This is a genomic window from Nonomuraea soli (assembly GCF_013761175.1).
GTDB classification, from domain to species: Bacteria; Actinomycetota; Actinomycetes; order Streptosporangiales; family Streptosporangiaceae; genus Nonomuraea; species Nonomuraea soli.
In genome coordinates, this window is record NZ_JACDUR010000005.1 from 895,205 (window position 1) to 1,008,970 (window position 113,766).

Here is a 113,766-nt window from a genome sequence, read left to right on the forward strand (position 1 = left end):
CTCAACCCCGGCCTGTACAGCGTCTACGACCACAGCGCCCGCGCCACCACCGGCCAGCGGTACGCCGTGGCCGACCGGCAGGGCGACTGGATCGCGATCTGGTACCTGGGCCGGAAGGGCTGGTTCGAGGCCAAGCACGCCATCCCGTCGATGGGCCTGCAGGTGAGCCCCAAGCCGGGACTGGCCACCGTGCCGGTGTACGGCAGGGCCTATCCGGAGCAGGAGGCCTACCCGGCCGACGGCAGCATCCCGTACCAGCCGATCACCCCGCTGTCGCAGTACACGTTCTCGGCGGGCGAGAAGTACGCCTTCGGCGGGATCCAGTTCGGTGAGTACTACCGCGCGGTGACCATCGACCCGGCGACCCACAAGGTCGTGCGCGGGCAGCTGAAGTACTACCAGCTCCAGTTCGGCCACCGCGTGATGTACGTCAAGGCTGACGACGTGGTTCTGAGTTGGTCTTGACCCACTTGGTCACGAACATCGCCGCGAAGGCGATGCCACCGATGATCAGCGCCCACTTGAGGAGCGTGAAGGCGAAGCCCAGGATCGGGCCGAGCAGCATGAGGCCGACGATCACGGCGGCCACGATCAGAAGAATCCGTCCCATGCTTTGACGGTACGGCCCGGCGGCCGCCAGCGGCAGCCGCCGGGCCACAGATCGGGGAAGAGCCAGGGTTATCCCCGACCAGCTGCTCTGACGTGCGGAAACGTAAGATCGGTTCATGGACCGCACCTGGGTGGAGTTCCCGGCGCGCCACCCTCTGCTCATGGATCTGAGCTGGTTGGTGCCCTGGACGGTGCTGTGCGTGTTCACCTCGGGCGGCGACGACGACATGCCCGCGACGCTGCCCGCCGAGCTGGCCGTCTGCGCCGGACTGCTGGTCCCGCTGCTGTGGCGCCGCCGTTTCCCGATGACGGTCTTCGCCGTGGTCGCCGGGGTGACCCTGCTCCAGATCTACCTGCGCTGGCCGATCCTGCTGGCCAACCTGGGCGCGTGCGTGGCGCTGTTCGGCGTGGCCAGCCGGTGCTCGCTCGCCAAGTCGCTGGTGGCGGCGGGGGTGGCGCTGGTGGGCCAGTGGCTCTGGGTCGTGCGCTATCCCGATTCCGATACCGGTCCCATGGCGGGGTCGACGGCCGTCCTGGTGGTCCTGCTCTGGCTCGGCGGTCGCTTCGTGCAGGCCAAGCGCCAGGGCACCATGGCGCTGCGCGAGAGCCTGGTGCTGGCCGAGGAGGCCAGGCAGCGCGAGGCACGCTACGCCGCGGTCAGGGAACGGATGGAGCTGGCCCGCGAGCTGCACGACACCGTCGCGCACAACGTGAGCGTGATGATCCTCCAGGCGGAGGCCGTACGGCAGCAGCCCGCTCTGGCCGTCCGGGCGATGGAGGTGATCGCGTCGGCCGGCAGGGCGGCGCTCGCCGACATGCGCTCCCTGGTCGGAACCCTGAGCGAGGAGCCACCGGTGCCGTGGTCGGCGCTGGTGGCCGACGCCGTCGAGGCGGTCGAGCGCAGCGGGTTGAAGGTCCACTCCGAGGTCGACGGCCCGCCCTGCGACGCGCGGTGGGCGGAGGTCTATCCGGTGGTCCGCGAGGGGCTCACCAACGCGCTCAAGTACGCGGGTCCCGGCGCGCAGGTGCGGCTGTCGATCCGTTTCGGTCCCGAGCAGACGGAGGTCTCGCTGGAGGACGACGGCGGCGGCAGCCCGCTGCCGATGCCGCCCGGCGGGCACGGGCTGGCCGGCCTGCAGGAGCGGGTGCTCGCCGGGGGCGGCACCTTCTCGGCCGGGCCGGGCGAGGCCCGCGGCTATCGAGTGGTCGCCACGATGCCGAGAGATCACGATGGACGGTGATGTGCGTGTCCTGGTCGTCGACGACCAGGAGCTCCTCAGGGCCGGCCTGCGGCTGGTGCTGGAGCCGCGGCCGGGGCTCACCGTGGTGGGCGAGGCCGGGACCGGCGAGGAGGCGCTGGACCTCCTGGAGGCGGAGCGGGTCGACGTGGTCCTCATGGACGTGCGCATGCCGGGCATGGGAGGCATCGAGGCCACCCGCCAGGTCCGCGCCCGCTTCCCGCACACCAAGGTCCTGCTGCTGACCACGTTCGACGAGGACCGGCTGATCCAGGAGGGCCTGCTCGCGGGCGCCGACGGCTACCTGCTCAAGGACGTCCCGCCAGACGATCTGGCGCGGGCGCTGGTGAACATCGGGCGCGGGGCCGCGGCGATCGACCCACGGATCGCCAAACGTTTCCTCGACCTGTTCCGCACCGATCTGCCGGACGTCGCGCCGCCCAGCGGCCGGCTGGAGGAGCTGACGGCCAGGGAGCGCGAGATCTTCATGCTGGTGGCCGCCGGCTGCACCAACGCCGACATCTCACATAGGCTGGGCATTTCCGCCGTGACGGTGCGGACCCATGTCGACAACATCGTCGCCAAGCTCGCGCTGAGGTCCCGTCCGCAGATCATCGTCTACGCCTACGAGCAGGGCGTCATCCAGCCCTCTCAGCGTTTCGATGAGGAGTCAGCGAAAGAATGAGGGGAAAACCCTTCTTTCGCAGGACATTTTCCGGTGGTATCTCTTCTTACCGTCAAGTATGGGCATCATCCGTTCGCACATCACTTGTCTCACCCTTTGCCTGCTTGGCGCGGTGGGCGGTGCCGTCGCGGTCGCCGGAGCCCTCGGTCTGAACGGCGCCGAGCACGGCAGGTTCACCCAGTGCTTCGCCGGTCAGAGCATGAGCATCGTGGTCCTGCCCGCCGGCTTCCCCGGCAGGGACAAGGCGCCCGAGCTGACCCCCGGCACCCCCGCGCAGGTGAAAACCGTCCCGGGCGTCTCCCACGTGGAGGAGGTCTACGGAGGTCCGCTGGAGACCGGCTCCCGTCCGCTGGCCGGCATCGTCCTTCCCAAGGACGGGCTTCCCATGCTGCCGCTCGTCGCGGGCACGCTTCCCGCCTCCGCCAAGGAGGCGGTGCTCGACCGCGGCACCGCCTCGGCACTGGGCCTGCATCCCGGTGACCGCCTCCCCGTCACCGGCGCCGGCGGCCGTACGACCGAGCTGCGGCTGTCGGGGATCATCGGCATCGACATGGACCAGCGCCAGGTCGTGCGGGGCGCGATCGGCCTCGGCCCGGAGACGGCCCGCCCGCTGATGGGCCGGCTGGAGCTCAGCGGCATGCAGCTGACCGTCGCGGGCACCGCCACGCCGTCGGCCGTACGGGACCTGGTGGCGGCCAAGCTGGGCCCCGGCCCCGAGGTCTTCACCCGCAAGGACTTCGCCGCCCGTCGCGACCTCGACACCCAGATCCTGACCGTCTCGCTGGCGGTCCTGGGCCTGACCGTCCTGCTGTTCGCCGCCGCGATCAGCAGCGCCACGTACGGCAGGCTGCGCGAGAGCTGGCTGCGCCCGCCCGGGAAGGCGATCGCCAAGCACGGCCTGGGCCCCATCCGCAGGCTGATGACCTTCGACCGCGTCATCGGCCTGCCCATCGCCCTGATCAGCGGTGCCGCGATCGGCACGGGGGCGCTGGTGGTGCTCTCGGCCCTGGGCGCCGACATGTCGTGCGGCGGCGTCTACTCGGTCCTCGGCATCACCGTGCTGATCCCGACGAGCGCCTTCTTCCTCGCCATGTTCCTGGCACCGATTCCTTCACTACTTCACAAATGGCGAGGAAAAATATAGAACTTGTTCCAACCCCCAACTGTGAGGAGCATCACATGAGCTCAGAAAGGGAAGGTGCGTTAGGGGTCTCCCGTCGGACCCTGCTCGCTGGAACGGGTTTCATCCTGGGAGCCGCAGCGCTCCCGGCACCCGCCAAGGCGAACGTCCCCGCGCTGGTCATCGGCACCGGGTACGGCGGAGCGGTGGCGGCACTCCGGCTCGCCCAGGCGGGCGTGGACGTGCACATGGTCGAGATGGGCATGGCCTGGGACACCCCAGGACCGGACGGCAAGATCTTCTGCACCACCACCTCGCCCGACCACCGCTCCTACTGGCTGCGCACCAAGACCAAGGCGCCGCTCAACTACTTCCTCGGCTTCCCGATCGATCGGGACATCTCCCGCTACACCGGGATCCTGGACGCGGAGGAGTTCGGCGGCATCACGGTCTACCAGGGGCGCGGCGTCGGCGGAGGCTCGCTGGTGAACGGCGGCATGGCCGTCACGCCCAAGCGCCAGCACTTCGCCTCGGTCCTGCCCTCGGTCAATCCGGACGAGATGTACGACGTCTACTACCCGCGCGCCAACGCGGGCCTCGGCGTCGGGCTGATCGACCCGGCCTGGTTCGAGAGCACCGCCTGCTACCAGTACTCACGGGTCGGCCGTAAGCACGCCCAGCGCTCCGGCTTCCCGTGGACCTTCGTCCCCGACGTCTACGACTGGGACTACATGAAGCAGGAGGCCGCGGGCACGGCTCCCAAGTCCGCGCTGGCGGGAGAGATCCTGTACGGCAACAACCACGGCAAGAAGTCGCTGCAGAAGACCTACCTCGCCCAGGCCAGGGCCACCGGCAGGGTCACCATCTCGCCCCTGCACCGGGTCACCTCGGTCACCCCGGCGGGCGGCGCCTACACCGTGACCATGGAGCAGCTCGACACGAGCGGCAACGTCGTCGCGGTCAAGCAGGTGACGGCGAACCGGGTCTTCTTCGCCGCCGGCAGCGTCGGCACCAGCAAGCTGCTGGTCAAGCTGAAGGCCACCGGCGCGCTTCCCGGCCTCAACGACGAGGTCGGCAAGGGCTGGGGCGACAACGGCAACGTGATGTGCGGCAGGGCCAACCACCTGTGGGATCCGACGGGCAAGCTGCAGTCGACCATCCCCTGCTCGGGCATCGACAACTGGGACGCGGGCGGCGCCTTCGCCGAGGTCGCTCCGCTGCCCACGGGGATCGAGACCTACGCCTCGTTCTACCTGTCGATCACCCGCAACCCGTACCGGGCGCAGTTCACCTGGAACGCGGCGGCGGGCAAGGTGGAGCTGAACTGGCAGACCGCCTGGAAGCAGCCGTCCATCACCATGGCCAAGACGATCTTCGACAAGATCAACTCGAAGGAGGGCACGATCTACCGGACGGACCTGTTCGGCGTCTACAAGATCTGGGGCGACCACCTGACGTACCACCCGCTGGGCGGCGCCGTGCTGAACAAGGCCACCGACAACTACGGCCGCCTGCACGGCCACCCCGGGCTGTACGTCATCGACGGCGCCCTCATCCCCGGCAACACCACGGTGAACCCGTTCGTCACCATCACAGCGCTCGCCGAACGGAACATCGAGCGGATCATCGCCACTGATCTGTGAGCATCGGTCGGCCACGGGCGCGTGTGGCCGACGTCCTCTCACCTCTTCTTGACGAACTCCGCGACTGCCACCCGGGTGCTCCGCAGAGCCTCCTGTGAGGTGTCATAGGTGCGTTGAGCCACTCCCACGAAGACGCAGTCGACCACCAGCAGCTGACTGATGCGGCTGGCCAGCGCGCCGGGACGGAACTCCGTCTCCCTGCCCGCCGAGATGAGCACGTGCTCGGCCACCTCGGCGATCGTCGAGCGCGGGTTGTTCGTGATCGCGACGGTCGTCGCCCCCGCCTCCCCCGCCCTGCGCAGCGGCTCCAGCACGTCGGGGGTCTCGCCCGTGGTGCTGATGCCGATCGCCACGTCGCCGGGCTTGAGCAGCACGGCGCTGGTCAGCGCCAGGTGGGCGTCGTTGAAGGCGTGACTGGCCAGCCCGATGCGCATCAGTTTCTGCGCCATGTCGGCGGCCACCAGGCCCGAGGCGCTGACGCCGTAGGCGTGGATCCTGGGGGCGCCCACGATGGCGTCGACCACCGCGCCGAGCTTCTCGGAGGTGAGCTGGGCGACGGTGTCGTTGATCGCCTCGGTCTCGGAGCGCGAGACCTTGACGATCACCTCGGACAGCGGGTCGTCGGGGGCCAGGTCGCCGGGCACCAGCCGGTCGGGCTGTGCCGCCGCGGCGGCCAGTGCCAGGCGCAGCTGCGGGTAACCGGCGAAACCGAGCAGCCGTGCCGTACGCACGATGGTCGCCTCGCTGGTGCCGGAGGCGGCCGACAGCTCGGTGATCGTGCTGCGCGCGACCGTGGCGGGATCCTCGAGGATCAGCTTGGCCACGGTCTGCGCGGCGGGGGTCAACGACGGCAGCACCCCACGCACGGTGGCTACCAGGGTGTCGGCACGGGGTGTGTTGTCGTCCACACGATGATTATGCGGCCTTCCTCACCTGAGTGTGCCGTTCGTCATGCCGGCGGGCTCCTCGGGGAGCGCGACCAGCCCCAGGTCGGCGTGGGAGGCCATCAGCGAGTGATGCGGCACCACCCGGACGGTGTAGCCGAACGCGCCCGTGCGCTCCAGCGGCACCACCCCTGAGTAGTGGGCCTTGCCATCGTCGCCGTTGCTGATCTCCTCCAGCGTCAGATACGAAGGGCTCAGCAGCTCGTCGTGCGGCCCGACCTGGCCGTACGCGGCCTGGACCAGCACGTCGCCGGGCGACAGGTCACCCAGCGCGACCGTGGTGCGCAACTCCAGCGCGGCGCCCACCTCAGGGGTGTCGCCGATGCCCGAGGCCTCCACGTGCTCCACCCGCACGCCGGGCCACGCCTGGCTGACCCGCACGCACCAGGCGGCGAACGCCCGCGCCTGGCCGTACGCGTCGGACGACAGGGCACGCGCGGAGTGCGAGGCGGGCGTGTAGAGCGTGACCACGTAGTCGCGCAGCATGCGCCCGGCCAGGACCTTCGGCCCGAGCGTGGCCAGCGTGTGCTTGACCATCTCCAGCCAGCGCCGCGGCAGGCCGTCGGCCGCGCGGTCGTAGAAACGGTCGGCCACCTCGTGCTCGATCAGGTCGAGCAGCGCGCCGGACTCCAGGTCGTCGCGCCGGTCCGGGTCGGCGACGCCGTCGGCGGTCGGGATCGCCCAGCCGTTGGTGCCGTCGAACCACTCGTCCCACCAGCCGTCGCGGATCGACAGGTTGAGCCCGCCGTTGAGCGCCGCCTTCATGCCCGAGGTGCCGCACGCCTCCAGCGGGCGCAGCGGGTTGTTCATCCACACGTCGCAGCCCTGCACCAGCAGCTGGCCCAGGGCCATGTCGTAGTCGGGCAGGAAGACGATGCGGTGGCGCACGTCCTCCTCGTCGGCGAAGCGCACGATCTGCTGGATCAGCTTCTTGCCGCCCTCGTCGGCCGGGTGCGCCTTGCCCGCGATGACGATCTGCACGGGCCTGTCGGGGTCGAGCAGCAGCTCGCGCAGGCGCTGCGGATCGCGCAGCATCAGGGTCAGCCGCTTGTACGACGGCACCCGCCGGGCGAAGCCGATCGTGAGCACCTCGGGATCGAGCGCGTCGTCCACCCAGCCGAGCTCGGCGTCGGAGGCGCCCCGGTCACGCCACGACCTGCGCAGCCGTACCCTGGCCGCCTCCACGAGCCGCCGGCGCAGCTTGCCGCGGATGCCCCAGATCTCGGCGTCGGAGATCTTCTGCACGCCTTCCCAGCCCTGCGCCTTGTCGATGAGCGAAGGCAGCTCGCGTCCGGCCACCTCCATGATCTCGCGGCTCACCCAGGTGGGGGCGTGCACGCCGTTGGTGATCGAGCCGATCGGCACCTCGTCGAGGTCGAAGCCGGGCCACAGCGCCTGGAACATGCCGCGGCTGACGTCGCCGTGCAGCTCGGAGACGCCGTTGACGCGCTGCGCCAGGCGCATGCCCATGTGCGCCATGTTGAAGCGGCCGGGATCCTCCTCGACGCCCAGCGCCAGGATGCGGTCGACCGGGACGGTCGGCCAGGCGTTGTCGCCGCCGAACTGCCGCTCGATCATGTCCTTCGGGAACCGGTCGATGCCCGCCGGCACCGGGGTGTGCGTGGTGAACACCGTGCCCGCGCGCACCACCTCCAGCGCCTCGTCGAAGCTCAGCCTCGACTCGGTCAGCTCGCGGATGCGCTCCAGGCCCAGGAAGCCGGCGTGGCCCTCGTTGGTGTGGAACACCTCGGGCTCGGGATGCCCGGTGGCCGCGCAGTAGGCCCTGATCGCCCGCACGCCGCCGATGCCGAGCAGGAGCTCCTGCATCAGCCGGTGGTCGGTGCCACCGCCGTACAGCCGGTCGGTCACGTCGCGCGCCGCCGAGTCGTTCTCCGCCACGTCGGAGTCGAGCAGGAGCAGCGGCACCCGGCCGACCCGCGCCACCCACACCTGCGCGTGCAGCGTGCGCCCTTCCGGCAGGCCGACACGGACCTTGACGTCCTTCAGCAGCGACAGCGGCAGCCCGCCGGGATCGAGCGACGGGTAGTGCTCCAGCTGCCATCCCTCGGGCGACAACGACTGCGTGAAGTAGCCGTGGCGATACAGCAGCCCCACGGCCAGGATCGGCACGCCCAGGTCGCTGGCGGCCTTCAGATGGTCGCCCGCCAGGATGCCCAGGCCGCCGGAGTACTGCGGCAACGCGGCCGCGATGCCGTACTCCGGCGAGAAGTAGGCGATGGCCTTGGCGGCGTCGGGCAGGCTCTGGTACCACTTCGGCGAGGTCAGGTAGTCGCGCAGGTCGTCGGCCGCGTCGGCCAGCCTCCGCAGGAAGCGGCGGTCCTGCGCCAGCTCCCTCAACCGGGACGGATCGACCGCGCCGAGCAGGGCCACGGGATCGTGGCCCACCTGCTCCCACAGGTCGGGATCGACCGACGAGAAGAGGTCGGTGGTCTCGGGATGCCATGACCAGCGCAAGTTGTGGACAAGCTCGCCGAGGGCGGCCAGCTCCGTGGGCAGGACGGTGCGGACGGTGAACCTGCGGATTGCTCTCACGATTAATGACCCTATGGCTACTCGGAGGACTCGCGTCTGTCTTTCACCGGCTGCCGCTCCCTCAAACACGACGGCGGGCGCATGAAGTTGGACGAAGAGGGCAACTCACTCATATGTCTCAGCCCCTTGCTGTCCACATACAGATGCAATGATCGTTGCGGCAGGTACCAGCCTCGACCCGGAGAGCTCAGACACATGATCGGACGCATTCCCATCTCGGACATCCAGCCCGTCGTCGAATGCGGGGCCTGGCCCGCCAAGGCCGTGGCGGGCGAGACCTTCGAGATCTCCGCGACCGTGTACCGCGAGGGACACGACGCGGTGGCGGCGGGGGTGGTGCTCGTCTCCCCCGGCGGGGAGAAACGCCGGCTCAAACCGATGAAGGAGCTGGCCCCCGGCACCGACCGCTGGGGAACGACGGTGAGCCTTCCCGACGAGGGCGACTGGCAATTCCGGGTGGAGGCCTGGAGCGACCCGATCGGCACGTGGCTGCACGACGCCGGGATCAAGATCCCGCGCGGGCTCGACGTCGACCTGATGTGCGAGGAGGGCGCGCGGCTGTTCGAACGGGCCGCGAAAGCCGTACGGCCCGCCGACTGCCCGGCCGGTCCCGCGCCGGGCGCCGCGGCGGTGAAGGTCTCCAGCGCGGTTCCCGGCGTGAAGGTCTCCACCAAGGCGGAGGCGTGCGGGCACCGGGCCGCCCTGCTGGCCATCGCCTCCACGCTGCGCGACGACACGCTCGACCCGCGGGCCAGGCTCTCGGTGACCCAGCTTCCCGAGACGGCGAGGCTGATCGAGGCGCACCCGCTGCGTGACCTGGTGACCAGGTCGAAGGCCTTCCGCCTGCGCGTGGATCGCCGCAGGGCGCTGTACGGCTCCTGGTACGAGTTCTTCCCGAGGTCGGAGGGGGCGATCGTCGACCCGGCCGGGGTGAGCAAGTCGGGCGACTTCCAGACCGCCGCCAAGCGGCTGCCCGCCGTGGCCCGCATGGGCTTCGACGTCGTCTACCTGCCGCCGATCCACCCCATCGGCACCGCCCACCGCAAGGGCCCGAACAACACCCTGACCCCGGCCGAGGGCGACCCCGGCAGCCCCTGGGCCATCGGCAGCGAGGACGGCGGGCACGACGCGATCCACCCGGACCTGGGCACCATCGAGGACTTCGACGCCTTCGTCGACAGGGCCAGGGAGCTGGGCCTGGAGGTGGCGCTGGACTTCGCGCTGCAGTGCTCCCCCGACCACCCCTGGGTCAAGGAGCACCCCGAGTGGTTCAACATCAGGGCCGACGGGACGATCGCCTACGCGGAGAACCCTCCCAAGAAGTACCAGGACATCTACCCGCTCAACTTCGACAAGGACCCCGAGGGCATCTACGCCGAGATCAGGCGGGTGATGCGCCACTGGATGCAGCACGGGGTCAGGATCTTCCGTGTCGACAACCCGCACACCAAGCCGGTGAACTTCTGGGAGCGGCTGCTGGCCGACATCCACTCCACCGACCCGGACGTGATCTTCCTGAGCGAGGCCTTCACCAGACCAGCGATGATGCGCGGCCTGGCCAAGATCGGCTTCCACCAGTCGTACACGTACTACACCTGGAAGAACTCCAAGGACGACGTGGAGTCGTACCTGACCGAGCTGTCCGAGGAGACCTCTCACTACCTGCGGCCGAACCTGTTCGTCAACACGCCCGACATCCTCCACGAGTACCTGCAGCACGGCGGGGTGCCGGCCTTCAAGATCAGGGCGGTGCTGGCCGCGCTGACCGGGCCGAGCTGGGGTGTGTACGCGGGGTACGAGCTCGCGGAGAATATGCCGGTTCGCCCCGGCAGCGAGGAATACCTCGATAGCGAGAAATATCAGTACAGACCTCGCGATTGGGAAGCCGCGGAACGAGAAGGCCGTAGTCTGGCCCCCTTCATCACTCATCTGAATTTGTTCCGAAGAGCCCACCCGGCACTCCAAGAATTGCGTAACCTGAGGTTCCACAGGATCGACCAACCGGACATGGTCTGCTTTTCCAAGCGACTGCCCGGCGCCTTCGACACGGCCACACGACGGCACGGACTGGGCGACGTTGTCCTCGCGGTCGTCAATCTGGACCCGCACCACACCCACGAGGCGACCGTAGAGCTGGACATGCCTGCCCTGGGTCTCGACTGGAACGCCGAGTTCGTCGTCGACGACGAGCTCTCCGGCGAGACCTTCCACTGGCGCCAGAACAACTACGTGCGTCTCGACCCCCACATCCACCCGGCTCACATCTTCACTGTGCGATCGGGCAATCGGTAGATCCGCACACAAACGATTCGGGGAGGCTTCGACGTGTCTGAAAGCGCTGAAACATGAACTCCGAGCCCATTCCCAACACCTTCGACGAAGAAGAACCGCGCGATCCCTACTGGTACAAACGCGCGGTCTTCTACGAGGTGCTCATCCGCGGGTTCAAGGACTCCAACGGCGACGGCACGGGCGACATCAAGGGCCTGATCAGCAAGCTCGACTACCTCGAGTGGCTCGGGGTCGACTGCCTGTGGCTGCTGCCGCTGTACGAGTCGCCGCTGCGTGACGGCGGTTACGACATCTCCGACTTCATGAAGATCCTGCCGGAGTTCGGAGACCTCGGCGACTTCGTGAAGCTGGTCGACGAGGCCCACAAGCGGGGCATGAGGGTCATCGCCGACCTGGTCATGAACCACACCAGCGACGCCCACCCGTGGTTCCAGGCCTCGCGTCACGACCCGACGGGGCCGTTCGGCGACTTCTACGTCTGGTCCGACAGCGATGAGCCCTACCAGGACGCCCGCATCATCTTCGTCGACACCGAGACGTCCAACTGGACCTACGACCCGGTGCGCCAGCAGTACTACTGGCACCGCTTCTTCCACCACCAGCCGGATCTCAACTACGAGAACCCGCAGGTGCAGGAGGCGATGCTGGAGGTCCTGCGGTTCTGGCTCGACCTGGGCATCGACGGATTCCGCATGGACGCCATCCCCTACCTGTTCGAGGAGGAGGGCACCAACTGCGAGAACCTTCCCCGGACGCACGCCTACCTCAAGCGGGTGCGCGCCGAGGTCGACCGCCTCTACCCCGACCGGGTGCTGCTCGCCGAGGCCAACCAGTGGCCCAGCGACGTGGTGGAGTACTTCGGCGACCCGGTGACCGGTGGCGACGAGTGCCACATGGCCTTCCACTTCCCGCTGATGCCGCGCATCTTCATGGCCGTCAGAAGGGAATCGCGCTACCCCATCTCCGAGATCCTCGCGCAGACGCCGAAAATCCCGGAGAACTGCCAATGGGGCATCTTCCTCCGCAACCATGACGAGCTGACCCTCGAAATGGTCACGGACGAAGAGCGCGACTACATGTATACGGAATACGCCAAAGACCCCAGAATGCGGGCCAATGTCGGCATCCGCAGGCGGCTCGCCCCGCTCCTGGAGAACGACCGCAACCAGATCGAGCTCTTCACCGCCCTGCTCCTCAGCCTCCCCGGCTCGCCCGTCCTGTACTACGGCGACGAGATCGGCATGGGCGACAACATCTGGCTGGGCGACCGCGACGGCGTGCGCACCCCCATGCAGTGGACCCCCGACCGCAACGCGGGCTTCTCCGACTGCGACCCCGGCCGCCTCTACCTGCCGACGATCATGGACCCGATCTACGGCTACCAGGGGCTCAACGTCGAGGCGCAGCAGAAGAACGGCGGCTCCCTCCTGCACTGGACCAAGCGGATGATCGACATCCGCAAGCGCCACCCGGTCTTCGGCCTGGGCGAGTTCACCGAGCTCAACTCCAGCAACCCGAGCGTGCTGGCGTTCGTGCGTGAGCTGGGCGACGACCGTATCCTGTGCGTCAACAATCTCAGTCGTTTTCCCCAGCCCGTGGAGCTGGACCTGCGGAGATTCGTTGGAGTGGCCCCCGTCGAGACCATGGGCGGTGTGCCTTTCCCACCGATTGGCGAACTTCCGTATCTTTTGACGCTTCCTGGGCATGGGTTCTACTGGTTCACCCTTCCGCCTCCACAGACGGAGTAGCCCATGCTCGAGGACACCCTTGCCGACTGGATCACGCACCAACGATGGTTCGCCGGCAAGGGCCGTCCCATAGACACTCTCCGCATCGAATCGGACACATCGCTGCCCGGCCTGCGACACCTTGTCATCGCCGTACGGCAGGGTGGCGTCACCGACCGCTACCAGCTGCTCCTGGGCCACAGCGACCACCTGCCCGACCGGCTCAGGCACGCCCACATCGCCGACGGCCTCTACGACGCGCTCCACGACTTCGAGCTCACCGGGGTGCTGCTGGAGCTGATGGCCTCGGGCACCACCTTCGGCCCGATCCGCTTCCGCCACCTGCCCGGCGCCGCCATCGACACCTCGCTGCGCAGCCTGGTGCTCGGGGCCGAGCAGTCCAACACCTCCCTGGTGTACGGCGAGGCCTACATCTGCAAGCTCTTCCGGCGCCTCATCCCCGGCACCAATCCCGAGCTGGAGATCGTCTCCGCTCTGGCCGATCGGGGCGCCAAGCACATCGCCCAGCCGTACGGATGGATCGAGACCGACCTCGACGACCAGCCCACCACGCTGGCGATCATGCAGGAGTTCCTGCCGACCGCCAACGACGGCTGGGACCTGGCCCTGGCCAGCGTGCGCGACCTGTACGGCGCGATGCCCGAGCTGGCCGCCGGGGAGGTCGGCGGCGACTTCTCCGCCGAGGCCCGCCGGCTGGGCCTGGCCACCGCCGAGGTGCACCGCGAGCTGGCCGAGGCATTCCCGACGGACGTGGTGGAGCCGCCCGAGGTCAAGCGCATGGTGGAGGCCTTCAGGCGCAACCTCGAACGGGTGGTCGCCGAGGTGCCCGAGCTGGCGCCGCACGCTCCCGTCGTGGAGGCGGCCTTCCACCGGGTGGAGGAGGTCACCGGTGCGGTGCCGGTGCAGCGGGTGCACGGCGACTACCACCTGGGCCAGGTGATGCGCACCGCCACCGACTGGATCATCCTCGACTTCGAGGGCGAACCAGGCCAGCCGCTGGCCGAGCGCCGCGCGCTGGCCTCGCCGCTGCGGGACGTGGCCGGCATGCTGCGCTCCTTCGACTACGCCGCCCGGCACCTGCTCCTGGACCACCCGCGCGCCGACGAGCTGGAGGAGCGCGCCGCCGGGTGGACCGCCCACAACCGGGCGGCCTTCCTCGACGGCTACGTGCGCGGCGGCGGGCGCTTCACCGAGACCGACGCCGCGCTGTTGCGTGCCCTGGAGTACGGCAAGGCCGTCTACGAGGTCGGCTACGAGGCGCGCAACCGGCCCGGGTGGCTGGCCATCCCGCTGGCCGCGTTCACCCGTTGAACGTGACCTCGGGGTATTCCGGCGAGTCCCGTTCCAGCAGGGTCTGCGGCCTGCCGCGCAGATGCCGGTCCAGGAAGGCCGTGACGTAGGTGCGGGTGAGCTCGACGGCGCGCTCGGCGCCCAGGGTGCCGGTCTGCTTGACCCCGAGCGCGCCGCCCATGAGCACCGTGTCGGTGAACGACTGATGCTCGCCCCCGGTGAAGGTCAGCCAGCGTTTCCACCCGGTCAGCAGCTTCCAGTCGCGATCCCACGAGGTGTCGCGGCCGCCCGGCACGTGCTGGGGGTTGCCGAGGAACATGAACGGCCTCGGCAGGCCCGTCTTGGGGATGCGGGCGTAGGTGGTGCCGTCCATGTTGACCCCGGCGCGCACGCGCGGGTCCTTCACCATGGCGGCCACCGCCGAGCCGCCGCCGAGTGACTGGCCGACCATGGCGATCCTGGCGGGGTCGATGAGCGCGGAGCCCTTCCACGCCGAGCCGGTGAGCTGGTCGAGCACGAAGGAGACGTCGCTCGCCCGCGACTGGACCACCCGCGACTGGAAGCCGAAGTCGGTGTCGAAGTCGCAGGCGACGCACTCGGCGACGCTCCCGTCGGCCAGCGTGGTCGCGTAGGTCTCGTAGGTGTGGTCGATCCCCGCGACGACGTAGCCCTGGCTGGCCAGTTCCTCGGCCAGCGAGGTGAGCGTGGCGACCGGCTTGGTCCAGCCGGGCGAGAGCACCACGAGCGGCAGGCCGCGCCGTGCTCCCGCGGGCTCGGCGTCCTTGACGGCGTTCGTCTCGGTCTTGCTGAGGATGTCGTACGGCGCGCCGGTCACCACCCTGCCGCCCTTCAGCAGCAGCTCGGACTCCTTGGCCGACATGTACGGCGCGCGCTCGCCGTCCGCGCTCGCCGCCGGGTACCACAGGGTGACCCGCAACCGCCTGCCCTCGGCCTGCGGCTCCCACGGATCGGGCCGTGAGGTGTCGTCGAGGAACAGGACGGTGCTGCCCACGGCCGAGCCGCCGGTGGGCGCCGGCAGCACCATCACGCCGGTCGGCACGGGCGCCGGTGACGGGGTCGCCGCGGCGCGGGGCGGGGCGGGCGCGGTGCAGGCGGACACGGCGAACACAGCGCACACGGCGAGGACGGCCGGCCCCGTGGCCCCCGCCCGGAGCGAGGAGTGCTTCATGACGGGCTCCCAAGCAACGACAGGGCCTTGCCGAGCGCCGGGTCGCGCCCGGCGGCGACGTCCGCGGCGGTCAGCGGGAGGTGGACGTCGGGCGCGACGCCGACCTCGTCGATCTCCTCGCGGTTCACGCCGAGGTGGTGGGTCGTCGGCAGCTGCAGCACGGTCCCGTTGCCCAGGAGGTACGGCTTGGGCAGCCCGAAGACCACGCCGCCGGTCCGCGTGCCGACCAGCTTGCCCACGCCGAGCGCCTGCACGGCCGAGCTGAAGTGCTCGCACGCCGAGACGCAGCCGCGGTCGGTGAGCACGACGAGGGGCAGGTTGAGCAGGGTCACGCTGTCGTCGGTCTTCGCCGGCCGGCAGGTGCCGTCGGGCGAGCAGTGGTGGCCGGTGACCTTGCCGTGCGCGAAGGCGCCCAGCAGCCGGTTCACCTCTTCCTCGCGCCCTCCGGTGTTGCCGCGCATGTCCAGCACCAGGCCCTTGAGCGGGCGCTGCGAGCCCAGCCGCGACAGCACCCGGAAGATCCGGTCGGCGACCTGGGGCGCGAATCCCGTCACCTTGAGGTAGGCGACGTCGCCCACCAGCCGGGAGGTCACCCCCTGCAGCAGGGCCAGGTCGGGCTGGAACAGGCCGGGCCGCAGCTCCACGCTCCAGCGGCGCCCTGTCGACTCCCGCAGCAGCTGGAGCCTGACCGGGCGGGTCTGCGGGTATCGCGGGTAGACCTGCTTGATCGCGGAGGTCAGCCTGCCGCCGACGAACGGTGACTCCCCGTTGACCGCCTCGATGACGTCGCCGGGGCGCAGCCCCGCCTTCGAGGCCGCTCCGCCCAGCACGGTGGTGACGAACAGCGGGCCGAGCGCGCCGCCGAGGTCGCTGCCCGCCTGGAGGGAGGTGATGTTCGTCAGCAGGCCCAGGCTGTACATGTCGCCGTTGTGGAAGTCGGGATGGCGCGGCGGGTCGTCGTGGATCCAGGTGGTGTGGTTGGCGCCCAGGCCGGCGAGCATGGCCTCCAGCGTGACGACGGCCAGCTTCTCGTCCACGTCGTCGGGGAGCCGGTCGGTGATCGTGCGGAAGGTCGCCTCGAACGCCTGCCAGTCCTTCCAGCGGTCGCCCTGCAGCGGGGGCATGACGGCCACCGCGAGGTCGCGGCCCGAGCGGGAGAGCTCCTGGGTCAGGGCGATGAAGCCGTCGGTCAGCATCTCCTCGGCGTCCACCGTCACGCCCTTGTAGTGGTGGGCGAAGACGCAGTAGTAGGCCTCCTCCACCACGTCGATGGTGGTGGGCGTCTCGGCGGGCACCGGCGGCTCCGGCGGCTTGCAGGTCGACATGGCGGCCGCCTCTGCCGTCGAGGTGCTGCCCTCGCTGCGCGGCGGCGCCGGTGCCGTACAGGCCGCCGCGAGCAGCAGGGCGAGCCCGGCTGCCGCGGCTCTCGGCCTCACGACGACCGCCTGCGGATCCACCAGAAGCACAACCAGGTCAGTGCGATGGTCAGCGCGGCGTAGATGCCGGTCTCGATCCCCTGGAAGAGCCAGAAGGAGCGGGTGGGGTGATAGGTCGCGGCCTGGCGGTAGCCCAGCCGGTTGAGCTCGGCGAAACAGGCGCCCATGGGGTCTCCCTGGCCCACCTGCGACGGCGACAAGGGGGTGCACGCCTTGTCGCCCTCCGGCGTGAGCGGGAAGACCTCGCCGTCGGCGAGCTTGCGCCCTTGGGGGTTCACCAGATGGTTGGTCAGCACCCAGGCGCCCGCGTCGGTGGGGATCTGGTCGCGCAGTTTCAGCCCCATGCCGCCGGGGTCGCGGTTGAATCCCTCGACGTTCCCGCCGCTGAGCGCGACGTTGGCGCTGATGGGGGCCTGGAAGTGCGGGCGGACCAGCATGGGTACGGCGAGCTGGAGCCCGACGAAGATCAGCAGTGTGACGGCCATGGCGGGCAGCGTGCGGCCGATGAGCAACCCCGTGGTGATCCCCAGGACGAACGCGAAGCCCGCGTACGCCATGGGGACGATGCCGCGCGCGTCGAACACCAGCGGGCTCATCAGCGCCCAGCCGTCGGCGGCCGACTTGTCGAGGGGGTCGGACCACCAGGTCACCGCGAGCCCGAGCAGGCAGGTGGCGGCCATGACGGTCAGGCCGATGACCAGGAGCTTGACCGCCAGCCAGCGGCTGCGGGTGACGCTCTGGTTCCACACCAGCAGGTGGGTGCCGTTCTCCAGCTCGCGGGTGATCAGCGGCGCGCCCCAGAAGAAGCCGATCAGGGCGGGCAGGACCAGGACGACCAGGGTCACGCCCAGGAACGGCTGCTGGTACCTGTCGAAGAAGTCGTTGTAGAAGCGGTCGCAGAAGCCGTTGGCCAGGCAGTTGCTCAGGCCTTTGGAGTATTCGGCGGCCATGCCGGGCCCGGTCAGGACCAGCACCAGGCCGACCAGTGCGAGCACCGCGCCCATGAGCGCGGCCGAGCCGCGGAACTGGCGCCAGGTGAGCCAGATCATCGCTGGACCTCCAGGGTGGGGCCCGCGTGGACGCGGCCGGGGGTGGCCATGTAGGCCAGGACCAGGTCCTCCAGCGTCAGCTGGGTGACCGCCCACGAGGGGTCGTGGATGGGCGAGTCGGTACGGATCACGAAGGTGCTCTGCCGGTCGGTGTGGGTCGCGGAGACCACGTGCTGGTCCGACGGCAGGTGGTCACGGCGCGGCCCGGTGAGCCGGTGATGCGTGGACAGCAGCTTGTCGACCTCGCCCGCGACCTGGACCCTGGAGCCGATCAGCACGATCAGGTAGTCGCAGGTGCGCTCCAGGTCGGAGACCAGGTGGGAGGAGAGCACGACGCTGAAGTCGTGGTCGACGACGGCCTCCATGAGTCCCTGCAGGAACTCGCGGCGGGCCAGCGGGTCGAGCGAGGCCACGGGCTCGTCGAGGATCAGCAGCTCCGGCCGCTTGGCCAGGCCCAGGGTGAGGGCGAGCTGGGCGCGCTGGCCGCCCGACAGCTTGCCCGCGCGCTGCCTGGGGTCGAGGCCGAGCTTGGCGATGCGGTCGCGGGCCAGTTCGGCGTCCCAGCCCGGGTTGAGCCTGGCTCCCAGCCGCAGGTGCTCCTCGACGCTCAGCCCGGAGTAGGCGGGGGTGTCCTGGGCGACGAAGCCGACCTTGGCCAATTGGGAGGCGCTGCCGTCCGGCTGGCCGCCCAGGACGGTCAGCCGGCCCTCGCTCGGGACGAGCTGGCCGGCCGCCAGCTTCAGGAGCGTGGTCTTGCCCGCGCCGTTGGGCCCCACCAGGCCGACGACGTGACCGGCCGGGATCTCGAGACTGCAATCACGTAGCGCCCAGCGCCTGCCGTACCGCTTGCCCAGGTCCTGGGCGACTAATACCGAGTTCACGCTATGTCCTCCTGAGCGCCGGCCCGAAAGGTGGTCATGAAGAGAGCCTCGATGCTTTCGTCGTCGAGCCCCGCGCTCCGGGCCTTGGCCATCCACCGCTCCAGCTCCCTGCGGAGCGGGGCGTGGGCGGACAGGCTGGTGTCGGTCAGCGTGCGGGTGACGAAGGTCCCCAGACCTGGGCGTGCGGCGATCAGGCCGTCGTGCTCAAGCTCCCGGTAGGCCTTGAGGACCGTGTTGGGGTTGATCGCGAGCTGGGCCACCACGTCCTTGACGGTGGGCAGCTGGTCGCCCTCGCGCAGCAGCCCGAGCCGCAACGCGTGCCGTACCTGCTGCTTGAGCTGCATGTACGGCGAGACTCCCGATCTGCCGTCCAGGTGGAACCGGATCATGGGCTTTCTCCATTTATCTAATGTCCTAGTACATTAAGACGCTAGATATATGGCGCTTGTTAACGCAAGCCCGTCTCGTGAGCGGTTCGTACGGCCCAGGCGGCGACGGCCAGCGTGGTGACCGCTCCCAGAAGCTGGTTCGCCCAGGCGATGGAGGACGCCGGATCGTCCGGCAGCAGACCCAGGAGCACGGCGGCCACGCCGCCGGCGATGGCCAGCACGGAGGTCAGCGCTGTCCAGCGCCGCTCCCAGACCTGCAGCAGGCCCACCGCCGGCCACCACAACGCGGTGATCACGACGGTCCAGTCGGGCACGGCCAGGCCGGGGAGGATCAGCGTGGCCCCGGGAACCAGCCACAACAGGCCGAGTGCCAGCACGATCAGGCGCAACCACCGGGGAGCCCTGTCGAGCACCAGGTAGACCAGGATCGCCGCCACCACGCCGAGGGCCTCGGCGATCCAGTACACCGGCGGCAGGAACAGGCCCACCATGCGGCCGAAGATCTGCCCGCCCGCGTAGACGTACAGCACCCAGCGCAGGGCGCGGGCCGTGGCGGGCAAAGCGACCGGCACGGCCCCAGCGGGGCCGCGCACGACCACCCACATCAGCCACGCCTGGAGCAGGCCGGCCGCGACCAGAGCGGCCGTGGCCAGTGGGCCGTTGCCTTCCGTCAGCGGCGAGGCGAGGGCCAGCGAGCCGAGCGGCTCGGTGACGATGATCAGCAGGACGCCGCTGAGCTCTCCCGGCGTCAGCGCGAGGAGCGCACTGAGCAGGACGACGAGGAGGTAGACGCCGGAGACGACCGCGGCGGCGACACCGTAGGGGTAACGGGACAGGGAGCGCACGCTCCAGCCTAGCCAGCCGGGCAGGCAAGCGCTGTTACCTGCGAAAATGCGGATTTCTCCTGCCCGCTTCCGTTCATATGGCTACTCTTCGTAGGCATTCTGGAACGATGAGTGAAGGAGCGGGCATGCGGCGCAGCTGGGTACTGGCCGGCGCGACCCTGAGCGCGGCGGTCGTGGCGGGCACGGCCATGTTCCTGTCCGGCGGCGAACCCCAGGCGTCCCAGGTCCAGAGGCAACCGCCTCCCGCCCCCGGCGATCCGCTCAGCCAGGACGAGGTCCGGCGTGCCACCGAGGTCGCCACCGCCTCCTCACGCGCCCACATGGCCTCGGGACGGATCGAGCTGCTCTACGTCGAGCGCGAAGACGACAAGGCGCAGGACGACCGGCGGGCCGAGGCCTACCTGTACGACTACGCCGACGACGCGCTCATCGTGCGGACCGTCGACCTGGCCGAGGGCAAGGTCGTGGAGGAGTCCAAGGGCAGGGGCGTGCAGCCGCCGCCCTCCAAGCGCGAGGAACTGCGTGCCGCCGAGCTGCTGCTGGCCCATCCCAAGCTGGGCAAGGGGGTGCGGGCCGAGTACAAGAAGGCGTCGGGCAGGCAGCTGCGCACCGCGGCCGACCTGCAGCTGCGCGGGCTGATCTTCCGCGACGCCGGCGCGTGCCGTACCCATCGGTGCGTCCGCCTGTTCGTCAGGCTGCCCGACGGGCGTTTCCTCGACACCAGCCGCATCGTCATCGACCTGTCCGCCAAGAAGGTTCAGACCCTGGAGTGGTGACTTGTTCGTCCACCTCTTACTGGCGGGCTCGCTCGCCGTGTCCGGTGCTCCTCTCGCCCGTACGGCGGCCGCCCCCGGCCAGCCGTGCAGCGCCCCCTACCTCATCGACGAGCGGTTGCCCAACGGCGCCCGCTGGCGGTTGTGCTGGGAGATGCGCACGATCGAGGGGCTGACCGTGGGCCGGGTCGCCTACACCCCGCCCGGGCACCAGCAGGTCGGGGTGCTGCGCAGCGGCGCGCTGGCGCAGATCCACGTGCCCTACGACAGCGGCGAGCCGCGCTACCACGACATCGGCTCGCTCGGCTCGGCCGCGGTCGCGCTGACCGAGGCCGACTGTCCTGGCGGCGAGCGGCGCGGGCAGTACACCTGCGTGCTGACCAGGGCGCGCGGGCACGCCTTCCTCAAGGACGGCTTCGGCGACCCGGCGGAGCGCAGGTCTGCCCAGGGCCGGGAACTGGTCGTGCTGTCGGCCTACCAGGTGGGGTGGTACACCTACATCGCCGAGTGGATCTTCGGGGACGACGGGTCGATCACGCCGCGCGTGGGAGCGACCGGTTCGCTGGCCGGCACCACCACGGCGCCCAAGCACGGCTGGCCGATCGGGGTGGGGCGCAAGCACTTCGAGGAGTCGCACAGCCACAACATCTTCTGGCGCATGGACTTCGACATCGGCGGCAAGGCGCGGGACGTGGTGGAGCAATACGACTTCTCCGGAAACCGCACGAAAAAGCGCTCGATGATCCGTACGACCCTCACCCGCGAGACCAAGGCACTCAACTGGCCCATGCGCTGGTGGCGCGTCGTCGACCCCCGGGTGCGCAACGCCGACGGCCACGCCGTCTCCTGGGAGATCAACAACTCCGGCAGCGCGGAGTACCGGGGGCCCTCCGACGAGGCCTTCACGCACTCGGACGTCTACGTGACGCAGTACCGGGCCTGCGAGCGGCTGGCCACCATGAACCCCTCGCCCAGGTGCCGCACGTCGGTCGACGCCTACGCGGGCAAGGAGCGGGTGAAGGACCCGGTGTTGTGGGTGAACGTGGGCTTCCACCACGTGGCCCGCGACGAGGACGCCGACCCGATGCCGGTGCACTGGCAGGGCTTCCGCGTCACACCCCGCGACGTGACGGCACGCAACCCCGCCGCCTCGGCGGGACCCTCCGCCCCGCCGCAGTGACTTGACGCGACACTGTGCCGCAGATCATGAGCAGATGAGTGGATGGACCGCATCGAGTGGGGCAGGGTTGAGGGCATGCCGGTGAACACGGAGCTCGAGCGCCTCGCTGGCGGGGCACACCACGATCCGCACTCGCTCCTCGGAGCCCACCCAGGTCCTGCCGGGGTGACCTTCAGGACGCTCAGACCGATGGCCGAGCAGGTGACGCTGGTCCTCGACGACGGCACGCGCTACCCGATGCCCCACGTCGCCTACGGGGTGTTCGCGATCACCATCGCGTCCCTGGACAAGGCGCCGGGCTACCGGCTCGAAGTCACCTATCCCGGCGCCGAGCCGCACCTGGCCATGGACCCCTACCGGCACTGGCCCACGCTGGGCGAGGTCGACCTGCACCTCATCGGCGAGGGCCGCCACGAGCGGCTGTGGGAGGCGCTCGGCGCCCGGGTGATGCGCCACGACGACGTCGACGGCACCGCGTTCACCGTGTGGGCGCCCAACGCGCGCGGCGTGCGGGTCGTGGGCGACTTCAACCACTGGAACACCGGCTTCCCGATGCGGTCGCTGGGCAGGTCGGGCGTCTGGGAGCTGTTCATCCCCGAGCTCGGGCCCGGCGAACGCTACAAGTTCCAGATCCTCGGCGTCGACGGCGTCTGGCGCGACAAGGCCGACCCCATGGCCAGGCGCACCGAGGTGCCGCCGCTGACCGCCTCGGTGGTGGAGGCGACGGCCTACGAGTGGGGCGACGCCGGCTGGATGGAGGACCGGGCAGGACAGCAGGCGCAACGCGGGCCGATGAGCGCCTACGAGGTGCACCTGGGCTCGTGGCGCCCCGGCCTGTCCTACGTGGAGCTGGCCGAGCAGCTCGTGGAGTACGTCGTCGACCTGGGCTTCACGCACGTGGAGTTCCTGCCGGTGGCCGAGCACCCGTACGGCGGCTCCTGGGGCTACCAGGTCACCTCCTACTACGCGCCGACGGCACGTTTCGGCACCCCCGACGAGTTCCGCCACCTGGTCGACCGGCTGCACCAGGCGGGCATCGGGGTGCTGCTCGACTGGGTGCCCGCGCACTTCCCGATGGACGAATGGGCTCTGGCGCGCTTCGACGGCACGCCGCTGTACGAGCACGCCGACCCGGCCCGCGGCGAACACCCCGACTGGGGCACCTACGTCTTCGACTTCGGCCGCCGCGAGGTGCGCAACTTCCTGGTCGCCAACGCCGCCTACTGGCTGCAGGAGTTCCACGTCGACGGGCTGCGCGTCGACGCGGTGGCCTCGATGCTCTACCTCGACTACTCACGGCGCGAGGGCGAGTGGACTCCCAACGTGCACGGCGGGCGGGAGAACCTCGACGCGGTGGAGTTCCTCAAGGAGATGAACACCCTGGCCTACCAGCACTCCCCCGGCATCTCCACGATCGCCGAGGAGTCGACCGCGTGGCCCGGGGTGTCGCGTCCCGTCTACCTGGGCGGGCTCGGCTTCGGGTTCAAGTGGAACATGGGCTGGATGCACGACACCCTGGCCTACCTGCGTCACGAGCCGGTCTTCCGCCAGTACCACCACCATCAGATGACCTTCTCGCTCATGTACGCCTACAGCGAGAACTTCGTGCTGCCGCTCTCCCACGACGAGGTCGTGCACGGCAAGGGCTCGCTGCTGGGCAAGATGCCGGGCGACGAGTGGCAGCGCTTCGCCCAGCTGCGCGCGCTGTTCGCCTTCATGTGGGCGCATCCGGGCAAGCAGCTGCTGTTCATGGGCGGCGAGTTCGGGCAGGGCTCCGAGTGGTCGGAGGAGCGCGGGCTCGACTGGTGGGTGCTGGAGTTCGAGGGGCACCAGGGCGTGCAGAAGCTGGTGCGCGACCTCAACCGCGTCTACCGCGAGACGCCCGCCCTGTGGGAGCAGGACGTCGTGCCCGAGGGCTTCCGCTGGATCGACGCCGACGACGCTCCGGGCAACACCTTCTCGTTCCTGCGCTACGCCGCCGACGGTTCCGCCGTCGCGTGCGTGGTGAACTTCAGCGGGACGCCGCACGACGACTACCGCGTCGGCCTGCCGTACGGCGGGCAGTGGGAGGAGGTGCTCAACACCGACGCCTACGACTACGCGGGCAGCGGCGTGGGGAACCTGGGGTCGGTGGAGGCGGGCGACCAGTCCTGGCACGGCCTGCCGCACTCGGCGGAGCTGCGGGTTCCCCCGCTCGGGGCCGTGTGGCTGAGGAGCCCTCACAGCGACTCCACGGGATCATCCGCCTAGGCGTGCCCGGGATATGGCTCTAAACTCCGAGATCACCCCCCACTCGGAGGACCTGTGCGACTTCGACTGCTGCTGGCGGCCCTGCTGGCCGGGCTGACCCTGCCCGCCGTACCGGCTCTGGCCTCCCCCGCCGACCCCAAGATCGAAGAGGGTCTGGGCTCCGGCGAGGTCCGCGTCATCGTCGAGCTGAGCGACCCGTCGGCCACCTCCGAGGTGGCCGCGGCCTCGCCCGCCGAGGTACTCCTGCAGCAGGCCGTGGCCCAGCCGTTCCTCGTGGTCGAAGGCGACGGGTCCGAGCTGGCCGAGCTGGCGGCCGATCCCCGGGTGACACGCATCAGGCGCGACCGCGCCTTCCCGCCGTCGGCGTTGTCGACGCTGCCCGTCATCGGCGCCGACAAGGCCCACGCTGCCGGCTTCACCGGCCAGGGCCAGGCCATCGCCGTCCTCGACACCGGCATCGACCGCGACCACCCCGCCTTCACCGGGCGCATCACCGGGGAGGCGTGCTTCTCGGCCACCGACGGCGGCGCCGAGTCGTTGTGCCCCAACGGCCAGGCCAGCATGATCGGCGAGGGGGCCGCCGACGTCGAGACCGCCGCCTGCGACGGCGGGATCTGCGATCACGGCAGCCACGTCGCGGGCATCGCCGCCGCCGTCGCGCCGGGCGCGAGCATCGTGCCCGTCCAGGTCTTCAGCCGCCACAGCTCGCCCGACGTGTGCGGCGACCAGCCGCCCTGCGTGATGGCCTACGAGTCGTCGCTGCTCCAGGCGCTCGACTACGTCAACGGGCTGCAGCTCGGCGTCGCCGCCGTCAACCTCAGCCTCGGCGGCGAACTGTTCACCGGGCCCTGCGACGACGAGGTCTTCAAGCCCAAGATCGATACCCTGCTCGCGCGCGGCACCGCCACCGTCGTCGCCGCCGGCAACGAGACCTTCGACGGCGTGGCCTTCCCCGGCTGCGTCTCCTCGGCGGTCACCGTCGGCGCCACCGACAACTCCTCCGAGCTCGCCTCGTTCTCCAACCGCGGCCCGCTGGTCGACCTGCTCGCCCCGGGCGTCGAGGTCGAGTCGGCCGTGCCCGACGACCTCACCGCCGTCTACAGCGGCACCTCCATGGCCACACCCCATGTCGCGGGCGCCCTGGCCGTGCTCAAGGCCCGCTCGCCGTCGGCCGACACCAACAGCCTGGTGGAGGCGCTCAAGCAGTACGGCCTGCCCGTGGCGTACACGATGGAGGGCGGCGGCTCGCACACGACCCCCCGGCTGGACGTCAACGCGGCCATCACCGGCGTCGCGCCCACCCCGCAGCCCAGCGGCCCCACCCCGGAACCGGGACCCGAGCCGGAGCCCGAGCCTGAGCCTGAGCCGTCCGAAACCGACGAGCCGTCCGAAACCACGGACCCGACGCCGGTGCCGCTGCCCACCATCACCGTGACCGTAACGGTCACCGTGACACCCTCGCCGGTCATCGCCGCCCCCGTCTGCGCGCGCGGCACCTCGACCACCCGCCTGACCTCGTCGCAGTGGGCCAACGAGATCCACCGCGCGCGGGGGACGATGAGCGACGCCACGCTGACCTGCTATCTGCGGCTGGTGCAGAAGTCGAGCAAGGTCTTCCCCGAGCTGACGAAGGCCTCGACGCTGGGGACGGCGTACCGGGTGCTCAAGGCAGGCAAGACGGCCAGGCAGCGCACGGACCGGGCACTGCTGACGGGGTGGCTGAACTGGGCCAACGGGTCCGGCTCGACGGGGACGCTGACCTCGGCGGAAAAGGCCCGGCTCAAGGCGAACTGACAGCGCGCCCAGAACGGCAGCGGCGTCTTCCCCGAGGCGACCAGGGCCGACACCCTCAGCCGCGCCTACGAGGTGCTCAACCCGCGCAGCAAGAGCACCGCGTCGCTGCTCGACAGCCAGCTGCTGCCGCGTGGCTGAACTACGCCCACGGCGTCTACAACGGCTCCGCGAAGGTGCACGGCAAGACCACCTTCGCCAAGGCGATCGCCATCGGCGAGAAGCACCGTAAGAGCGGTTCCGCCGCCCAGGTCAAGAAGGCTGCGGCCTATCTGGCCAAGCACGTGAACAAGTAGCACAAGACTGACACGGCAGGGTCGATCGCGGGGCGATCGGCCCTGCCGTCGTTATGCGGGATAAAGACTAAATAACGGTCACAAACCGCCTCTCGCGTCCCACAACGCCCATCACTAACGTCACGATCGCTAGTCGGATATTTCCTCGAGTCACCCCTCACCCCGGAGGACCCGTGAGATTACGGTCTCTGCTCGTGAGCGCCATCGCGCTCGCCGCCGCTTCTGCCGGGCTCATCACAGCCCCGGCCATGGCACAGGGCGACGACCCCCTGGAGAAGATCGAGCCGGCCCTGCGGACGAGCACCACCCATCGCGCGATCGTGCAGGTGCGCACCCCGCAGGAGGCCAGGTCGCTGGCGTCCAGGGCGGAGGCGGTCGCGCCGGGAGCCGACAACGTCGCCCCGGTTCCGGCGGAGCTGCAGGGCAAGCTGAACTTCTTCGTCTACGAAGGCACCGCGGAGGAGTTCAAGAAGATCGCCGATCAGACCAACGTGGTCTCGATCAGGCAGGACAAGCTCAACGCGCCGAACCTGGTGCGGAGCATCGCGATCGTCGGCGCGGACAAGGCGCACACGGCGGGCGTCGATGGCGCGGGCACCTCCGTGGTCGTGCTCGACACCGGCATCGACACCAACCACCCGTTCTTCGGCGGCCGCATCACCGCCGAGGCGTGCTTCTCCGCCACCAGCCCCGAGGACAACGCGACCTCGTTGTGCCCGAGCGGCGCGCCGTTCCAGCTGGGCGCGGGCGCGGCCGACGCGACGACCGCGGCGTGCATGCAGAACGTGGGCCCGGCCGACGTCACCAACGGCATCTGCCGCCACGGCTCGCACGTGGCGGGCATCGTGGCGGGCAAGGCCCACCCGACGCAGCGCGAGCCCTCCAACGGCATGGCGCCGGCCGCCACGATCATCCCGGTGCAGGTGTTCAGCCGCTTCGACAACTCGCCCTACTGCGGCACCCGTCCCGCGTGCGCGCTGGCCTTCGACTCCTCGATCCTGACCGGCATGGCCTATGCCGGCCTGGTCGCGCAGCAGTACAACGTGGTCTCGGTGAACCTCAGCCTCGGCGGCGGCGAGTACACCTCCCACTGCGACACCGGTGACGGCGCCGACTTCAAGGCGCAGGTGGACCAGTTGCTGGCCAAGAACGTCGCGACCGTGGTCTCTTCGGGCAACGAGGGACGCGAGGCCGGCGTGAGCTGGCCGGCGTGCGTCTCCAACGTGGTGACGGTCGGCTCGACGGACGTGGAGTACCCGGCCGTCGGCACCAGGACGGACGACATCTCCTCCTTCTCCAACCGCGGCGCCCTGCTCGACCTGTTCGCCCCCGGCTGGCCGGTCTTCTCGGCCGCGCCGGACGACAGGTACGTCGGGCTCGGCGGCACCTCCATGGCCGCCCCGCACGTGGCCGGGGCCTTCGCGCTGATGCGGCAGAAGTTCCCCGCCGCCTCGGTCGAGGAGGTGCTCGCCAAGCTCAAGGCGGCGGGCAAGCCCATCACCTACACCAGCGCCGGCGCCCAGGTCACCACCCCGCGCCTGGACGTCTGGGCCGCGATCCCGCACCCGGACTGCACGGCGAGCTACACCCAGACCGGGCAGTGGCCGCGCGGCTTCCAGGCCAAGGTGGTCGTCAAGAGCACCGGCACGCTGCCGCTCAACGGCTGGAAGGTGAGCTGGAGCTTCGCCGACGGGCAGAAGGTCACCCAGGTGTGGAACGGTGTCCTCCAGCAGGCCGGCGCCGACGTCACCGTCTCCAACGCGCACTGGAACGCCAAGGTGGCGGTCGGCAAGAAGACCGAGTTCGGGTTCAACGCGTCGTGGAGCGGCACCAACACGCCGCCCGTCGCGGTGACCTGCACCCCGGTCCACAGCTAGGCCGTATGGCAGGAGCCGGTCACCCAGGACCGGCTCCTGCCGTTTAGTGTGGCTCTATGGACGCGAGCAAGACGGTTCTGGAGACGGTGAACAAGCTCCGGCAGCGGCGCACCGCCCCGCTGGTCCTGGAGCTCGATCTGACCGAGGGGCTCACCGAGGGCCCACCGGCCGATCCGTTGTCTGCTGTGCTGTCGATGCGCAAGCCGCGCCTGGCCGACGTGCTGGCCGGGCTGAAGCGCGCGCGTGGCGACTCCCGCGTCAAGGCGCTCATCGTCAAGATCGGCGCCAACCCGCTGGGCTTCGCCACCGTGCAGGAGCTGCGCCAGGCGATCGTGCAGTTCCGCGCGGCGGGCAAGCTCACCGTGGCCTTCTCCGAGACCTTCGGCGAGTTCGGCAACGGCACCGTGCCGTACTACCTGGCGACCGCCTTCGAGCGCGTCTACCTGCAGCCGAGCGGTGACGTCGGGCTCACCGGCATCGCGCTGGAGCAACGGTTCTTCAAGAACGCCCTGGCCAAGCTGGGTGTGGGCTACGAAGTGGGCCAGCGGCACGAATACAAGACCGCGGCCAACACCTTCACCCAGGACCACATGACGGAGGCGCACCGCGAGTCGCTCGGGCGGATCGCCGAGTCGATCACCGAGCAGATCGTGGCGGGCATCGCCGACGGGCGGCGGCTCGATCCGGCCAAGGTGCGCGAGCTCATCGACCGCGGGCCGTTCATCGGCGCGGAGGCTGTCGACAACGGCCTGGTCGACAGGCTCGCCTACCGCGACGAGGTGTACGAAGAGATCAAGCGGGCCGCCGGGGCCGACTCCCACCTGCTGTTCGTCTCCCGCTACATCCGCGGGCCCAAGCTTCCGCAGCGCGGCGACTCCGTCGCCCTCATCCACGGCACCGGCATGATCAAGACCGGCCGGAGCGGTCGCAGTCCCCTGGGCGGCGGCGGGGCGATGGGCTCCGACACCGTGAGCGCGGCCATCCGCAACGCCAGGCGCGACGAGTCGATCAAGGCGGTCGTCTTCCGCGTCGACAGCCCCGGCGGCTCCTACGTCGCCTCCGACACGGTCTGGCGGGAGATCGTGCTGACCCGCAAGGTGAAGCCGGTGATCGTCTCCATGGGCGATCTGGCCGCTTCCGGCGGCTACTTCGTCTCCATGGCCGCCGACGTGATCGTGGCCCAGCCCGGCACGCTGACCGGTTCCATCGGCGTCTTCGGCGGCAAGCCGGTCCTGGCCGAGCTGCTGGAGAAGATCGGGGTCAACTCCGACCTGGTCGCCGAGGGCGGCAACGCGGCCATGTTCTCGACCGCGCGCGGCTTCTCCCCCGAGCAGTGGGACAGGGTCAACGCCTGGCTCGACCGCATCTACGACGACTTCGTGGGCAAGGTGGCCGAGGGGCGGCGGCTGTCGCGCGAGCGGGCCCACGAGCTGGCCCGTGGCCGGGTGTGGACCGGCGCCGACGCCCGCGAGGGCGGCCTCGTCGACGAGGTGGGCGGGCTGGAGGACGCTCTCGGGATCGCGCGCAAGCGTGCCGGGCTCGTCGCCGACGCCCCCGTCCGCACCTATCCGCGGCTCAACCCGCTGGAGCGCCTGCGCGGGCCCGACTCCAGCGAGGACCGCGCGGCGGCACTGGCCGGTATCCGGCTCGAAGCCTGGGGACCCCTGGCCCACCTGGCCGCCGAGCTCGGGCTGCCCGCCTACGGGCCGCTGGTGATGCCCGGCAGGCTGACGATCCGCTGAAGCACCTCGCGCGGCAGGGCGGTAGCCGTACGGCCTGAGGGGGTCACGATCGTGCGGGCGGCCAGCAGGCCGTCGACGACGGCCTCCTCCACGGCCTCCAGCACTCCGGCGAAGACCGCGTCGAGCTCGGCGGGCGTCAGCGTGCGCGGCGCCTCCGACGGCACCGACGAGAAGGCCAGGCCGTAGTCGCCGCTCCCGTGGCTGAAGGCCGCGCCCACGGCGCCCAGGCCGAGGACACCGCGGGCGGCGACGCGCTCCAGTTGCCGGGCGCCGCACGCCACGTCGAGGGCGATCACCACCACGCACGACCCGCGCTCGGACGCGAGGCCCGGCCGTCGCAGGCCGAGGCTCTCCGGCGTGATCGTACGGCCCAGCAGGCGCAGGTCGCCGCCCATGTTGGCCTGGACGAGCACGCCCACCACGGCCTGCCGGTCACGCAGGCTCACCCGGCGGGAGGCCGTGCCGATGCCGCCCTTGAAACCGAGCGCCAGCGCCCCGGTGCCGCCGCCCACGTTGCCCATCTCGACAGGCCCGGTGGCGGCCCGGCGCAGGGCGTCGTAGACGTGGTCGGTGGTCACGGGACGAAGGTCCGTCGACGACAACCAGGTGTCGTTGATCTCCCCCACGACCGGGTTGAACGTGCGCACGGGGCCCGTGGAGTGGTCGAGGACCCAGCTCAGCAGGCTGTCGGCGGCGCGGAAGGTCGAGAGCGTGGAGGTGAGCAGGATGGGCGTCTCCAGCTCGCCGAGCTCCATGAGCTGTGTCGCGCCGACGAGCTTGCCGTAGCCGTTGCCGACGTGGAGTCCGGCGGGTACGGCAGGCGCCATCGACAGGGCGGCGGGCACGATGGCGGTGACGCCGGAGTAGATGCCCAAGGTGTCGTCGTGGAGCGTGGTCTGCCCGACCGCGACGCCGGACACGTCGGTGATGGCGTTGTGCGGGCCGGGCTCCAGGCGCCCGATGGTGTGGCCGAGGTCGCGCAGTCGCATCGTCGTCACCCCACCGGCCGGTAGCGTCCGCGGAGCCGGACGAGAGGTTGTCTGCCCGTCGTGACGTAGTCGACGGCCAGCACGTGGGCGACGAACAGGGTGTGGTCTCCCGCGGGCACCACCTGGGTGGTCTCCGCCTCGACCGCGGCCACCCCGTCGTCGACGATCAGGGCGCCGGTGTGCGGGCCTCGGTGGTGGGTGACGCCGGCCACGAGGTGGCGGGCGCTGGGGCGTCCGGGGGTGGCGAAGCGGCTGGCGACGGCCGCCTGGTGTGCCGAGAGCAGGGAGGCCGCCCAGCGGTCCTGGCGCAGCAGCACCTCGGTGAGGTAGCCGTGGGAGGCCAGGCTCACGAGGATGAGCGGTGGTTCGAGCGAGACGGACATCAGGGCCGACACGGTGGATCCGAGGTCGTCGCGGTCGTCGCGCACCGTCACGACTCCGACGCCCGCGGCCAGCTGCGCCATCGCCTCGCGGAAGTCACCCGCCTGGAATTCGCTCACGTGGGAAGGGTAGCGAGCCCGCCGGGCCGCCCCGAGGAGCGGCCCGGCGAACGCGCGGCGTGTGCTCAGGAGGCCAGGCCGTTGGCCGTCAGCCAGCCCTTGGCGACGGTCGCGGCGTCCTCCTTGTCGACGGCGACCTTCTTCATGAGTTCGACCAGCTGCTCGGTGGTCAGCTTGGCGGAGATCTCGTTGAGGGTCGCCTTGACGGTGTCGTTGACCGCGGCCTTGTTCACCAGCGGCGTGATGTTCTGCGCGGCGAAGACGCTCTTGGTGTCCTGCAGCGAGACCATCTTGTTGATCAGGATCTTGGGGTCGGTCGTGAAGACGTTGCCCACCTGGACGGTGTCGTCCTTGATCGCGTCGGCGGTGGTGTCGCCGGTCGGCTTCCACTCCTTGAACTCAAGGCCGTAGACGTCCTTGAACTGCTGCTCGCGGCGCTCCTTGAACTCGGGCGGGCCGCCGACGGCGAAGTCCTTGCTGACCTTGGCGAGGTCTTCGATCGTCTTGAGGTTGAACTTGGTCGCGGTCTCCTGGGTGACCGTGAGCGAGTCGCTGTCCTGCGCGGCGGCGGAGTCGAGGATCTCCAGCGTCGCGGGCAGCTTCTCCTTCAGCGCGGCGTTGACGTCGTCGGTCGAGGTGGCCGTGGCGGCCTTGTCGACGAAGAAGAGCAGGCCGCCGTTGTATTCGGGCAGCACGCTGAGCTGGCCGCTCTCGATCAACTTGTAGATCGCCTCGCGGGAGCCGATGTTCGGCTTCTCCTCGACCTCGACGCCCTTGGCCTTGAGCGCCTGGGCGTAGATGGAGGCGAGCAGAACGTTCTCGGGGAAGTTGGCCGAGCCCACGACCACCTTGCCCGCTGCCGCGGAAGCACTGCCGGAACCGGCGGGTTCGGGGCTCGCACTGCTGGTGGCCAAGGGGTCACCGGAACCACACGCCGTCAGGGCGAGCGCCGCGGTCAGGATGACTGCCGCGGTGCCGAAGATACGTCTCATCAGAACATTTCCCTTCTAAGCGGGGGGTATTGCAGAGATTAGCGGATACGGACTCGCTGGCTCACCCCCGGTGAGACTGTCACCCTCTGGGCGACCGCGAACAGGGCCTGTGCGGCCAACGCGAACAACACAATCAACACAGAACCGCCGACAACCTGTTCGTATTTCTGCGTGGCCAGACCGTCGATGATGTAGCGGCCCAGGCCGCCCAGCCCGACGTAGGCGGCGACCGCCGCCGTGGCCACGATCTGCACCGCTGCCAGGCGCAGGCCCAGCAGGATCAACGGCAGCGCCACCGGCACCAGCACCCTGCCGAGCACCTGAGGGCCGCGCAGGCCCATGCCGTAGGCGGCGTCGCGCAGCTCTGGATCGACGCCTCTGATGCCCTCGAAGGTGTTGACCAGGATCGGCGGCACGGCCAGCGCGATCAGCGGGATCAGCACCGGCCAGACCGACGCGGTGCCGAACAGCAGCACCAGCAGCACGAGCAGGCCGAGCGTGGGCAGGGCGCGGGCGACGTTGGCCGAGACGACCACGAGCACGCCGCCCCGGCCGGTGTGGCCGATCAGCAGCCCGAGCGGCACCCCGATGAGCGCCGCGAGGAGCAGGGCGATCACGGAGAACTCCAGGTGCTCCAGCAACCGCACCGGGATGGCGTTGGAGCCGCTCCAGTTGGCCGGGTCGGTGAAGAAGTCGGTCAACCAGTTCACGCCGACCTCCTGGCCCGCATCCAGGGGGTGAGCAGTCTCTGCAGCAGGACCAGGGCCCCGTCGGCGACCAGGGCCAGCAGCACGATCAGCACGATGCCCGCGATGGCGGGGGTGTAGAAGTCACGCTGGTAGGCGTCGGTGAAGAAGTTGCCCAGACCGCCCTGGCCGATCAGCGCGCCGACGCTGACCAGGCTGATGCTGGAGACGGCGACGACCCGCATGCCCGCCAGCACGACCGGCACCGCGATCGGCAGCTCGACCTGCACCAGGCGGCGCAGCGGCGTGAAGCCCATCGCGACCGCCGACTGCCGCACGTGTTCGGGCACCGAGGCGAGCCCGTCGACGACCGCGGGGATGAGCACCGCCATCGCGTAGAAGGTCAGCGGGATGATCACCGTCACCGGCTCGGCCCCGGTGACCGCGAGCAGGATCATGAACAGCGCCAGCGACGGCAGGGCGTAGACGGCGTTCATGAGGCCGGAGACCGGCTGGTAGAGCCAGCGCCAGCGCACGCACAGCAGGCCGAGCGGCAGCGAGACGAGCAGCCCGACGATCACCGGCACGGCCGACATCACGATGTGGGCCTGGAGCAGGTTGACGATGCTGTTGGGGCTGTCGTTGTCCCAGTTGGACACCACCCAGCTCCATCGGAACAGCGGCTGGCCGTCATCCATCGGCCACCTCCGACAACGCCTTGTCGAGGGCCTGCCGGCTGACCACGCCCAGCACCTTGCCATCGGCGTCGACCGCCACGGCCGCGCCCGAGGGCGACAGCAGGGCCGCGTCGAGCGCGCTGCGCAGCGAGTCGCGTCCGGGCACGAAGGTGCCGGCGGGCTCCAGCTCTCCGGAGTCTCGCCGCCATCCCACGGGCCGGCCGTCCTGCACGTCCAAAGAGGTATCAGCGGGGTCCGACAGTTCCAGGCCGTCGGTCGCGACGAACTGCAGGCGCCTGATCCCGCGGTCGCGCCCGAGGAAGTCGCGCACGAAGTCGTCGGCGGGCTCCGACAGCAGCGTGCGCGGGTCGGCCAGCTGGGCCAGCTTGCCGCCCACCCGCAGCACGGCCACGCGGTCGCCCAGCTTGATGGCCTCGTCGATGTCGTGGGTGACGAAGACGATGGTCTTCTGCAGCTCGCTCTGCAGGCGGATCAGCTCGTCCTGCAAGGAGGTGCGCACGATGGGGTCGACGGCGCTGAACGGCTCGTCCATCAGCAGCACGGGCGGGTCCGCCGCGAGCGCGCGGGCGACGCCCACGCGCTGCTGCTGCCCGCCGGAGAGCTGGAAGGGATAGCGCTGCGCCAGCTTGGGGTCGAGCCCGACCCGCTCCAGCAGCTCCATCGCCCGGTCCTTGGCCTTGCGCTTGTCCCAGCCCAGCAGGAACGGCACGGTCGCCACGTTGTCGACGATCTTGCGGTGCGGGAAGAGCCCCGCCTGCTGGATGACGTAACCGATGCCGCGCCTCAGCGTCGGCGGGTCTATGGTCGTGACGTCCGTGCCGTCGAGCAGGATCCTGCCCTCGGTCGGATCGATCATCCGATTGATCATGCGCAGCGACGTCGTCTTGCCGCATCCGGACGGGCCGACGAAGACCGTGATCTCGCCGGTGGGCGCCTCCAAAGACAGACCGTCGACCGCGACGGTCCCGTCGGCGTACCTCTTCGTCACGGATTCAAAAGTGATCACGCCCAACCTCCTTGATCCCCAGGTCCACCCTAGGGGTATACGGAGCGCTGTGTCCCATTGGCCGAGAGTGAACCGTTTCAGGAATGACAAGCAAATGGGCATCCAATAGTGCGCTATACCCCTCGGTAGCGGCATGATTGCCATCTACCTTTTTCCACGCAGAGGATCCGTCCAGATGACTGACCTCGGGGTCGTGCGTCCCCTCACGAGCACCGCGCTCTATCACGAGCACGCCGCAGGACTGTTCGCCTACTGCGCCGACCAGCTCGGCGACCAGGGCTCGGCTCTCGACGCCCTGATGGCGGTCATGACGCGCGGAGCCGAGCGGCCGCCGCCGCGCGCCGCGCTGTACGCCCTGGCCAGGCGCGAGATCCACCGGCGCGACGTCGTCTACGCGCCGCCCGTCGTCGACCCGCTCGTCGACCCCGCCTTCGCCCTCGTCGAGCGCGCCTTCCGCGACCTGCGCCCGCACCAGCGCGAGGTGCTGCTGCTGTGCGAGGTGTGCGGGCTGGACCGCATCGAGCTGGCCTGGGTGCTCGACGTGGCCGCCGACACCGCCGACGAGCTGGCCGCCAACGCCCGCGCACACTTCCAGCACGCGCTCAACACGGCGATCACCGCGATCTCCGTGCGCCTGGTCACCGCCGCCCACGAGGTGCTGCGCATCGCGCCGCTCTCCGAGACGCTGCGCCGGCTGCCGTGGCCGGCGCCGCCCGAGTCCACCTACGAGGCCCCGAGCACGGCGGGCGTCGTGGAGCCCGCGGCGATCCAGCTCTGGCCCCTGCCGCCGACCTGGCCGCTACCCCTGGCCGAGACCGACCCGCTGACCAACACCGGGCTGTTCCCCGCCGAGCTGCTCGCGCCGCGCACCGGCAAGGGCAGGGCCGAGCACGAGGCGACCACCGCGCCGATGCCCAAGGTCCGCGACGACGTGGTGCTGTCCGCGCCGGTCAAGGACGACGTGCGCACCTCGATCAGGGGCATCCTGGGCTCGCTGCAGAAGACCTTCGAGGCGCCGGTGCCCACCCGCGCGGAGCCGGGCGACGTCCTGGTCGCCGGGGCGCCGGAGGACAGCCTCTTCCAGCCCAAGGCGGCACCGCCCGAGCCGGTGTACATCATGCCGGAGGAGCCCGCCGAGCCCGAGCCCGAGCCCGAACCCGAGCCTGTTGCGGTCGTGGAGGAGCACCCGGAGCCCGTACGGCAGGAGCCAAGGCCGTCGAAGGTCGCCCTGGCCCCCGCGCGCCCCAGGCCCGCGGCGCGGCCCCGCCACTATCCCAGGCACCACGACTGGGCCTGGGAGCTGATCGGTTTCGTGATCTGCGTGGCGATCGCGATGGCGGTCTTCTTCGCCATCCCCACGATCTCCGGTTAGGCGGCCGAGAGGATCAGCCCGCTGGTCGGCACCCCGGTGCCCGCGGTGACCAGGACGTTGTGCACGCCCGGCACCTGGTTCACCGAGGAGCCGCGCACCTGGCGCACCGCCTCGGCGATGCCGTTCATCCCGTGGATGTAGGCCTCGCCGAGCTGCCCGCCGTGCGGGTTGACGGGCAGGCGCCCGCCGAGCTCGATGCCGCCGTCCTGGATGTACGAGCGTGCCTCGCCGCGTCCGCAGAAGCCGAGCTCCTCCAGTTGCATCAGGACGAACGGGGTGAAGTGGTCGTAGAGGATGGCCGTCTGGATGTCCGAGGGGCCGAGTCCTGACATCTCCCACAGGCGCCGCCCGACGACGGAGATCTCGGGCAGCCCGTCCATGCCGTCGCGGTAGTAGCTCGTCATCATCATCTGCCCCGCTCCGGCGCCCTGGGCGGCCGCGGTGATCAGAGCGGGCGCCTGCCGCAGGTCACGGGCACGCTCGGCGGTCGTCACGACCACCGCCACCGCCCCGTCGCTCTCCTGGCAGCAGTCGAGCAGGTGCAGCGGCTCGACGATCCACCGCGACTCCTGGTGCTCGGCCAGCGTGATCGGCCGCTGGTGGAACCAGGCGGCGGGGTTGGTGGAGGCGTGGCGTCGCATGGCCACCGCGACGCGGCCGAAGTCCTCCGACGTGGCGCCTGTCGTATGCATGTAGCGCTGCGCGAACATGGCCACCCACGCCGCCGGGGTCATCAGCCCGTACGGCACGTGCCAGCTCATCTCCAGCCCCTGCGACGACGGCTCGCCGCCGAGCCGCGCGTCGGGCTGGCCGAACCGGCGCCCCGAGCGTTCGTTGAAGGCCCGGTAGCACACGACCGTGTCGGCCATGCCGGTGGCGACCGCCATGGCAGCGTGCATCACCGTGCCGCAGGCCGCGCCACCGCCGTAGTGAACGCGCGAGAAGAAGGTGAGGTCCCCCGCGCCGATCTCCTTGGCGACGGAGATCTCCTGATTGCTGTCCTGGGTGAAGGTCACCATCCCGTCCACGTCGGACGGGTCGAGTCCGGCGTCGGCGAGCGCGGCCAGCACGGCTTCCGCCGCCAGCCTCAGCTCCGACCTTCCCGACTCCTTGCTGAACTCCGTTGCGCCGATACCGGCGATGGCCGCTTCCACTAGCTCTCCGGTAACGAGAAGGTGACCGTCCCGGTCGCGTGGTCGCCGAGGCTGACCTTGCCGCGCACCTCGACGGTGTAGTCGGTCTCCGACCGCGACACGATGGTCCCGTTGAAGCTCAGCCGGTCGCCCGCGTAGGCGGGCACGCCGAGCTTCACGTTGATCCGCCTGATCACGGCCTCGGGTCCGGCCCAGTCGGTGACGTACCGCTCGACCAGCCCCATCGTGGTGAGGATGTTGAGGAAGATGTCCTTCGACCCCTGGGCGCGGGCGCCCTCGACGTCGTGGTGGACCGGGGTGAAGTCCATGGTCGCCAGCGCGGTGGAGACCACCACGGTGGGCGTGAGCTCGATCGACAGTTCGGGGAGAACCGAACCGATCGCGACCTCGTCGTCGGTCAGTGTTCGCATCACGTCTCCCGTGGTGCCCACATCGGAAGGATCAGTTCGTCGTCCATCGGCCGGTAGGTCACGCGCAACGACATACCGATACCCACCGCTTCAACGGGGCAGTCCACTATGTTGCCCACAATCCGCACCCCTTCCGGCAGCTCCACCACAGCCACCACAAAAGGGGTCTCCTTTCCCGGAACGGGCGGATGGTGGTGCACGACGTAGCTGTAGACGGTGCCCTCGCCGCAGGCCACGACATACCCCTGTTCCGTCGAGTGGCACGAGGGGCAGACGGGTCCCGGCGGGTGACGCAGCGAACCGCACGACGAGCACCGCTGGATGCGCAGCTCGCCCTGCCGTACGCCCTCCCAGAAGAAGGCGGTGTCGCGGTTGACGGCCGGTTTGAGCGGGTACGGCTCGCGCCGCACGCGCGGGCGGAACTTCAGCACCCTGAACATCATCTCCGCGACGGGCTCGGAGTCCTCGTCGTACCAGGTGACGTTCCAGGTGGCGAAGTAGCCCTCGCCCATCGCGGTCTTCTTGGGCCCGGCCAGCGAGGTGAAGCGTGTGCCCGGCGTCAGCCGCTCCCCCACCCGCACGTAGCGGTGGTAGGTGTGCTCGCAGTTGGTGGCCACGACCCCGGTGTAGCCGTGGGCGTCGAGGGCCTTGAGCAGGTCGTCGACCGGGCTGGGGTCTTTGCCGCGCTTGACTCCCGACATGGTCCACACCTGCGCCATCGACGGCGGCGCCAGGCCCTTGTCGAGGAAGAGGGGGTTGCGGTTGCCCATCGCGTCGAGCCAGTGCCTGATCATCGGGGCGTTGACCGGGTCGTCGGAAGGAGAGCCTCGCAGCTCGCCCATGGCGATCTGCTTGTCGGCCAGCTCCAGCAACTCGTCCGAGGTCATCGGGGCGGCCTCGGCAGGTTCAGCCCGAGCATCGCGATCAGCTCGCGCTGCACCTCGTTGACGCCGCCGCCGAACGTGAGCACCACCGCGCCCTTGGCCCCGTGGTCGGTGCGCTCCATGAACTCGGCCGTCTCGGGGTCGCTCGGGTCGCCGTAACGGGCCAGGATGTCGGCGACCAGCCTGCCGATCTCCTGCATACGTTCGGAACCGTAGATCTTCGTCGCCGAGGCGTCGGGCGCGCCCAGCCAGCCGAGGTCCATGTTGGCCGCGATCTGCCAGTTGAGCAGCTCGTTGGTGCGGAAGTAGGCGTGGATCCTGCCGATCGCCCGCCGCACGTCTGGCACGTCCTGCACGCCCGCGTGGCGGGCCCAGGCGACGAACCGGTCGTAGGTCTGGGCGATGTTGCCTGCGGGCCCGAGGGTGACCCGCTCGTGGTTGAGCTGGTTGACGATCAGGTCCCAGCCCTTGCCGACCTCGCCGACGACCATGTTCACCGGGACGCGCACGTCCTGGTAATAGGTGGAGTTGGTGTGGTGGCGGCCGTCCATGGTGACGATCGGCGTCCAGGAGTAGCCGGGGTCGGTGCAGTCGACAATCATCATGGTGATGCCGCGGTGCTTCTCGCCGCCGGTCCTGGCCGCCATCCAGATGTACTGCGCGTAGTGGGCGCCGCTGGTGAAGATCTTCTGGCCGTTGACGACGTAGTGGTCGCCGTCGAGCACCGCCGTGGTGCGCAGCGACGCCAGGTCGGTGCCGGCGCCCGGCTCGCTGTAGCCGATGGCGAAGTGGCACTCGCCGGCCAGGATGCGCGGCAGGAAGAAGTCCTTCTGCTCCTGCGTGCCGTACTGCATGAGTGTCGGGCCGACGGTCTGCAGGGTGATGATCGGGTACGGCACGCCGGCGCGGGCGATCTCGTTGGCGAAGATCTGCTGCTCCAGCGGGCCGAAGCCGCCTCCGCCGTACTCCTTGGGCCAGCCGACGCCGAGCTTGCCGTCGCGGCCCAGGCGCTTGCAGTGCTCCATGTAGGCGGTGCCGAAGGGATCTTCGGCGATCTTCCTGCGGTCCTCGGCGGTCAGGCAGGTGCGGAAGTATTCGCGTAGCTCGGCTCTGAAGGCCTTCTGTTCCGGGGTGAGGTCGATCTGCATCAGACGAGCTCTCCAATCCGGTCGAGCTGGGCGTCCGCGCCGCCGGTGAGCTGCGCCAGGTGCTTGGCGTGGGCGAAGTAGCGGTGCAGCGGGTAGGTCACGTCGAGGCCGAGGCCGCCGTGCAGGTGCTGGCAGGTGTACAGCGCCCTGAAGGCCTCGTTCACGTGGAAGGCGGCCAGCGCCGTGTCGGCCTCGTCGCCGCCCCAGGCCGCCGACCACATCGCCACGTCGAGCGCGCGGGAGGCGATGTAGACGTCGGCGATCTGCACGGTCACCGCCTGGAACTCCGCCAGGGCGCGGCCGAACTGCTTCCGCGTCCTGATGTACTCCGTGGTCAGCTTGAGCGCTCCGGCCAGCACGCCGCTGGCCTGGGCGGCGATCGAGACGGTCGTCAGGCGGCGCAGCCAGGCCGGGTCGTCGCCGACCTTCTCCGCTTCGCCGTGGACCACGGTGGCGGCGGGTTCGCCGGTGGAGGTGAACTCCGGGATCAGTTCCGGATTTATGGCTAAATAGACAGCGTCGTCGGCGGCCACCAGGATGTGGTCGGCCTGCGCGGCGTAGGGCACCGTGTGGAACCTGTTCCCGCGCCCCTTCGTCGCCACGGTCACCAGGCCGTCGGCCCGCCTGCCGTACGCGGCCAGGGCGAGCGTGCCGACCAGATGTGTCATCAGCGGCAGCGGCGCGGCGTGCGCGCCGACCTCGCGCAGCACCACCGCCAGCTCCGCCGCGCCCAGCCCCGCGCCGCCGTGCTCCTCGGCCCGGCAGATGTCGGTCAGGCCCGCCTGGCCGAGCGCCTCCCAGGCCTTCGTCAGGTACGGCTCGCCGCCGCGTTCGTGCGCCTCGAGCCGCTCGGTCGTCGACTCCTTGGCCAGGACGCCCTCGGCGAGCTTCCTCAGCTCCTCTTGCGTCTCATCCAGACTGAAATCCACCGGCACTCTCCAGAAGGTGTTGCCTGCCCTGCCGTACGAAATCCGCGTGGATCGCCTCGCGATCCCGCGCGGTCAGCCTTCGGTAACCGCCGTCGCGCACCCAGATCGGATCCTCCGTCAGCCAGGCGTCGCTGACCAGGTGGCGCTTGAGAACCTTGTTGGAGGGGGTCTGCGGCAGCTCCCCACAGACCCTGATATATCGGGGTATCGCCTTGCTGCCCAGGTCCTTCCGCCCCGCGAGGAAGTCCTGGAACGCGCCCGGGTCGAACGGGGCCGCCAGCACCAGCGCGGCCATCACCTGATCGCCCGCCGCGGCGTCGGGCACGGGGTAGACGGCCGCCTCCACCACGCCCTCGAACTCGCGCAGCACCGCCTCGATCGGCGCGACCGCGAGGTTCTCGCCGTCGACGCGTAATCGCTCGCTGCCGCGCCCGGCGAAGAAGACGAAACCGTCCGCGTCGGCGTAGGCCAGGTCGCCCGACCAGAACGCCCCGTCGCGGATACGCTCCCGATCGGCCTCTTCGTCCTCGAAGTAGCCGTCGAACAGACCCATGCCCTGGACGTTGACCAGCTCGCCGATCGCCTCGTCCGGGTTGGCCAGGCGCCCGTGCTCGATGATCGCCGTGGCCGATCGCCGGCCGGTGGCGGGGTCGCGGATCTCGACGCCCTCGGGCAGCCTGCCCAGGCAGCCCTTCGGCCCCGACGGGTCGGGGGTGATCGAGATGGCCGTCTCCGTGGAGCCGAACGCGTCGATCACGTAGCAGCCGAACCGCTCGCCGAACCGCCGCACCGCCGTGGCGCCGCCCTCGTTGCCGAAGGCGATCTTCAGGGGGCCGTCGGCGTCGCCGGGCTGTTCGGGCGTGGCCAGGACGTAGGAGAGCGCCTTGCCGACGTAGTGCAGGTACGTGCAGCCGTGCTCCCTGACGTCGGGCAGGACGGCGGAGGCCGAGAACCTCCTGCGCACCACCAGCCGCGCGCCCGACGCCACCGCCGGGGAGAAGGCCGCCATCAGCGCGCCGGAGTGGAACAGCGGCATCGAGCAGTAGACCGCGTCGTCGGCGCCGAGCAGGGCGGCGAGGTTGGTGCCTGGCACGGCGAGCTTGCGCTGGGTGATCCGTACGGCACGCGGACGGCCGGAGGTGCCCGAGGTGAAGATGAGCATGACCAGCTCGCCCGGGGCGCTCTTGGGCTCGCCCGGGTCGCGTGCCTCGCTCATCCGGCAGTGCGGCACGCCCAGGGCCTGCGCCACCTCCCTGGCCGCCTCGCCGTACGGCTCGTCCCAGAGGACCAGGTCGGTGCGGGTGGCCCGCGCGTCGCGCTCCAGCTCGGCGACCGAGCGGGTGGGGTTGAGGGCCACCACCACGTGCTCGCTCAGGGCCGCGGCGCCGATCAGGAAGAGCAGGCCGGGCGAGTTGTCGCCGAGCACCGCCGCGTGCAGGGGGCGTCCGAAGGCGTCGAGCCAGGAGGCGGCGGAGCGCGCCTCTTCGACGTATTCACGCCAGCTCCACGTCCGCCCCTCGAACAGCAGCCCTGGCCGGTCGTCGCTGGCACGGCCGGCGAGGAGGTCGGCGAACGGCTCAGCGGTCATCGCGTCCTCCACCAAGCGCTCGGTCAATGCCTGGCAAACTAGAACAGATTCTAGTCCTTGTCCAGCAGGGTCGCCGGAGGCCCAGTCACGACAAATCCCGAAAAGTAGTTAGACATGCGCCGATGCCATTCCTTAGTGACTGGCTAGTAACAAGCGGACTTGCCGACAAATCAGATAACGTGTTCTCATGCCCACCCCTGCGGCTCCCGTGCCTGCCCCCCAGGCCGACAGCGACACGGCCGGCCCCTCGGGCGCCCGCACCCGCAGCCAGCACCAGCGCCGCAAGCGCATCGTCCAGGCCGCCGCCGCCCTCGCCTCACGCGGCGGCGTCGAGGCCATGCAGATGCGCACCGTCGCCGAACGCGCCGGCGTCGCCCTGGGCACGTTGTACCGCTACTTCCCGTCGAAGATGGACCTGGTCGTCGCCGTGGTCGGCGAAGAGCTCGACCTGCTCGAGACCAGCATCGAACGCCGCCCGCCGAGCGCCCTCCACCCCGCGGGCCGCGCCGTCGACGTCCTCATGCGCGCCACCCGCGGGCTCATGAGAGAGCCGGAACTCGCCGACGCCCTGATCAGGTCGCTGATCATGGCCGAGGTCGACACGCCCTTCGGCGATCGCATGGCGGGGCTGCTGCTGCGCGTGTCGGGCATCCGCGAGGCCACCGACGAGGAGCACGCGCTCGCGGGATCGTTGTCGAGCGTGTGGGTGCACGAGCTGCTCGAGATGCTGAGGGGGCGGCGCACGTACGAGCAGATCCAGCATCGGATCGAGATCGCCGCCGGGCGCCTCTTCGCCGACCTGTAGCCTTCACCGCTGGTTTTTCCCTCTTTGATCTCCCCTCCCCCTGACCCTAGGGTCCCCCGCTCGGCTGACCCTCGGGCGGCATCTGGGGCGCGAAGGCCGGGGGCTCCACGAGGAGCTCAGCGGAAAGATCAACGGCCGGTGGGACGCCGTCTACAAGGAGTACGACCCCGGGACCCCCGTCGACCTGCCCGTGCTCACCGCGATGACGCAGCTCCCCGCACGGCTCTCGCCACCCGACGCCGCATGGCTGGGCGACAGGGCCGCCTGGCCGACCGAGCTCGTCGAAGCGGACGGCACGGTCGCCGGATACCTGGCGCGGGCCGTACCGCACCGGTTCCTGCGTGACGTGCGGGAGCCGGCGACGCTGGAGCACCTCATCCACGACGGGGCTGTCTCCGACCGGGAGCGGTTGCTGATTCTGGCCGATCTGGCCGGCACCCTGGCCCGGTTGCATTCGATGGGGATCGTCGTGGGCGGGTTGTCACCCCAGACGGTGCTGTTCGCGGCAAGCGGGGAGCCGGGGTGCTTTCTCGTCGGCTGCGACACGATGTGGATGGGCGGGGCGCACGCGCTGCCTCCTGCCGAGGCTCCGCTTCCCGCTGACGAGCCTCTGGGGACGCCGCAAAGCGATGGGTATCTCTTCGCGTCGCTGGTCGTGCGAGTGATGACGCGTGACCCCTGGGCGGTCGACGGGGCACGGTTGGGGGTGTTCGGGGCCGGGGTGGCGGAGCTGGCGACGGCCGCGCTTCAGCAGCCGCCGTTCGGCAGGCCGACGCTCTCGCAGTGGGCGGCCCGCCTGCGGGAGGAGCCACGCCCACCGAGATCTCCACGCCCCCGTCCACCCCCGGCGCCACCCCCACGCCGACCGGGCAGGAGCCCGAGTTCGAGGTCGGCGACTGTCTGAGCGGCCTGCCGAAACGCCCGGCCGTCGACAGCTGCAACGACGGCGCCCCCAGGACCTACACCGTGCGCCGCGTCGTCAGGAACGACAGGAGCAAGGACGGCGGCGCCTGCGGCGGCGCCGGGACGCATTACTGGACCTGGCGGGTGCCGCCGATGACGGTCTGCGTCGACAAGCATTGAGGCCGGAGCGTCACGGGTAGATCGTGTACGTCTTGGTGTTGTTGCAGACGATCGTGCTCGGAAGGCAGCGCTTGGCCCGGATCGTGATCCGGTCGAGGTTGGTGCGGGAGAGGGACCACTTGAAGCTCTTGTGGCCCTTGTTCCGCCCGGCCTCCTTGTACCAGCCGGCGATCTCGTTGCCGTTGCTCTTCTTGAAGGAGACCTCGACGACGGCCGTCCAGACGTCGTTCTTGGTGTCCGTCACGCTGCCGCGCGCCTCGCCGTAGCCGTTGCTGCAGAGCTTCAGCACGTAGCTGACGAAGCCGTCCTTGGTGTTCAGCTTGCTCCACTTCTCCTTGCAGCCGGCCGAGGTGGCGGTCCAGGTGCCGGTGGAGGCGGTGGCGGCCGCGGCCGGCGTCAGGACGGCGAGGGCCGCGGAGACCCCGACGACCGTGGCGAGCATCTTCGAGCGGTTGAGCTTCCGCATGAGTCCGATCCTTTCCATGGGCGTTCTTCGTGGTGCTCGGAGCACCGCGAAGAACGCTAGAGACCGGCGGTATGGCGGAGGTATGTCCAGGTGCTAGCCCGTGCGCTCCATCCACTGCCGCGCCCGCTCGACCTGCCCGGCGACGACCTCCTCCGGAGCCTCCTCCAGCAGCGCCACCGCCAGCTGCTCCAGCCCGAAGGTCATGAACCACACCCGCGCCCGCCGGTAGGTCTCCTCGTCGACGGCGGCGCGCACGGTGTCCCATCCGTGCCAGGCCAGGCAGGCGACGTCGACGGCGGGGTCGTAGGCCTGGGCGAAGTCCCAGTCGAGGATCCCGATCAGCCGCCCGTCGGCGCTCCAGTGCATGTTGTGCCCGGCCAGGTCGCCGTGCACGAGGCCCGGAGGTACGGCGGGCAGGTCGAGCGCCGCCCGGACACGTTCGCCCGCCTGGCCGCCCAGCAGCGGAACGACCCGCTCCAGCATGATCTCGGCCCAGCGCTCCCCTCCCGCGTAGGTGTGCGGCACGCCGAGCAGGTCGTCGACCTTGGCCAGGTCGACGCCCGCCAGCGCGTCGAGCACCGCGCGCAGGGCCGCCGGGTCGCCGCTGCCCTTGGGGTGCGCCTGGCCGTCGAGCCACGACACCGCGACGGCCGCACGGCCGTTCACCTCGGTCACGGGGCCGAGGGGAACCGGCACCTGGAAGGGGAGGTCCTGGGCGGCGAGGCGGTCGAGCAGGGCCGTACGGCGGGGCAGTTCGCGGGCCGCGCGCCCGGTTCTTGCGACGCGCACGGCCGCGACGCCCGGCACGAGGACGACGTCGTGGAAGCCGCCCTGTTCGTGGCGGGCGGCGTCCAGGGAGATGCCCGGCAGGAGGGTCTCGGCGATGTCCAGCAATGAGGATTCCACGCAGGTCAGTCAATCAGGGGCCCCTCGTGGTGAAGTCTTTGGGGAATTGTCGGTGGCGTCGTCTATACAGGAGGCATGACGGACAACGATGAGTTCCTTCGTCAAGCCGACCCGCTGCGGCGCGAGCTGATCGCGCACTGCTACCGGATGATGGGCTCGGTGCACGATGCGGAGGATCTGGTCCAGGAGACCTATCTGCGAGCGTGGAACGCCTACGACAAGTTCGACGGCAGGGCGTCCATGCGCACGTGGCTGTACAAGATCGCCACGAACACCTGCCTGACCGCGCTCGACAGCCGCAAGCGCCGCCCGATGCCCACGGGACTGGGCCAGCCGAGCGCCGATCCGGTCCAGGAGCTGGTCAGCGACAACGAGGTGCCGTGGCTGGAGCCGATCCCCGACGTGATGGTCGGAGCCGACTCGATGGGCGCCGATCCCGCTCACGTGGTGACCTCGCGCTCGTCGATCCGGCTGGCGCTGATGGCCGCGCTGCAGCATCTTCCCGCCAGGCAGCGGGCTGTGCTGGTGCTGCGCGAGGTGCTGCAGTGGAAGGCGGCGGAGGTGGCCGAGGTGCTCGGCACGACCACGACCGCGGTCAACAGCATGCTGCAGCGGGCCAAGGCGCAGCTGGAGCAGGCGGGGCTCGACGAAGATCACCTCAGCGAGCCGACGGCCGACGAGCGCAAGGAGATCCTCGACCGCTACGTCCGTGCCTTCGAGGACTACGACATGGCCGCGATCGTGGAGCTGTTCACGAAGGACGCCGTGTGGGAGATGCCGCCCTTCGTCTGCTGGTACCAGGGCCCCGAGAACATCGCCGAGCTCATCGCCAACTGGTGCCCGGCCAAGCGGGCGGGCGATCTGCAGCTCGTCGCGGCACAGGCCAACGGGCAGGCGGCCTTCGGCATGTATTACAAGGGTGAGCCGTTCGCGATCCCGGTGCTCACGCTGGAGGGCGGCAAGGTCAAGCACGTGAGCCAGTTCTTCGACCTGTCGCTGTTCAAGGTGTTCGGGCTGCCCGACTCCGTGTAGAGAACGTGCGCCGGTAGGTGTGCGGCGAGACGCCGCACGCCGCGTTGAGGTGTTGCCTGAGCGAGGCCGAGGTGCCGAAGCCGGCGCGCGAGGCGACCGTGTCGACCGGCAGGTCGGTGCTCTCCAGCAGGTGGCGGGCGAGTTCGACGCGCTGGGTGGTGAGCCACTGGCCGGGGCTGAGGCCGACCTCCTCGCGGAAGCGCCTGGTGAAGGTGCGCCGGCTCATGTTGGCCCGCGCGGCCAGGTCGTCGAGGTGAAGCGGCAGGCCGAGGTTGGCCAGTGCCCACTCGCGGGCCGGGGCGGTGCCGGAGTCGCCCGGCAGGGGCACCGGCCGCTCGATGTACTGCGCCTGCCCGCCTTCGCGCCAGGGCGGCACGACGCAGTTGCGGGCGGCCCGGTTGGCGATGTCGCTGCCGTGGTCCTGCCTGACGATGTGGAGGCACAGGTCCACCCCGGCGGCGGCGCCCGCCGAGGTCAGCACGTCGCCGTCGTCGACGAAGAGCACCTCGGGAGCCAGCCGTACCCGGGGAAAGCACCTGCTGAAGTGGGCGGCCCTGGCCCAGTGGGTGGTGGCGGGGCGGCCGTCGAGCAGGCCCGCGGCGGCCAGCACGAAGGTGGAGATGCAGATCGAGGCGACTCGCGCGCCGGGGCGCAGCAGCGCGAGGGCCGAGAGGAGCGCCGGTGGCAGCCGGTCGGGCCCGGTGACGTCGCCGAACCATTCCGACGGCGGGACGACCAGGATGTCGGCGCTCGCGATGATCTCCATGGAGTGTTCGACGGCGATGGAGAAGTCGGCGTCGGTGCGCACGGGGGCGCCGTCGAGCGAGCAGGTCAGCACCTCGTAGAGCCCGTGGCCGGCGGCCCGGAAGATCCGGTCGGGCACGCTGAGCTCGAAGGGGATGACGCCGTCCAGGGCCAGGACCACCACGCGTTGCATGGCCCAATGTTTGCACATCATGTCCCATGGGCCACTGGCCGGGATGATCGCCCGGCTGACAGGGTCGAGGCATGAAGATGCGTGCGATCAGCCAGGACCGGCTCGGCGGGCCGGAGGTCCTGAGGGAAGTCGAGGTCGACCGGCCGGAGCCGGGGCCCACCGAGGTGCTGGTCCGGGTCAGGGCGGCCGGGGTCAATCCGACCGACTGGAAGTACCGCGAGTACGGTGGCGCGCTCGGTGCTCCCCCGTTCGTGCTGGGCTGGGACGTCTCGGGCGTCGTCGAGGCGGTCGGTGCGGGAGCCGCCCTCTACAAGCCGGGCGACGAGGTCTTCGGCATGCTGCGTTACCCCTTCTCCAACGGCGCCTACGCGGAGTACGTCGTCGCGCCGACGCGGACGTTCGCCCGCAAGCCCGCCGAGATCGACCACGTGCAGGCGGGCGCGCTGCCGCTGGCCGCGCTGACCGCCTGGCAGGCCCTGGTCGACACGGCCCGGCTCGCCAAGGGCCAGCGGGTGCTGATCCACGCGGCCGCGGGCGGCGTCGGCCATCTGGCCGTCCAGATCGCCAAGGCGCGCGGCGCCTACGTCATCGGCACGGCCAGCGCCGCCAAGCACGACTTCCTGCGCGGGCTGGGCGCCGACGAGCTGGTCGACTACCGGACCACCGACTTCGCCGAGGTCGTGCGTGACGTGGACGTGGTCGTGGAGTCCATGGGCGGCGACTACGGCATGCGCTCGCTGCGCACGCTCAGGCCGGGCGGCGTGATCGTGTCGCTGGTGCTGTCGAACACCCATCCCGAGCTGATGGCCGAGGCGGACAGGATGGGCATGCGCTCGGAGGACATGCTGGTCGAGCCCGACTACGCCGCGATGACCGCCATCGCCGAGATGGTGGTGAAGGGCGAGCTGAGGGTGCACATCGACACCGTGCTGCCGCTGGCCCAGGCTGCCAAGGCCCATGAGCTGGGCGAGAGCAATCGCACCACCGGCAAGATTGTGCTGACTAACTAGAACACGTTACATTCAGCGCGTGGGCACACCTGTGATCGTCGAAGCCGTCCGGACCCCCATCGGCAAACGGAACGGCTGGCTGTCCGAGCTGAAACCGCAACAGGTTCTCGCTGCCGCGCTGAACGGCCTGGTGCAACGGGCGGAGATCGACCCCGCCACGGTCGAACAGGTCTTCGCCGGGTGCGTCACCCAGGCGGGCGAGCAGGGCGGGCACGTCGGTCGCTACGCGTGGTTGTACGCGGGCCTGCCGTACTCCACCGGGGTCACCACGATCGACGCCCAGTGCGGCTCGTCGCAGCAGGCCGTGCACCTGGTCGCCGCGCTGATCCAGGCGGGCGTCATCGAGGTGGGCATCGCCTGCGGCGTCGAGGTGATGAGCCGGGCCCCGCTGGGCAGCAACGTGATGCCCGCCTCCCCCAGGCCCGACGACTGGAGCATCGACCTGCCCGACCAGTTCACCGCCGCCGAGCGCATCGCACGGCGGCGCGGGCTGACCCGCGAGCGGCTCGACTGGTTCGGGGCGCGCTCGCAGCAGCTGGCCGCCAAGGCCTGGGCCGACGGGCGGTTCGAGCGGGAGGTCGTCGCGGTCAACGGCGTCAACCGCGACCAGGGCTTACGCGAGACCACCGCCGACGGCCTGGCGAACCTCAAGCCGGTCATGCCCGACGGCCTGCACACGGCGGGCACCTCCTCCCAGATCTCCGACGGTGCCGCCGCCGTGCTGCTGATGAGCGAGCAGGCCGCCCAGAGGTACGGCAAGCGCCCGCGCGCCCGCATCCTGGCCCAGGCATTGGTCGGATCTGAGCCGCACTACCACCTCGACGGCCCGGTCGACGCCACCGCCAAGGTGCTCAGCCGTACCGGGATGAGCATGGCCGACCTCGACCGCTTCGAGGTCAACGAGGCCTTCGCCTCCGTGGTGCTGTCGTGGGCGAGCGTGCACCAGCCCGACTTCGACCGCGTCAACGTGAACGGCGGCGCGATCGCGCTCGGCCACCCCGTGGGCGCGACCGGTTCCCGGCTGATCACCACCGCGCTGCACGAGCTCGAACGCTCCGACTCCGCGACGGCCCTGGTCAGCATGTGCGCGGGCGGGGCCCTCGCCACCGCCACGATCCTCGAAAGGCTCTAGACTCCTAGACATCCGATGTCTAGGGGGATACTGGTGGCCGTCACCGACGCCGCGATCGACAAGATCAAGCAGATGATCCTGTCCGGTGAGCTCGCGCCGGGTGCGCGACTGCCCAAGGAGGCCGACCTGGCCGAACGCCTGGGCCTGTCGCGCAACTCGCTGCGCGAGGCCGTCAGGGCGCTGGCGCTGATCAACGTGCTCGACGTACGGCAGGGCGACGGCACCTACGTCACCAGCCTGGAGCCCGGCCTGCTCCTCGACACCCTCTCCTTCGTGCTCGACCTGCACCGCGACGACACGGTCATCCAGTTCTTCGAGGTGCGCCGCATCCTGGAGCCCGCCGCCACCGCGATGGCCGCCGAGCTGATGAGCGACGACGACATCGCCGAGCTGCGCGCGATCCTCGACGACCTGCCCGCCGACCCGACCATCGAGCAGCTGGTCCAGAACGACCTGCGTTTCCATCACCGCATCGCCCGCGGCTCGGGCAACAGCGTGCTCTGCTCGTTCGTCGAGTCGCTGGCCGGGCCCACCCAGCGGGCGCGGATCTGGCGCGGCCTGACCCAGGAGGGCGCGCTGGAGAAGACGATCGAGCAGCACACGGCGATCTACGACGCCATCGCCGCCCGGCAGCCCGAGGTGGCCCGCTCGTGGGCGACCATCCACATAGCGGGCGTGGAACAGTGGCTTCGCCGGGTATGACCCGTGCATGCTGGATCGATATCGCGACAAGCGTGACCCCAGCCGCACCCCCGAGCCCTTCGGCGAGCGCCGGCAGGGTGACGACGACCAGTTCGTGATCCAGGAGCACCACGCCCGCTCGCTCCACTGGGACCTGCGCTTGGAGCGCGACGGGGTGCTCGCCTCCTGGGCGGTGCCCAAGGGCCTGCCGCCCGACCCCAAGGTCAACCACCTGGCCGTGCGCACCGAGGACCACCCGATGGAGTACCTCACCTTCGAGGGGGAGATCCCGCAGGGGGAGTACGGCGGCGGCAGCATGACGGTCTGGGACCGCGGGACCTACACCTGCGAGAAGTGGAGTGAGCGCGAGGTCAAGATCGTCCTGAACGGCTCCCGCGCCCAGGGCAGGTTCGTGCTCTTCCAGACCCACGGGAAGAACTGGATGATCCACCGCATGGACCCCCCGGCCAGGGACCCCATGCCCGCGCTGGAGCCGATGCTGGCGGTCAAGCGTGCCAAGGCGCCCAGACGTCCCGGCGACTACGCCTTCGAGTTCGCCTGGGGCGGCCGCCGTACTCTCGCCACGATCGACGGCGGACGCACCGAGGTCAAGCTCCTGCGCCCGCTGGCCGAGTCGTTCGGCAGCCGCAGCGCCGTCCTCGACGGCGAGCTCGTGACCCTCGGCGGCGCGGAGGTCTACATCTGCTACGACCTGCTCTACTACGACGGCCACCTGCTGACCGGGCTGCCGTTCAGCAGCCGGCGGGAGACGCTGCAGTCGCTGGAGATCTCGGGCGCGCGCTGGCAGACCGCCCCGTCGTGGCCGGGCGAGTTCGGGGCCGTACGGCAGGCGGCCCGCGATCAGGGCCTGCCGGGCGTGATCGGGAAGAGACTGAATTCCCCTTACGAGCCCGGCGAATCCCAGTCTTGGCTGCTTTTCTCCGCATAAAGGACTTACTCTCGATCCATGGGGGATTTCTTAGAATTCACCTGGGAGATCGGTGACGAGCTGGCCGGCACGGCCTACCTGCTCACCGGACACGCCGGCGAGGCCGCGTCCCTGGCCTCCAGGTCCCTCGGGGGCCTCCGCCAGAGATGGCACGTCATCGACGCCGACGACGCGCGTGATCGCCTGTACGAATTACTCCTGGCCGAATACCTCGACAACAGTCACCCCGAGCCGGCCGGGATGGAGTACGGGGCCTTCCCCCGCGCCTGGTGGCGGCTGCGGCCCGATCAGCGTGCCCTCATGGCGGCCTGCTTCCGCGTCTGGCCCGAGGAGTCACGTGCCTTCCTCGCCTCCAGGCAGGAGCCGGGCCAGGGCGGCACAGAAGCCAGGCGACTGGCCGAGGAACTGCTGCCCGGCGGATCCTCCGCGGAACTGCGCGAAGCACTGGACGAGATCGCCGGCGGCCGCCCGCCGGTCACCTTCTCGGTCTCCGCTCCCCCGCAGGCCCAGCATGCCCCGCATGCTCCGCGCGTCGTCCGGCCCAGGCGCAGGAAGGGCCCGATGTTGATGGCGCTCGGGCTCGTCGGCGTGCTCCTGCTCGCCGGGCTGCCGTCGATCGGCACCTCGGGGCCACCGCGTGTCGTCAGGATCCACGACGGCGGGCCCGCACCCATGGTGGCCGAGCCCGGCCTCATCGCAGAACCGCTGCCCCACAGGATCTCCGACACGATCCGCTACGCCTTCGCCTGCTCCGCGTGCGACGCCTGGACGCTGGTCGGCGAATCGGGCCGGCGCTGGGTGTTCGGCGAGGCGCTGCCCCCGTCGATGGGCGGGCAGATCGCCGTGTCCCCCGACGGCATGAGGATGGTCTACCAGGACTTCCGGACCCGGAAGGTCATGATCCGCCACGTGCGCGAGGGCGCCGCCAGATCTGTCACCGGCAAGCAGGGCGAACTGCGCTACACCTTCTCCGCCAACAGCCGGTGGCTGCTGGTGACCTCCGGCAACGGCCCCGTCCTGTTCGACACCCGCGCGGGCAGACAGGTCCACAACTCCCCACGGCCGGGCCGTGCGGTCGGCGTCTCCGACGCGGGCCGCGCGCTGCTCGCCGACGGCGACGAGATCTCCGCGATCGCCCCCGGCTCGGGCTCCCCCACCTCCTTCCTCCTGTCGGGCGACCTGGCGGTGAGCGGCGGCCACCTGTCACCGGACGGGCGGACGATGGCCTTCATCTCCGTACGCACACTGGTCACGGTGGACGCGCGGACGGGCCGCGAGCTCGACCGGCGGCGGCTGACCGCCATCGACCCCTCCACCGCCCTCATCGTCGGATGGCGCTACGGCGACCAGGTGCTCGTCAGGGACGACAACGGGCTCCACCTGGTCAACGCCCTCACCGGCCGGACCAGGACGGTCGAGGTGCCCGGCGAGATCGACGACGTCGACGGGCTGGCGATCGGCACCATGCGCTGATGGGGGATTTTCTGCAGTTCCGGGGGGAGATTCGCGACGAGCTGGTAGGCACCGCGTACCTTCTCGTCGGCAATCATGGCCAGGCCACCGAACTGGCCCGCGAGGCGATGGACCTCGTCCGCACCCGATGGACGACGGTTTCCAGGAGCAACCCGCGCGACCGGTTGTACGAGTTCCTGCTGCGTCAGTTTCTCGACGGATTCTGGCCCCGGCGCCACGACCCGGCTTACTGGGCGCTGCCGCGTGTCCTGTGGGAGCTCGATACGGACAGGCGCGCCCTGGCGGTGGCGTGTTTCCACATCTGGCGCGAGACTCCCCGGGCCGTGTACGCCGCACGGTGGGAGCTGGAGGCGGGCCAGGAGGAGGCCGGGCGGCTGCTGCGCGAGCTGGAGCCCGGCGGGGCCTCCGTGCGGTTGCGGGAGGAGATGGCCAGGCTCGCCGCGCCGGCGCATCCCCCCGCGGAGCCGCCCTCGACAGACGTCAGGTCTCCCCTGAAGGGGTGGCTGGCGGCGAGCTCGGTGTTCGGGCTGCTGATGGTGGCGGCGGCCATGGTCTCGATGTCGGGCATGGAGCAGGAGCGGGCCCCGCTCAGCGTGGTGCAGCCGCCCGCGCTGGTCGAGGAGACGATGACGGAGGAACCGGAGGAAGAGGAGAAGCCGGAGGCCCTGGACGAGAAGGGCCGCCTGCCGAAGACGCTGGACGAGCCGATCCGCTTCGCCTACTCCTGCGACGACTGCGACGCGGCCTGGCGGCTGGTCGGCACGGCCGGAAAGGTCTGGGACTTCGACGACGCCCGTGCCTGGGAGGACGACGGGTACGTCCGGGTGTCGCCTGACGGCCGCACCCTCGCCTACCTCGCGGACAAGCGCAGGCTCATGGTGCGCGACCTTCGCAGCGGCCGGACGCGGGAGGTCTCGGACAAGGTGGAGGACGGCAACCTCGCCTTCTCCGCCAACAGCCGCTACCTCGTGGCCGACTCGGGTGAGTACGCGTCCACGTCCGCCAGGCCCGTGCTCCACGACCTGGAGACCGGCCGGACCAGCCGCATCCCGATCTCCTGCTGCGTGATCGGAGTCTCCGACGCGGGTGTCGTCCTGCTCGCCGGCCAGGCCAAGGCCGACGACGTGCCGGGCTTCGCCACGGTGAGCAGGGTCATGGAGTTCCGCTTCGGCGATGCCCGGCCCAGAGCACGCTTCCAGATCGAGGCCGACCTCTGGGACTCGGCGGGGCACCTGTCACCCGACGGCCGCACCCTGGCCTTCGTCGTCGCACGTGCCGCCGAGCCCGACTACAGCCTGGTCACGATGGACGCCGGGGACGGGCGCGTGCTCACCGACAAGCGGGTGAGGCTCGACGACGCCCCGTCGCACTTCGCCTGGCGCGACGCCGACGAGGTGGTGATCGTGGCCTCGTCGCAGTACAGCCTGGTCAAGGTCAGGACGGGGAAGGCGGAGGAGCTGGAGGTGCCCGACCAGCTCACCGACGTCGACGGGCTCACACCAGGTCTGCTGCCCTGACCCAGAACTCCTCCGGTACCGCCGCGCCGTACAGCTCCGTGTTCTGCTTGACCTCGTCCGCCGAGCGCATCCCCAGCACCACCGCCGACACCGCCGGATGCGTGAGCGGGAAGGCGATCGCGGCCTGCGGCAGCGTGATGCCGTGGCGCTCGCACAGCCGGGCCAGGGCCCTGGCCCGCTCCAGCACCTCGGGCGGCGCCGGAGCGTAGTCGTACGTGCCCGACGGCTCGTGGGTGGCCAGGAGCCCGCTGTTGAACACCCCGGCGGCGAGCACCCTGACCCCGCGCGCCGCGCACTCGTCGAGCAGGTCCCGCCCTGAACGGTCGAGCAGCGTGTAGCGGCCGGCGAGCATCACCACGTCGATGTCGGTCTCGCGGACGAAGCGGCTCGGGACCTGCCACTGGTTCATGCCGATGCCGATGGAGCCCACCACGCCTTCTGAGCGCAGCCGCTCCAGGGCCGGATAGGCCTCGTCGAGCGCCTGCTCGACGTGGTCGTCCGGGTCGTGGAGGAGCACGGTGTCGACGTGGTCGACGTCGAGGCGCTTGAGCGAGTCGTCGAGGGAGCGGCGCACGCCGTCGGCGGAGAAGTCCCAGACCCGGCGCAGGTCGGAGACGACGTCGAAGCCCTGGGTGTCGCGTTGCGGCGGGTGGCCGGGGACGAGCAGGCGGCCGACCTTCGTCGACAGGGTGTAGCCGGACCTGCCGCGCAGGAAGGCGCCGAGGCGGCGTTCCGAGAGGCCGAGGCCGTAGTGCGGGGCGGTGTCGTAGTAGCGGACTCCGGCCTCCCAGGCGGCCTCCATCGTGGCGTGGGCCGCCTCCTCCGAGACCGCGGAGTACAGGTTCGACACGGGCGCGGCCCCGAAACCGAGCTTCACGTTCACATCTCCCAGACCAGTGCGAGCCCGCCGGAGCCCTTGTCGAAGTCGCCGTCGAGCAGCCGGTTCATCCGCCGCTGCCAGGCGATGTCGGCCGGGTGGTCGCGCAGCGCCTCCTGCAGCGCGGCGTAGTCGTCCACCTCGACGACGTGGAACAGGTCGAGCCCGTCGCGGTAGATGCGCCAGGAGTGCACGCCGTGCTCGCGCATGGCGGCTTCCAGGTCGGCGGGGATGCGCGCGTGCTCGGCGTCGTACGTCTCCTCGCACCCGGGTCTGAGCCGGGTGCGGAGGGGGAGGCGTTGCATCAGTCTTGTGCCTTTCCGCCGACGACCCGGCTGATGATCAGGGAGACAAGGATGATCATCCCGTAGATGAGCTGGCGCCATTCGGGTGCGACCCCGACGAGCGACAGGATGTTCTCCACGAGCCCGATCACCAGGACACCGGTCAGCGCGCCGAAGATCGTGCCCTTGCCGCCGTCCATGCTCACGCCGCCGATGACGGCCGCGGCGAACACCATGAAGATCATGCCGACGCCCTGGTTGGCGCTGATGCCGCCGAGCCGTCCGGTCTCCAGCAGCCCGGCCAGGGCCGCCAGGGTGCCGCCGAGGATGAACACGCCCCAGAGCACCCGGTCGACGCGGATGCCCGCCGCGCGGGCGGCGTCGATGTTGCCGCCGATCGCGTAGAGCGCCCTGCCCAGGCGGAAGTAGCGCAACACCACGATGGCCAGCGCGAACAGGATGATCACGAACCACACCGACACCGGCAGGCCGACGAAGGTGGTGCTGCCCAGGAACAGGATCGACTCCGGCACCTTGAACAGGCTCTTGCCCTCGCTCCAGCCCAGGTGCAGGCCGTGCACGACGATCAGCATGGCCAGCGTGACGATGAAGGCCGACAGCTGGAAGCGCACGATGAGGAAGCCGTTGAAGGCGCCGACGGCCGCGCCGACCAGCAGGACCAGCGGGATCGCCAGCGCCGCGGGCAGTTCGGTGCCGAAGCCGTTGGAGGCGGCGGGGACGACCAGCATGACGGCGACGGCGGGCGCCATGCCGACGATCGACTCCAGCGACAGGTCGAACTTGCCGGAGATGAGGATCAGCGCCTCGGCCAGCACCACCAGGGCCAGCGCCGACTGCTGCTGCAGGACGTTGGTGAGGTTGCCGGCCGTCAGGAAGATCGGGTTGGCGAAGGCGCCCACGACCAGCAGCAGGACGATGACCGGCACCAGCGTCAGATCGCGGAACCTGGCCAGCTTCACGCCCGGCCTCAGAGCCACGCTTGTCACGCGTCCACTCCTTCCATTGCGGCCACGAGCTGGTGGTCGCTCCAGCCGCGCGGCACCTCCTTGACGATCCTGCCGTGGAACATCACCAGCACCCGGTCGCAGATGCGCAGGTCGTCGAGCTCGTCGGAGACCAGCACAGCGCCGGCTCCGCGTTCGGCCGCCTCCTCCACGGCGCCCAGCAGCGCCTGCTTGGCCTTGACGTCGACGCCGGCCGTGGGGTTGATCACCACCAGGGCGCTCGGGTCGTCGGCCAGGGCTCTGGCCATGACCACCTTCTGCGCGTTTCCGCCGGACAGGTCGGCGACGGGCTGGTGCGGGCCCTCGGTCTTGATGTCGAGGTCGCCGATGAGCCGTACGGCTCTGGCCCGCTGCCTGGACGGGGCGACGATGCCGTGGCGGCCGAGTTTGTGCGCGATCGTCATGGTGGCGTTCTCGGCGATCGACAGCAGCGGCACGAATCCCTCGCGGTGGCGGTCCTGGGGCACGAAGCCGAGCCCGGCCCCCAGGGCGGAGGGCACGTCGCGGACGGGAGTGTCGTTGACGGTGACGGTGCCCGTGTCGGGGCGGTGCAGGCCGACCAGCGTCTCGGCGAGGCCGATCTTGCCGCTGCTGCCGGAACCGGCGAAGCCGACGATCTCGCCGGAGTGAACAGACAGGGAGATGTCTCGATATTTCCCGGCCAGGGAGAGCTCGCGCGCCGCCAGCACGACGCGTGCCGTACCACCGCCCGGCCCCGCGCCGCGCCGGGACCGGTAGACACCACCCGCCTCCCCCGTCATCGCGGCGACCAGCGCGTCGTGCGGCAGCTCCGCCACCGGCGCGGTGACGACATGCCGGGCGTCACGGAAGACCGTGACGCTCTGGCAGATCTCGTACACCTCCTCCAGGTGGTGCGAGATGTACATCATCGTCACCCCCTCGGCCCGCAGCGCCCGCATGCGCTCGAAGAGCCGCTGGATGGCGGGCCCGTCGAGCTGGGCGGTCGGCTCGTCGAGGATGATGAAGCGGGCCCCCATCGACAGCGCCCGCGCGATCTCGACGAGCTGGCGCTGCTCCACCGTGAGGTCTCCGGCGAGCGCCCGCGCGTCGACCGCCACGCCGTACCTCTCCAGGAGGTCGGCGGCGCGCTTGCGCAGCGGGCCCCACCGGATCGGGCCCCTGCCCGCCTGGCGGTTGAGGAAGAGGTTCTCCGCCACCGTCAGCGCGGGGATGATCGTGGATCTCTGGTACACGCAGGCGACCTGCCGCCGCCAGGCGTCGCGGTCGGCGAGGGCGGGTGCGGCAAGCCCTGAGAAACGCACCTCGCCCTCGTCGGGACGCTGGAGCCCGGTCAGGATCGACACCAGGGTGGACTTGCCGGCGCCGTTGCGGCCGACGAGCGCGTGGGTCTCGCCGTCGGCGATGGCGATGCCCGCGTCGTCGAGCGCGGTGGTCGGGCCGAAACGTTTGGTCACCCGATGTGCTTCAACGTGATATTTCGTCATCCGACCGTGTTGCCCCAGAGGTTCTTGTCGTCGACATTCTCCTTCGTCACCAGCGGCGCGGGAAGCTGGTCCTCCAGGCCGTTCGGCAACTGGATGATCGTGCTGCCGTGGTCGGTGGGCCCCGGCTGGAACGTCTTGCCCTCCATCGCGGCCTTGGCATAGAAGAGCGCGTACTTGGCGTACAGGTCGGCCGGCTGGGAGACGGTCGCGTCGATCTCACCCTTGCGGATGGCGTCGAACTCCTGCGGGATGCCGTCGTTGGAGACGACGAAGACGTGCTTGGGGTCCTCCGGCGCGACGAGCAGGCTCTTGGCCTTGAGCACCTGGAGCGTCGGCGCCAGGTGCACGCCGCCCGCGTGCATGTAGATGCCCTTGATGTCGGGGTGGGCCTCCAGGCGGGTCTGCAGCATCGAGGCCGCCTTGCCGCCGTCCCACTCGGTCGGCTCCTCGAAGACCTCGATGCCGGGGAACTTGCTCTTCATGCACTCGCGGAACGCCTCGGCCCGGTCGCGGCCGTTGACCGACTGCAGCGCGCCCATCAGCTGCACGACCTTGCCCTTGCCGCCCAGCTTCTCGCCGAGGAACTCGCAGGCCTTGGTGCCGTAGGCACGGTTGTCGGCGCGCACGACCATGTAGACCTTGCCGGTGTCGGGCCGGGTGTCGACCGAGACGACCGGGATCTGCTTGCTCTCCAGCTGCTGCAACGTCGAGGCGATCGCCCCGGTGTCCTGCGGCGCCATCACGATCGCCCTGGCCCCCTGGCCGACCAGCGTCTGGACGTTGTTGACCAGCTTGGCCACGTCGTTCTGCGAGTTGGTGGGGTTGAGGGTCTCCACCTTGAGCTCGCCGGCCATCTGCGGCACGTACTTGATGTAGGAGTTCCAGAAGTCCGAGTCGGCCCGTGGGTGGTCGATGCCGACCTTGCCACCACCGCCGCCGGTCGCCGCTGGGGTGTTCGTGGTGCCGCAGGCGGACAGCGTCCCTAAGAGCGCCACCCCGGCCAGGACGGACCCGATCTTCATCATTCTCTCCTCAGTCGAAGCCCTTGCATTCCACCGTCGACGGCCAGTGCCGTCCCCGTGGTGGCGGCCGACTCCGGTCCCGCGAGGAAGACGATCGCCGCCGCCACCTCCTCCGCGCTGACCAGGCGGCCCATCGGCTGCCTGGCGTTGAGTGCCGCCCGCTCGGCCTCCGGGTCGGCGGCCGAGTCCAGCAGCCGCCCCACCCACGGGGTGTCGGCGGTGCCGGGGTTGACGCAGTTGATCCTGATGCCCTCGCGCACGTGGTCGGCGGCCATGGCCAGGGTGAGCGAGAGCACCGCGCCCTTGGTCGCGCTGTAGAGGGCGCGCTGGGGCAGGCCCGCCGTGGCCGCGATCGAGCAGGTGTTGACGATCGCCGGATGCTCCGACCTCCTGAGGTACGGCAGGGCGGCGCGTGTCACGCGCACCATGCCGTAGACGTTGACGTCGAAGACGTTCTGCCATTCGGAGTCGGGGTTGTCCTCGACGGTGCCCTGCGCTCCGATGCCGGCGTTGTTGATGACGACGTCCAGCCCGCCGAGGCGCTCGGCCGCCTCGGCGACCGCCGTACGGACCTGCTGGTCGTCGCGCACATCGCAGGTGATGTCACCGCCCCGCAGGTCCAGGGCGAGCGCCTGCCAACCGCGCTCGCGCATGGCCTCCACTACGGCCAGGCCGATGCCCGACGCTCCGCCCGTCACGATGGCCTTCATTGGTGGGTGTACCTTTCGATCGATTCCCGGTGCATCTCGGCGCTGAAGCCGGGCTTCAGCGGCGCCCGGTAGCTGCCGTTCTCGATGACCACCGGATCGACGAAGTGCTCGTGCAGGTGGTCGACGTACTCGATCACCCTGCCCTCCATGGAGGCGCTCACGGCGACGTAGTCGAACATCGACAGGTGCTGCACCAGCTCGCACAGGCCCACGCCGCCGGCGTGCGGGCAGACGGGGATGTTGTAGCGGGCGGCCAGCAGCAGGATGGCCAGGTTCTCGTTGACCCCGCCGACCCGGGCCGCGTCCAGCTGCAGGTAGGAGATCGCGCCCGCCTGGAGCAGCTGCTTGAAGATCACCCGGTTCTGCACGTGCTCGCCGGTGGCCACGGCGATCGGCGCCAGGGCGCGGGCGATGGTGGCATGGCCGAGCACGTCGTCGGGGCTGGTCGGCTCCTCGACCCAGTACGGGTTGAACTCCTTCAGCGCGCCGACCCACTCGATGGCCGAGCCCACGTCCCAGCGCTGGTTGGCATCGATGGCGATGGGGAAGGCCGGACCGCAGACCTCGCGGGCGACGCGGAAGCGGCGCACGTCGTCGGCCAGGTCGGCGCCGACCTTCAGTTTGATCTGGGTGAATCCCTGCTCCAGCGCCTCCTTGCAGAGCCGCCGCAGCTTCTCGTCGTCGTAGCCGAGCCAGCCGGGCGAGGTCGTGTAGGCCGGGTAGCCGTGCTCCTTGAGGTGAGCGATGCGCTCCTGCTTGGAGTCCTCGTTCCTGCGGAGGATCTCCAGCGCCTGGGCAGGGGTGAGCGCGTCGCTCAGATAGCGGAAGTCGATCAGCTCGACGATGCGCTCCGGGCTCATCTCGGCCAGCAGCAGCCACAGCGGCTTGCCCTCGCGCCTGGCCTTCAGGTCCCACAGCGCGTTGACCACGGCGGAGATCGCCATGTGCATGACGCCCTTCTCGGGCCCGAGCCAGCGCAGCTGGGAGTCGTAGACCAGCTCCTTGTACAACGAGCCGAGGTCCTCGGCGTCCCGTCCGAGCACGTACGGCCTGAGCGCGTCGATCGCGGCGGTCTGCACGTCGTTGCCCCGGCCGATGGTGAAGGCGAACCCGTGGCCCTCGTGGCCGTCGTCGGTGCGCAGGACGACGTAGGCGGCCGAGTAGTCGGGGTCGGGGTTCATCGCGTCCGAGCCGTCCAGCTCGCGTGAGGTGGGGAAGCGGATGTCATGGCTCTCCATCGCCACGATCGCGTAGGCCGTCAAGGCGATCCCTTCAGACATCGGATGTATCTGGGCCATGATGCTGCGCCATTCCGGAAACCCTGTCAAGATTGGGCGGACTTGCGATCGAAACCATCGGAGGACTCAGTGCGTCTCTGGTACGACCGGCCCGCCACCGACTGGGAGAGCCAGTCCCTGCCGATCGGCAACGGCGCCCTGGGCGTCTCGGTCTACGGAGGCGTCGACACCGAGCGGCTGCCCTTCAACGAGAAGACGTTGTGGACCGGCGGGCCCGGCTCCAAGGAGGGCTACGACTTCGGCGACTGGGCCACGCCGCGCCCCGGGGCGATCGCCGCCATCCAGGCGGCGATCGACCGCGAGGGCACGCTGTCGCCCGACGAGGTCGTGGCGCGGCTGGGCCAGGCCAGACGCGGCTACGGCGCCTACCAGACCTTCGGCGAGCTACGGCTCGACTTCGGTCACGCCGACGCCATCGGATACGAACGGGAGCTGTCGCTCGACGAGGCCGTGGCCAAAGTGCGCTACAGCTGCGACGGGGTCGGCCACACGCGCGAATACTTCGCCTCCCATCCCGGGGGCGTGATCGTCGGCCGGCTGGCCGCGTCACAGCCGGGGGGCCTCTCCTTCACCGTGCGCCACCTCTCGCCGCACTCACCGCAGATCACCGTCTCGGACGGCAGGCTGACCGTCCGGGGGGCCCTGGACGACAACGGGCTGCGGTTCGAGGCCCAGCTCCAGGTGCTGAACACCGGCGGCAGCCGTACGGACCACCTCGATCAGGTGTCGGTCACCGGCGCCGACAGCGCCGTGCTCATCCTGTCGGCCGGCACCGACTACGCCCCGGTCCACCCCACCTACCGCGGCGACGACCCGCACGACAGGGTCACCGCGGCCGTCGACGCCGCCACGGCCACCGGCTACGCGTCCCTGCTCCAGGAGCACCTCGCCGACTACCGCGAGCTGTTCGACCGGGTGCGGCTGGAGATCGGGCAGCAGGAACCCCCGACCCCCACCGACCGGCAACTGGCCGCCTACACCGGCGGCTCTTCGGCGCACGACAGGGCGCTGGAGGCCACCTCCTTCGCCTACGGCCGCTACCTGCTCATCAGCTCCTCGCGGGCCGGCTCGCTCCCGGCCAACCTGCAAGGGGTGTGGAACGACTCCACCGACCCGCCCTGGAGCGCCGACTACCACGTCAACATCAACCTGCAGATGAACTACTGGCCGGCCGACCAGACGAACCTGTCGGAGACCTTCGCCCCCTACGACCGGTTCGTGAAGTCGCTGGTCGAGCCCGGCCGCCGCACGGCGAGGGAGATGTTCGGCTCGCGCGGATGGGTGGTGCACAACGAGACCACGCCATTCGGCTTCACCGGGGTGCACGACTACGCCGAGGCGTTCTGGTTCCCCGAGGCGGCCGCGTGGACGGCCCAGCACCTGTTCGACCACTACCGCTACTCACTCGACATCGCCTACCTGGAGACGGTCTATCCGGTGATGCGGGAGCTGGCCCACTTCTGGGTCGACAACCTGGTCGAACGCGAGGGCCGCCTGGTCGTCTCCCCGAGCTACTCGCCCGAGCACGGCGACTTCACCGCGGGCGCCGCCATGTCCCAGCAGATCGTGTTCGACCTGTTCACCAACGTGCTGGAAGCCGCCGAGGCGCTCGGCGACGACGAGCAGGAGGTACGGCAGGCGCTGGCGAAACTCGATCCCGGGCTGCGGATCGGCTCCTGGGGGCAGCTGCAGGAATGGGCGGACGACCTCGACTCGCCCGGCGACGAACACCGGCACGCCTCCCACCTGTTCGGCCTGCACCCCGGCCGCCAGATCCTGCCCGGATCGCCTTTCGCCGAGGCCGCCAGGGTCAGCCTGACCGCGCGAGGCGACGGAGGCACCGGCTGGTCGAAGGCCTGGAAGATCAATTTCTGGGCCCGCCTGCGCGACGGCGAGCGCGCCCACACGATGCTCGCCCAGCAGCTGCGCCGGTCCACGCTGGAGAACCTGTGGGGCACCCATCCGCCCTTCCAGCTCGACGGCAACTTCGGCGCCACCTCCGGAATCGCCGAGATGCTGCTGCAGTCGCACACCGGCGTGATCGACGTGCTGCCCGCCCTGCCGCCGGCCTGGCCCGACGGCTCGGTCTCCGGGCTGCGCGCCAGGGGGAACGTGACGGTGTCGGTGACCTGGCGCGACGGCGCCGCCACCGAGGTGGTGCTGCACGCCGGGTCGGACGGCCCCCTGCGGGTGCGCTGCGGGGACGTCCTCACCGTCGTGGAGGGCCGCGCCGGCCACAGTCACCGGGTCCTCTGAAGAGAGCAGGGCCGCGGCCAGTGCGGTGGCCGCGGCCCTGCCCGGTCAAGGAGGACCGGTGCTGTTCAGCCTAGGAACGACGACGCTCGCGGCCATCGCCCGGCCGATGGGGATCGGGCTCAACCGATCGGTGGAGCCTGGTAGCCCAGCTCCCGCAACCGCTCCGGCGAGAGACGGGCGACGTTGTGGTCGTGGTCGGTCGAGGCGTACTGGTGCAGGGCCCACTCCTTCCAGGGTTCCGGCGCCTCCACCTCGCCCTTGTCCTTGCCGTAGTGGGCGACCCAGAGGGGGTAGTCGCCCAGGCCCTCGCCGTGGGTCCTGGCGAAGGACCAGGAGCTGTAGAACATCGGCTTGACCCCGGTCGCCTCGCGCACCCGCTCCAGCCACCGCTTGGCCCAGGCGTTGACCTCCCCGGCCGAGCGGCCGTCGGTGACCTCCAGGTCGAGGACGAGCAGGTCGCCCTGCTCCAGGCCGTGCTTGCGCACCTCGGCGAGGAACCTGTCGGCCTGCCGTACCGGGTCCTGGCCGGGACGGCCGAAGTGGTAGGCGCCGCGGACCAGGCCGTTCTTCTTCAGCTCCGACCAGTTGCGTGCGAAGGTGCCGTCGGTGAACGTGAGCCCTTCTGTGATCTTGGCGATGCCGAACGACAGGTTGTCGGCGCTCCAGTCGAAGCCCTGGTCGTGGTTGGAGACGTCGACGCCGTAGGGGTGGGGCGTCTCGGCGCCTTTCGCCGGCGGGGCTTCCGCTGGCGGGGCTCCCGTTGCGGCGGCCGCCGTTGTGACGGCTCCCGTTGTGACGGCTGCCATTTTTGCGGCTGCCATTTTTGCGGCTGTCGTTTTTGCGGTTCCCGCTGCGGCGGCCATCGCTGGTTCTGCTGTGGTCATCGCGGGCACGCCGACGGCGAGCGCGGCGGCCAGCGCGGAGCCGGCCATCAGCGGCCATCTGCGCCTGCGGGACCGGTGCCGGCCCTGCGCGGCCTGGGTCCTCAGGCGTTTACGCAACGGCTGCACGGCGGCGGCCACCAGGGTGACGGCGAGCGCGCCGGTGACCACGAGCGCGCCCTCGCCGCCCGCGGGAGGTGGTTGCTCCGTACGGCTCAGCGCGATGGGCATGGTCTCGGCCTCCGATGTGGGCGACGGCGCCGGGAAAGGGGGTCCGGCGGCCTTCGCCCTGGCCTGTGCCTCTTCGAAAGTGACGCCGTCGACTTTCACCTTCCGGGGAAGGCCGTAACCCACGATGCTGCTGTTCGTGTCGCGAACCTTCCGTTTGAGGTGGACGCCTTCGGTGTTCGCCTCGATCGTGTAGATCTTGCCGTTGGCGACCTTCTCGACGATGCCGACGTGGTGGATTCTGGCGCCCGAGAAGTTGTAGAACACGAATGCGCCGGGCTCCGGTTTCGTGGACCATGCGCCCTGCTGCCTGAACCAGTTCGCATGGGACGGGGTGTAGGCGAACTGGCCCGTGTACTTCCAGACTCCGGCCTTACTGGCAGCCCAGGCCAGGAACATGTCGCACCAGGCAGCGGAGTCGTAGCCGCCCGACTGGGCGATGTTCTCGCCATACCAGTCGCCGTATTTGGTGTAGCCGCCCGCTTCCTCTCTGTACGGCAGTTCGGCTTCGATGACCTTGAACAGCTTGTCCGAGATCGGATCCAAGGGGGAGGGTCCTCTCCTTAGGACGCCTACCGGGTTAGCTGACGGGTTCGGGCCAGGAGATGCCCTACCGCGAAATTCGAGCGCGCCGCACAGCGCTCGGGGCTCTCGGATTCACCCCGGAAAGTTGGGTCCCCGGTTCCCCCGCGGTGGGGGATTCGGCGATCGGACGCCGCCTCCTGGATGGAGGCGTATCACCGTCCGATAACGAGGGACCTTAATAACAGTCTGAATAAAACCCAAAATCTGGAAAAGTAAAATCACGCTCCGGTGGCGGATCACTCACGCCGCGTCACCACTTGACGGTCGTACAGGAGCGAGGTAGAACACGTTTCAATACGGTTGACTACCAAGCGCTTGATCAAATCTACGCGATGAGGTGGCCCGGTGCACATCGACCTCGTTGACCAGGACCAATACGCAGAAAACGGTCCGCCGTTAGCCCAGCTCGCCTGGCTCAGAGCCCACGCCCCCCTCTACTGGCACGAGGGAGAACCAGGTTTCTGGGCCGTCACCCGGCACTCGGACGTCGTCCACGTCTCGCGTCACTCGGAGCTGTTCTCCTCCGCCCGCAAACTCGCCCTGTTCAACGAGATGCCCGAGGAGCAGCGCGAACTCCAGCGCATGATGATGCTCAACCAGGACCCGCCCGACCACACCCGGCGGCGCGCCCTGGTCAACCGCGGGTTCACGCCGCGCACCATCGCCGCGCTCGAACAGCACATCCGCGAGATCTGCGACGACCTGCTCGACCAGTGCTCACCCTCCGACGAGATCGACTTCGTCACCGAGGTGGCCGCCCCGCTGCCGCTGTACGTGATCTGCGAGCTGATCGGCGCCCCCGTCGAGGACCGCGACAAGCTCTTCCACTGGTCCAACCAGATGATCGGCGCCCAGGACCCCGATTACGCCTCCTCCCCCGAGGAAGGCGGCGCCGCGGCCACCGAGGTCTACGCCTACGCCGCAGCGCTGGCCGCCAAACGTGCCGCCGCACCGCCGGGCGACGACATCGTCAGCAAGCTCCTGCAGCCCACCGAGGCCGGCGAGCGGCTGACGGACAACGAGTTCGAGCTGTTCGTGCTCCTGCTCACGGTGGCGGGCAACGAGACCACGCGCAACGCCGCCTCCGGCGGCATGCTGGCCCTGTTCGACCACCCCGACCAGTGGCAACGACTGGTCGACGACCCCTCGCTGGCCCCCACGGCCTCGGAGGAGATCGTGCGCTGGGTCGCCCCGGTCAACCTCTTCCGTCGCACCTCCACCCGCGACCAGGAGCTCGGCGGGCAGCGGATCGCCGAGAACGACAAGGTCGTGATCTTCTACTCCTCGGCCAACCGCGACGAGTCAGTCTTCGCCGACCCCGGCGTCTTCGACATCGGCCGCGACCCCAACCCGCACCTCGGCTTCGGCGGCGGCGGCGCGCACTTCTGCCTCGGCAACCACCTGGCCAAGCTCGAGCTCAGAGTGCTGTTCGAGCAGCTGGTGCGCCGCTACCCGAAGATGCGCCAGACCGGCCAGGCCCGGCGGCTGCGCTCCAACTTCATCAACGGAATAAAGGAGTTGCCTGTCCGCCTAAGCTGATTTTTCATGCGACTCTCCGATATTTCTCCAGATGAGACCCTCTGGAGCCTGCAGCGGCTCTCCTACGCCGTCGAAGCCGAGCTCATCGGCGACGACCGCATCCCGCCACTGCACGAGTCGCTCGACGACCTGCTCAGCGAACCGCTGACCTGGATCGGCGCCTTCGACGAGGAGGAGCGGCTCATCGGAGCGATCGCCTGGTCCATCGACGACGACGGGCTGCTCGACATCGAGCGGCTCGTCGTCGCCCCCTCGGCCTTCCGCCGCGGCGTCGGCCGCACCCTGGTCACCGAGGCCCTGACGCGGGCGGGAGCACGCGGCGCCCTGGTGTCGACAGGCAGGGACAACAAGCCCGCCCGGTCGCTGTACGAGCGGCTCGGTTTCGCGTGGGTGGAGGACGTCGAGGTGATCCCAGGGTTGTGGATCACCCGCTACGCTCGCTGAGCCGCTCTCCTCCGCTAGGAGCGCTTCCCCGCCTCCTGGTAGGCCCGGGGCGTGATCCCGAAATAGCGCCCGAACCATCGGGTGAGGTGGCTCTGGTCGGCGAACCCCGTCTCCCCCGCCACCTCACCGATCGGCCGGCCCGCCGCGATGCGCCTGCGCGCCTCCCTGAGCCGAAGCTGGCGCTGGTAGTCACTGGGCGCCATGCCGTACCTCGCCTGGAAGGCCCGGTAGACGGCGAAGCGGCTCCCTCCGGCTGCCGCGGCCAGGTCCTCGGCCGTGAGGTCGTCGAGGAAGCCCTCGTGGAGGCGTCGCCGTACTCTCTCCGCGATCATCGCGCCGCCCCTGAGGCTCTCGACGGGGGGCGAGGCGGGCCGGGTCGAGGCTCGCCTCACGATCGCGGCCACGGTCGCGTCGAGCAGTTCGTCACGTCTGAGCGCCGGGGCGTTGCCCAGCAGGGCGGCGTGCAGCGCCCTGAGCGCGCCTGCGAGCACCGGGTCGTCCACCACAGGTTCGGCGAAGAGCGGCATGCCCGGAACCAGCTCCGGGCCGATGTGGACCATGCGGTAGGTGAACCCGAGCTCCGTCGCCGCGTGGCCGTCGTGCGGGTCGTCCGGGTTGAACGCCATGATCATCCCGGTCGCGCTCGTGTGCCTGCCGCCCCGGCACCTGAACGTCTGCGCGCCGTCGTCGGTCACCCCGAACGAGTACGTCTCGTGGCTGTGGCGGTGGTAGACGTGCTCGGTGAAGTGCGCGTGCATCGCCTCCACGGGCTGCTGCCGCGCTCGCCAGTAGCGGGCCCATTCCGGCGTCACCCTCCCATTGTGCCTGCCGCACCAGCGTTCAAGACGCGCGGCGGTACGGCAGGCATGCTGAGGGCCATGCGTTTCGACACCAAGATCGCGATCGTCGTCCGTGCCGACCTGGCCACGTGGCAGCAGCTCAACGTCACCGCCTTCCTGGCCAGCTCGGTGGCGGGCGGAGTGCCCGAGACCATCGGCGAGCCGTACGCCGACGCCTCGGGGACCTCCTACCTGCCGATGTTCCGCCAGCCCGTGCTCGTCTACTCGGGCGCCGACGCGTCCGCGCTGCGCGCCGTACGAGAGCGGGCCACGGGGCGGGGCCTGGAGGTGGCGGTGTACATCGAGGAGATGTTCAAGACGGGCAACGACACCGACAACCGGGCGGCCGTGGCGCAGGTGGAGGCGGATGCGCTGGACCTGGTCGGGATCGCGGTGTACGGCCCGCGGAACGCGGTGGACAAGGTCACGAAGGGCCTCCCTCTGCACCCCTAGGACACCTTGCCCCCGGTTCGTCCCTGAGCCGCCTCGTCCCGCTCACACCCGAGCCGCCTTGTCCACAGAACCACGTTCGCCCCGCCCCGCCGACTCGTCCCCAGCGCATCCTTCTCCCGTGCCCCCCACCGCCCGCCCTGCCCCCGAGCCTCCGGCCGCCCAGCCCACCCACCTCTCCCCCGCACGCCCTTCTCCTGAGTCCCAGGCCGCCAGACCCACGTCTCCCTTTCTCTCGCGCCCTTCCCCTGAGTCCCCGGCCGCCAGGCCCACCTCTCCCTCGCCCGCGCGCCCAATTCCCGAGCCCCTCACTGCCCGCCGCAGCCGTCCCTCCCCTGCGCGCCCTTCTCCCGGGTCCCTCACCGCCCGGGCCCGCCTCTTCACCGACCTGATCCCCCAGGCGGTGGTCTGCCGCCAGACCGCGGCTCACCTCTGGGGCCTTACCGCCCTGCCCTGGAGCGCCCCCGAAGCCGAGTGGCCCGTCGAACTGGCCGTGCCCGAGCCCATCGAGCTCGTGGGCTGCCTCACCCACGTCGACCCCGTCCCCCGCCGCGAGGTCACCGTGCGCCACGGCGTGCGCGTGACCACCCAGGAACGCACCGCCCTCGACTGCGCCCGATGGCTGCCCCGCCCCGAGGCCGTCGCCGCCCTCGACCAGTTCGCCCGCCGCGGCCTGGACCTGGAGGCGCTGGCCCGTCAGGCGGGCGGCCACTGGCGCCAGCGCGACACCCTCCTCATGGCCGACCGGGGCTCGGCCTCGCCCCGCGAGAGCTGGCTGCGCGTCGTCCTCATCGAGGCCTGGCTGCCCCGTCCCGCCACCCAGATCCCCGTCCCCCTCGGCGACGGCCGCCGCGCCTACCTCGACCTGGGATGGGAGGAGTTCAAGGTCGCGGTGGAGTACGACGGCCACGAGCATCACTCCTCGGCCCGTGACCGCGACCACGACTCCCAGCGCCGCGAACAGCTCCACGCGCTCGGCTGGCGGGTCTTCCCCGTCGACCGCTCCGTCTTCCCTGCCCGCAGCGGCGACGTCATCGAGGTCGTCGCCAACGCCCTTTTCGAACGCGGCTGGCGCCCCGGCAGCGCCCGCACCACCCGCGTCCTGTCCCGCATCCGCGCCCACCGCCGCCGACGCCGGTGACCAGCCTGCCCGAAGGTCGGGGCGACGTCCGGCGTCGTGACTTCCTACGGTGTGACCCAGCGGGGTGACGCACCGCAAGTGGCGTTCTACGCGGTGGCGTTCTACGCGGTGGCGTTCTGCGCCGTGGCGTCCGGCGCCGTGGCGTCCGGCGAGGCACGGACTGCCAGGTGACGTCCGGCGGGATGGGCGACCTGCGGGATGGGCGACCTGCGAGGTGGCGGTCTGCGAGGTGGCGACCGACGAGGCGACGACCGACGAGGCGACGACCGACGAGGCGACGACCGACGAGGCGACGACCGGCAGGGCGGCGTCGGTGGCGTGCCAAGCCAGAGGGAGGACCCGCCCCTCCCTGACGCCACGGGCGCCGGTGATCAGCGGCCACGTGAGGCGGGTGCGACGGCAGGGGTGCACGGCGCGACCGGTCGCACCATGCCCTTGTCCAAACGTGCTCACCCCCGAGTGAGAAAGCCCGCACCGGGGAATGCTGCCCGCCGTGGGAGGCGTGGGAGCGGAACGATGCGACCGCGCCATGCGTTCGGCATCTAGGAATCCCGACCAGTGGAGTGTGGTCTGTGGCCGAGGGACTCTTCACCCGCTTAGACAGCGCCCTCGAGAAGGAATGGGGGCGTTGGTCCCTCAACCTTGAAGGCGCTGATCCGCGCGACTTCCTCAACGATCTCGTCCGCGGGTTGAAGGGTAATCCCGACGGGTCGGGCAAGAAGATCGAGAGCAAGCACCGCTACGTCGGTCTCGTGCCGACGATCTCCTGGCTGCTCACCTGCCGCGACCCCTCGTATCCGGTCCTCTACGACTCGCTCAAGTGGTTCGCCAGGCTGTGGGACACCTGCCTGCCGGTCCTCGACGACGCGCGCTACCACTACGTCAGTCTCGGTGTCGGCAGCGGCGAGAAGGACTGGCTCATCCTCAACCAGCTCCAGCGCAGCAACCCCGATCTGCTCTACATCGCGCTGGACATCAGCGCCCACATGCTCCGCCTGGGCACCGACGAGATCCGCAAGCGCCTGCCCGGCAGGGTGCTCCCGATCGAGCTCGATTTCGAGGACCGCTCAAGTCTCCGGGCTCTCCGCAAGCTTCTCAACGACATGGTCGGCGACGATCCGATCCTCTTCAGCCTGCTGGGCAACACGCTGGCCAACATCGAGCGCGACAAGGACTTCCTCAAGAACCTCACCACGGTGCTCAGGCCGCAGGACCGGCTGGCCTTGGAGATCGCGACGACCGACGTGCTGACGGAGTCGACCGCGGCGGCTGCGGCGGCCGAGCGGCGCGGCAGCCGTCTCTACAACGAGTTCGCGACGGCGTCGCTGGGCACCTATACCGACCTGACGGTCGACACCAACAACCTGGAGTTCGTCGGCAGCGTGGAAGACTCCCACGCGATCAGGATCGAGGCCTCCTACGTCAACAAGTCCGGGGCGACGATCCCTCTGATGCTGCCCAACCGCGAAGTGATCCCGTTTCGCGCGGGCGAGGGGATCCGGCTCTCGGTGGCGCGCAACTACTGGGTCGACGGGCTGCGCACCCTGTTCGGTGCCTGTGGGCTGCACGAGATGGCCGTTGACATCGAATTCGGCGACACCAAGGAGGAGGTGCGCGACTCGGCCAACTTCGGGCTGGGTGTGGTGCTGCTGCGGTACGAGCCGCACGTCGATGGCACGACCTCGCCGCTGGGCAGGGTCTGGGGGGCGGGTGGCGGCGCCCCGAGAATCGGGTGAGCCATGGTCCGCCTGGCGATCCGGCTGACGACTCTGGCGGCCCTTGGGCTCGCTCTGGCCTCGGCGTGCTGGTGGTGGTGGGCGGCTGACGGCACGGACACGTGGCTGGAGCCGGCCGCCACCGCGCTGGCCCTGACGGCGGCGCTGACGGGTATACCCGCCGAGCGCTGGGCCGCCGAGGCCGAGCGCCGGCGTCACGCGCTCATCGCGTTGCGCCGGGAGTTCGGGCAGAACAAGCGGATCCTGGGCGATCCCCGGTTCCGGCCCGAGAACCAGGGGGTTGGGCAGGTCTATCCGCGGCTGCTGCTGGGCACGGTCGACACGGTCTTCATCTCCGGCGCTCTCGATGTGGGACGCGATGAGAAGTTTCTGGAGATGCTGCTCGACTGGCGTAACCTGGCGCAGGATCTCAATCGTCGGCTCGATGTCACCGAGCTGCGGTTGTGCACGATCGACACCATCGATCACCGGGAGCTGGCCTACCTGCGGGGCATCGGCCAGCCGGGTGGTTACCTCGCCGGGGTGACGGCTCGGCTGGAGGTCTGCGAGTCCTGCCTGGAGGAGACGTTGCAGGGCCCCACGCGCCGATGGTGGCAGGCCAGGCTCCAGCCGGTCCTCCGAGGTCAGCCGGGGCTCCAGGGCCCGACGCTCCAGGGCCCGACGCTCCAAGCCCAGTCGTTCCAGGGTCAGGCGGTTCCGGAGGCGGAGTGACCGCTCCAAGCCTGGCGCGGGCCTGCAATCACCGCGCCCCGCCGCGCTCCGACCGGGCGGGCCACCTGTCGATCCGATCAGGGCCAGGAGGAGTCCTGGTCCGGGTCGCCCCCCTCGGAAAGCAGGCGAAGGTCCGATTCGACCATCATCGCGACCAGCTCGTCGAACGACACCGTCGGTTCCCACCCGAGCTGGACGCGTGCCTTCTTCGGGTCCGCGCACAGCAGGTCCACCTCGGCCGGCCGGTGCAGCGCCGAGTCACAGACCACGTACTGCTCCCAGTCCAGCCCCGCGGCCGAGAAGGCGGCCTCGACGAGCTCGCGCACCGACTTCATGCGCCCGGTCCCGATGACGTAGTCCTCGGGGGTGGCCGCCTGCAGCATCAGGTGCATGGCCCGCACGTAGTCGCCGGCGAAGCCCCAGTCGCGGCGTGCCTCCAGGTTGCCCAGGCGCAGCTCGGTGGCCATGCCGAGCTTGATGCGGGCCACCCCGAGCGACACCTTCCTGGTGACGAACTCGGCGCCCCGGCGCGGCGACTCGTGGTTGAACAGGATCCCGGAGACCGCGTACATCCCGTAGGACTCGCGGTAGTTCTGGGTCAGGAAGTGCCCGTAGGCCTTGGCCACGCCGTACGGCGAGCGCGGGTGGAAGGAGGTGCGTTCGGTCTGGGGGGTCTCGCTGACCTGGCCGAACATCTCGGAGGAGGAAGCCTGATAAAAGCGGATCTGTGCGGAGGTCGCCGAGCCCCTGGAGATGCCCGAGCACACCCGGATCGCCTCGAGCATCCGGAGCACCCCCATCCCCGTGACCTCGGCCGTGAGCTCGGCCTGCTCCCACGACATGGGCACGAACGAGATGGCCCCGAGGTTGTACACCTCGTCGGGCTGGACCTTCTCCACCGCGGAGATGAGCGAGCCCTGGTCGAGCAGGTCGCCGCGGGCGATCCTGACGTCGGCCAGCAGCTTGCGCATGCGCGAGACGCGCGGGTTGGCCTGGCCCCGGGCCAGGCCCCAGACCTCGTATCCCTCGTTGAGCAGGTGCTCGGCGAGATAGGAACCGTCCTGGCCGGTGATGCCGGTGATCAGAGCGCGCCTGGCCAAGGGGTCCTCCAACTGTCACTTTCAGGGCAATGTACCGGCACTTTGGACGAACAGCACAAGATCAGGTAGAACGCGTTCCACAGAATAACGCTCGGTCAGCACAACTTCGCAGTTCGCGAGGCCTGCGCATGCCAATGGGAACAATTCCACGTGACCTACCGAATGGTAGCCTTTCCGGCTAAGGTCATCTTCCACGGTACACACCCGTCTCACGGGTCCTACCGGCGAGAAAGGGGTGTCCGTGAGCGACTCGCTGCGGATCGCACTGCTCTCATACCGCAGCAAGCCCACGTGCGGCGGTCAAGGCGTCTACTTGCGGCACCTGAGCCGCGAGCTGGTCGCGCTGGGCCACCATGTCGAGGTCTTCTCCGGCCAGCCCTATCCGGAGCTCGACGAGGGCGTGATCCTCAACAAGGTCCCGAGCCTGGACCTGTACATGGACGAGGACCCGTTCCGCACGCCGAAGCTGCGCGAGTTCCGCGACTGGATCGACGTCCTCGAGTACGGCACCATGCTCACCGCCGGCTTTCCGGAGCCGCTGACCTTCACGCTGCGCGCCCACCGCGAGCTGAAGAAGCGCCAGGGAGACTTCGACGTCGTCCAGGACAACCAGACCCTCGGCTACGGCCTGCTGGGCATCCAGAAGCTCTTCCCCGTGGTGGGCACGATCCACCACCCGATCAGCGTCGACCGCCGCATCGAGCTCGAAGCGGCCAAGAGCTGGAAGAAGCTGACGCTTCGCCGCTGGTACGGCTTCGTCAAGATGCAGGCCAAGGTCGCGCCGAAGCTCAACCCGATCCTCACCGTCAGCGAGTCGTCGCTGGCCGACATCCACCGCGACTTCAACGTCCCGCAGGCCAACATGCGCCTGATCCCGCTGGGCGTCGACACCCGCTACTTCCACCCGCGCCCGCACCTGCCCAAGCGCAAGGGCTCCATCGTGGCGGTCGCCAGCGCCGACTCGCCGATGAAGGGCGTGGCGACGCTGCTGCGGGCGGTCGCCAAGCTCGCGACCGAGCGCGACGTGAACCTGACCGTGGTGAGCAAGCCCACACCCGGCGGCCCGACCGAGAAGCTCGTCCAGGAGCTCTCGCTGACCGACCGGGTGCGCTTCGTGCACGGCATCTCCGACACCGAGCTGGGCGAGCTGATCGCCACCAGCGAGATCTCGGTCGTCCCGAGCCTGTACGAAGGCTTCTCGCTGCCCGCCGTCGAGCACATGGCCTGCGGCACCCCGCTGATCGCCAGCCGTACCGGCGCGTTGCCCGAGGTGGTCGGCGACGCGGCCGTCCAGGTGGCGCCGGGCGACGCCGAGGAGCTGGCCGCGGCCCTGCGCCGCCTGCACGACTCCCCCGAGGAGCGCGAACGGGTCGGCAAGGCCGGGTACGACCGGGCGATGGAGCGCTACACCTGGCAGGTCGTGGCCAAGCGCACGGTCGAGGCCCACCGCGAGGCCATCACGAACTTCAAGCGCCGATAACACCTTAAGGAGATCTCCAAAGTGCTGACCGTTGACTTCGCCCGGCTGCCCGTTGGGCCCGGGGTGCGGGTGCTCGATCTGGGCTGCGGCGGTGGCCGTCACGCCTTCGAGGTGCTGCGGCGGGGCGCGGACGTGGTGGCCTTCGACATGGACCAGACCGAGCTCGACAGCGTGAAGTCCATGTTCCTGGCGATGGAGGAGGCGGGCGAGGTCCCCGAGGGCGCCCACGGCGAGACCGTGCACGGCAACGCCCTGGAGATGCCCTTCGAGGACGCCAGCTTCGACAAGGTGATCGCCGCCGAGATCCTGGAGCACATCCCGGACGACATGGCCGCGATGCGCGAGCTGCTGCGCGTGCTCAAGCCGGGCGGCACCGCCGCGATCACGGTGCCGGCGTTCCTGCCTGAGCGCATCTGCTGGGCGCTGGACGAGGCCTACCACACCGCTCCTGGCGGACATGTCAGGATCTACACCCTCGCCGAGCTCCAGGCCAAGCTCAAGGCGACGGGGTTCGAGATCGGCCCGCACCACCACGCGCACGGCCTGCACGCGCCGTACTGGTGGATCAAGTGCGCGGTGGGCGTCAACAACGACGACCACCCGCTGGCCAAGGCCTACCACGAGCTGCTGGTCTGGGACATCATGAAGCGTCCCGCGGCCACGAGGATCGCCGAGGCGGTCCTCAACCCGCTGATCGGCAAGAGCGTGGTCCTCTACGTCAGGAAGCCATGATCTCCCGCTCTCAGGTCGTCCAGACCGCCAGGAGCATCGCGGCGATCCAGGGCGAGGACGGCGGCGTGCCGTGGCCCGAGGGGCATGTGGACGCCTGGAACCACATCGAGTGCCTGATGGCCATGTCCGTGGCCGGGCTCGGCGCCGAGGTTCGCAAGGGCTACGAGTGGCTCGAGCACCATCAGCGCACCGACGGCTCCTGGGCTTCCAAGATCCTCGACGGCCGTGCCGTGGAGGCCAACGGCGAGTCCAACCATGCCGCCTACATCGCCGTCGGCGTCTGGCACGAGCTGCTCGTCACCAAGGACGAGGCTTTCGCCGGGCGCATGTGGCCCGTGGTCAAGAAGGCTCTCGACTACGTGGTGGGCCTGCAGACCCCGCGCGGCGAGATCGTCTGGGAACGCGACGCGGTGGGCCGCGCCTCCGACTACGCGCTGCTCACCGGCAGCTCGTCGATCCACCAGGGGCTGCGCTGCGGCGTGCTGCTCGCCGATCACCTCGGCGATCCGCAGCCGCACTGGGAGCTGGCCGCCGACCGGCTGGCCCACGTGATCATGGCGCATCCCGAGGCGTTCGCCGACAAGAGCCGCTTCTCGATGGACTGGTACTACCCGGTGCTCGGCGGCGCCGTACGCGGGCCCGACGCCTTCGAGCTGCTGCACCGCGAGTGGGCCACCTTCGTGGTGCCGGGCCTGGGCATCCGCTGCGTCTCCGATCAGCCGTGGGTGACCGGGGCCGAGACCTGCGAGCTGGTGCTGGCGCTCGATGCGCTCGGCGACCGGGCACAGGCGGAGCGGCTGTTCGACGACATGCAGCACCTGCGGCACGACGACGGCTCGTACTGGACCGGCTGGCAGTTCGCCAACCGCAAGCACTTCCCGCACGAGCGGTCCGGCTACACGGCCGCCGCGGTGGTGCTGGCCGCCGACGCCCTGTCGGGGCTGACGCCGGCGGCGGGCATCTTCCGCGCCGCGGCCGCGCCGAGCGTGATCCCCGCCGACCCGGAGGCCTGCGGCTGCACCCCCGCACGCGCCTGACGGCCGAGCACCGGGGCCCAGGCACGCCCGCCCGCGCCTGACCGCCAAGCACCGGGGCCCAGGCACGCCCGCACGCGCCTGACCGCCGAGCACCCAGGCCCCGGGCACGCCCGCACGGGCCTGATCTGCCAGGACCCGAGTACGGCAGAGCAAGCCGATTTGCCGTTTCTTTACGGCGAATCCTCGGAGTGCCGCCCGCCAATCCCGTCATGCCCTTACTAGTTTCGGGACTGGCCACAAACGGCGTCTTCGGGGGAACAGTGGGCGCAACATCGCTCTTGGACCAGGTCTGGACCGAACCGGCACCAACCACGCCCCGTGGCCTGAGGCGCCTGCTGGTGATGGAGCCCGCCGAGGCCGAACTGGCCCGGTACCGTTTCCGCCTGCGCCCGGGCCCATCACGAGAGATCCTCGAAAGGGCGGAGAAGTCGTACATCTTCGGCTTCAACTCCGCCCTGGCCGACGAGACCCACACCATCGACACCATCTCCCCTGACCAGCGAGGATTCGCCTACGAGGGCGCGGCCAGCGCCTGCACGCTCCTCGATCTGGCCACACCGACCCGGGGCCGGCGCCTGCACGAGCTACAAACCGGCCCCGCCAAACGTCACGCGCACGCCGTCCACCTGGGCGCGGGCCGGGCCTATGCCCGGGTGCCCGTGCGCAGGACCTTCGCCCGCCTGGAGCCGTTGCTGCGGTGGGCGGCGCTGGACGGCTATGGGTTCCAGCGGGCGCTCACGCTCACCGACCAGACGGTGGGCAGGCGCATCATGCCGAGCCTGCGCACCCGCGCCGAGTGCGCGATCGCCGACCAGGGGCTCGGGCGCCTGCTGTGGTTCCACGAGTGCGCCGCGCCCGAGGATGTCGCGGCCCGCATCTGGTCGTTCCCGGCGACGCGGCGCGGCGACCTGTGGAGCGGGGCGGGGTTCGCGGCCACCTCCGTCGGCGGCGCCGACTCCGACGAGCTGTGCAGCCTGGCCTTCCACGCCTCGACCGACGGATTTCGCGCCCACCTGGCCCAGGGCAGCGCCTTCGCGGCGGCGGCCTGGCTGCGCTCCGGGCACCTGCCGGCGCACACCGCCCAGGCGGTGCAGCTCCTGACCGGGGTGGAGGCCGACGACGCGGCGGCGCGCGTGGACCGGGCCATGATCGCGCTGGGCCACGACCCGCGGACGGCCGACGACTACCTGAGCTGGCGTGCCCACACGAGAAAGGCGTTCACCCGACGAGGCTGAACGCACCAAACGGCCGAATGCGCCAAACGGCCGAGCGCACCCAAACGGCCGAACGCACCAAACGGCCGAGCGCACCCAAACGGCCGAAAGCACCAAACCGGCTGAGTGCACTCCGAGCGCTAGACGCGCTCCAGCACCCGCAGCGAGCCTTCCACCATGACCTCCTTGAACCCTTCGTCGAGCGCCCGGAGGTAGACCCGGTAGGGCGCCTGGCCGCCGTCGGCCGGATCGGGATAGATGTCGTGGAAGACCAGCGCGCTGCCCGCCTCGACGAAGCGCGCCCAGCCCTCGTAGTCGCGGGTGACCGGCTCCTCGGAGTGCCCGCCGTCGATGAAGAGCATGCCCAGCGGCGTGTTCCACAACGCCGCGACCCGCTCGGAGCGACCGACGATCGCGACGACCTCCTCCTCGAGCCCGGCCGAGGCGATGGCGGCGCGGAAGAAGGGCAGCGAGTCCATCTTGCCGAAGCGCGGGTCGACGAGGGTCGGGTCGTGGTAGGCCCAGCCGGGCTGGATCTCCTCCGAGCCGCGGTGGTGGTCGACGGTGACGACCACGGATCCCGCCTCGCGTGCGGCGGCTCCCAGGTAGATCGCCGACTTGCCGCAGTAGGTGCCGATCTCGCAGATCGGGCCCCGCGTGCCGTACCGGACAGCCGTCTCGTAGAGGGCGAGTCCCTCGTTGTCAGGCATGAAGCCCTTGGCCTGCGCGGCGGCGCGCCGGAGATCCTTGTCCATGGTCGCCCACCCTATTCCACCCGAACAAAGCTCTTGTACGACATTCTGGAACCTGTTCTACTTGGCTCGTGAATCAGCGCGCCCGCATCGCGATGACCGAGGACGAGGTGGCCGCCTTCCTCGCCGCGTCACGCAAGCTCCAGCTCGCGACCATCAACCCCGACGGCACACCGCATCTGGTGACGATGTTCTACGCCCTCGCCGACGGCAAGATCGGTTTCTGGACCTACGGTAAGGCTCAGAAGACGCTCAACATCGCACGGGACCCCAGGGTGAGCTGCCTCATCGAGGCCGGAGACGACTACAACGAGCTGCGCGGCGTGCTGCTGTACGGCATCGCCAAACAGGTCGAGAAGACCCTCGACCTGGGTCTCGACATCGCCAGGCGCATGACGCCCGGCGTGCCGGACGACCTGCTCCTGCCGTACGTGGAACAGACCGGGAGGAAGCGCGTGGCCTTCGTCGTCGAGCCCACCCGGGTGGTCTCATGGGACCACAGGAGGCTGTGATGAAGATCAAGGTCGATTACGACGTCTGCGAGGCGAACGCCGTCTGCATGGGCCTGGCGCCCCAGGTGTTCGACGTGGACGACGACGACAACCTGCACGTGCTGATGCCCGAGCCACCCCCAGAGCTGGCGGACCGTGTGCGCCACGCGGTTCGTTCCTGCCCCAAAGCCGCCCTCTCACTGGAGGAGTGATCCGAGTATGCGCGCCGCTCTCGTCCACGCCGCAGGCGATGACAAGCTCGATATCCGTGACGACGTCACCCTGACCCCGCTGGGGCCGACCGACGTCCGAGTAAAGATCAAGGCGACCGGCGTCTGCCATTCGGACCTGTCGGCCATGAGCGGCATCCTGCCCCAGCCGATGCCGCTGGTGCCCGGCCACGAGGGCGCGGGCGAGGTGCTCGAGGTCGGCGACCACGTGGAGACCGTCAAGCCGGGCGATCACGTCATCATCAACTGGCGTCCCGCCTGCCAGCAGTGCGAGCTGTGCGTGGGCGGCCAGCCGTTCCTGTGCATGAAGTACGTCATCGAGTCGTTCACCACCGCCAGGCTGCGCTACGACGGCGACAAGCAGGTGTTCGGCATGGCCGGATGCGGCACCTGGGCCGAGGAGGCCGTCGTGCCGTGGCAGGGCGCCATCAAGATCGACGAGGACGTGCCGTACGAGGTCGCCGCCCTGATCGGCTGCGGCATCACCACGGGCGTCGGCGCGGCGCTGAACACCGCCAAGGTCAAGCCGGGCAGCACCGTCGCGGTGATCGGCTGTGGCGGCGTGGGCCTGTCGGTGATCCAGGGCGCCCGCATCTCCGGCGCCCGCGCGATCCTGGCCGTCGACCCGCTGGAGTCGAAGCACGCCCTGGCCAGGAAGGTCGGCGCCACCCACACCTGCACGCCCGAGCAGCTGATGGAGGCGATCGGCGAGGTCACCGGCGGCACCGGCTTCGACTACGGCTTCGAGGTCGTCGGCAAGTCGGCGTCGATCATGAGCGCCTGGCAGGCCACGCGCGCGGGCGGCGACGTGGTCGTGGTCGGCGCGGGCGCGATGGACGACATGGTCTCCATCTCCGCCTTCAGCCTGCTCTTCGAGGGCAAGCGGCTGCTGTCGAGCCTGTACGGCGAGTCGGACGTGCGCCACGACTTCCCCCGCTTCGCCAAGCTCTGGCGCTCGGGGCACCTGGACCTGGAGTCCATGATCAGCGCCAGGATCAAGCTGGCCGACCTCAACGACGCCGTGGACGCCCTGCGTGGCGGCGACGTGCTGCGCCAGATCGTCGTCATGGACTGATCGTCCGGGTTAATCCCCATACAGCGAAGCCCGCTGCCCCTGATAGACCAGTCAGGTAGCAGCGGGCTCACTGTGTCAGGAGCAGCCGTGGAGATCGTGGTCCTCGTGATCGTCGTCGGTGCCGTGATCTGGCTGATCGACCGGTCGCGCAAACGCAGGCCGCAGCCCGCCCGGCCCTCCTCCCCCGTACGGCAGGCGGCCGGGCACCTGCTGCCCACCTTCAAGGTGGTCGCGCTGGGAGTACCGGGATCGGGCAAGACGGCGCTGCTGGCCAGCATGTTCTACCGTCAGTGGGCGCCCAGGCCCGAGCTGGGCAACTACTACTTACGCCTGCCCCACTCCGACGCCCTCTATCTCAGCTCCCTCTATCGCGAGATCTCCGACCCGACCGGGCTCTGGCCGTCGGGCACCGGCGTGGGCCAGGAACGGGAGTTCGAGTTCGGCTGCATGCTCCAGCTCGACGGCACCCACCACGAGCTGGCGCGGATCAAGTACATCGACTACGCGGGCGAGCTGCTGACCGAGGCGAGTCCCGAGCACCTGTCGTCGTTCGAGGTGCTGCTGCGACACGTCGAGGAGGCCAGCGTGATGCTGGTCATCATCGACGGCCTGCGGCTGCGCCAGTGGTTCGACGGCCACGTCAACGCCGCGTTCCGCCTCGACCTGGCCATCCGCCCCTACATCCAGCTCGCCCTGCGGGCCACCTGCCCCGTGCAGTTCCTCATCACCAAGTGGGACCTGCTGCAGCCGATCGGTTTCGACGATCGGGAACGGCTGCGCAAGTGCCGCGACGCGCTGCTGTCCAACGAGGCGTTCCGCGCGCTGGTGATGACGCACAACCGCGACCGGATGTTGCGCCTCATCCCGGTCTCCGCGGTCGGGTTCGGTTTCGCGGATCTGGCCCCGAGCGGGCACGTGGTCAAGCGTGCCGACGCCGAGGCCAGCCCCACCTACGTCGAGATCCCGCTGTGCGCGGTCGTCCCCGACCTGTTCCAGCAGGTTGAGCACGCCATGGACGAGGCCGCCCGCACCCAGGTGATGGGCGAGCTGCAACGGCTGATGGGCCGGGGCGGCGGCTGGGTGAACCTCGCCGCGCCCGGCATGGCCCAGACCCCCGCTCGCAGGCTCCTGCGGAGCCTGGCCGGGACCGTCCCCAACGGCAGCCTGGCCGCCGAGTCCGTCGAACTGCTCGCCGAGTGGCTCGCCAGGCCGCTCATCCAGGAGCGCGAGGACGCCCTGCGCCAGGTCGACGCCTTCGCGCTCCAGCGTGCCACCATCCTGCGGGCTCGCTCGGCGCTGCTGGAGATCATGCGCCGCCAGGTGGTCATGCTGCAGGAGCATCTGCCGGAGTCGGTCCTCTCCTACGAGCTGCGGTACCTTCCGTGAGCCGGGCCTGGCCGTTCCTCTACGGCAGGGGGCGGGAGCGGGGTTACCGGCTGCTGATCGTGCCGGGCCTGCTCACCGACCCGGCCGCGCTGGGCTGGCTGGCCCGTGCCGCCTCCAGCGGGCGCGACGGCGAGCGGGCCGAGCGCATGCCCGACGGGCTGGCCGTACGGCTGGCGGTCAGGTCGGAGGTGGTCGACGGGGAGCTCGACGAGTTCGGCAGGCCGCTGCGGATCAGCTACGGGGTGGTGAGCGAGACCGCCGTGTCATTGCGCGACGTCGATGCGGCGCGGAAGCTGGCGGTGGGTGTCTATCGGGAGTTCCTCGACGCCGAGGAGTCCTTCCAGCCCCGCACGGCTCAGTCCCTGCCCGGGGTGAGGCAGGTGCCGGCTGCCCGCCTGGCCGCTGAGCCGCCTGCCGTGGCGCGTGCCGTACCGGGCGTCACGCGTGCCGTACCGCGGCCCGGCCCGCCTTCGCGCCTGCGCCTGGTGGCCGTCGCGGGAGCCGTCGCCGTCGCCCTGCTGGCCTTCCTTCTCGTCAGGTCCCTGCTCGCGGGCGCCGCCGAGCACTCGCTGCCCACCGCGGGCACCGTCGACCTGGATCTCCTGACCGGCGCGAACACCCCCGGATCCGCCGACCTCACCGTCACCCAGAGCGACGGGAAGATCTACTTCGAGCCCCCGCCGGGCGCGGGGCTGACCCAGGGCGGCTGCCGCCGTCCGGAGGGTCCCGGAGGGCGGGCGCGGGCCGTGCCAGGAAGCCGGTTCTGCGTGACGACGCCGGACGGCACGGCGTACGAGCTGCGGGTGCGCGCCATCACCCCGCGGGAGATCCTCGCCGAGGTGGACGGGCCCTAGCCCATCGCGGCGATCTGGATCAGGTTGCCGCAGGTGTCGTCGAACACGGCCGTGGTGACCGGTCCCATGGCCAGCGGCTCCTGCGTGAACCGCACGCCCAGCGCGCTCAGCCGCTCGTACTCCGCCTGGACGTCGTCGACCGCGAACGACGTGGCGGGGATGCCGTCGTGCAGCAGCGCGTCGCGGTAGGGCTTGACCGCCGGGTGGTCCGACGGCTCCAGGACCAGTTCGGTCCCGTCGGGGTCGCCCGCCGAGACCACGGTCAGCCAGCTGGCCTCGCCCATCGGGATCTCGGTCTTCTTCACGAATCCCAGCGTCTCGGTGTAGAAGGCCAGGGCCTTGGCCTGGTCGTCGACGTAGACGCTGGACAGGTGGATCCTCATGGCCGGTCCTTCCTGAGCCATCGCGCGACGACGCGCTCGATCGGCTCGGTGTCGATGTCGTGGAACTTGTAGCGGCCCTGCCTGCGGGTCCTGACCAGGCCCGCCGCCTCCAGCACGGCCAGATGCTGGCTGACGGCCTGCCGGGAGGAGCCCAGGCCGTGCTTGGTCGCCAGCCGCGTGCAGATCTCGAAGAGGGTCTGCCCATCGCGCTCGCTCAGCTCGTCGAGGATGATCCGGCGAGTCGGGTCGGCGAGCGCCTTGAACACATCATCGGGCATGACTCCACAATAGGCAAGTCGCTACTTGCCTATCAAGGCCGATCTCCGGTACTGCCCGGGCGTGCCGCCGCTCCAGGCACGGAAGGCCAGGTGGAAGCCGACATCGGAGCCGTAGCCGACCCGCTCGGCGATGCGTCCGTGCGGCAGCCTGGTCTCCACCAGGAGCCGGGCGGCCTCCTGCATACGGCGGGCGGTCAGGTGCTGCATCGGCGGCTCCCCGACCAGCTCGCGGAAGCCGGAGGCGAAGGCCGAGCGCGACATCCCGGCCTCGGCGGCCATCGACTCCAGTGTCCACGGCTCGGCGAACCTGGTGTGCACGGCCAGCAGGGCCCTGCCGATCGCGGGGTGGCGCAGGGCGCGCAGGACCGGCACGTCGCGCTCCTCCAGGGCCGCGCGCAGGGCCAGGATGAAGATCAGCTCGAAGGCGCGCAGCACCACCAGGGCCGCGCCCGGCCGGTCCTCGGCCCACTGCTCCCCCAAGTGCTCCAGCATGCCCGCCAGCAGGGGCTGGCTCTCGACGACCTGGCGTTCGAGCACGATGAGCTCGGGCAACGCGCGATACAGCGGAGCGGCGGCCAGGGGCTCGTAGTGCAGGCCGCCGCAGAGGAGCTCGGTCGCCTCGCCTGGGCCGTCGATCCGCAGTGCCCTGACGGCGCCGGGCTCACGGTCGGGGAGCACCTGCGCCAGCGGCACGGTCACCTGCCCCGGCCGGTCGGCGAGCCGGTGCGAGACCCCGTGCGGGAAGATCGCCAGATCGCCGGCTCCGAGGCGCACCGGCTCGCCGTGCCGCGGAGCACAGGCGTCGCCGGCCAGCACACACAGCGGATCGCCCGGCGCCAGTTCCACCACGCACGATCCGCTCCGCACGTAGTGGAGGATCGCGCCGTCCTCCCGCTCCCCCACCACGCCCCACGGGGCACGCAGCGACCACGAGCTGTGGAAGACGCCGCGCAGCCTCATCGGGGTGAGCAGCTCGCTCAGCAGGTCGGCCATTGGACGATCCTTAAATATCAGCAGATCTCACTTTATCGAGCGTAGCCCGCCGCCTCACCATAGTGGTCTCCATGACGACATATCTGGTCCTTGGCGCCCGAGGCAGCCAGGGCGGCGCGGTGGCACGACGGCTGGCCGGCACCGGTCACGAGGTGCGCGGCCTGGTCCGCGATCCCGGCGGCCTGCCCGGCGGGGTGAACGCCGCGATCGCCGACCTGGCCGACCCGGCCCAGGTGAAGGCGGCCTTCGACGGCGTCACCCACGCCTCGGTCACCCTCCCCATGGTCTTCGACGCCGACGCCACGACCCGCTACGTGGACAACATCGCCCGCGCGGCCCAGGCCGCAGGGGTACGGCGCCTGGTGCTCAACACCTCCAACCGGCAACCCGACCGGCCGACCGGGGTGCTCATGTTCGAGACCAGGCGGGCCGCCTCCGAGACCCTGCTGGCCTCCGGCGTGCCCACCGTCGTGCTGCGCCCGCCCGTCTACCTCGACAACCTGCGCGCTCCCTGGGTGGCGGGACCTCTGGAGCAGGAAGGAGTCCTGAGATACCCGCTGCCCGCCGGGCTGCCGGTCGCCTGGCTCAGCCATGACGACCTGGCCGCGCTGACCGAGGCCGCCCTGCACCGGCCGGGCATCGACGGGGAGGCGCTCGACATCGGCGGCCCCCGGACGGTCACCGGACCCGAGCTGGCCGCCGCCTTCTCCGCCGCACGCGGACGCGAGATCACCTACCAGGCCCTGGCGCCCGCGGACTTCGAGGCGGGCCTGAGCTCCACCTTCGGCCCGCGGGTCGCCGCGGGCATCGCGGCGACCTACCACTGGCTGGCGGAGCACGGAGACGACAAGATCTTCGCGGGCACCGCGGCCGACCGGCTCGGCGTCTCGCTCACGCCGCTCGAGGAGGCACTGCGATGAACGACAGGGACGCCTGCGAGGCGGAGATCGTGGCGCACCACGAGGTCATCGAGGGATGGCTGCGCGGGACAGTCGACGACTTCGCGCTGTTCGAGAGGGCCCAGGCGGCCGGCTTCACCCTCAACGAGCCCGGTGGCGCCCGGCTCGACCGGGGCCGGGTGATGGAGTGGGTCGAGGGCGCGCGCGGCTCGGCGCCCGACCTCAAGATCACGATCGTGGATGTACGGCTGGTCGCGGCGGGCGAGACGCATGTCGTGGCGGACTACATCGAACGCCAGCCCACCGGCGACCGCCGGGCCACGGTCGTCTTCGTCAGGGACCGGGAAGCCCGTCACGGGCTGCGGTGGCTGCACCTGCACGAGACCTGGACGCACGACTGACCCCGGGGATCAGGACCGGCGGAGGTAGAGGTCGCGCAGCAGGGCGATCTCCGCGCCGTGGTGGATGGCCTCCCGGTTGATGTGGAGCACCAGCGCCGCGCGCGGCGCGTCGGGGAACAGGGGCTCGGCCTCGCGGCACGGCTCGGCCAGACCGTCGGCGTCGAGGGAGCGCACCCCCTCCGCCCAGCCCGCGTAGGCCCGGTCGAGCTGCTCCAGCGCCTCCTTGGCCGTGCCGGCGTACGGATGGGTGTCGTAGCCCGTCTCCGGCCCGCCGAAATGGCGTGCCGTACGGGTGCCGAAGACGCCCACGATGACGTGGGCCATGCGCCAGGCGATCGTGGTGACGGGCGGCGGAGAGGGCTCCGGGTGGACGAAGTCGATCACCCAGTCACCCGGGCCGAAAACGGCGCGCCCCTCGGGAACCTGGTCGCGGCGGCGGATGTTCCAGCAGCCGCCGGCGGGCTCCCACAGGTACTCCGCGTCGGTGAGGCCGTCGAGGCGGGGGCGCAGGTGGCGGGTCCAGTGCCAGTCGAGCTGGTCGTACAGCTCCTTGGTCCAGTCGACGTTCATGCACCAAGGATTACACCGAAGTGCCGACAGAATCGGCGCCGTCCGTGCTGGAGGCCTGCCTCCAGCACGGACGGGACGGCCGGAGCCGGCAGCGGGTCAGTCGCTGGAGAAGGCGGCGTCGAAGGCGGCCGTCGGCGGGGTGATCGCGTTGAGCCTCCTGATGTAGGCCAGCGCCTCGGGAGCGCCGTCGAGGCGGTCCATGCCCGCGTCCTCCCACTCGATCGAGATGGGCCCGTCGTAGCCGATCTGGTTGAGCGCCCGGAAGCAGTCCTCCCAGGGCACGTCCCCGCGTCCGGTCGAGACGAAGTCCCACCCGCGGCGCAGGTCGGCCCAGGCCAGGTGCGAGGAGAGCCGGCCGCGGCGCCCGTCGCCCACGCGGACCTTGGTGTCCTTGCAGTCCACGTGGTAGATGCGGTCGGCGAAGTCGAGGATGAAGCCGACCGGGTCGAGGTCCTGCCAGACCATGTGCGAGGGGTCCCAGTTGAGTCCGAAGGCGGGGCGGCGCCCGATGGCCTCCAGCGTCTTGACCGTGGTGACGTAGTCGTAGGCGATCTCGCTCGGGTGCACCTCATGGGCGAAGCGCACGCCGACCTCGTCGAACACGTCGAGAATGGGGTTCCACCGGTCGGCGAAGTCCTGGTACCCGGCCTCGACCATGGAGGCGGGCACGGGCGGGAACATCGCCACGGTGTGCCAGATGGAGGAGCCGGTGAAGCCGACGACGGTGTCGACGCCGAGCGCCGCGGCGGCGCGTGCGGTCGTCTTCATCTCCTCGGCCGCCGCCCGCCGAACCTCCTCGGGGTCTCCCGTGCCCCAGATGTGCGCGGGGAGTATGCCCTTGTGACGCTCGTCGATGGGGTTGTCGCAGACCGCCTGGCCGACGAGGTGGTTGGAGATGGTCCACACCTTGAGGCCGTACTTGTCGAGCTGGGCCTTCTTGGCGGCCACGTAGCCGGAGTCGGCGACCGCCTGCCGTACGTCGAAGTGATCGCCCCAGCAGGCGATCTCCAGTCCGTCGTAGCCCCATTCGGCGGCCAGCCGGCACACCTCGTCGAAGGGCAGGTCGGCCCACTGGCCTGTGAAAAGCGTGACCGGTCTCATGCTGGGATCTCCCTGTAGGTGCCGTTGCTCTGCTCGACCGCTTCGAGGACCTGCTGCACGCGCAGCCCGTCCGCGAAGGAGGGGGAGGGGTCGGCGCCGGTGCCGATCGCCTCGAGGAAGTCGCGGATCTCGTGGGTGAAGGTGTGCTCGTAGCCCAGGCCGTGGCCGGGCGGCCACCACGCGCCGACGTAGGGGTGCTCGGGCTCGGTGACGAGGATCCGCTCGAACCCTCCCGAGCCGGACGACACCCACAGCTCGTTCATGGCCTCGAAGTCGAAGGCCAGCGAACCGTCGGATCCGTTGACCTCGATGCGCAGGGCGTTCTTGCGCCCGGTGGCGAACCTGGTGGCCTCGAAGACGCCCATCGCACCGCCCGACATCCGGGCCACCCAGGCGGCGGCGTCGTCGACGGTGACGGTGCCCTTGTCGGCCGCGGCGGAGGCGCCCAGGCCGTCGGAGGCGCCCGCGAGGGGGCGCTCCTTGATGAAGGTCTCGGTCAGCCCGGTGACGCCGACGATGTCCTGGCCGGTGATGAACTGCGCGGTGTCGATGATGTGGGCGCCGATGTCGCCGAGGGCGCCGGAGCCCGCCTTGTCCTTCTGCAGCCGCCACACCAGCGGGAACTCGGGATCCACGATCCAGTCCTGCAGGTAGACGGCCCGCACGTGCCGTACGGTCCCGAGCCTGCCCGAGTCGACGAGCTGCCGGGCGAGCGCGACGGCGGGCACGCGGCGGTAGTTGAAGGCCACCATCGACCTGCCGCTCGACTTGGCGGCGGCCTCGGCCATCGCGGCCGCCTCGGCGACCGTGTTGGCCAGCGGCTTCTCGCACAGCACGTGCTTGCCCGCCTCCAGGGCGGCGATGGCGATCTCGGCGTGGGAGTCGCCCGGCGTGCAGATATCGATGATGTGGATGTCGTCGCGCTCGATCAGCGAGCGCCAGTCGGTGGTGTGCCCGGCCCAGCCCATGCGCTGCGCCGCCTGCGCGGTGGCCTCTTCCGAGCGTCCGCAGACGACCCGCATGGCCGGGGCGACCGGCAGGTCGAAGAAGGCGGTGACGTTGCGCCAGGCCTGGGAGTGCACGCGTCCCATGAACGCGTACCCCACCATCCCGACACCGAGCGTGGAGTCAGTCATACGTCCTCACAAGCCGATACGAGCCGATTGATGTTGTCGGGCGACAGGTAGTGCTCCCGGGCCAGGATGCCCGCGCCCCACGCGGCGGCGTCGACGCCGGCACGGCTGGGCACGATGGTCAGGTGCTGGGTCGCCAGGGGCAGCGAGCGGCGGTAGACCGTTTCGCGGATCCCGGCGAGCAGATGATCGTGGACACGCGAGAGCAGCCCGCCCACGACGACGACCTCGGGGTTGAAGAAGTTGACCAGGCCCGCCAGCACCTCGCCGATGAGCCTGCCCGCCTCGCGGACGGCACGCAGGGCCTGGACGTCGCCCTGCTGGACCAGGGCCACGACCTCGGCGCCCGATTCGACGCCGAGCGCGCGGGCCAGGGCGGCCCCGCCCGCGACGGCCTCGAGGCAGGCGCTGTTGCCGCAGCGGCAGCCCGCTTCCTCGTGGCCGCTGACCCTGATGTGCCCGATGTCGCCCGCCGAGCCCTGGGCTCCCCTGTGCAGCCTGCCCTCGGCGACGATGCCGCAGCCGATGCCGGTGCCGACCTTGACGAACAGCAGGTGGCGGGTGCCGGGGAAGGCGTGCCGGTGCTCGCCCAGCGCCATGAGGTTGACGTCGTTGTCGACCAGGACGGGCACGTCCGGGAAGAAGGCGGGGACGGGGTAGTCGTTCCAGCCGGGCATGATCGGCGGGTTGTTGGGCCGTCCGGCGGCGAACTCGACGGGTCCGGGCACCCCGATGCCGATGGCGGTGAGGGTGCGCTCGCCCAGCAGCTCGTCGACGCGCTTCTTGACGTGCGTGAGCACGGCCTGCGGGCCTTCGGCGATCTGCAGCTGGTCCTCGGCGGTGGCCACGGTCGTGCCGCCGAGGTCGGTCAGCGCCACCCGGCAGTGGGTGGCGCCGAGGTCGACGGCGGCGATCGTGTGGTCTTCCGTGCGCAGGCGCAGCTGCCGGGGCGGCCGGCCCCCGGTGGACTCGCCTCCGGTGGTCTCCTCGACCAGGCCGCAGTCGATCAGCGCGTCGACGCGCTGGGAGACGGTCGATCTGGCCAGACCGGTGAGCCTGGCCAGATCGGATCGGGTCGTCGCGGACCCCGCGCTGATGAGGGTGAGCACATCACCGGGTGAGCCCATGGCGCGACTCTAGAAGCCCGTTTCCGCCGAATCAAGACGGACTTTCGCCGATCGTCGAACAAAGTGGCCGGGCTAGAGCATCGCCTTCATCGAGTCGGCGGCCGACAGCACGTACGGCTGCTCGGCCATGATCGAGGACCAGTTCTCCGCGATCGCCTCCGGGGTGTCGACGCCCTTGGCGCCGGGTCCCTCGGCGACGAAGACCCGCGCCACCTTGCCGCCGCCGACGCTGAAGACCTCGCCCGAGGCCTCACAGCTGTCGTGCGCCAGGTAGGCCACGAGCGCGCTGACGCGCTCCGCGGTGAACTTGGCCTCGAACTCGGCCGGCAGCAGTGACTCGGTCATCCGGGTCCAGGCGATCGGGGCGATGGCGTTGGCCCTGATGCCGCTGCGCGCGCCCTCGATGGCCAGGGTCTTGGTCAGCCCGACCAGGCCCATCTTGGCGGTGGAGTAGTTGGCCTGGCCGAAGTTGCCGAACAGGCCGGCGGGGCTCGACGTGTTCACGATGCGGCCGTAGCCCTGCTCCTTGAGGTAGGGGTAGGCGGCCTGGCTGACCAGGTAGGAGCCGCGCACGTGCACGGCGAGCACGGAGTCGAACTCCTCGACGGTCATCTTGCCGAACGACTTGTCGCGCAGGATGCCCGCATTGTTGATGACGATGTCGACCTTGCCGAAGGCCTCGACCGCCGCCGCGACGATGGCCCGCGCGCCCTCGGGGGTGGCGACGTTGTCGGGGCTGGCCACCGCCTGGCCGCCGTTCTTGGTGATGAGCTCCACCACCTCGGCCGCCGGGCCCGTCGACGCCCCGGTGCCGTCGAGCGCCCCGCCCAGGTCGTTGACGACCACCTTGGCGCCCCGCTCGGCCAGCAGCAACGCGTGTGACCTGCCCAGCCCGTGCCCGCCGCCGGTGACGATCGCGACCTTGTCCTCGAACCGCAACATGCCAGCCCTCCAGCTCTGCTCCGAAAGAGAACATCATTCTAGTACGGGCGCTGATCGTTGCGGATAGTGATCGAACCGCTCTTTCTCTGCTAAAGTTTTGGACCCCGCAACGGGGCGGTGGCAACGGCGGCCCCTGCTCTCCCCTCTCGCGGGCTGGAGGACTTATGCCCTTCCGCGTGGTCCAGTGGGCGACTGGTGCTGTCGGCAGATACGCCCTGAGAGATGTCCTGGCCCGAGCGGATCTGCAACTGGCGGGAGTCCTCGTCTACGACCCCGACAAGATCGGCCTCGACGCGGGCGAGCTGGTGGGCGCCGGACCCACGGGAGTGGTCTGCACCGACGACGTCGAGCGGGTCCTCGCCCTCGACGCCGACTGCGTGCTGCACATGCCGCTGCCCTCGTCGTACTTCGACGGCAGCCACGGCAACGACGTCGAGACGATCTGCGCCCTGCTCGCCTCCGGCAAGAACGTCATCACCACCACCGGGTTCGTCTACCCCAAGAACTACGGGCACCGGGTCCTGGAACGTATCGAGGCCGCCTGCGCGCGCGGCGGCACCTCCTTGCACGGCACCGGCATCAACCCTGGCTTCATGAGCGACTTCCTGCCGCTCGCCCTGTCGGGGCTGTCGAGCCGCATCGACCACCTGTACGTCCGCGAGTCCTCCGACTTCCGCGGCCATCCCTCGCGCCAGATCGTGGTCGACCTCATCGGCTTCACCCGCTCGGCCAAGGACTACACCGCGGCCGTGCGCCCCTATCGAGCGTTCCAGCGCGCCCTGTTCGCCGAGAGCGTCCAGCTCGTCGCCGACGCGCTCGGCGTCGTCCTCGACGAGGTCGAGGAGACCGACGAGTTCGAACTCGCCACCGAAGAGTTCGAGATCTCCGCCGGACTCGTCCGCGAGGGCACCGTCTGCGCCTCCCGGTGGATCTTCTCCGGCCTGGTGCGCGGGCGGCCCTTCATGACGATCGAGTGCGTCTACAAGGCCGACTCCACCCGCGTCGAGCGCTGGGCGGAACCCGGGTTCACCATCCACATCGAGGGCGTGCCGCAGATGACGGTCGCGGTCGAGGAGGTCAGCCACGGCCTGGCCGCCGCGGCGGCGCACGCGGTCAACGCCATCCCGGCGGTGGTGACCGCGTCGCCCGGCATCAAGACCCTGCTCGACCTGCCCCTGCCGACCGGCCGCGGAACGGTCCGCCTCGCCTGACGGACCGCCCCGGGCGTGACTACAGGGCGCTCTCCCTGAACTGCCCGAACTTGCCCCGGTGGTAGAGCAGCGGCCGTTCCTGGTGCACGGCCGTCTCCAGCACCTCCCCCACCACCAGGACGTGGTCACCGATCTCGTGCGTGGCGTACGGCCGGCACACGATGTGCGCCGCGGCCCCCTCCAGCAGCGGCGTCCCGTACTGGCAGGGCCGCCACCTCGTCGGCTCGCCGAACCTGTCGATGCCGCGCCTGGCGAACCTCGTCGCCAGCGGCGCCTGGTCACCTCCCAGCACGTTGACAGTGAAGTGGTCGGCCAGCCGCAACCACGGCCACGTGGTCGACTCCCTGTCGATGGAGAACTGCACCAGAGGCGGGTCGAGGCTGGCCGAGGTGAACGAGGTGGCGGTGAGCCCGACCGGCACACCCTCCGAGTGCGCGGTGACGATGACGACTCCGGCGGCGTGCTGGGCCAGCGCGCTCCTGAAGCTGTCGGCGTCGATCATCACGCTCATCGGGCCACCTCCTGGGCGACCCGGATCTGCGGCGCCACCCGCCGCGCCCAGCCGTCCAGCACGTCCAGCTCCGCGAGCTCCGACTCCAGCAGGGCCAGCCCCGGCGTCGGCACGTGGGCGCCCAGTTCCACCAGAAGCGGCCGGAAGTGGGCCTCGACCGCCAGCGCGTGCCTGGCGTCACCCATCACCAGCACCGGCACCGCCGTACGCCCGGCCAGCGCGTTGGGCGGCAGCCGGTCCACGAAGGCCTTCAGCAGCCCGGTGTAGGTCGCCTTGTAGGTCGGGCTGGCGAACACGATCACACTGGCTCCCCGCACCAGTTCCAGGGCGATCTCCAGGGCGGCGTGCGCCCCGGGGGCCAACAGCGCGGGACCCAGCGCCGACAGGTCGACGGTGTCGCGCGGCCCGGTGTGTTCCAGGCGCTCGACGAGCGCGTCGGTCACCGCCTGCGCGGCGGCTGCGGTACGTGACCCCGCTCGGGGGTTTCCGATCACGGTGACGATGCTCACGCTGCCTCCAGCCCGTAGTGGCCGCGCAAAGTGCGCGACTCGTACTCCTTGCGGAACAATCCGCGAATCTGCAGTTCGGGCACCACGTAGTCGACGAAGTCGGCCAGCCCTCCCGGCAGCAGGGGCGGCATGATGTTGAAGCCGTCCGCCCCGCCGTACTCGAACCACTCCTGGAGCTGGTCGGCGATCTGCTCGGGAGTGCCCGCGACCACGCGGTGGCCGCGCCCGCCGGCCAGGCGCTTGATGAGCTGGCCGATGCTCAGCCCTTCGCGCCTGGCCAGGTCCAGGACCAGCCGCTGCCTGCTCTGCTGGCCGTCGGGGTTCTGGGTGAGGTCGGCGGGCAGCGGCCCGTCGAGCGGATGGTCGGACAGGTCCACGCCGAAGATGTTCGACAGCTGCTGCACACCGTAGGCGGGGATGATCAGTTCTTCGAGGTCGCGTTCCAGCCTGATCGCCTCGCGTTCTGTCGAGCCGATGATCGGCGAGACGCCCGGAAGGATCTTGAGCTCACGCGGCTCACGCCCGTAGGAGTGCAGGCGGCCTTTCAGGTCGGCGTAGAACTCCTGGGCGTCGGGCAGGGTCTGCTGCGCGGTGAAGACGGCCTCGGCGAAACGGGCGGCGAACTCCTTGCCGTCCTCCGAGGAGCCGGCCTGCACCAGCAGCGGGCGCCCCTGCGGCGGGCGCTGGACGTTGAGCGGGCCCCGGACCTTGAAGTGTGTGCCCTCGTGGTCCAGCGGGCGGATCTTGGTGGTGTCGGCGAAGACGCCCCCGCGCCTGTCGGCCACGATGGCGTCCTCGCTCCAGGAGTCCCACAGGTTGATCGCCACCTGCAGGAACTCCTCGGCCCGGTGGTAGCGCACGCCGTGCGAGGGGCGGGTGAGGCCGAAGTTGGCCGCCTCGGCCTCGCCCGCGCTGGTGACGATGTTCCAGCCCGCCCGGCCGCCGCTGATGTGGTCGAGGCTGGCGAGCTTCCTGGCGACGTGGAAGGGCTCGTTGTAGGTGGTGGAGACGGTGGCGATCAGGCCGATGTGGTCGGTCACGGTGGCCAGGGCGGCCAGCAGGGTGAGCGGTTCGAGCCCGCCGAGGGCGTTGTGCCTGGCGTTGCCCCACAGGGCCAGTCCGTCGGCCAGGAAGATCGAGTCGAGCTTGCCCCGCTCGGCGGTCCTGGCCAGGTCTTGGTAGTGGCGGATGTCGGTGATCCGGCGCGGCTCCGTACTCGGATGGCGCCAGGCGGCCTCGTGGTGGCCGACCCCCATCAGGAAAGCATTCAGGTGCATGGTCACGATTTGTCCCTAGAGAGATACGAGTAGGGGCGGAATCGGGATCAATGACACTGGGCGCTCGCGACGCGGCAGTAGTCGACGTGCGCGCGCCGGGTCAGGACCTGGCTCATGTCCATGAAGCTACGGAACGGGCCGACTTAAGTCAATATTTCCTACAGGATTTACATGAAATGCCAGAGGTCCGGTTCGCCCGCGACCCTCCGCACCCGGCCCTTGGCCTCCAGCCACGCCAGGTGGGCCAGGGTCTCGTTGTTGGCCGCGCGCTTCATGAACGGCGGGATGGTGTCCCACGGACGCGACCAGGTGAGCCTGGTGGCGACCTCCCAGCACGTCACGCCGTCGCCGTCGGCGACCACGCGCTCCACCTCGTCGAGCCGTTCGCGGTGGTGCGCCATGACGTAGTCGACCCGCTCGGCCAGCTCCAGGAAGCGGTATTCGTGCGCGGGCAGCACCTCGTCGACCTCGAAGCTCTTCATCGCCTTCAGCGAGTCGAGGTAGTCGGCCAGCGGGTTGGCGCCCGACTGCGGGTGCACCGCGACGATCGGCGTGATCTTGGCCAGCACGTGGTCGCCGGAGAACATCAGCCTGCGCTCCGACGACACGAAGCACAGGTGGCCGGGCGAGTGGCCCGGCGTCCACAATGCCCGCAGGTCCCATCCCTTCAGCCCCACGGCCTCCTCGTGCTCGATCAGCCGGTCGGGGATGGCCGTGGAGACCATGTGGCGGATCATCATCGACGCCCCGGCGAGCTCGTCGAGCGTGAGCTCCGGCACGCCCGACCTCACCAGCAGCGCCCGCTCCCGCGCGACCAGCGACTCGATGAACTCGTCGTCGTAGCGGTCGCGCAGGAGCCCCGCGTCGGCGGGGTGCAGCCCGATCCAGGCGCCCGACACCTCGCGGATGCGCCCGGCCAGCCCGTAGTGATCGGGATGGATGTGGGTGACGAGCACCGCCTTCACATCCGTGACCTCGAATCCGGCCACGGCCAGCCCGTCGGCGAGAGCCTGGAACGCCTCGTCGGTGTTCCATCCGGCGTCGACGATCGCCACGCCGTCGGGCAGTTCGAGCGCGTAGACCAGGACGTATCGCAACGGATTGATGGGAATCGGGACCGGAATGGACCACAGGCCGGGCCGTACCTTCTCGACCGGGGGCAGCTCGCCGCCCAGCCATGCGGCCCGCTGCGCTTCGTTGGCCGCCGTCACCACGAACTTCGTCATCCCACCATTCTTACAGAATCTTGTTCTGCTGTGGCGGGCGCGGGGGGCTTCGGCATCCGGACGAACAGCAGGAGCGACAGCGTCACGACACCCGCCGACAGCGCCCATGCCACGCTCACGCCGTACGCGGCGGCCATCGCACCCAGGAGCAGGTTGGCCAGGCCGCCGCCCGCTTGGAGTGCCAGCGAGCTGATCGAGGTGACGGTGGTGCGCTGGGCGGAGGTGACGGCGTTGTGCGTCATCTCCTGGAAGAACAGCCCGGCCACCGCGAGACCGGCGAACATCACGACATAGGCGCCGGCGGCGCTCACCATCCCGGCGGCTCCGGCGAGCCCCGCCGTGGCCGACAGGGCCGCGATGGCCAGCGCGACGACGGCGACACTCGCCACCGCTCCCCTGCGGCCTCCGCCGAGCACGCGGGCGGCCCACGGAGCCAGGGCGGAACCCGCGGAGCTGCCGAAGAAGCCGAGCGCCGCGACCAGGGCGTAGGCGGTGGCGCCCAGCTCGGTGCCACCGGCGAGCGAAGCCAGCCGTCCCGGCGTCAGCAGCTCGACCGAGACGAGCGCGATGCCGTCGGCGACGGCGAAGAGGGTCAGGCGCCGCAGCAGGGAGCCGCCGAAGGCGAGCCGTACTCCCGAGACGATGGTGAGTGGCACCTCGCGCAGGACTCCGCCCAGCCCGCGGCGCCCGTGCGGAGGCTCCGGCATCGCGAACACCGTCACGACCAGCTGGCCGACCGCGGCGACCGCGGCCAGCAGGGGAGGTACGGCCAGCGGCTCGATCGTCCCGCCGGGCACGGCCAGCGGTGCGAAGCCGCCCACCAGCACACCGAGACCCAGCGAGAGCGAGCCCATGGAGGCGCCCAGCGACAGGCCCGGCTTGAGGTCGGCGGACGATCCACGGGCGGCGTGGAGCGTGTCGACGTACCAGGCCTCGGCGGGGCCGCTGCTGAGGGCCCTGGCGACGCCCTTGAGCGCCGCCGACAGCACGAACAGCCAGATCGTGGTCGCGAAGGCCAGCGTCAGCAGGCCCACCGCCATGATCGCGGCGGAGGCGATCAGCACGTTGCGGCGGCCGATCACGTCGGACAGGCCGCCGGTGGGCAGCTCCAGGCTCAGCGTGACGACGGAGTAGACGGTCATGACCAGGCCCACCTCCGCCAGGCCGAGCCCGCGCTCGGACATCAGCAGGACCATCGAGGGGATCATCAGCGCGGCGGGGAGCCACATCAGGAAGCTGACAAGGGCGAAGCGGCGGCGAGCGGACTCGGGGGTGATCATTTGTCGTCGTCCTCCTGCCCGGCACGGCGCGGGTATGCGGCGAAGTACAGGCTCACGTCCTCGGCTCCGTCGCCGTATTCGCGCTCCATCTCCTCCCTGAGCTGCTCCAGCCGCCGATGGAACTCCCTCACACCGGCGGCGCTGAGCCGGACGAAGTAGTCGCTCATCCCGGCGACGCCGATCCAGTCCGCGGGCCAGCTGGCGTTGCGGAAGTCGCCCATGACCCTGGCCAGCCCCTCGATCTGACGCGCCTCCATGATCGACAGCGCCTCGCGGCCCTCGGGCGTCTCCGACATCTGCCGGGAGTCCCACGAGGTGTACTGGTGCCTGGCACGCCAGAGCCGCTCACGGCCGTCGGAGGAGGGCTCCTCCTCGATGAAGCCGAACTTGGCCAGCTCGCGCAGGTGATAGCTGGTCGAGCCCGAGCTCTCGTCGACCTTGCGCCCGAGCTGGCTGGCGGTGGCGGGACCCTCGGCGCGCAGCAGGCCGAGAAGCCTGACCCGGAGAGGGTGGGCCACGACCTTCAGCACCCGGGGGTCGCTGATCACGTAGGACTCGTCCATGCCTCCACGATAAACCGCAAAGGCATTTTTGCAAAGACTATTTTGCGATCATCAGATAGATCATGAAACCGAGCACACCGAGCAGGATGAGAACGGCCATGCCCGCCTGGACCGCATAGAAGACGATCATCGCGGTCGAGCCCGGCCACTCCTGCGGCGCCGGCCCGAGCGCCCCGGCGTTGAACACCGTCAGCGGGGCGCGGTACTCCAGCTCCACCGTGTCGCCCGGCATCATCCGCAACGGTCCGCCCGCGTGCCCGATACGTCCCATGTACGGGACGTACATCGACAGGTGGTGCTGCCCTGGCACCACCGGGATCACATTGCGCCCCCACCTGACGGGCACCGGCTGGTTGTTGAGGAACAGACGGGGCCTGACCAGCATGAACAGGAAGGCCATCGGATGATGCTTGATGTCGACGACGAGCCATGACTGAGGGGGATTCATAACGGGATAGCCTGCCACTCATGCTGGACGACATTCTGGTTGACGAGGCAATTCACACGATCCGCCCCGATTTCGCGGTGCTTGTCATGACGGCGCGCGGCCTGCGCAACGGCCCCACCGACGACCGCTCGCGCGCCTGGCTCGCCGAGGCGTCGGAGCAGGGCGTGCAGGCCGAGAAGATCGAGTCGTGGCGCGAGGCCTACAAGGCCTTCGGCGCCAAGCCCTCGCGCACCAGGCCGAGCGTCGACGCGCTGACCCGCAGGCTCCCGTTGCCCGAGATCAACCAGGTCGTCGACGCCTACAACTCGATCAGCGTCAGGCACTGCCTGCCGATCGGCGGCGAGGACCTCGACAAGTACGACGGCCCCGCCCACCTGACCGTGGCCACCGGCGACGAGGTCTCGGAGGAGGCCCTCGGCGCCCCCGAGCCGGGCGAGGTCATCTGGCGCGACGACACCGGCGTCACCTGCCGCCGCTGGAACTGGCGCCAGGTCGTGCGCACCCGCCTCACCGAGGAGACGGTCAACGCGCTGTTCCTCCTGGAGCGTCTGGAGCCGATGTCGATCGAGGAACTGGAGCTCGCCGGCAAGGAGCTGGCGGCCCTGCTGACCGAGCTGTCCCCGGACGTCCGGATCGACACCCGCTTGATCACTACTGGGAAGTAAACCTGCGTTTCATAGGTTGATACTCAAAGGTGATAAAGCGCACACCCCCCGGATTGACTAGGTAGACGTGACTCCTTTGGATCGTCCTGAGAGGATCGGGCCATCCCTGCTCGCCCGACGGGCGCATCCTGCCAGTTCGGGCGAGTAGCCTTGGACAGGTTCTCTAACATCAACGCCGATCTGCGGAAGAGGGCGATTTCCGCCGTGTCGTCAGAGTCGTCGCGGTCAAACCCGCTGGCAAGCTTTGGACAGAACGAGTGGCTTGTCGACGAGCTGTACCAGAAGTACCTCCAGGATCCCGAGTCTGTGGACAAGGCCTGGTGGAACTTCTTCGCTGACTACAACCCTGATTACGGACCGGGCCGAACCCCGGTCAGGGAGGCGGCGAACGGCCCGGTGACCACCGCGCCCGCAGCGGCTCCCGCACCAGCGAAAGCGGCCGCGAGTGCACCCGCGGCCACCCCACCGAAAGTTGCCAAGCCTCCCGTGAGCACGCCGATTCCGGCAGGGGCCGAGGAAGTCAAGATGCGGGGCGCCGCTGCCCGCACGGCCCAGAACATGGACCTCTCCCTGTCGGTCCCGACCGCGACCAGCGTCCGGGCCATCCCGGCCAAGCTGCTGATCGACAACCGCATCGTGATCAACAATCACCTCAAGCGGGGTCGCGGCGGCAAGGTCTCCTTCACGCACCTGATCGGCTACGCGATCGTCAAGGCGCTGAAGGCCATGCCGGAGATGAACTTCTCCTACACCGAGGTCGACGGCAAGCCGACGCTGGTCAAGCCCGAGCACGTGGGCTTCGGGCTGGCGATCGACGTGCAGAAGAGCAACGGCGAACGCCAGCTGCTGGTGCCCTCCATCAAGGGCGCCGACGACATGGACTTCCGCCAGTTCTGGATGGCCTACGAGGAGATCGTGCGCAAGGCGCGCGGCAACAAGCTCGGGGTCGACGACTTCCAGGGCACGACGATCTCGCTGACCAACCCCGGCACGATCGGCACCGTCCACTCCGTGCCGCGCCTGATGCCCGGACAGGGCACGATCGTGGGCGTCGGCGCGATGGAGTATCCCGCCGAATACCAGGGCGCCTCTCCCGAGACGCTGTCGCGCCTGGCCGTCTCCAAGGTCATGACGCTGACCAGCACCTACGACCACCGGATCATCCAGGGCGCCCAGTCGGGCGACTTCCTGCGCCAGATCCACCGTCTGCTGCTGGGCGAGGACGGCTTCTACGACGAGGTCTTCGAGTCCCTGCGCATCCCGTACGAGCCGGTGCGCTGGATCCAGGACATCTCGACCTCTCACGACGACGACGTGGCCAAGTCCGCTCGCGTGATCGAGCTGATCCACGCCTACCGGGTGCGCGGCCACCTCATGGCCGAGACCGACCCGCTGGAGTACAAGCAGCGCAAGCACCCCGACCTCGACATCCAGTCGCACGGCCTGACGCTGTGGGACCTGGAGCGCGAGTTCGCCACCGGCGGCTTCGGCGGCAAGCCGCTGGCCAAGCTGCGCGAGATCCTGGGTGTGCTGCGCGACTCCTACTGCCGCACCATCGGCATCGAGTACATGCACATCCAGAACCCCGAAGAGCGGGCCTGGATCCAGGCGCGGGTGGAGAAGCCGTACAAGTCGCCCGACCGCGGCGAGCAGCTCCACATCCTGGAGCGGCTCAACACCGCCGAGGCCTTCGAGACCTTCCTGCAGACGAAGTTCGTCGGGCAGAAGCGCTTCTCGCTGGAGGGCGGCGAATCCCTGGTGCCGCTGCTCGACTCGGTGATCGGTGAGGCCGCCGACGAGCAGCTCGACGAGGTCGTCATCGGCATGGCCCACCGCGGCCGCCTCAACGTCCTGGCCAACATCGTGGGCAAGTCGTACGCCCAGATCTTCGGCGAGTTCGAGGGCAACATCGACCCGCGCACCGCCCACGGCTCCGGCGACGTGAAGTACCACCTGGGCGCCACCGGGCAGTTCACCGCCCACAACGGCAAGACCATCACCGCCTCCGTGGTCGCCAACCCCTCGCACCTCGAGGCGGTCGACCCGGTCCTCGAAGGCGTCGTGCGCGCCAAGCAGGACCTCCTGGAGCGCGGCGAGGAGGGCTTCACCGTCCTGCCGATCCTGGTCCACGGCGACGCGGCCTTCGCCGGCCAGGGCGTCGTGGCCGAGACGCTCAACCTGTCGCAGCTGCGCGGCTACCGCACCGGCGGCACGGTCCACGTCGTGGTCAACAACCAGGTCGGCTTCACCACCTCGCCCGCCTCGTCGCGGTCGAGCGTCTACGCCACCGACGTGGCGCGGATGATCCAGGCGCCGATCTTCCACGTCAACGGCGACGACCCCGAGGCCGTCGTCCGCGTGGGCAAGCTGGCCTACGAGTACCGCCAGGCGTTCCGCAAGGACGTCGTGATCGACATGATCTGCTACCGGCGCCGCGGCCACAACGAGGGCGACAACCCCGCCTACACCCAGCCGCTGATGTACGACATCATCGACGCCAAGCGCTCCACCCGTAAGCTCTACACCGAGGCCCTGATCGGCCGCGGCGACATCACGGTCGAAGAGGCCGAGCAGGCGCTGCGCGACTACCAGGCCAAGCTGGAGCAGGCCTTCACCGAGGTCCGCGAGGCGGCCAAGAAGCCGCAGGAGACCGCCGACGCCGAGCTGCGCGTGCCGCCGACCGAGGTCGTCAAGTGGAGCCACGACGACACCCCGACGGCGATCACCGACGAGACGCTCAAGCGCATCGTCGACACCCAGCTCAACCTGCCCGACGGCTTCACCGTCCACCCGCGCCTGGGCCCGATCATCCAGCGCCGCGGCCAGATGGTGGAGCAGGACAGCATCGACTGGGGCATGGGCGAGACCCTCGCCTTCGGCTCGCTGCTCATCGACGGCCACCCGGTCCGCCTGGTCGGCCAGGACTCCCGCCGCGGCACCTTCGTCCAGCGCCACGCCGTGCTGGTCGACCGCGTCACCGGCGGCGAGCACACCCCGCTGAAGACCTTCAACCAGGGCACCACGAAGTTCTACGTCTACGACTCGCTGCTCAGCGAGTTCGCGGCGCTGGGCTTCGAGTACGGCTACAGCGTCGTGCGTCCCGACGCCCTGGTGTTGTGGGAGGCCCAGTTCGGCGACTTCGTCAACGGCGCCCAGACGATCATCGACGAGTTCATCTCGTCCGGTGAGCAGAAGTGGGGCCAGAAGTCGGGCGTCGTCCTGCTCCTTCCCCACGGCTACGAAGGTCAGGGCCCCGACCACTCCAGCGCCCGCATCGAGCGCTTCCTGCAGGTCTGCGCCCTCGACAACATGACCGTCGCCCAGCCGACGACCCCGGCCAACTACTTCCACCTCCTGCGGTGGCAGGTCGAGTCCGGACGGCACAAGCCGCTGGTGGTCTTCACGCCGAAGTCCCTCCTGCGGCACAAGCTGGCCACCTCGAAGGCGGCCGACTTCACCACCAGCACCTTCCAGCCCGTCATCGGCGACGCCACCGTCGACCCGGGCAAGGTCACCAGGGTCGTGATGGTCTCCGGCAAGCTGTACTACGACCTGGTCCAGGGACGCGACAAGTCCGGTCGCGACGACGTGGCCATCGTCCGCCTGGAGCGTCTCTACCCGTTCCCGCAGGAGGAGCTGAGCGCCGAGCTGGCGCGCTACGGCTCCGAGGTGGAGCTGGTGTGGGCGCAGGACGAGCCGGTCAACATGGGGCCGTGGCCGTACCTCACCCTGAAGCTGGCGGAGAACCCCGCCCTGTTCGGCGGGCGCACCCCGCGCAGGGTCAGCCGCTCGGCCAACAGCTCCCCCGCGGTCGGCTCGCACGCCGCCCACGACCGGGAGCTGGAGGAGATCCTCCACCAGCTGTTCTGACCTCTGTCAGCACGCGACGCCCTCGTCTTCCCCGGAAGGCGGGGGCGTTCGCCGTCCCCACTAGGGTGACCTGTATGTACTTCACCGACAGGGGCATCGAGGAACTCGTCCAGCGGCGGGGCGAGGAGGAGGTCAGCCTCGGCTGGCTGGGCGAGCGGCTGCGCGAGTTCGTCGATCTCAACCCCGAGTTCGAGACTCAGGTCGAGCGCCTGGCGACCTGGCTGGCCCGACTCGACGACGAAGACGAGTAATATCTTGAGATATTCGGAAACGCGACATATCGTGTAGGTATGGAGTGGACGATTGACGAGCCCCGGCAACTGACCTTCGACGAGGTCCGCGAGCTGAACGTGCGCACGGTGGCCGGACGGCTGAACGTCCTGGCCAGCGACGCGACCCCCACCCTTCACGTGGCGGAGATCGACTCGGCCCCCCTGATCGTCACCCTCGACGACGAGGGCACGCTGACGGTCGCCTACCAGGATCTGACCTGGGACGGGCTGCTGAGCTGGCTGAAGCCCTCGGGGCCTCGACACTGCGACCTGACGATCACGGTCCCGAGCGGCTGCCAGGTCAGCGTGGGCGTGGTGAGCGCGCATGCCGTGGTCACCGGCTTCACCAGGAAGACCAGGGTGAAGAGCGTCGCGGGCGACATCGTCCTCGACGGCGTGAGCGGCGACGTCTCGGCGGAGACCGTCTCCGGAGCCCTGGAGAGCAGGGCGATGGAGGGCGACCTGTCCTTCACCAGCATCTCCGGCGACCTGACGGTGGCCGGAGGCACGCCGCGCAGGCTGAAGGCCAAGACCGTGTCGGGCAGGATCACCGCCGACCTGCGCCTGCGGCCCACCGGGCACGTCACGGTCAACACGGTCTCCGGCGACAGCCTGATCAGGCTCCCGCACAACGTCGACGCCGACGTGACGATGCGCTCGACCGTCGGCGAGCTCAACTCCTCCTTCGAGGGGCTGGACCACATCGGCAAGCCGGGTTCGAGAACCATGCGCGGAAGGCTCGGCGGAGGGATGGCGCAGGTGTCGGCCAACTCCGTCAGCGGCAGGGTCGCGCTCATCAAGGGGGAGAAGGAATGAGCCCCGTCTTCGGGCACGGACGGCTGCGGCTGTACCTGCTCAAGCTGCTGGAGGAGAGCCCGCGCCACGGGTACGAGGTGATCAGGCTGCTCCAGGACAGGTTCCTGGGCGTCTACTCCCCCTCCCCCGGCACGATCTACCCGCGCCTGGCCAGGCTGGAGGAGGAGGGCCTGGTCACCCACGAGGTGATCGACGGCAAGAAGGTCTTCTCCCTGACCGACAAGGGACGCGCCGAGCTGCACGCGCGCCTCGACGAGCTGGCCGACCTGGAGCAGAGCCTGACCGAATCGGTGCAGGACATCGCCCGCGAGGTCAAGGAGGACGTGCGCTCGACCGTGCGCTCGCTGCGCGAGGAGCTCACGCAGGCGGCCAAGGACGTGCGCCCGCCCGACCTGTCGAGGAGCTGGACCCACTGGCAGGAGCGCGACTGGCGGCAGACCTGGGCCAGGGTGTGGTCGACGTTCGGCGACGCTCCGGAGAACCGCGCGGAGCTCGACGCCGCCCTGGGCGAGGTGCTGGCCGACTTCGTGGCGCAGGTGCGCCAGGAGGCCTCGGCGGGCAACCTGACCCGGCAGTCGCTGGAGCAGTGCCGCGCCGTCCTCGACGACGCGTCGACGAAGATCCGCGATCAGCTCCGATAGGCCGCCCGGCGTGCCCGGTAGGCGATGGGCATGTAGCGCAGCCGTTCGGGAAGCCTCGGCGTCACGGCCGCGACCGACCGGCCCAGCGCCAGTAACCGCCGCTCCTGCCGTACGGACCACGACAGGCCCAGCTTCTTGCGTACGGCGGGCGGCAGGGTGCCTACGGTGACGAACTGGTTGAACTCACCCGAGGCCATTCCGAACGGCCGCCATAACGCCCGGGGCAGCCCCGCGGGAGCGGGGGTGGCCTTGAGGGCGGCCAGCACCTCCAGCGCGGTCGGGTGCGCTTCGAGCCGGTCGGCGACCATGCGGTCGAAGTAGACCCAGAACGCCTCCAGGTCGGCGGGCACCTCGCGCTCCGGCACCTGGAGGATGTCGCCGAGCAGCATGAACTCCTCGTACAGCCGGGCCGTGTCGACGGGCCCGCCGAAGATCCGCTGAACGGCCAGGAATCGTTCGAAGAGCGTCAGGTGCACCCAGGCCCACGCCTCGCCGTTCAGCGCGTGGTAGGCGCGGCCCTGCTCGTCGATCCCGCTGATCGGGCGGTGCAACTCGCGCAGGCGCGCCCCCTCGGCGGGGCCGTCGGCGTAGACCCACTTCTGCACCGAGGTGAGGGTGCGGTTGAGCCGGCCCCAGGGGTCGCTCTTGTAGTCGGAGTGCTCCCGCACGGCGGCGCCGACGGCCGGATGCATGGTCTGCAGGATCAGTGCGCTTCCGGCGGCGAGCAGGTTGCGGTACTCCCCGGCCAGGTCCCATTGGACCGAGCCGGGCCCGAAGGTCTGCATGCCATAAGTATTCGCTTACTCGATGCTGAAGACAACCTTCCCGAAAAGGTCACCGCCGGCCATCGCGGCGAAGCCGTCCGCGGCCTGCGTCAACGGCAGCACCCGGTCGATGAGCGGGCGCACGCCGGTCTGCTCCAGGAAGACCGCCAGGCGCCGCAGCTGGTCGCGGGTGCCCATGGTGGAGCCGACGACCGACAGCTGCAGGAAGAAGACGCGGTTGAGGTCGGCCGGCGGCACGGCGCCGCTGGTCGCACCCGAGACGACGATCCGCCCGCCGGGACGCAGCGACTTCAGCGAGTGGTCCCAGGTGGCCTGGCCGACGGTCTCCATGACCGCGTCGACCCGCTCGGGAAGCCGCGCGCCCGGCTCGAAGACCTGGTCCGCGCCGAGTTCCAGCGCCCTCGAGCGTTTCTCCTCCGACCTGGAGGTCGCCCACACCCGGAAGCCGCCGGCGCGGCCGAGGGCGATCAGCGCGGTGGCCACGCCACCGCCCGCGCCCTGGACGAGGACGGTCGAGCCCGGCTCGAGCCCGGCCTTGTCGAACAGCATGCGGTAGGCGGTCAGCCATGCGGTGGGCAGGCAGGCGGCCTGCTCGAAGCTGAGCGCGGCGGGCTTGGGCACGAGGTTGCGCCGGGGCACGGCGACCCGCTCGGCGAAGGTGCCGTCGTGCGTCTCCGACAGCAGGCTCCGGCGCGGGTCGAGCGTCTCGTCGGGTCCCGAGCCGATCACCGAGTGCACGATGACCTCGTTGCCGTCCTCGTCGAGCCCCGAGGCGTCGCAGCCGAGCACGATCGGCAGCCGGTCCTGCCGGATGCCGACGCCCTTGAGGGTCCAGAGATCGTGATGGTTGAGTGCGGCGGCCTTCACCGTGACGGTGGTCCACCCGTCGGGAGTCTTGGGCTCCGGATGCTCACCCAGGGTCAGCCCGGCCAGGGGGTTGTCGGGATCGGTCTGTGTGGCGGTTACGGCGAACATGTCGGCAATCTACTTGAGCCGGACCCGGATGCCCTCGATTGCCTGGGTCACCCAGTCGCCGGGTCCCGACGCGCCGATCGAGAGCCCGTCGCGGCACAGGTAGGTGAAGCGGCCGCGCGCCTCGATCAGCACCGACGGCGGGCGCGGGTTCGCGCGGCACACCGGGGTGGGCACCAGGACCACCGTCGGCCCGTCCGGAGGACCGAACCACAGCTGGGGTCCCGCCGGCTCCCTGTTCCATCCGGACTCCCCCGGCTCGGCCAGGCGCAGCGGCTTCCTGGCCGACAGCACCAGGAACCCATCGTCCGTCACCTTGCCGGTCAGGTTGCGCGCCCAGGTCATGCGCTGCTCGAAGGTCAGCCCCTGTGACCGGTCGTACAGGGCCAGGCGCCAGTCGCCGAACGCGAACAGCAGCACCTGCCCGGAGCCGCCGCCCGGCTGCCGTGGCCACAGGGTGACGTTGCCGGTCAGGTCGCGCAGCGCCTGGCCGCCCCTGCTCACCTCGGCCTGGCCCTCGTAGGGGGCGATCAGCTGGCGGTACTGCGTCATCTCGCCGTCGAGCCAGCCGCCCAGCATCGGCCGCACGCCCATCGCGGCCAGGCCCAGCTGACGGGGGTAGCGCACCTCGGCCTGCGTGCCGTCGGGGAAGACCACGTCGATGATCTCGTCGTCGCCGTCGCGGCGGGCCTCGGGGTTGACGACGTTCGGCGTCGTCACCCTGGACGCCGTCGGGGCCGGCGTCGGGCTCGCCTTCGGCTCCGCGGGCCCGGAACCGCGCGTCGCCAGGAGGCCGATCACCACGACGACCGCCGGCACCAGGAGCAGCGCGGCACCGAGGCGCCGCCTGCGGCCCTTGCTGCCCTTGCTGCCCGCCTCGATGACGTCGAACGGCTCGCTCACGCCGCCAGTTCAGTTGAGGTGGGACCTCGCGCGCAAGGGTCCAGATCTGGCGAAATCGTCACGAAATCCGAACCTGATCACCAGGCGGCCTGGTTGACGCCTCCCTCGGACGAAAGGCGCACCTCCTGGCCGACGAGCTCGCGCCCGAGGGCGTCGGCGATCAGGTCCGCCTGCCGTACCAGAGCATGAGCACGCCGGCCGTCCGGCAGGTCCACGATCAGGATGCCCTTGTCGGGACGGCCCTCGCGGTCGTGCGCGACCGTGTAGCCGGCGACGGTGGCGGGCCCCTCGTGCACGTCGGCGATCGGCACCGGATCGGCGACGAAGACCGGGACGCCGTCGGAGCGATCCGTGCCGGGCTCGCTGGACCACACCGCGTAGGCGTGCTTGGTCAGGTGCATGCCGACGCCGGTGACCAGGCCGTGCCCGCCGTCCCGCAGCAGGGCGGCCATGGTGGCCGTGGAGTGCAGCACGTAGCAGCTCGACGGACCTCCGGCGTACGGCAGGCCGCCGGTCACGGTGAGCCCCCGCCGGTCCAGCGGGTCGAGCCCGAGCGTGTCGCAGGCCTGCCGCAGGGCGATGGCGAAGCAGCTGTAGAGGTCGAGCGCGTTCATGTCGTCCAGGCCCAGCCCCGCGCGTTCGAAGGCGGCACGCGCCGCGTGGCCGAGGGCCTCGCTGGCGCCGAGCTCCGGGCGGGCCGCCACCTCCCAGGTGTCCTCGGCATAGGCCCAGCCGCGCAGGTAGATCCGCTGGTCGCGGGGGACGTTGAGGCGGTCGGCGAGTCCGGCGCTGGCCAGGACGAGCGCGGCGGCCTGGTCGACCTCGATGACCGCGACCGTGTTCCTGGTGTACGGCCAGCCGACGAAACGGTTGGCGGCGGTGGGGGTGGCCAGCTCTTGGGGAGTCATGACCTTGCGGCGCCACGCATGACGGTTGGCGGCGGCCACCTCGGTCATGGGGGCCATCATCTCGCCCCTGTCCAGCATTTCTTCTTTTAGATCGAGATTTCTGGATTTGCGACGAGCCGTCTCCATGATCGCGTACGTGTGCACCGGCATGAACAGCTCATGCGCGATCTCGCTGGCATGCGGCGGGCGTTCCCAGCCGTAGGGCGGCTTGGGATGGGCCGCATGACTCCACGGCACATGTTCACCCCTGTGCCGGTAGGCCCGCCGGGTCGCCAGGGCCTCCGCTCCGACCACCAGCGCGGCCTCCAGCTCCCCCCGCGCGATGCGGGCGGCCGCCTCACCGATGAGCAGCTGCGGTGCCGTACCACTGACCTTCGAGTAGACGCGGTGGCTCGGGTCGGCGCCGAGCCGCCGGGCCAGGCGGTCGGCGGGCGCGTCGTACTGCCAGGAGTCGCTGTAGACGATCTGGATCGAGTCCAGCCGGTGCAGCGGCAGCCGCGCCTCGCGGGCCGCCTCCCTGGCCACCAGTTCCCAGAGATCCAGGGGCTCGGGTCCGGGTTGCTCGCGAACGGTGTGCTGGGCCACACCGATGAGACAGGGGGTGCGAGGATCCATGGCGCAATCTAACCAGAACATTATTCGAGTGGCTATTGTTCACTTTGTTGCGCCTGTTTCTCGTGAGATTTTCCAGCCCCTCCTACCTGCGGAAATGCTTTCTCGGAATATATGCGCTCTGGTTATTTCAATAACAGGATGGAACCGTCCCAGACTTTTTCACGTCGTTTCATGGATTTCCGGGAGCGCCTTTCGTTAGCGTCTCGCTCGTTTTCCTGGCCCATCCGGGGCGACAGTCCCCCGCTCTGGGCCGCCGAGAACTGGAAGGAGCTCCACCATGTCCCGAGCAAGGAAGGCACTGGGCGTCGCGATCCCTCTCGCGGCCCTCAGCGGTCTGGTCAGCCTGCCCGCCGCCAACGCCGGCGCGTCGGCCGACGACGTCGTCTCCGCCGCGGCGAAGACGACCACCAGCGGTTCGGCGGTCTCGTTCTGGACCCCCGACAAACTGCGCAAGGCCGAGAACGCCGACTACGCCCTCGATGTGACCGGCCGCAGCGGCAAGGCCTCCAACTCCACCCCCGACGGGCCGCCCGGATCCGTGCCCCCGATCGGCCAGGAGGGCGCCAAGTCGCCCAAGGTCAAGCACGTCAACCTGCCCAACACCGTCGGACGCGTCTTCTTCATCGACGGCAAGGGCGACTGGAAGTACTGCTCGGCCACCTCGATCCAGGGCAAGTACCGCAACCTGGTGGCCACGTCGGCGCACTGCGTCTACGACACCAAGTACAACCGCTTCCACTCCAACTGGGTGTTCATCCCGTCGTACTGGGACGGCAACCAGGCATGGGAGGGCAAGGCCCCGTACGGCATCTACGAGGCCAAGACCTTCAACGCGCACGACGACTTCGTGGTGAAGGAGGACTACGACTTCGACTACGCGTTCGTCAACGTCTTCAACGGCTACAAGGTCGAGTGGAAGAAGCTGCCCGGCGGCGGCTGGGAGCCGGTCCAGAAGCTCATCGGCCGACTCGGCGACAACGTCGGCGGCCAGGGCTTCACCTGGAACCGCAGCACCAAGGCCAACGTCTTCTCCTTCGGCTACCCGGCCGGCGAGCACCCCGACGGCGACAAGCCGTACACGGGCCGCACGATGAAGTGGTGCTACGGCAAGACGGCTCCGATGCCGGCTGCCGCCAAGTTCCGCATCGAGGAGCACGTGGGCTTCAAGTGCAGCTTCACCGCGGGCGCGAGCGGTGGTCCGTTCGTCTACAACTACCGCAACACCTCGCGGACCGGTTACGTCATCGGCGTCAACAGCGTCGCCTGGGACACCGACGGCAACGACCGGTACGACCACATCTCGTCGCCGTACTTCAACAGCGACACTTACAAGATCTACAAGGCGGCGGCGAACCGGTGGACCGGTAACCCGCCGAAGTGGACGCCGTAGGCGGCATTTTGAGGGCCCGTAAGCGCCTTTCACCGGGCGCTTACGGGCCTTCGGGCATAGTTGCCCAGATAACGAATCTCGATCCGAGCTGCAATAGTCCAGTTGATCTGGAAAAATCACCCCAGAACGGAAGGTAGTTACATGATCCCCCGAGTCAGGCACCTAGCGGCAGCCGCCCTCAGCGGCGCGCTGCTAATGCTGCCTGCCCTCGCCGGGATCGTGCCCGCGTCCGCTTCCGCCGCCGCTCCGGCCAACCGTGTCTTCGCCATCGACATGGCCAAGACCGACGCCCAGCTGAAGTCGGTGCTCAAGCAGTGGAGCCCGCAGAAGCTCGCCGAGGCCGAGAAGGCCAGCCCGGCCACGCCCGGCCCCAAGAGCGACGCCGCGGGCTCGGCGGGCAACGGCAAGCCCGTCACCCTCCCCTCCAAGGTCGACCCTCGCGACGTCGAGCCCGCCGCCCCCTCCTCGGGCGGCGCCCGCACCTTCGGCAAGGTCTTCTTCTCCTTCGGGGACAAGGAGTTCTGGTGCTCGGCCAGCTCGATCGCCGCCAGGAACGGCAGCGTGGTCGCCACCGCGGGACACTGCGCCTACGACATCCGCACCCTGAAGCCCGCATCCAACTGGATCTTCGTCCCCAACCCCGGCCCCGACGGATCCGCCCCCGACGGCATCTACGTCGGCGCGTCGGTCGCCGTCCACGAGCAGTGGCCGTGGACGGGTGACTACGACTACGACTACGCGTTCGTCACGGTGCACCCCGGGATCAAGTGGGAGAACAAGAACGGCGAGCCGACCCCGGTCTCCGTCGGCAAGCTGCAGGACAACGTGGGCGGCCAGGGGCTGACCATCCTGCGGAAGACGGGGAACACGGTGCACGCCTTCGGCTACCCGGCCGGCGCGCAGCCCAACGGCACCCGGCCCTTCGACGGGCGCAGCCTGAAGAGCTGCACCGGGACCACGAGCTGGACGAAGTCGCCCAGCTTCATGGTGAAGTACGGGGTGCTGCTGCCGTGCAACTTCACCAGCGGGGTCAGCGGGGGGCCGTGGCTGATGGAGTACAACGCGGGGACCAGGCTGGGCAAGCTCAACGGGGTGAACAGCCTCACCTGGTACAGCGGGGCCAACGGGGTGTACGACGGGACCTCGTCGCCGTACTTCAACAAGGACACCCTCGCGGTGTACCTCGCAGCCGGATCCTGATCTCCGCACTCCTGGGCCTCCTTCAAGGGGGCCCTTTTTTGTCGTAGGACACGGGCTTGTGACGCTTAGGTAGATCAATAAGCCTAGTTAGACGGGGCCGGTCCCGAATCGGTGCCATGTTCCTCATGTGATCTGAGTCACATTTTACTATTCACGCACCGTGTCGCCTCGCTCACACCCCTCGAGACACTTCCGTAACATTCCCAGCTAGGGCCGCGAAAACGGACATCTCTCGGCGCGGCCTCTGACAGATAACGGCACGGTCACGAGGGTAAGCGTGCCTTCCGGATGCTGCGAAGTGGCTTTTACCTGCGAAGATCCCCCGATATGTTCCTTGCTGTCCCTTTACTGACGCATGGGACGCCAGTTGCGTCCCACGACAGAGCAAGGAGCAAGTTCCCTTGAAGCGCATCCTCATCCCCGCCAGCGGTGCCGTCCTGGCCACCGGCCTGCTGGCTGCCGGCCTCGCCGCCTCGGCTCAGGCCGCTCCCGACGTCGCCTCCGACGCGATGGCCAAGAGCGCGGCCTCCGCCAAGGCGATCGCCGAGTTCTGGGCGGACAACAACAACGCTGCTCTCAAGGCCGCGACCGCCTCCAACGTCTGGGACAACTCGGACGTCACCAAGCTCAAGAGCTCCGGCGGCTACTCGGCCGACAGCAAGCCGGGCCTCATCGGCACCCCGGTCGCCAAGTCCTCCAAGGTTCACAACGTGAACCTGCCGAAGACCATCGGCAAGGTGTTCTTCGTCAACGGCAAGGGCGAGAAGAAGTGGTGCTCGGCCACCGCGATCCAGTCCAAGTACAAGAACCTGGTCTCGACCGCCGGCCACTGCGTCTACGACGTCGACCGCAACACCGACGTCATGTCGAAGTGGGTCTTCGTCCCCGGCTACTACCAGGGCAAGGCGCCTTACGGCATCTACGTCGGCAAGCAGGCGTTCACCCACTACGACTTCGATGTCTACGAGGACTTCGACCGCGACTACGCGTTCGTGACGGTCTACAACGGCATCAAGATCGCCGATGGCAAGAAGACCCAGGTCACCCAGGCGCAGTACGACGCCTACAAGGGTGAGAAGGACCGGACCCTTACGAAGATCGAGAAGTCCGAGTACGACTCTCTCGTGTCCAAGTACGGCGCCGAGAGCAGCATGCTCGCCACCAAGGCCAGCAAGAACGACGCCCAGCAGGTCGGCAACGACTACAAGCCCAAGTCGGGCGAGACGAAGTTCCTGGCGGGCGTCGAGGTCACCAAGGCCGAGTTCGCGACCCTCAAGGACGTCGCCAAGGAAGCCCTGAACGGCGAGCCCTGCGTCCCTGGTGGCGTGGTCTGCTACGACCTCGCCGGCAACGAACTCAACCCCAACAAGGTTGCGATCAGCAAGGCCGAGTACGACGCCCTTGTCGCCAAGAAGAGCCAGGGCGGCTTCGACGGCGAGCTGACCGCGGCCAACGGCGGCTGGTACAAGCAGCAGTTCTACAAGAAGCAGTGGTACGTCTCGGTCGCTGACACGATCGACTACTTCAAGGCCACCGCTTTCTACATCGTCCCCGAGGCGACCGTCTCCGACGCCGGTCGCCTCAGCGACAACGTCGGCGGTCAGGGCTTCGCCTGGAACCAGCCCACCGGCAAGTACATCCGCGTGTTCGGCTACCCGGCCCTCGCGCACCCGGACGGCAACAAGAACTTCACCGGCGTGACGCCGAAGTGGTGCTACGGCAAGACCTCCGCCAAGGTCGTGCAGGCGCCCGCCAAGAAGATCGAGGAGCACGTCTCCATCCGGTGCTCGATGACCGAGGGCGCCGACGGTGGCCCCTGGCTGTACAACTACAGCAACGCCAAGCGCATCGGTTACGTGAACGGTGTCACCAGCACCTTCGCCGACCAGGACGGCAACAACCGCATCGACACCATCACCTCGCCGTACTTCGACGGCGAGACCGCCACCGTCTACCGCTCCGCGGCCAACGTGTGGTCCGGCAAGATCGTCGGCTGACGCATCTCGCACCCGCTGTGAGCCGTCGGTCACCGACGGTTCACGGTTAGAGACACAAAGAAGGGGTCTCGGCTTCACGCCGAGGCCCCTTTCGTCGTATCTGTGGGCTCTTTGGACGCGCGGGAGCCGAATCTGGTGCCATCGAGTCGATGTGATCTGCGTCACACAGCGACGTTGCCCATCGTCACGGGGTCGCTGCAGTCACACAGGAAACACTAACAACTCTCTTATCCTGATCTGCGGAAATGCCCACAAACGAACCATGGATCCCGCAACGCGCTCCGGACTCTTAAACATCACAGAACGATCACGCCCGACTTGGCCCGCCTTTTCCCTCCAAAGCGGGTTCCTGTTTTCAAGATCGGCACTGTATGTTCCTGGCTATCCCTTTACTGACGCATGGGGCGCAAGAGGCGCCTCACGACAGCGCAAGGAGTTACCTTGAAGCGCATCCTCCTCCCTGCCGGCGGCGCCCTGCTCGCCACCGGTCTGCTGGCGGCCGGTCTGGCCACCTCGGCCCAGGCTGAGTCCGACGTCAACGTCGGCTCGCTGGTGTCCTCGGACAAGGCCCAGGCTGCCGCTGAGTTCTGGCTGGCTGCCAATGGTGCGGCCCTTGCCGCGGCGGACGAGTACCGCTACGACTACAAGGCCGTCTCCAAGCTGGTGCACACCGGTGGCTACTCCACCGACACCAAGCCGGGCCTCATCGGTGAGCCGAAGACCAAGGTCACCAAGGTTCACAACGTGAACATCCCCCGGACCATCGGTAAGGTCTTCTTCACCAAGAACGGTGGCAAGGACCTCTACTGGTGCTCCGCTACCTCGATCCAGAGCAACTACAAGAACCTGGTGGCCACCGCTGGTCACTGCGTCTACGACGTTGCTGGCAACGAGGACGTTCTGGAGAACTGGGTCTTCGTGCCCGGCCACTACCAGAACAAGGCTCCTTACGGCGTCTACGTCGGCAAGACCGCGTACACCCACTCCGACTTCTCGGTGTACGAGGACTACGACCGCGACTACGCGTTCGTCACCGTCTACAACGGCATCTACGTGGCCCCGTCTTCCTGGAAGGAAGTCACCCAGGCCGAGTGGGACGCCTACAAGGGTGACAAGGACCGCAAGCTCGTCAGCATCACCAAGGCCGAGTACGACGCCCTGGTGTCGAAGTACGGCCCCGAGAGCAGCGCTCACGCCACCAAGGCCACCAAGAACGAGGCCACCCCGGTCGGCAACGACTACGTGGCCAAGGCTGGCGAGACCAAGATCCTGGCTGGGATCGAAGTCACCAAGGCTGAGTACGACACGCTCAAGGACATCGACAACAAGGCCAACAACGGTGAGCCCTGCCTCACCAACGGTGTGACCTGCTACGACCTGGCCGGCAACGCTCTGAACCCGCACGTGGTGAACATCACCAAGGCGGAGTACGACGCGCTGGTGGCCAAGAAGGCCCAGGGCGGCTTCCTCGGCGAGCTCAAGGCCGATGGCGCCAACTGGACCAAGCAGCAGTTCTACAAGAAGCAGTGGTACATCACCAAGGCCGACACGATTGAGTACTTCAAGACTGTCGGTTACGCCATCAAGACCGCCGCTTCCTGGACTCAGGGTGGCCGTCTCGGTGACGTCGTCGGCGCCCAGGGCTTCGCCTGGAACCAGCCGACCGGCAAGTACGTCCGTACCTTCGGGTACCCGGGCGCCGAGCACAAGGACGGCAGCAAGCCCTTCTCGGGCAACACGCCGAAGTGGTGCTACGGCAAGACCAGCGCCAAGACCCCTGCGGGCCTCTCTACCCACAAGGCTGAGGAGCTCGTCGCTCTCAAGTGCGCCGTGACCCCCGGCTACAACGGCTCGCCGTGGCTGTACCAGT

General features: G+C 69.7%; 107 protein-coding genes and 1 riboswitch (2 of these 108 only partly in view). Of the genes, 53 read left to right on the plus strand and 54 right to left on the minus strand.

Annotated elements, in window-relative coordinates; all coding sequences use genetic code 11:
• Nucleotides 1-465, plus strand: the final stretch of a protein-coding gene (locus tag HNR30_RS27360; RefSeq protein WP_181612863.1) for an N-acetylmuramoyl-L-alanine amidase. 1,437 nt of this gene lie to the left of the window's left edge; only the last 465 of its 1,902 coding nucleotides appear in the window; its start codon lies beyond the left edge, outside the window; its stop codon occupies nt 463-465.
• Here the strand turns inward: HNR30_RS27360 and HNR30_RS27365 are convergent.
• Nucleotides 431-610, minus strand: coding sequence for a hypothetical protein (locus tag HNR30_RS27365; RefSeq protein WP_181612864.1), 180 nt, complete (start codon nt 608-610; stop codon nt 431-433). The two genes, HNR30_RS27360 and HNR30_RS27365, sit on opposite strands and share 35 nt — an antisense overlap.
• Nucleotides 611-725: 115 nt before the next feature.
• On the opposite strand from HNR30_RS27365, the gene HNR30_RS27370 reads away from it, so the two are divergent.
• The 4 genes from HNR30_RS27370 (at nt 726) to HNR30_RS27385 (ending at nt 5,295) form a co-directional block, all read left to right on the plus strand.
• The gene (locus HNR30_RS27370) at nt 726-1,850 is read left to right on the plus strand and encodes a sensor histidine kinase (protein WP_181612865.1); all 1,125 of its coding nucleotides are present in this window, start codon (nt 726-728) and stop codon (nt 1,848-1,850) included.
• Nucleotides 1,840-2,532, plus strand: coding sequence for a response regulator transcription factor (locus HNR30_RS27375; protein WP_181612866.1), 693 nt, complete (start codon nt 1,840-1,842; stop codon nt 2,530-2,532). Before HNR30_RS27370 ends, HNR30_RS27375 begins: the two co-directional genes overlap by 11 nt.
• A gap of 112 nt (nt 2,533-2,644) precedes the next feature.
• A complete protein-coding gene (locus HNR30_RS27380; protein WP_181612867.1) occupies nt 2,645-3,676 on the plus strand; it encodes an ABC transporter permease family protein in 1,032 nt (343 codons plus the stop codon).
• Nucleotides 3,677-3,711: 35 nt separating this feature from the next.
• Nucleotides 3,712-5,295 (plus strand): GMC oxidoreductase, encoded by a 1,584-nt coding sequence (locus HNR30_RS27385; protein WP_220134006.1) that lies wholly within the window; start codon nt 3,712-3,714, stop codon nt 5,293-5,295.
• 38 nt (nt 5,296-5,333) lie between these two features.
• On the opposite strand, the gene HNR30_RS27390 is transcribed toward HNR30_RS27385, so the two are convergent.
• Together HNR30_RS27390 and glgP are read right to left on the minus strand one after the other, a co-directional pair.
• Entirely contained in the window at nt 5,334-6,203 is an 870-nt protein-coding gene (locus tag HNR30_RS27390; RefSeq protein WP_181612869.1) for a MurR/RpiR family transcriptional regulator, read from the minus strand.
• A gap of 21 nt (nt 6,204-6,224) precedes the next feature.
• Nucleotides 6,225-8,792, minus strand: coding sequence for an alpha-glucan family phosphorylase (gene glgP, locus HNR30_RS27395; protein WP_181612870.1), 2,568 nt, complete (start codon nt 8,790-8,792; stop codon nt 6,225-6,227).
• Nucleotides 8,793-8,987: 195 nt separating this feature from the next.
• Here glgP and HNR30_RS27400 point away from each other — a divergent pair, with 195 nt between their 5' ends.
• Genes HNR30_RS27400 through HNR30_RS27410 form a run of 3 tightly spaced genes read left to right on the plus strand, consistent with a single transcriptional unit; the run spans nt 8,988 to nt 14,143 of the window.
• Nucleotides 8,988-11,084 carry an alpha-1,4-glucan--maltose-1-phosphate maltosyltransferase gene (locus HNR30_RS27400; RefSeq protein ID WP_181612871.1) on the plus strand — a complete coding sequence of 699 codons (2,097 nt, stop codon included), beginning with the start codon at nt 8,988-8,990 and terminating at the stop codon, nt 11,082-11,084.
• Between the two features lie 53 nt (nt 11,085-11,137).
• A complete protein-coding gene (gene treS, locus HNR30_RS27405) occupies nt 11,138-12,832 on the plus strand; it encodes a maltose alpha-D-glucosyltransferase (RefSeq protein ID WP_181612872.1) in 1,695 nt (564 codons plus the stop codon).
• A 3-nt stretch (nt 12,833-12,835) separates the two neighbouring features.
• Nucleotides 12,836-14,143 carry a maltokinase N-terminal cap-like domain-containing protein gene (locus HNR30_RS27410; RefSeq protein WP_181612873.1) on the plus strand — a complete coding sequence of 436 codons (1,308 nt, stop codon included), beginning with the start codon at nt 12,836-12,838 and terminating at the stop codon, nt 14,141-14,143.
• Here HNR30_RS27410 and HNR30_RS27415 read toward each other — a convergent pair.
• Genes HNR30_RS27415 through HNR30_RS27440 form a run of 6 tightly spaced genes read right to left on the minus strand, consistent with a single transcriptional unit; the run spans nt 14,133 to nt 19,911 of the window.
• On the minus strand, nt 14,133-15,311 hold the full coding sequence (locus HNR30_RS27415) for an alpha/beta hydrolase family protein (RefSeq protein ID WP_181612874.1): 1,179 nt from the start codon (nt 15,309-15,311) through the stop codon (nt 14,133-14,135). The two genes, HNR30_RS27410 and HNR30_RS27415, sit on opposite strands and share 11 nt — an antisense overlap.
• Nucleotides 15,308-16,747, minus strand: a complete 1,440-nt coding sequence (locus tag HNR30_RS27420; protein WP_312894664.1) for a S41 family peptidase — start codon at nt 16,745-16,747, stop codon at nt 15,308-15,310. The genes HNR30_RS27415 and HNR30_RS27420 overlap by 4 nt, the downstream gene beginning before the upstream one ends.
• Nucleotides 16,744-17,796, minus strand: a complete 1,053-nt coding sequence (locus tag HNR30_RS27425) for an ABC-2 membrane transporter-related protein (protein ID WP_181612875.1) — start codon at nt 17,794-17,796, stop codon at nt 16,744-16,746. Before HNR30_RS27425 ends, HNR30_RS27420 begins: the two co-directional genes overlap by 4 nt.
• Nucleotides 17,793-18,677, minus strand: coding sequence for an ABC transporter ATP-binding protein (locus tag HNR30_RS27430; protein WP_181612876.1), 885 nt, complete (start codon nt 18,675-18,677; stop codon nt 17,793-17,795). Before HNR30_RS27430 ends, HNR30_RS27425 begins: the two co-directional genes overlap by 4 nt.
• Complete coding sequence (locus tag HNR30_RS27435; protein ID WP_181612877.1) at nt 18,674-19,066, minus strand: GntR family transcriptional regulator; 393 nt, start codon at nt 19,064-19,066, stop codon at nt 18,674-18,676. The genes HNR30_RS27430 and HNR30_RS27435 overlap by 4 nt, the downstream gene beginning before the upstream one ends.
• A gap of 59 nt (nt 19,067-19,125) precedes the next feature.
• Complete coding sequence (locus HNR30_RS27440) at nt 19,126-19,911, minus strand: hypothetical protein (protein ID WP_181612878.1); 786 nt, start codon at nt 19,909-19,911, stop codon at nt 19,126-19,128.
• A 125-nt stretch (nt 19,912-20,036) separates the two neighbouring features.
• On the opposite strand from HNR30_RS27440, the gene HNR30_RS27445 reads away from it, so the two are divergent.
• The 6 genes from HNR30_RS27445 (at nt 20,037) to sppA (ending at nt 29,820) form a co-directional block, all read left to right on the plus strand.
• Nucleotides 20,037-20,687: a hypothetical protein gene (locus HNR30_RS27445; protein ID WP_181612879.1), complete on the plus strand. Its 651-nt coding sequence runs from the start codon at nt 20,037-20,039 to the stop codon at nt 20,685-20,687.
• Between the two features lies 1 nt (nt 20,688).
• Nucleotides 20,689-21,864: a copper amine oxidase gene (locus HNR30_RS27450; protein WP_220134007.1), complete on the plus strand. Its 1,176-nt coding sequence runs from the start codon at nt 20,689-20,691 to the stop codon at nt 21,862-21,864.
• Between the two features lie 42 nt (nt 21,865-21,906).
• The gene (gene glgB, locus HNR30_RS27455; protein ID WP_246379207.1) at nt 21,907-24,114 is read left to right on the plus strand and encodes a 1,4-alpha-glucan branching protein GlgB; all 2,208 of its coding nucleotides are present in this window, start codon (nt 21,907-21,909) and stop codon (nt 24,112-24,114) included.
• Nucleotides 24,115-24,168: 54 nt separating this feature from the next.
• Nucleotides 24,169-25,908: a S8 family peptidase gene (locus tag HNR30_RS27460; RefSeq protein WP_181612880.1), complete on the plus strand. Its 1,740-nt coding sequence runs from the start codon at nt 24,169-24,171 to the stop codon at nt 25,906-25,908.
• A 487-nt stretch (nt 25,909-26,395) separates the two neighbouring features.
• Nucleotides 26,396-28,078, plus strand: a complete 1,683-nt coding sequence (locus tag HNR30_RS27465) for a S8 family peptidase (protein WP_181612881.1) — start codon at nt 26,396-26,398, stop codon at nt 28,076-28,078.
• A gap of 56 nt (nt 28,079-28,134) precedes the next feature.
• Complete coding sequence (gene sppA, locus HNR30_RS27470; protein WP_181612882.1) at nt 28,135-29,820, plus strand: signal peptide peptidase SppA; 1,686 nt, start codon at nt 28,135-28,137, stop codon at nt 29,818-29,820.
• On the opposite strand, the gene HNR30_RS27475 is transcribed toward sppA, so the two are convergent.
• The 6 genes from HNR30_RS27475 to HNR30_RS27500 form a co-directional block, all read right to left on the minus strand.
• A complete protein-coding gene (locus HNR30_RS27475; RefSeq protein ID WP_181612883.1) occupies nt 29,778-30,809 on the minus strand; it encodes a P1 family peptidase in 1,032 nt (343 codons plus the stop codon). The two genes, sppA and HNR30_RS27475, sit on opposite strands and share 43 nt — an antisense overlap.
• Nucleotides 30,810-30,814: 5 nt before the next feature.
• Nucleotides 30,815-31,309, minus strand: coding sequence for a flavin reductase family protein (locus tag HNR30_RS27480; protein ID WP_376771762.1), 495 nt, complete (start codon nt 31,307-31,309; stop codon nt 30,815-30,817).
• 65 nt (nt 31,310-31,374) lie between these two features.
• Nucleotides 31,375-32,301, minus strand: a complete 927-nt coding sequence (locus HNR30_RS27485) for an ABC transporter substrate-binding protein (RefSeq protein WP_181612884.1) — start codon at nt 32,299-32,301, stop codon at nt 31,375-31,377.
• Between the two features lie 38 nt (nt 32,302-32,339).
• A complete protein-coding gene (locus HNR30_RS27490) occupies nt 32,340-33,011 on the minus strand; it encodes an ABC transporter permease (RefSeq protein ID WP_181612885.1) in 672 nt (223 codons plus the stop codon).
• Nucleotides 33,008-33,685 carry an ABC transporter permease gene (locus tag HNR30_RS27495; protein ID WP_181612886.1) on the minus strand — a complete coding sequence of 226 codons (678 nt, stop codon included), beginning with the start codon at nt 33,683-33,685 and terminating at the stop codon, nt 33,008-33,010. The genes HNR30_RS27490 and HNR30_RS27495 overlap by 4 nt, the downstream gene beginning before the upstream one ends.
• On the minus strand, nt 33,678-34,691 hold the full coding sequence (locus tag HNR30_RS27500; RefSeq protein ID WP_181612887.1) for an ABC transporter ATP-binding protein: 1,014 nt from the start codon (nt 34,689-34,691) through the stop codon (nt 33,678-33,680). Before HNR30_RS27500 ends, HNR30_RS27495 begins: the two co-directional genes overlap by 8 nt.
• A 175-nt stretch (nt 34,692-34,866) precedes the next feature.
• Between HNR30_RS27500 and HNR30_RS27505 the strand changes: the two genes are divergently transcribed.
• Nucleotides 34,867-36,063, plus strand: a complete 1,197-nt coding sequence (locus HNR30_RS27505; RefSeq protein WP_181612888.1) for an RNA polymerase sigma factor — start codon at nt 34,867-34,869, stop codon at nt 36,061-36,063.
• On the opposite strand, the gene HNR30_RS27510 is transcribed toward HNR30_RS27505, so the two are convergent.
• From HNR30_RS27510 to HNR30_RS27535, 6 genes are read right to left on the minus strand one after another with little or no spacing between them, the layout of a single operon-like run.
• Nucleotides 36,060-37,217: a lipid-transfer protein gene (locus HNR30_RS27510; RefSeq protein ID WP_181612889.1), complete on the minus strand. Its 1,158-nt coding sequence runs from the start codon at nt 37,215-37,217 to the stop codon at nt 36,060-36,062. The genes HNR30_RS27505 and HNR30_RS27510 overlap by 4 nt on opposite strands.
• Nucleotides 37,217-37,627, minus strand: coding sequence for a MaoC/PaaZ C-terminal domain-containing protein (locus HNR30_RS27515; RefSeq protein ID WP_181612890.1), 411 nt, complete (start codon nt 37,625-37,627; stop codon nt 37,217-37,219). Before HNR30_RS27515 ends, HNR30_RS27510 begins: the two co-directional genes overlap by 1 nt.
• Nucleotides 37,627-38,514: a bifunctional MaoC family dehydratase N-terminal/OB-fold nucleic acid binding domain-containing protein gene (locus HNR30_RS27520; protein ID WP_181612891.1), complete on the minus strand. Its 888-nt coding sequence runs from the start codon at nt 38,512-38,514 to the stop codon at nt 37,627-37,629. Before HNR30_RS27520 ends, HNR30_RS27515 begins: the two co-directional genes overlap by 1 nt.
• The gene (locus tag HNR30_RS27525) at nt 38,511-39,659 is read right to left on the minus strand and encodes an acyl-CoA dehydrogenase family protein (protein WP_181612892.1); all 1,149 of its coding nucleotides are present in this window, start codon (nt 39,657-39,659) and stop codon (nt 38,511-38,513) included. The genes HNR30_RS27520 and HNR30_RS27525 overlap by 4 nt, the downstream gene beginning before the upstream one ends.
• The gene (locus tag HNR30_RS27530; protein WP_181612893.1) at nt 39,659-40,588 is read right to left on the minus strand and encodes an acyl-CoA dehydrogenase family protein; all 930 of its coding nucleotides are present in this window, start codon (nt 40,586-40,588) and stop codon (nt 39,659-39,661) included. The genes HNR30_RS27525 and HNR30_RS27530 overlap by 1 nt, the downstream gene beginning before the upstream one ends.
• Complete coding sequence (locus HNR30_RS27535; protein WP_181612894.1) at nt 40,569-42,176, minus strand: AMP-binding protein; 1,608 nt, start codon at nt 42,174-42,176, stop codon at nt 40,569-40,571. Before HNR30_RS27535 ends, HNR30_RS27530 begins: the two co-directional genes overlap by 20 nt.
• 187 nt (nt 42,177-42,363) lie before the next feature.
• On the opposite strand from HNR30_RS27535, the gene HNR30_RS27540 reads away from it, so the two are divergent.
• Together HNR30_RS27540 and HNR30_RS27545 are read left to right on the plus strand one after the other, a co-directional pair.
• Nucleotides 42,364-42,981 (plus strand): TetR family transcriptional regulator, encoded by a 618-nt coding sequence (locus HNR30_RS27540; protein ID WP_181612895.1) that lies wholly within the window; start codon nt 42,364-42,366, stop codon nt 42,979-42,981.
• A gap of 202 nt (nt 42,982-43,183) precedes the next feature.
• The gene (locus tag HNR30_RS27545) at nt 43,184-43,885 is read left to right on the plus strand and encodes a protein kinase family protein (protein WP_181612896.1); all 702 of its coding nucleotides are present in this window, start codon (nt 43,184-43,186) and stop codon (nt 43,883-43,885) included.
• 189 nt (nt 43,886-44,074) lie between these two features.
• Here the strand turns inward: HNR30_RS27545 and HNR30_RS27550 are convergent, their stop codons facing one another.
• Together HNR30_RS27550 and HNR30_RS27555 are read right to left on the minus strand one after the other, a co-directional pair.
• Nucleotides 44,075-44,530, minus strand: a complete 456-nt coding sequence (locus HNR30_RS27550) for a hypothetical protein (RefSeq protein WP_181612897.1) — start codon at nt 44,528-44,530, stop codon at nt 44,075-44,077.
• A gap of 93 nt (nt 44,531-44,623) precedes the next feature.
• Complete coding sequence (locus HNR30_RS27555; protein ID WP_181612898.1) at nt 44,624-45,436, minus strand: aminoglycoside phosphotransferase family protein; 813 nt, start codon at nt 45,434-45,436, stop codon at nt 44,624-44,626.
• 75 nt (nt 45,437-45,511) lie between these two features.
• Between HNR30_RS27555 and HNR30_RS27560 the strand changes: the two genes are divergently transcribed.
• A complete protein-coding gene (locus tag HNR30_RS27560) occupies nt 45,512-46,468 on the plus strand; it encodes a sigma-70 family RNA polymerase sigma factor (protein WP_181612899.1) in 957 nt (318 codons plus the stop codon).
• Here HNR30_RS27560 and HNR30_RS27565 read toward each other — a convergent pair.
• Entirely contained in the window at nt 46,437-47,405 is a 969-nt protein-coding gene (locus tag HNR30_RS27565) for a GlxA family transcriptional regulator (protein WP_181612900.1), read from the minus strand. The two genes, HNR30_RS27560 and HNR30_RS27565, sit on opposite strands and share 32 nt — an antisense overlap.
• 77 nt (nt 47,406-47,482) lie before the next feature.
• Between HNR30_RS27565 and HNR30_RS27570 the strand changes: the two genes are divergently transcribed.
• The 6 genes from HNR30_RS27570 to HNR30_RS27595 are packed head-to-tail and all read left to right on the plus strand — an operon-like array spanning nt 47,483 to nt 54,167.
• Nucleotides 47,483-48,415, plus strand: coding sequence for an NADP-dependent oxidoreductase (locus HNR30_RS27570; RefSeq protein ID WP_181613095.1), 933 nt, complete (start codon nt 47,483-47,485; stop codon nt 48,413-48,415).
• A 19-nt stretch (nt 48,416-48,434) separates the two neighbouring features.
• Complete coding sequence (locus HNR30_RS27575; RefSeq protein WP_181612901.1) at nt 48,435-49,547, plus strand: steroid 3-ketoacyl-CoA thiolase; 1,113 nt, start codon at nt 48,435-48,437, stop codon at nt 49,545-49,547.
• 15 nt (nt 49,548-49,562) lie between these two features.
• A complete protein-coding gene (locus HNR30_RS27580) occupies nt 49,563-50,249 on the plus strand; it encodes a FadR/GntR family transcriptional regulator (RefSeq protein ID WP_220134009.1) in 687 nt (228 codons plus the stop codon).
• A 7-nt stretch (nt 50,250-50,256) separates the two neighbouring features.
• The gene (locus tag HNR30_RS27585) at nt 50,257-51,177 is read left to right on the plus strand and encodes a DNA polymerase ligase N-terminal domain-containing protein (RefSeq protein ID WP_181612902.1); all 921 of its coding nucleotides are present in this window, start codon (nt 50,257-50,259) and stop codon (nt 51,175-51,177) included.
• Nucleotides 51,178-51,195: 18 nt separating this feature from the next.
• Complete coding sequence (locus tag HNR30_RS27590; protein ID WP_181612903.1) at nt 51,196-52,650, plus strand: TolB-like translocation protein; 1,455 nt, start codon at nt 51,196-51,198, stop codon at nt 52,648-52,650.
• On the plus strand, nt 52,650-54,167 hold the full coding sequence (locus HNR30_RS27595) for a PD40 domain-containing protein (protein WP_181612904.1): 1,518 nt from the start codon (nt 52,650-52,652) through the stop codon (nt 54,165-54,167). The genes HNR30_RS27590 and HNR30_RS27595 overlap by 1 nt, the downstream gene beginning before the upstream one ends.
• Here HNR30_RS27595 and HNR30_RS27600 read toward each other — a convergent pair.
• From HNR30_RS27600 to HNR30_RS27630, 7 genes are read right to left on the minus strand one after another with little or no spacing between them, the layout of a single operon-like run.
• Nucleotides 54,145-55,044 carry an aldo/keto reductase gene (locus HNR30_RS27600; RefSeq protein WP_312894665.1) on the minus strand — a complete coding sequence of 300 codons (900 nt, stop codon included), beginning with the start codon at nt 55,042-55,044 and terminating at the stop codon, nt 54,145-54,147. The two genes, HNR30_RS27595 and HNR30_RS27600, sit on opposite strands and share 23 nt — an antisense overlap.
• Nucleotides 55,045-55,046: 2 nt before the next feature.
• A complete protein-coding gene (locus HNR30_RS27605) occupies nt 55,047-55,349 on the minus strand; it encodes an L-rhamnose mutarotase (protein WP_181612905.1) in 303 nt (100 codons plus the stop codon).
• Nucleotides 55,349-56,335 carry an ABC transporter permease gene (locus HNR30_RS27610; protein ID WP_181612906.1) on the minus strand — a complete coding sequence of 329 codons (987 nt, stop codon included), beginning with the start codon at nt 56,333-56,335 and terminating at the stop codon, nt 55,349-55,351. Before HNR30_RS27610 ends, HNR30_RS27605 begins: the two co-directional genes overlap by 1 nt.
• The gene (locus HNR30_RS27615; RefSeq protein WP_312894666.1) at nt 56,332-57,789 is read right to left on the minus strand and encodes a sugar ABC transporter ATP-binding protein; all 1,458 of its coding nucleotides are present in this window, start codon (nt 57,787-57,789) and stop codon (nt 56,332-56,334) included. Before HNR30_RS27615 ends, HNR30_RS27610 begins: the two co-directional genes overlap by 4 nt.
• A 26-nt stretch (nt 57,790-57,815) precedes the next feature.
• Nucleotides 57,816-58,841, minus strand: coding sequence for a sugar ABC transporter substrate-binding protein (locus tag HNR30_RS27620; protein ID WP_181612908.1), 1,026 nt, complete (start codon nt 58,839-58,841; stop codon nt 57,816-57,818).
• On the minus strand, nt 58,841-59,551 hold the full coding sequence (locus tag HNR30_RS27625; RefSeq protein WP_181612909.1) for an SDR family NAD(P)-dependent oxidoreductase: 711 nt from the start codon (nt 59,549-59,551) through the stop codon (nt 58,841-58,843). Before HNR30_RS27625 ends, HNR30_RS27620 begins: the two co-directional genes overlap by 1 nt.
• A complete protein-coding gene (locus tag HNR30_RS27630) occupies nt 59,548-60,831 on the minus strand; it encodes an L-fuconate dehydratase (RefSeq protein WP_181612910.1) in 1,284 nt (427 codons plus the stop codon). Before HNR30_RS27630 ends, HNR30_RS27625 begins: the two co-directional genes overlap by 4 nt.
• Before the next feature lie 87 nt (nt 60,832-60,918).
• On the opposite strand from HNR30_RS27630, the gene HNR30_RS27635 reads away from it, so the two are divergent.
• Nucleotides 60,919-63,105, plus strand: a complete 2,187-nt coding sequence (locus tag HNR30_RS27635) for a glycoside hydrolase family 95 protein (protein WP_312894667.1) — start codon at nt 60,919-60,921, stop codon at nt 63,103-63,105.
• 119 nt (nt 63,106-63,224) lie between these two features.
• On the opposite strand, the gene HNR30_RS27640 is transcribed toward HNR30_RS27635, so the two are convergent.
• Nucleotides 63,225-64,760: a GH25 family lysozyme gene (locus HNR30_RS27640; protein WP_181612912.1), complete on the minus strand. Its 1,536-nt coding sequence runs from the start codon at nt 64,758-64,760 to the stop codon at nt 63,225-63,227.
• Nucleotides 64,761-64,768: 8 nt separating this feature from the next.
• A riboswitch (cyclic di-AMP (ydaO/yuaA leader) is annotated at nt 64,769-64,931 on the minus strand.
• 213 nt (nt 64,932-65,144) lie between these two features.
• On the opposite strand from HNR30_RS27640, the gene HNR30_RS50300 reads away from it, so the two are divergent.
• Nucleotides 65,145-66,338: a cytochrome P450 gene (locus HNR30_RS50300; RefSeq protein WP_181612913.1), complete on the plus strand. Its 1,194-nt coding sequence runs from the start codon at nt 65,145-65,147 to the stop codon at nt 66,336-66,338.
• 6 nt (nt 66,339-66,344) lie between these two features.
• A complete protein-coding gene (locus HNR30_RS27650; protein ID WP_181612914.1) occupies nt 66,345-66,782 on the plus strand; it encodes a GNAT family N-acetyltransferase in 438 nt (145 codons plus the stop codon).
• Nucleotides 66,783-66,796: 14 nt separating this feature from the next.
• Here HNR30_RS27650 and HNR30_RS27655 read toward each other — a convergent pair whose 3' ends face one another.
• Entirely contained in the window at nt 66,797-67,594 is a 798-nt protein-coding gene (locus HNR30_RS27655; RefSeq protein ID WP_312894668.1) for a helix-turn-helix transcriptional regulator, read from the minus strand.
• A 66-nt stretch (nt 67,595-67,660) separates the two neighbouring features.
• Here HNR30_RS27655 and HNR30_RS27660 point away from each other — a divergent pair, with 66 nt between their 5' ends.
• From HNR30_RS27660 to HNR30_RS27675, 5 genes are all read left to right on the plus strand, one after another.
• On the plus strand, nt 67,661-68,074 hold the full coding sequence (locus tag HNR30_RS27660) for a DUF2000 domain-containing protein (RefSeq protein WP_181612915.1): 414 nt from the start codon (nt 67,661-67,663) through the stop codon (nt 68,072-68,074).
• Between the two features lie 400 nt (nt 68,075-68,474).
• Nucleotides 68,475-69,212: a DUF559 domain-containing protein gene (locus tag HNR30_RS27665; protein ID WP_181612916.1), complete on the plus strand. Its 738-nt coding sequence runs from the start codon at nt 68,475-68,477 to the stop codon at nt 69,210-69,212.
• Nucleotides 69,213-69,248: 36 nt separating this feature from the next.
• On the plus strand, nt 69,249-69,383 hold the full coding sequence (locus HNR30_RS49475; protein WP_281389817.1) for a hypothetical protein: 135 nt from the start codon (nt 69,249-69,251) through the stop codon (nt 69,381-69,383).
• Between the two features lie 518 nt (nt 69,384-69,901).
• Nucleotides 69,902-70,948 carry an L-histidine N(alpha)-methyltransferase gene (locus HNR30_RS27670; RefSeq protein WP_181612917.1) on the plus strand — a complete coding sequence of 349 codons (1,047 nt, stop codon included), beginning with the start codon at nt 69,902-69,904 and terminating at the stop codon, nt 70,946-70,948.
• A 3-nt stretch (nt 70,949-70,951) separates the two neighbouring features.
• A complete protein-coding gene (locus HNR30_RS27675) occupies nt 70,952-71,659 on the plus strand; it encodes a hypothetical protein (protein WP_181612918.1) in 708 nt (235 codons plus the stop codon).
• A 77-nt stretch (nt 71,660-71,736) separates the two neighbouring features.
• Here HNR30_RS27675 and HNR30_RS27680 read toward each other — a convergent pair whose 3' ends face one another.
• Nucleotides 71,737-72,759 (minus strand): GDP-mannose 4,6-dehydratase, encoded by a 1,023-nt coding sequence (locus HNR30_RS27680; RefSeq protein WP_181612919.1) that lies wholly within the window; start codon nt 72,757-72,759, stop codon nt 71,737-71,739.
• A 241-nt stretch (nt 72,760-73,000) separates the two neighbouring features.
• Here HNR30_RS27680 and HNR30_RS27685 point away from each other — a divergent pair, with 241 nt between their 5' ends.
• The 4 genes from HNR30_RS27685 (at nt 73,001) to HNR30_RS27700 (ending at nt 77,243) form a co-directional block, all read left to right on the plus strand.
• The gene (locus HNR30_RS27685; RefSeq protein ID WP_376771763.1) at nt 73,001-74,239 is read left to right on the plus strand and encodes a glycosyltransferase family 4 protein; all 1,239 of its coding nucleotides are present in this window, start codon (nt 73,001-73,003) and stop codon (nt 74,237-74,239) included.
• Nucleotides 74,240-74,260: 21 nt separating this feature from the next.
• Nucleotides 74,261-74,971, plus strand: a complete 711-nt coding sequence (locus HNR30_RS27690) for a class I SAM-dependent methyltransferase (protein WP_181612921.1) — start codon at nt 74,261-74,263, stop codon at nt 74,969-74,971.
• A complete protein-coding gene (locus HNR30_RS27695) occupies nt 74,968-76,008 on the plus strand; it encodes a glycoside hydrolase family 15 protein (protein ID WP_181612922.1) in 1,041 nt (346 codons plus the stop codon). The genes HNR30_RS27690 and HNR30_RS27695 overlap by 4 nt, the downstream gene beginning before the upstream one ends.
• A gap of 338 nt (nt 76,009-76,346) precedes the next feature.
• Nucleotides 76,347-77,243 carry a DUF1702 family protein gene (locus tag HNR30_RS27700; RefSeq protein ID WP_220134010.1) on the plus strand — a complete coding sequence of 299 codons (897 nt, stop codon included), beginning with the start codon at nt 76,347-76,349 and terminating at the stop codon, nt 77,241-77,243.
• A gap of 119 nt (nt 77,244-77,362) precedes the next feature.
• On the opposite strand, the gene HNR30_RS27705 is transcribed toward HNR30_RS27700, so the two are convergent.
• Entirely contained in the window at nt 77,363-77,977 is a 615-nt protein-coding gene (locus HNR30_RS27705) for a class I SAM-dependent methyltransferase (RefSeq protein WP_181612924.1), read from the minus strand.
• Nucleotides 77,978-78,045: 68 nt separating this feature from the next.
• On the opposite strand from HNR30_RS27705, the gene HNR30_RS27710 reads away from it, so the two are divergent.
• The 5 genes from HNR30_RS27710 to HNR30_RS27730 all read left to right on the plus strand — a co-directional run bounded on the left by HNR30_RS27710 (nt 78,046) and on the right by HNR30_RS27730 (nt 82,010).
• A complete protein-coding gene (locus tag HNR30_RS27710; protein ID WP_181612925.1) occupies nt 78,046-78,486 on the plus strand; it encodes a pyridoxamine 5'-phosphate oxidase family protein in 441 nt (146 codons plus the stop codon).
• Entirely contained in the window at nt 78,486-78,677 is a 192-nt protein-coding gene (locus tag HNR30_RS27715) for a ferredoxin (RefSeq protein ID WP_181612926.1), read from the plus strand. The genes HNR30_RS27710 and HNR30_RS27715 overlap by 1 nt, the downstream gene beginning before the upstream one ends.
• 7 nt (nt 78,678-78,684) lie before the next feature.
• Nucleotides 78,685-79,770: a Zn-dependent alcohol dehydrogenase gene (locus HNR30_RS27720; protein WP_181612927.1), complete on the plus strand. Its 1,086-nt coding sequence runs from the start codon at nt 78,685-78,687 to the stop codon at nt 79,768-79,770.
• 87 nt (nt 79,771-79,857) lie between these two features.
• Nucleotides 79,858-81,156 (plus strand): hypothetical protein, encoded by a 1,299-nt coding sequence (locus HNR30_RS27725; protein ID WP_181612928.1) that lies wholly within the window; start codon nt 79,858-79,860, stop codon nt 81,154-81,156.
• Nucleotides 81,153-82,010, plus strand: coding sequence for a hypothetical protein (locus tag HNR30_RS27730; protein WP_181612929.1), 858 nt, complete (start codon nt 81,153-81,155; stop codon nt 82,008-82,010). The genes HNR30_RS27725 and HNR30_RS27730 overlap by 4 nt, the downstream gene beginning before the upstream one ends.
• Here HNR30_RS27730 and HNR30_RS27735 read toward each other — a convergent pair.
• The 3 genes from HNR30_RS27735 to HNR30_RS27745 are packed head-to-tail and all read right to left on the minus strand — an operon-like array spanning nt 82,007 to nt 83,664.
• Nucleotides 82,007-82,393, minus strand: coding sequence for a VOC family protein (locus HNR30_RS27735; protein WP_181612930.1), 387 nt, complete (start codon nt 82,391-82,393; stop codon nt 82,007-82,009). The genes HNR30_RS27730 and HNR30_RS27735 overlap by 4 nt on opposite strands.
• Entirely contained in the window at nt 82,390-82,671 is a 282-nt protein-coding gene (locus HNR30_RS27740) for an ArsR/SmtB family transcription factor (protein ID WP_181612931.1), read from the minus strand. The genes HNR30_RS27735 and HNR30_RS27740 overlap by 4 nt, the downstream gene beginning before the upstream one ends.
• 21 nt (nt 82,672-82,692) lie before the next feature.
• A complete protein-coding gene (locus tag HNR30_RS27745; protein WP_181612932.1) occupies nt 82,693-83,664 on the minus strand; it encodes an AraC family transcriptional regulator in 972 nt (323 codons plus the stop codon).
• A gap of 71 nt (nt 83,665-83,735) precedes the next feature.
• Here HNR30_RS27745 and HNR30_RS27750 point away from each other — a divergent pair, with 71 nt between their 5' ends.
• Both HNR30_RS27750 and HNR30_RS27755 read left to right on the plus strand, forming a co-directional pair.
• On the plus strand, nt 83,736-84,584 hold the full coding sequence (locus HNR30_RS27750) for an SDR family oxidoreductase (RefSeq protein WP_181612933.1): 849 nt from the start codon (nt 83,736-83,738) through the stop codon (nt 84,582-84,584).
• Nucleotides 84,581-84,964, plus strand: coding sequence for a DUF4440 domain-containing protein (locus tag HNR30_RS27755; RefSeq protein WP_181612934.1), 384 nt, complete (start codon nt 84,581-84,583; stop codon nt 84,962-84,964). The genes HNR30_RS27750 and HNR30_RS27755 overlap by 4 nt, the downstream gene beginning before the upstream one ends.
• 9 nt (nt 84,965-84,973) lie before the next feature.
• Here HNR30_RS27755 and HNR30_RS27760 read toward each other — a convergent pair whose 3' ends face one another.
• The 5 genes from HNR30_RS27760 to HNR30_RS27780 form a co-directional block, all read right to left on the minus strand.
• Entirely contained in the window at nt 84,974-85,534 is a 561-nt protein-coding gene (locus HNR30_RS27760) for a DinB family protein (RefSeq protein WP_181612935.1), read from the minus strand.
• 96 nt (nt 85,535-85,630) lie between these two features.
• Nucleotides 85,631-86,635 (minus strand): sugar phosphate isomerase/epimerase family protein, encoded by a 1,005-nt coding sequence (locus tag HNR30_RS27765; protein WP_181612936.1) that lies wholly within the window; start codon nt 86,633-86,635, stop codon nt 85,631-85,633.
• Nucleotides 86,632-87,771 carry a Gfo/Idh/MocA family protein gene (locus HNR30_RS27770; RefSeq protein WP_181612937.1) on the minus strand — a complete coding sequence of 380 codons (1,140 nt, stop codon included), beginning with the start codon at nt 87,769-87,771 and terminating at the stop codon, nt 86,632-86,634. The genes HNR30_RS27765 and HNR30_RS27770 overlap by 4 nt, the downstream gene beginning before the upstream one ends.
• Nucleotides 87,768-88,895 (minus strand): ROK family transcriptional regulator, encoded by a 1,128-nt coding sequence (locus HNR30_RS27775; protein ID WP_181612938.1) that lies wholly within the window; start codon nt 88,893-88,895, stop codon nt 87,768-87,770. Before HNR30_RS27775 ends, HNR30_RS27770 begins: the two co-directional genes overlap by 4 nt.
• A 72-nt stretch (nt 88,896-88,967) precedes the next feature.
• A complete protein-coding gene (locus HNR30_RS27780; protein WP_181612939.1) occupies nt 88,968-89,837 on the minus strand; it encodes an SDR family NAD(P)-dependent oxidoreductase in 870 nt (289 codons plus the stop codon).
• Nucleotides 89,838-90,001: 164 nt separating this feature from the next.
• Between HNR30_RS27780 and HNR30_RS27785 the strand changes: the two genes are divergently transcribed.
• On the plus strand, nt 90,002-91,048 hold the full coding sequence (locus HNR30_RS27785) for an NAD(P)H-dependent amine dehydrogenase family protein (protein ID WP_181612940.1): 1,047 nt from the start codon (nt 90,002-90,004) through the stop codon (nt 91,046-91,048).
• A 19-nt stretch (nt 91,049-91,067) separates the two neighbouring features.
• Here HNR30_RS27785 and HNR30_RS27790 read toward each other — a convergent pair whose 3' ends face one another.
• The 7 genes from HNR30_RS27790 to HNR30_RS27820 form a co-directional block, all read right to left on the minus strand.
• Complete coding sequence (locus HNR30_RS27790; RefSeq protein WP_181612941.1) at nt 91,068-91,559, minus strand: flavin reductase family protein; 492 nt, start codon at nt 91,557-91,559, stop codon at nt 91,068-91,070.
• Nucleotides 91,556-92,068, minus strand: coding sequence for an NADPH-dependent FMN reductase (locus HNR30_RS27795; protein ID WP_181612942.1), 513 nt, complete (start codon nt 92,066-92,068; stop codon nt 91,556-91,558). The genes HNR30_RS27790 and HNR30_RS27795 overlap by 4 nt, the downstream gene beginning before the upstream one ends.
• A complete protein-coding gene (locus tag HNR30_RS27800) occupies nt 92,065-93,345 on the minus strand; it encodes an LLM class flavin-dependent oxidoreductase (protein ID WP_181613099.1) in 1,281 nt (426 codons plus the stop codon). Before HNR30_RS27800 ends, HNR30_RS27795 begins: the two co-directional genes overlap by 4 nt.
• A 167-nt stretch (nt 93,346-93,512) precedes the next feature.
• Nucleotides 93,513-94,571 (minus strand): MBL fold metallo-hydrolase, encoded by a 1,059-nt coding sequence (locus HNR30_RS27805; protein WP_181612943.1) that lies wholly within the window; start codon nt 94,569-94,571, stop codon nt 93,513-93,515.
• Nucleotides 94,568-95,851 (minus strand): MFS transporter, encoded by a 1,284-nt coding sequence (locus HNR30_RS27810; RefSeq protein ID WP_181612944.1) that lies wholly within the window; start codon nt 95,849-95,851, stop codon nt 94,568-94,570. The genes HNR30_RS27805 and HNR30_RS27810 overlap by 4 nt, the downstream gene beginning before the upstream one ends.
• Nucleotides 95,848-96,414, minus strand: coding sequence for a winged helix-turn-helix domain-containing protein (locus HNR30_RS27815; protein WP_181612945.1), 567 nt, complete (start codon nt 96,412-96,414; stop codon nt 95,848-95,850). The genes HNR30_RS27810 and HNR30_RS27815 overlap by 4 nt, the downstream gene beginning before the upstream one ends.
• A gap of 37 nt (nt 96,415-96,451) precedes the next feature.
• Nucleotides 96,452-96,862, minus strand: coding sequence for a hypothetical protein (locus HNR30_RS27820; protein ID WP_181612946.1), 411 nt, complete (start codon nt 96,860-96,862; stop codon nt 96,452-96,454).
• 20 nt (nt 96,863-96,882) lie between these two features.
• On the opposite strand from HNR30_RS27820, the gene HNR30_RS27825 reads away from it, so the two are divergent.
• The 5 genes from HNR30_RS27825 (at nt 96,883) to HNR30_RS27845 (ending at nt 103,126) form a co-directional block, all read left to right on the plus strand.
• Complete coding sequence (locus tag HNR30_RS27825) at nt 96,883-97,527, plus strand: B3/B4 domain-containing protein (RefSeq protein WP_181612947.1); 645 nt, start codon at nt 96,883-96,885, stop codon at nt 97,525-97,527.
• Between the two features lie 204 nt (nt 97,528-97,731).
• Entirely contained in the window at nt 97,732-101,397 is a 3,666-nt protein-coding gene (locus tag HNR30_RS27830) for a multifunctional oxoglutarate decarboxylase/oxoglutarate dehydrogenase thiamine pyrophosphate-binding subunit/dihydrolipoyllysine-residue succinyltransferase subunit (protein WP_181612948.1), read from the plus strand.
• Between the two features lie 74 nt (nt 101,398-101,471).
• The gene (locus HNR30_RS27835; RefSeq protein ID WP_181612949.1) at nt 101,472-101,648 is read left to right on the plus strand and encodes a DUF6104 family protein; all 177 of its coding nucleotides are present in this window, start codon (nt 101,472-101,474) and stop codon (nt 101,646-101,648) included.
• A gap of 39 nt (nt 101,649-101,687) precedes the next feature.
• The gene (locus HNR30_RS27840; protein ID WP_181612950.1) at nt 101,688-102,485 is read left to right on the plus strand and encodes a DUF4097 family beta strand repeat-containing protein; all 798 of its coding nucleotides are present in this window, start codon (nt 101,688-101,690) and stop codon (nt 102,483-102,485) included.
• Complete coding sequence (locus HNR30_RS27845) at nt 102,482-103,126, plus strand: PadR family transcriptional regulator (RefSeq protein ID WP_181612951.1); 645 nt, start codon at nt 102,482-102,484, stop codon at nt 103,124-103,126. Before HNR30_RS27840 ends, HNR30_RS27845 begins: the two co-directional genes overlap by 4 nt.
• On the opposite strand, the gene HNR30_RS27850 is transcribed toward HNR30_RS27845, so the two are convergent.
• The 4 genes from HNR30_RS27850 to HNR30_RS27865 form a co-directional block, all read right to left on the minus strand.
• Entirely contained in the window at nt 103,114-103,911 is a 798-nt protein-coding gene (locus HNR30_RS27850; RefSeq protein ID WP_181612952.1) for an oxygenase MpaB family protein, read from the minus strand. The genes HNR30_RS27845 and HNR30_RS27850 overlap by 13 nt on opposite strands.
• 15 nt (nt 103,912-103,926) lie before the next feature.
• Nucleotides 103,927-104,886, minus strand: a complete 960-nt coding sequence (locus HNR30_RS27855; RefSeq protein WP_181612953.1) for a zinc-binding dehydrogenase — start codon at nt 104,884-104,886, stop codon at nt 103,927-103,929.
• Nucleotides 104,887-104,895: 9 nt separating this feature from the next.
• Entirely contained in the window at nt 104,896-105,786 is an 891-nt protein-coding gene (locus HNR30_RS27860; RefSeq protein WP_181612954.1) for a hypothetical protein, read from the minus strand.
• A gap of 77 nt (nt 105,787-105,863) precedes the next feature.
• Nucleotides 105,864-107,309: a TLP1 C-terminal extension domain-containing protein gene (locus tag HNR30_RS27865; protein WP_181612955.1), complete on the minus strand. Its 1,446-nt coding sequence runs from the start codon at nt 107,307-107,309 to the stop codon at nt 105,864-105,866.
• A 277-nt stretch (nt 107,310-107,586) separates the two neighbouring features.
• Here HNR30_RS27865 and HNR30_RS27870 point away from each other — a divergent pair, with 277 nt between their 5' ends.
• The 4 genes from HNR30_RS27870 to HNR30_RS27885 form a co-directional block, all read left to right on the plus strand.
• Nucleotides 107,587-108,699 (plus strand): trypsin-like serine peptidase, encoded by a 1,113-nt coding sequence (locus tag HNR30_RS27870; RefSeq protein WP_181612956.1) that lies wholly within the window; start codon nt 107,587-107,589, stop codon nt 108,697-108,699.
• 141 nt (nt 108,700-108,840) lie between these two features.
• A complete protein-coding gene (locus HNR30_RS27875) occupies nt 108,841-109,899 on the plus strand; it encodes a trypsin-like serine peptidase (protein ID WP_181612957.1) in 1,059 nt (352 codons plus the stop codon).
• 401 nt (nt 109,900-110,300) lie between these two features.
• Complete coding sequence (locus HNR30_RS27880) at nt 110,301-111,896, plus strand: trypsin-like serine peptidase (RefSeq protein ID WP_181612958.1); 1,596 nt, start codon at nt 110,301-110,303, stop codon at nt 111,894-111,896.
• A 441-nt stretch (nt 111,897-112,337) separates the two neighbouring features.
• Nucleotides 112,338-113,766, plus strand: partial view of a trypsin-like serine peptidase gene (locus HNR30_RS27885; protein WP_181612959.1) — the 5' portion only. 167 nt of this gene lie beyond the right edge of the window; the window shows 1,429 of its 1,596 coding nt (coding positions 1-1,429); the start codon lies at nt 112,338-112,340; the stop codon falls past the right edge of the window.

Excerpts from the sequence above, each read along its gene's own strand:
- HNR30_RS27400 (WP_181612871.1), top strand. The coding sequence starts at position 8,988 with ATGATCGGACGCATTCCCATCTCGGACATCCAGCCCGTCGTCGAATGC.
- glgB (WP_246379207.1), top strand. The coding sequence starts at position 21,907 with ATGGACCGCATCGAGTGGGGCAGGGTTGAGGGCATGCCGGTGAACACG.
- HNR30_RS27475 (WP_181612883.1), bottom strand. The coding sequence starts at position 30,809 with ATGCGACTGCGCGACCTCGGCCACACCATCGGGCGCCTGGAGCCCGGC.
- HNR30_RS27370 (WP_181612865.1), top strand. The coding sequence starts at position 726 with ATGGACCGCACCTGGGTGGAGTTCCCGGCGCGCCACCCTCTGCTCATG.
- HNR30_RS27770 (WP_181612937.1), bottom strand. The coding sequence starts at position 87,771 with ATGACTGACTCCACGCTCGGTGTCGGGATGGTGGGGTACGCGTTCATG.
- HNR30_RS27585 (WP_181612902.1), top strand. The coding sequence starts at position 50,257 with ATGCTGGATCGATATCGCGACAAGCGTGACCCCAGCCGCACCCCCGAG.
- HNR30_RS27375 (WP_181612866.1), top strand. The coding sequence starts at position 1,840 with ATGGACGGTGATGTGCGTGTCCTGGTCGTCGACGACCAGGAGCTCCTC.
- HNR30_RS27740 (WP_181612931.1), bottom strand. The coding sequence starts at position 82,671 with ATGCCCGATGATGTGTTCAAGGCGCTCGCCGACCCGACTCGCCGGATC.
- HNR30_RS27820 (WP_181612946.1), bottom strand. The coding sequence starts at position 96,862 with ATGAATCCCCCTCAGTCATGGCTCGTCGTCGACATCAAGCATCATCCG.
- HNR30_RS27580 (WP_220134009.1), top strand. The coding sequence starts at position 49,563 with ATGTCTAGGGGGATACTGGTGGCCGTCACCGACGCCGCGATCGACAAG.
- HNR30_RS27855 (WP_181612953.1), bottom strand. The coding sequence starts at position 104,886 with ATGTTCGCCGTAACCGCCACACAGACCGATCCCGACAACCCCCTGGCC.
- HNR30_RS27505 (WP_181612888.1), top strand. The coding sequence starts at position 34,867 with ATGACTGACCTCGGGGTCGTGCGTCCCCTCACGAGCACCGCGCTCTAT.
- HNR30_RS27800 (WP_181613099.1), bottom strand. The coding sequence starts at position 93,345 with ATGCACCTGAATGCTTTCCTGATGGGGGTCGGCCACCACGAGGCCGCC.
- HNR30_RS27760 (WP_181612935.1), bottom strand. The coding sequence starts at position 85,534 with ATGAACGTCGACTGGACCAAGGAGCTGTACGACCAGCTCGACTGGCAC.
- HNR30_RS27790 (WP_181612941.1), bottom strand. The coding sequence starts at position 91,559 with ATGAGCGTGATGATCGACGCCGACAGCTTCAGGAGCGCGCTGGCCCAG.
- HNR30_RS27565 (WP_181612900.1), bottom strand. The coding sequence starts at position 47,405 with ATGCAACGCGTGGTGGTCCTGGCCCTGGACGGCGTCATCCCCTTCGAG.
- HNR30_RS27495 (WP_181612886.1), bottom strand. The coding sequence starts at position 33,685 with ATGGATGACGGCCAGCCGCTGTTCCGATGGAGCTGGGTGGTGTCCAAC.
- HNR30_RS27415 (WP_181612874.1), bottom strand. The coding sequence starts at position 15,311 with ATGAAGCACTCCTCGCTCCGGGCGGGGGCCACGGGGCCGGCCGTCCTC.
- HNR30_RS27445 (WP_181612879.1), top strand. The coding sequence starts at position 20,037 with ATGCGGCGCAGCTGGGTACTGGCCGGCGCGACCCTGAGCGCGGCGGTC.
- HNR30_RS27595 (WP_181612904.1), top strand. The coding sequence starts at position 52,650 with ATGGGGGATTTTCTGCAGTTCCGGGGGGAGATTCGCGACGAGCTGGTA.
- HNR30_RS27745 (WP_181612932.1), bottom strand. The coding sequence starts at position 83,664 with ATGGCCGACCTGCTGAGCGAGCTGCTCACCCCGATGAGGCTGCGCGGC.
- HNR30_RS27870 (WP_181612956.1), top strand. The coding sequence starts at position 107,587 with ATGTCCCGAGCAAGGAAGGCACTGGGCGTCGCGATCCCTCTCGCGGCC.
- HNR30_RS27620 (WP_181612908.1), bottom strand. The coding sequence starts at position 58,841 with ATGAAGATCGGGTCCGTCCTGGCCGGGGTGGCGCTCTTAGGGACGCTG.
- HNR30_RS27815 (WP_181612945.1), bottom strand. The coding sequence starts at position 96,414 with ATGGACGAGTCCTACGTGATCAGCGACCCCCGGGTGCTGAAGGTCGTG.
- HNR30_RS27845 (WP_181612951.1), top strand. The coding sequence starts at position 102,482 with ATGAGCCCCGTCTTCGGGCACGGACGGCTGCGGCTGTACCTGCTCAAG.
- HNR30_RS27705 (WP_181612924.1), bottom strand. The coding sequence starts at position 77,977 with ATGGACAAGGATCTCCGGCGCGCCGCCGCGCAGGCCAAGGGCTTCATG.
- HNR30_RS27425 (WP_181612875.1), bottom strand. The coding sequence starts at position 17,796 with ATGATCTGGCTCACCTGGCGCCAGTTCCGCGGCTCGGCCGCGCTCATG.
- HNR30_RS27840 (WP_181612950.1), top strand. The coding sequence starts at position 101,688 with ATGGAGTGGACGATTGACGAGCCCCGGCAACTGACCTTCGACGAGGTC.
- HNR30_RS27695 (WP_181612922.1), top strand. The coding sequence starts at position 74,968 with ATGATCTCCCGCTCTCAGGTCGTCCAGACCGCCAGGAGCATCGCGGCG.
- HNR30_RS27545 (WP_181612896.1), top strand. The coding sequence starts at position 43,184 with ATGACGCAGCTCCCCGCACGGCTCTCGCCACCCGACGCCGCATGGCTG.
- HNR30_RS27805 (WP_181612943.1), bottom strand. The coding sequence starts at position 94,571 with ATGACGAAGTTCGTGGTGACGGCGGCCAACGAAGCGCAGCGGGCCGCA.
- HNR30_RS27780 (WP_181612939.1), bottom strand. The coding sequence starts at position 89,837 with ATGTTGCGGTTCGAGGACAAGGTCGCGATCGTCACCGGCGGCGGGCAC.
- HNR30_RS27785 (WP_181612940.1), top strand. The coding sequence starts at position 90,002 with ATGCCCTTCCGCGTGGTCCAGTGGGCGACTGGTGCTGTCGGCAGATAC.
- HNR30_RS27775 (WP_181612938.1), bottom strand. The coding sequence starts at position 88,895 with ATGGGCTCACCCGGTGATGTGCTCACCCTCATCAGCGCGGGGTCCGCG.
- HNR30_RS27750 (WP_181612933.1), top strand. The coding sequence starts at position 83,736 with ATGACGACATATCTGGTCCTTGGCGCCCGAGGCAGCCAGGGCGGCGCG.
- HNR30_RS27835 (WP_181612949.1), top strand. The coding sequence starts at position 101,472 with ATGTACTTCACCGACAGGGGCATCGAGGAACTCGTCCAGCGGCGGGGC.
- HNR30_RS27535 (WP_181612894.1), bottom strand. The coding sequence starts at position 42,176 with ATGACCGCTGAGCCGTTCGCCGACCTCCTCGCCGGCCGTGCCAGCGAC.
- sppA (WP_181612882.1), top strand. The coding sequence starts at position 28,135 with ATGGACGCGAGCAAGACGGTTCTGGAGACGGTGAACAAGCTCCGGCAG.
- treS (WP_181612872.1), top strand. The coding sequence starts at position 11,138 with ATGAACTCCGAGCCCATTCCCAACACCTTCGACGAAGAAGAACCGCGC.
- HNR30_RS27765 (WP_181612936.1), bottom strand. The coding sequence starts at position 86,635 with ATGAGACCGGTCACGCTTTTCACAGGCCAGTGGGCCGACCTGCCCTTC.
- HNR30_RS27485 (WP_181612884.1), bottom strand. The coding sequence starts at position 32,301 with ATGAGACGTATCTTCGGCACCGCGGCAGTCATCCTGACCGCGGCGCTC.
- HNR30_RS27735 (WP_181612930.1), bottom strand. The coding sequence starts at position 82,393 with ATGAGGATCCACCTGTCCAGCGTCTACGTCGACGACCAGGCCAAGGCC.
- HNR30_RS27605 (WP_181612905.1), bottom strand. The coding sequence starts at position 55,349 with ATGCAACGCCTCCCCCTCCGCACCCGGCTCAGACCCGGGTGCGAGGAG.
- HNR30_RS27715 (WP_181612926.1), top strand. The coding sequence starts at position 78,486 with ATGAAGATCAAGGTCGATTACGACGTCTGCGAGGCGAACGCCGTCTGC.
- HNR30_RS27520 (WP_181612891.1), bottom strand. The coding sequence starts at position 38,514 with ATGACCTCGGACGAGTTGCTGGAGCTGGCCGACAAGCAGATCGCCATG.
- HNR30_RS27435 (WP_181612877.1), bottom strand. The coding sequence starts at position 19,066 with ATGATCCGGTTCCACCTGGACGGCAGATCGGGAGTCTCGCCGTACATG.
- HNR30_RS27875 (WP_181612957.1), top strand. The coding sequence starts at position 108,841 with ATGATCCCCCGAGTCAGGCACCTAGCGGCAGCCGCCCTCAGCGGCGCG.
- HNR30_RS27590 (WP_181612903.1), top strand. The coding sequence starts at position 51,196 with ATGGGGGATTTCTTAGAATTCACCTGGGAGATCGGTGACGAGCTGGCC.
- HNR30_RS27550 (WP_181612897.1), bottom strand. The coding sequence starts at position 44,530 with ATGCGGAAGCTCAACCGCTCGAAGATGCTCGCCACGGTCGTCGGGGTC.
- HNR30_RS27515 (WP_181612890.1), bottom strand. The coding sequence starts at position 37,627 with ATGCGAACACTGACCGACGACGAGGTCGCGATCGGTTCGGTTCTCCCC.
- HNR30_RS27720 (WP_181612927.1), top strand. The coding sequence starts at position 78,685 with ATGCGCGCCGCTCTCGTCCACGCCGCAGGCGATGACAAGCTCGATATC.
- HNR30_RS27810 (WP_181612944.1), bottom strand. The coding sequence starts at position 95,851 with ATGATCACCCCCGAGTCCGCTCGCCGCCGCTTCGCCCTTGTCAGCTTC.
- HNR30_RS27650 (WP_181612914.1), top strand. The coding sequence starts at position 66,345 with ATGCGACTCTCCGATATTTCTCCAGATGAGACCCTCTGGAGCCTGCAG.
- HNR30_RS27365 (WP_181612864.1), bottom strand. The coding sequence starts at position 610 with ATGGGACGGATTCTTCTGATCGTGGCCGCCGTGATCGTCGGCCTCATG.
- HNR30_RS27755 (WP_181612934.1), top strand. The coding sequence starts at position 84,581 with ATGAACGACAGGGACGCCTGCGAGGCGGAGATCGTGGCGCACCACGAG.
- HNR30_RS27630 (WP_181612910.1), bottom strand. The coding sequence starts at position 60,831 with ATGTCTGAAGGGATCGCCTTGACGGCCTACGCGATCGTGGCGATGGAG.
- HNR30_RS27675 (WP_181612918.1), top strand. The coding sequence starts at position 70,952 with ATGGTCCGCCTGGCGATCCGGCTGACGACTCTGGCGGCCCTTGGGCTC.
- HNR30_RS27560 (WP_181612899.1), top strand. The coding sequence starts at position 45,512 with ATGACGGACAACGATGAGTTCCTTCGTCAAGCCGACCCGCTGCGGCGC.
- HNR30_RS27525 (WP_181612892.1), bottom strand. The coding sequence starts at position 39,659 with ATGCAGATCGACCTCACCCCGGAACAGAAGGCCTTCAGAGCCGAGCTA.
- HNR30_RS27385 (WP_220134006.1), top strand. The coding sequence starts at position 3,712 with ATGAGCTCAGAAAGGGAAGGTGCGTTAGGGGTCTCCCGTCGGACCCTG.
- HNR30_RS27825 (WP_181612947.1), top strand. The coding sequence starts at position 96,883 with ATGCTGGACGACATTCTGGTTGACGAGGCAATTCACACGATCCGCCCC.
- HNR30_RS27850 (WP_181612952.1), bottom strand. The coding sequence starts at position 103,911 with ATGCAGACCTTCGGGCCCGGCTCGGTCCAATGGGACCTGGCCGGGGAG.
- HNR30_RS27570 (WP_181613095.1), top strand. The coding sequence starts at position 47,483 with ATGCGTGCGATCAGCCAGGACCGGCTCGGCGGGCCGGAGGTCCTGAGG.
- HNR30_RS27625 (WP_181612909.1), bottom strand. The coding sequence starts at position 59,551 with ATGAAGGCCATCGTGACGGGCGGAGCGTCGGGCATCGGCCTGGCCGTA.
- HNR30_RS27540 (WP_181612895.1), top strand. The coding sequence starts at position 42,364 with ATGCCCACCCCTGCGGCTCCCGTGCCTGCCCCCCAGGCCGACAGCGAC.
- HNR30_RS27660 (WP_181612915.1), top strand. The coding sequence starts at position 67,661 with ATGCGTTTCGACACCAAGATCGCGATCGTCGTCCGTGCCGACCTGGCC.
- HNR30_RS27410 (WP_181612873.1), top strand. The coding sequence starts at position 12,836 with ATGCTCGAGGACACCCTTGCCGACTGGATCACGCACCAACGATGGTTC.
- HNR30_RS27865 (WP_181612955.1), bottom strand. The coding sequence starts at position 107,309 with ATGGATCCTCGCACCCCCTGTCTCATCGGTGTGGCCCAGCACACCGTT.